The sequence below is a fragment of the Homoserinibacter sp. YIM 151385 genome, assembly GCF_027912415.1.
Lineage (GTDB): Bacteria > Actinomycetota > Actinomycetes > Actinomycetales > Microbacteriaceae > Schumannella.
Genome location: NZ_CP115175.1, coordinates 2,362,432 through 2,472,636, shown reverse-complemented (window position 1 = coordinate 2,472,636; position 110,205 = coordinate 2,362,432). Strand labels below are relative to the sequence as shown.

At 73.7% G+C, this 110,205-nt stretch carries 110 protein-coding genes and 4 tRNA genes (2 of these 114 cut by a window edge); 44 read left to right on the top strand and 70 right to left on the bottom strand.

From position 1 onward, the window contains the following. Together OF852_RS11995 and OF852_RS11990 are read left to right on the top strand one after the other, a co-directional pair. A protein-coding gene (locus OF852_RS11995) for an alpha/beta hydrolase (protein WP_333781462.1) crosses the window boundary here: on the top strand, positions 1 to 270 show its end. 375 nt of this gene lie to the left of the window's left edge; 270 of the gene's 645 nt are visible here — the last part of the coding sequence; the start codon falls outside the window, past its left edge; it ends in the stop codon at positions 268 to 270. Between the two features lie 9 nt (positions 271 to 279). Continuing rightward, positions 280 to 1,338, top strand: a complete 1,059-nt coding sequence (locus OF852_RS11990) for an ATP-dependent DNA ligase (RefSeq protein ID WP_271119391.1) — start codon at positions 280 to 282, stop codon at positions 1,336 to 1,338. 6 nt (positions 1,339 to 1,344) lie between these two features. Here the strand turns inward: OF852_RS11990 and ligD are convergent, their stop codons facing one another. Next, the gene (ligD, locus tag OF852_RS11985; RefSeq protein WP_271119390.1) at positions 1,345 to 2,364 is read right to left on the bottom strand and encodes a non-homologous end-joining DNA ligase; all 1,020 of its coding nucleotides are present in this window, start codon (positions 2,362 to 2,364) and stop codon (positions 1,345 to 1,347) included. 163 nt (positions 2,365 to 2,527) lie between these two features. On the opposite strand from ligD, the gene OF852_RS11980 reads away from it, so the two are divergent. From OF852_RS11980 to OF852_RS11970, 3 genes are read left to right on the top strand one after another with little or no spacing between them, the layout of a single operon-like run. Then, positions 2,528 to 7,291 (top strand): ATP-dependent helicase, encoded by a 4,764-nt coding sequence (locus tag OF852_RS11980; protein ID WP_271119389.1) that lies wholly within the window; start codon positions 2,528 to 2,530, stop codon positions 7,289 to 7,291. A gap of 2 nt (positions 7,292 to 7,293) precedes the next feature. Then, positions 7,294 to 8,073, top strand: a complete 780-nt coding sequence (locus OF852_RS11975) for a DNA-formamidopyrimidine glycosylase family protein (RefSeq protein ID WP_271119388.1) — start codon at positions 7,294 to 7,296, stop codon at positions 8,071 to 8,073. A 32-nt stretch (positions 8,074 to 8,105) separates the two neighbouring features. Beyond that, positions 8,106 to 8,729 carry a hypothetical protein gene (locus OF852_RS11970; protein WP_271119387.1) on the top strand — a complete coding sequence of 208 codons (624 nt, stop codon included), beginning with the start codon at positions 8,106 to 8,108 and terminating at the stop codon, positions 8,727 to 8,729. Positions 8,730 to 8,765: 36 nt separating this feature from the next. Here OF852_RS11970 and OF852_RS11965 read toward each other — a convergent pair whose 3' ends face one another. The 3 genes from OF852_RS11965 to OF852_RS11955 form a co-directional block, all read right to left on the bottom strand. Next, the gene (locus tag OF852_RS11965; protein ID WP_271119386.1) at positions 8,766 to 9,479 is read right to left on the bottom strand and encodes a M23 family metallopeptidase; all 714 of its coding nucleotides are present in this window, start codon (positions 9,477 to 9,479) and stop codon (positions 8,766 to 8,768) included. Positions 9,480 to 9,498: 19 nt separating this feature from the next. Next, complete coding sequence (locus OF852_RS11960; protein WP_271119385.1) at positions 9,499 to 9,711, bottom strand: hypothetical protein; 213 nt, start codon at positions 9,709 to 9,711, stop codon at positions 9,499 to 9,501. A 267-nt stretch (positions 9,712 to 9,978) separates the two neighbouring features. Beyond that, the gene (locus OF852_RS11955) at positions 9,979 to 11,064 is read right to left on the bottom strand and encodes a trans-sulfuration enzyme family protein (protein WP_271119384.1); all 1,086 of its coding nucleotides are present in this window, start codon (positions 11,062 to 11,064) and stop codon (positions 9,979 to 9,981) included. Positions 11,065 to 11,204: 140 nt separating this feature from the next. Between OF852_RS11955 and OF852_RS11950 the strand changes: the two genes are divergently transcribed. Together OF852_RS11950 and OF852_RS11945 are read left to right on the top strand one after the other, a co-directional pair. Continuing rightward, positions 11,205 to 11,465 carry a hypothetical protein gene (locus tag OF852_RS11950; protein WP_271119383.1) on the top strand — a complete coding sequence of 87 codons (261 nt, stop codon included), beginning with the start codon at positions 11,205 to 11,207 and terminating at the stop codon, positions 11,463 to 11,465. Next, positions 11,462 to 12,028, top strand: coding sequence for a GIY-YIG nuclease family protein (locus OF852_RS11945; RefSeq protein ID WP_271119382.1), 567 nt, complete (start codon positions 11,462 to 11,464; stop codon positions 12,026 to 12,028). The genes OF852_RS11950 and OF852_RS11945 overlap by 4 nt, the downstream gene beginning before the upstream one ends. Positions 12,029 to 12,074: 46 nt before the next feature. On the opposite strand, the gene OF852_RS11940 is transcribed toward OF852_RS11945, so the two are convergent. Both OF852_RS11940 and OF852_RS11935 read right to left on the bottom strand, forming a co-directional pair. Next, the gene (locus OF852_RS11940; RefSeq protein ID WP_271119381.1) at positions 12,075 to 12,809 is read right to left on the bottom strand and encodes an ABC transporter ATP-binding protein; all 735 of its coding nucleotides are present in this window, start codon (positions 12,807 to 12,809) and stop codon (positions 12,075 to 12,077) included. 47 nt (positions 12,810 to 12,856) lie between these two features. Then, a complete protein-coding gene (locus OF852_RS11935; protein ID WP_271119380.1) occupies positions 12,857 to 14,323 on the bottom strand; it encodes an ABC transporter permease in 1,467 nt (488 codons plus the stop codon). Positions 14,324 to 14,571: 248 nt separating this feature from the next. Here OF852_RS11935 and OF852_RS11930 point away from each other — a divergent pair, with 248 nt between their 5' ends. The 3 genes from OF852_RS11930 to OF852_RS11920 all read left to right on the top strand — a co-directional run bounded on the left by OF852_RS11930 (position 14,572) and on the right by OF852_RS11920 (position 16,293). After that, on the top strand, positions 14,572 to 15,486 hold the full coding sequence (locus OF852_RS11930) for a DUF559 domain-containing protein (RefSeq protein ID WP_271119379.1): 915 nt from the start codon (positions 14,572 to 14,574) through the stop codon (positions 15,484 to 15,486). A 158-nt stretch (positions 15,487 to 15,644) separates the two neighbouring features. Beyond that, a complete protein-coding gene (locus OF852_RS11925; protein WP_271119378.1) occupies positions 15,645 to 15,815 on the top strand; it encodes a hypothetical protein in 171 nt (56 codons plus the stop codon). A gap of 82 nt (positions 15,816 to 15,897) precedes the next feature. Further along, positions 15,898 to 16,293, top strand: coding sequence for a DoxX family protein (locus OF852_RS11920; protein ID WP_271119377.1), 396 nt, complete (start codon positions 15,898 to 15,900; stop codon positions 16,291 to 16,293). On the opposite strand, the gene OF852_RS11915 is transcribed toward OF852_RS11920, so the two are convergent. Together OF852_RS11915 and OF852_RS11910 are read right to left on the bottom strand one after the other, a co-directional pair. Continuing rightward, positions 16,290 to 16,445 carry a hypothetical protein gene (locus OF852_RS11915; RefSeq protein ID WP_271119376.1) on the bottom strand — a complete coding sequence of 52 codons (156 nt, stop codon included), beginning with the start codon at positions 16,443 to 16,445 and terminating at the stop codon, positions 16,290 to 16,292. The genes OF852_RS11920 and OF852_RS11915 overlap by 4 nt on opposite strands. Further along, a complete protein-coding gene (locus OF852_RS11910) occupies positions 16,442 to 16,693 on the bottom strand; it encodes a hypothetical protein (protein WP_271119375.1) in 252 nt (83 codons plus the stop codon). The genes OF852_RS11915 and OF852_RS11910 overlap by 4 nt, the downstream gene beginning before the upstream one ends. A gap of 217 nt (positions 16,694 to 16,910) precedes the next feature. Here OF852_RS11910 and OF852_RS11905 point away from each other — a divergent pair, with 217 nt between their 5' ends. Genes OF852_RS11905 through OF852_RS11885 form a run of 5 tightly spaced genes read left to right on the top strand, consistent with a single transcriptional unit; the run spans position 16,911 to position 22,190 of the window. Continuing rightward, positions 16,911 to 18,719 carry a glycoside hydrolase family 15 protein gene (locus OF852_RS11905; protein WP_271119374.1) on the top strand — a complete coding sequence of 603 codons (1,809 nt, stop codon included), beginning with the start codon at positions 16,911 to 16,913 and terminating at the stop codon, positions 18,717 to 18,719. Continuing rightward, positions 18,716 to 19,618: an SMP-30/gluconolactonase/LRE family protein gene (locus OF852_RS11900; RefSeq protein WP_271119373.1), complete on the top strand. Its 903-nt coding sequence runs from the start codon at positions 18,716 to 18,718 to the stop codon at positions 19,616 to 19,618. The genes OF852_RS11905 and OF852_RS11900 overlap by 4 nt, the downstream gene beginning before the upstream one ends. A gap of 11 nt (positions 19,619 to 19,629) precedes the next feature. After that, positions 19,630 to 20,430, top strand: a complete 801-nt coding sequence (locus OF852_RS11895; RefSeq protein ID WP_271119372.1) for an SDR family NAD(P)-dependent oxidoreductase — start codon at positions 19,630 to 19,632, stop codon at positions 20,428 to 20,430. Between the two features lie 31 nt (positions 20,431 to 20,461). Beyond that, positions 20,462 to 21,004 carry a Dps family protein gene (locus OF852_RS11890; protein WP_271119371.1) on the top strand — a complete coding sequence of 181 codons (543 nt, stop codon included), beginning with the start codon at positions 20,462 to 20,464 and terminating at the stop codon, positions 21,002 to 21,004. Between the two features lie 4 nt (positions 21,005 to 21,008). Next, positions 21,009 to 22,190 (top strand): NAD(P)/FAD-dependent oxidoreductase, encoded by a 1,182-nt coding sequence (locus OF852_RS11885; RefSeq protein ID WP_271119370.1) that lies wholly within the window; start codon positions 21,009 to 21,011, stop codon positions 22,188 to 22,190. Positions 22,191 to 22,285: 95 nt separating this feature from the next. On the opposite strand, the gene OF852_RS11880 is transcribed toward OF852_RS11885, so the two are convergent. From OF852_RS11880 to OF852_RS11870, 3 genes are all read right to left on the bottom strand, one after another. After that, positions 22,286 to 22,576 (bottom strand): DUF3072 domain-containing protein, encoded by a 291-nt coding sequence (locus tag OF852_RS11880; protein ID WP_442908628.1) that lies wholly within the window; start codon positions 22,574 to 22,576, stop codon positions 22,286 to 22,288. 32 nt (positions 22,577 to 22,608) lie between these two features. Continuing rightward, on the bottom strand, positions 22,609 to 23,502 hold the full coding sequence (locus tag OF852_RS11875; RefSeq protein WP_271119369.1) for an SDR family oxidoreductase: 894 nt from the start codon (positions 23,500 to 23,502) through the stop codon (positions 22,609 to 22,611). An 87-nt stretch (positions 23,503 to 23,589) separates the two neighbouring features. After that, entirely contained in the window at positions 23,590 to 24,891 is a 1,302-nt protein-coding gene (locus tag OF852_RS11870; protein WP_271119368.1) for an MFS transporter, read from the bottom strand. 70 nt (positions 24,892 to 24,961) lie between these two features. On the opposite strand from OF852_RS11870, the gene OF852_RS11865 reads away from it, so the two are divergent. Next, positions 24,962 to 25,591 (top strand): TetR/AcrR family transcriptional regulator, encoded by a 630-nt coding sequence (locus tag OF852_RS11865; protein WP_271119367.1) that lies wholly within the window; start codon positions 24,962 to 24,964, stop codon positions 25,589 to 25,591. A gap of 382 nt (positions 25,592 to 25,973) precedes the next feature. On the opposite strand, the gene OF852_RS11860 is transcribed toward OF852_RS11865, so the two are convergent. Beyond that, the gene (locus OF852_RS11860) at positions 25,974 to 26,885 is read right to left on the bottom strand and encodes an NAD(P)H-binding protein (protein ID WP_271119366.1); all 912 of its coding nucleotides are present in this window, start codon (positions 26,883 to 26,885) and stop codon (positions 25,974 to 25,976) included. Positions 26,886 to 26,951: 66 nt separating this feature from the next. On the opposite strand from OF852_RS11860, the gene OF852_RS11855 reads away from it, so the two are divergent. From OF852_RS11855 to OF852_RS11845, 3 genes are all read left to right on the top strand, one after another. Continuing rightward, positions 26,952 to 27,296 carry a metalloregulator ArsR/SmtB family transcription factor gene (locus OF852_RS11855; protein WP_271119365.1) on the top strand — a complete coding sequence of 115 codons (345 nt, stop codon included), beginning with the start codon at positions 26,952 to 26,954 and terminating at the stop codon, positions 27,294 to 27,296. A gap of 324 nt (positions 27,297 to 27,620) precedes the next feature. Then, positions 27,621 to 28,064 carry a hypothetical protein gene (locus OF852_RS11850; protein WP_271119364.1) on the top strand — a complete coding sequence of 148 codons (444 nt, stop codon included), beginning with the start codon at positions 27,621 to 27,623 and terminating at the stop codon, positions 28,062 to 28,064. Next, the gene (locus OF852_RS11845) at positions 28,061 to 28,894 is read left to right on the top strand and encodes a transglutaminase-like domain-containing protein (RefSeq protein ID WP_271119363.1); all 834 of its coding nucleotides are present in this window, start codon (positions 28,061 to 28,063) and stop codon (positions 28,892 to 28,894) included. The genes OF852_RS11850 and OF852_RS11845 overlap by 4 nt, the downstream gene beginning before the upstream one ends. On the opposite strand, the gene OF852_RS11840 is transcribed toward OF852_RS11845, so the two are convergent. From OF852_RS11840 to OF852_RS11795, 10 genes are all read right to left on the bottom strand, one after another. Continuing rightward, positions 28,878 to 29,165: a 2'-5' RNA ligase family protein gene (locus OF852_RS11840; RefSeq protein WP_271119362.1), complete on the bottom strand. Its 288-nt coding sequence runs from the start codon at positions 29,163 to 29,165 to the stop codon at positions 28,878 to 28,880. The genes OF852_RS11845 and OF852_RS11840 overlap by 17 nt on opposite strands. A gap of 235 nt (positions 29,166 to 29,400) precedes the next feature. Further along, positions 29,401 to 30,318, bottom strand: a complete 918-nt coding sequence (locus OF852_RS11835) for an N-acetylglucosamine kinase (protein WP_271121171.1) — start codon at positions 30,316 to 30,318, stop codon at positions 29,401 to 29,403. A gap of 92 nt (positions 30,319 to 30,410) precedes the next feature. Next, a complete protein-coding gene (locus OF852_RS11830) occupies positions 30,411 to 35,423 on the bottom strand; it encodes a discoidin domain-containing protein (RefSeq protein WP_271119361.1) in 5,013 nt (1,670 codons plus the stop codon). Positions 35,424 to 35,576: 153 nt separating this feature from the next. Beyond that, on the bottom strand, positions 35,577 to 35,774 hold the full coding sequence (locus OF852_RS11825; RefSeq protein ID WP_271119360.1) for a DUF3107 family protein: 198 nt from the start codon (positions 35,772 to 35,774) through the stop codon (positions 35,577 to 35,579). Positions 35,775 to 35,852: 78 nt separating this feature from the next. After that, a complete protein-coding gene (locus OF852_RS11820; RefSeq protein WP_271119359.1) occupies positions 35,853 to 36,167 on the bottom strand; it encodes a biopolymer transporter Tol in 315 nt (104 codons plus the stop codon). A 51-nt stretch (positions 36,168 to 36,218) separates the two neighbouring features. Next, complete coding sequence (locus OF852_RS11815; protein ID WP_271119358.1) at positions 36,219 to 37,100, bottom strand: siderophore-interacting protein; 882 nt, start codon at positions 37,098 to 37,100, stop codon at positions 36,219 to 36,221. Next, positions 37,097 to 37,963, bottom strand: coding sequence for an ABC transporter ATP-binding protein (locus tag OF852_RS11810; protein ID WP_271119357.1), 867 nt, complete (start codon positions 37,961 to 37,963; stop codon positions 37,097 to 37,099). Before OF852_RS11810 ends, OF852_RS11815 begins: the two co-directional genes overlap by 4 nt. Next, positions 37,960 to 39,030 carry a FecCD family ABC transporter permease gene (locus OF852_RS11805; protein WP_271119356.1) on the bottom strand — a complete coding sequence of 357 codons (1,071 nt, stop codon included), beginning with the start codon at positions 39,028 to 39,030 and terminating at the stop codon, positions 37,960 to 37,962. The genes OF852_RS11810 and OF852_RS11805 overlap by 4 nt, the downstream gene beginning before the upstream one ends. Further along, entirely contained in the window at positions 39,027 to 40,076 is a 1,050-nt protein-coding gene (locus OF852_RS11800; RefSeq protein ID WP_271119355.1) for a FecCD family ABC transporter permease, read from the bottom strand. The genes OF852_RS11805 and OF852_RS11800 overlap by 4 nt, the downstream gene beginning before the upstream one ends. A 4-nt stretch (positions 40,077 to 40,080) precedes the next feature. Next, on the bottom strand, positions 40,081 to 41,154 hold the full coding sequence (locus tag OF852_RS11795) for an ABC transporter substrate-binding protein (protein WP_271119354.1): 1,074 nt from the start codon (positions 41,152 to 41,154) through the stop codon (positions 40,081 to 40,083). A gap of 149 nt (positions 41,155 to 41,303) precedes the next feature. Between OF852_RS11795 and OF852_RS11790 the strand changes: the two genes are divergently transcribed. Then, positions 41,304 to 42,062, top strand: coding sequence for an AraC family transcriptional regulator (locus OF852_RS11790; RefSeq protein WP_271119353.1), 759 nt, complete (start codon positions 41,304 to 41,306; stop codon positions 42,060 to 42,062). A 268-nt stretch (positions 42,063 to 42,330) separates the two neighbouring features. Next, complete coding sequence (locus tag OF852_RS11785; RefSeq protein WP_271119352.1) at positions 42,331 to 42,678, top strand: protein-L-isoaspartate carboxylmethyltransferase; 348 nt, start codon at positions 42,331 to 42,333, stop codon at positions 42,676 to 42,678. Positions 42,679 to 42,683: 5 nt separating this feature from the next. On the opposite strand, the gene OF852_RS11780 is transcribed toward OF852_RS11785, so the two are convergent. Further along, positions 42,684 to 43,391 (bottom strand): cation transporter, encoded by a 708-nt coding sequence (locus OF852_RS11780; protein ID WP_271119351.1) that lies wholly within the window; start codon positions 43,389 to 43,391, stop codon positions 42,684 to 42,686. Beyond that, complete coding sequence (locus OF852_RS11775) at positions 43,388 to 43,729, bottom strand: ArsR/SmtB family transcription factor (RefSeq protein ID WP_271119350.1); 342 nt, start codon at positions 43,727 to 43,729, stop codon at positions 43,388 to 43,390. Before OF852_RS11775 ends, OF852_RS11780 begins: the two co-directional genes overlap by 4 nt. Before the next feature lie 177 nt (positions 43,730 to 43,906). On the opposite strand from OF852_RS11775, the gene OF852_RS11770 reads away from it, so the two are divergent. Next, positions 43,907 to 44,947 (top strand): spore photoproduct lyase family protein, encoded by a 1,041-nt coding sequence (locus tag OF852_RS11770; RefSeq protein ID WP_333781475.1) that lies wholly within the window; start codon positions 43,907 to 43,909, stop codon positions 44,945 to 44,947. A gap of 36 nt (positions 44,948 to 44,983) precedes the next feature. Here the strand turns inward: OF852_RS11770 and OF852_RS11765 are convergent, their stop codons facing one another. The 3 genes from OF852_RS11765 to OF852_RS11755 form a co-directional block, all read right to left on the bottom strand. Then, positions 44,984 to 45,712 carry a ZIP family metal transporter gene (locus tag OF852_RS11765; protein WP_271119348.1) on the bottom strand — a complete coding sequence of 243 codons (729 nt, stop codon included), beginning with the start codon at positions 45,710 to 45,712 and terminating at the stop codon, positions 44,984 to 44,986. Continuing rightward, a complete protein-coding gene (locus OF852_RS11760; protein ID WP_271119347.1) occupies positions 45,709 to 46,104 on the bottom strand; it encodes a DUF2256 and DUF3253 domain-containing protein in 396 nt (131 codons plus the stop codon). The genes OF852_RS11765 and OF852_RS11760 overlap by 4 nt, the downstream gene beginning before the upstream one ends. 136 nt (positions 46,105 to 46,240) lie before the next feature. After that, on the bottom strand, positions 46,241 to 46,852 hold the full coding sequence (locus tag OF852_RS11755; RefSeq protein WP_271119346.1) for a TetR/AcrR family transcriptional regulator: 612 nt from the start codon (positions 46,850 to 46,852) through the stop codon (positions 46,241 to 46,243). 74 nt (positions 46,853 to 46,926) lie between these two features. Here OF852_RS11755 and OF852_RS11750 point away from each other — a divergent pair, with 74 nt between their 5' ends. Both OF852_RS11750 and OF852_RS11745 read left to right on the top strand, forming a co-directional pair. Continuing rightward, positions 46,927 to 47,838 carry an SDR family NAD(P)-dependent oxidoreductase gene (locus OF852_RS11750; RefSeq protein ID WP_271119345.1) on the top strand — a complete coding sequence of 304 codons (912 nt, stop codon included), beginning with the start codon at positions 46,927 to 46,929 and terminating at the stop codon, positions 47,836 to 47,838. Beyond that, a complete protein-coding gene (locus tag OF852_RS11745; RefSeq protein ID WP_271119344.1) occupies positions 47,835 to 48,620 on the top strand; it encodes an SDR family oxidoreductase in 786 nt (261 codons plus the stop codon). Before OF852_RS11750 ends, OF852_RS11745 begins: the two co-directional genes overlap by 4 nt. Positions 48,621 to 48,724: 104 nt before the next feature. Here OF852_RS11745 and OF852_RS11740 read toward each other — a convergent pair. Then, positions 48,725 to 48,815 (bottom strand) — tRNA-Ser (locus OF852_RS11740). Between the two features lie 126 nt (positions 48,816 to 48,941). Here OF852_RS11740 and OF852_RS11735 point away from each other — a divergent pair. Both OF852_RS11735 and radA read left to right on the top strand, forming a co-directional pair. Beyond that, a complete protein-coding gene (locus OF852_RS11735) occupies positions 48,942 to 49,343 on the top strand; it encodes a hypothetical protein (RefSeq protein ID WP_271119343.1) in 402 nt (133 codons plus the stop codon). 115 nt (positions 49,344 to 49,458) lie between these two features. Beyond that, entirely contained in the window at positions 49,459 to 50,808 is a 1,350-nt protein-coding gene (radA, locus tag OF852_RS11730) for a DNA repair protein RadA (RefSeq protein WP_271119342.1), read from the top strand. Positions 50,809 to 50,826: 18 nt separating this feature from the next. On the opposite strand, the gene OF852_RS11725 is transcribed toward radA, so the two are convergent. Further along, on the bottom strand, positions 50,827 to 51,375 hold the full coding sequence (locus OF852_RS11725) for a TetR/AcrR family transcriptional regulator (protein WP_271119341.1): 549 nt from the start codon (positions 51,373 to 51,375) through the stop codon (positions 50,827 to 50,829). Between the two features lie 78 nt (positions 51,376 to 51,453). Between OF852_RS11725 and OF852_RS11720 the strand changes: the two genes are divergently transcribed. Next, entirely contained in the window at positions 51,454 to 52,260 is an 807-nt protein-coding gene (locus tag OF852_RS11720; RefSeq protein WP_271119340.1) for an SGNH/GDSL hydrolase family protein, read from the top strand. Here OF852_RS11720 and OF852_RS11715 read toward each other — a convergent pair. The 3 genes from OF852_RS11715 to OF852_RS11705 form a co-directional block, all read right to left on the bottom strand. Then, positions 52,257 to 52,889 carry a hypothetical protein gene (locus tag OF852_RS11715; RefSeq protein ID WP_271119339.1) on the bottom strand — a complete coding sequence of 211 codons (633 nt, stop codon included), beginning with the start codon at positions 52,887 to 52,889 and terminating at the stop codon, positions 52,257 to 52,259. The genes OF852_RS11720 and OF852_RS11715 overlap by 4 nt on opposite strands. Positions 52,890 to 52,964: 75 nt before the next feature. Next, positions 52,965 to 53,747: an LLM class flavin-dependent oxidoreductase gene (locus OF852_RS11710; protein ID WP_271119338.1), complete on the bottom strand. Its 783-nt coding sequence runs from the start codon at positions 53,745 to 53,747 to the stop codon at positions 52,965 to 52,967. Continuing rightward, positions 53,747 to 54,250 (bottom strand): amino-acid N-acetyltransferase, encoded by a 504-nt coding sequence (locus OF852_RS11705; protein ID WP_271119337.1) that lies wholly within the window; start codon positions 54,248 to 54,250, stop codon positions 53,747 to 53,749. The genes OF852_RS11710 and OF852_RS11705 overlap by 1 nt, the downstream gene beginning before the upstream one ends. A gap of 117 nt (positions 54,251 to 54,367) precedes the next feature. Between OF852_RS11705 and OF852_RS11700 the strand changes: the two genes are divergently transcribed. Beyond that, a complete protein-coding gene (locus tag OF852_RS11700; RefSeq protein WP_271119336.1) occupies positions 54,368 to 55,285 on the top strand; it encodes a phosphotransferase in 918 nt (305 codons plus the stop codon). Positions 55,286 to 55,385: 100 nt separating this feature from the next. Then, a complete protein-coding gene (locus OF852_RS11695; RefSeq protein ID WP_271119335.1) occupies positions 55,386 to 56,531 on the top strand; it encodes a serine hydrolase domain-containing protein in 1,146 nt (381 codons plus the stop codon). Between the two features lie 156 nt (positions 56,532 to 56,687). On the opposite strand, the gene OF852_RS11690 is transcribed toward OF852_RS11695, so the two are convergent. Beyond that, complete coding sequence (locus OF852_RS11690; protein WP_271119334.1) at positions 56,688 to 59,168, bottom strand: ATP-dependent Clp protease ATP-binding subunit; 2,481 nt, start codon at positions 59,166 to 59,168, stop codon at positions 56,688 to 56,690. Between the two features lie 189 nt (positions 59,169 to 59,357). Here OF852_RS11690 and OF852_RS11685 point away from each other — a divergent pair, with 189 nt between their 5' ends. From OF852_RS11685 to OF852_RS11675, 3 genes are all read left to right on the top strand, one after another. Beyond that, positions 59,358 to 59,963 carry a hypothetical protein gene (locus OF852_RS11685; protein ID WP_271119333.1) on the top strand — a complete coding sequence of 202 codons (606 nt, stop codon included), beginning with the start codon at positions 59,358 to 59,360 and terminating at the stop codon, positions 59,961 to 59,963. After that, positions 59,963 to 60,193: a helix-turn-helix domain-containing protein gene (locus OF852_RS11680; RefSeq protein WP_271119332.1), complete on the top strand. Its 231-nt coding sequence runs from the start codon at positions 59,963 to 59,965 to the stop codon at positions 60,191 to 60,193. Before OF852_RS11685 ends, OF852_RS11680 begins: the two co-directional genes overlap by 1 nt. Before the next feature lie 102 nt (positions 60,194 to 60,295). Next, complete coding sequence (locus tag OF852_RS11675; protein WP_271119331.1) at positions 60,296 to 61,285, top strand: pirin family protein; 990 nt, start codon at positions 60,296 to 60,298, stop codon at positions 61,283 to 61,285. 17 nt (positions 61,286 to 61,302) lie between these two features. On the opposite strand, the gene OF852_RS11670 is transcribed toward OF852_RS11675, so the two are convergent. The 17 genes from OF852_RS11670 to tilS all read right to left on the bottom strand — a co-directional run bounded on the left by OF852_RS11670 (position 61,303) and on the right by tilS (position 75,382). Beyond that, complete coding sequence (locus OF852_RS11670; RefSeq protein WP_271119330.1) at positions 61,303 to 61,509, bottom strand: hypothetical protein; 207 nt, start codon at positions 61,507 to 61,509, stop codon at positions 61,303 to 61,305. A 125-nt stretch (positions 61,510 to 61,634) separates the two neighbouring features. After that, positions 61,635 to 61,790: a hypothetical protein gene (locus tag OF852_RS11665; protein WP_271119329.1), complete on the bottom strand. Its 156-nt coding sequence runs from the start codon at positions 61,788 to 61,790 to the stop codon at positions 61,635 to 61,637. A 9-nt stretch (positions 61,791 to 61,799) separates the two neighbouring features. Beyond that, entirely contained in the window at positions 61,800 to 63,326 is a 1,527-nt protein-coding gene (gene lysS, locus OF852_RS11660; RefSeq protein WP_271119328.1) for a lysine--tRNA ligase, read from the bottom strand. Between the two features lie 21 nt (positions 63,327 to 63,347). Beyond that, positions 63,348 to 64,205, bottom strand: a complete 858-nt coding sequence (panC, locus tag OF852_RS11655) for a pantoate--beta-alanine ligase (protein WP_271119327.1) — start codon at positions 64,203 to 64,205, stop codon at positions 63,348 to 63,350. Between the two features lie 137 nt (positions 64,206 to 64,342). Next, on the bottom strand, positions 64,343 to 65,017 hold the full coding sequence (locus tag OF852_RS11650) for an SRPBCC domain-containing protein (protein ID WP_271119326.1): 675 nt from the start codon (positions 65,015 to 65,017) through the stop codon (positions 64,343 to 64,345). Continuing rightward, on the bottom strand, positions 65,014 to 65,472 hold the full coding sequence (locus OF852_RS11645) for an ArsR/SmtB family transcription factor (protein WP_271119325.1): 459 nt from the start codon (positions 65,470 to 65,472) through the stop codon (positions 65,014 to 65,016). Before OF852_RS11645 ends, OF852_RS11650 begins: the two co-directional genes overlap by 4 nt. Positions 65,473 to 65,834: 362 nt before the next feature. After that, positions 65,835 to 66,551 carry a DUF2520 domain-containing protein gene (locus OF852_RS11640; RefSeq protein WP_271119324.1) on the bottom strand — a complete coding sequence of 239 codons (717 nt, stop codon included), beginning with the start codon at positions 66,549 to 66,551 and terminating at the stop codon, positions 65,835 to 65,837. After that, entirely contained in the window at positions 66,548 to 68,305 is a 1,758-nt protein-coding gene (locus tag OF852_RS11635) for a PH domain-containing protein (protein WP_271119323.1), read from the bottom strand. Before OF852_RS11635 ends, OF852_RS11640 begins: the two co-directional genes overlap by 4 nt. Next, positions 68,302 to 68,829 (bottom strand): PH domain-containing protein, encoded by a 528-nt coding sequence (locus OF852_RS11630; protein WP_271119322.1) that lies wholly within the window; start codon positions 68,827 to 68,829, stop codon positions 68,302 to 68,304. Before OF852_RS11630 ends, OF852_RS11635 begins: the two co-directional genes overlap by 4 nt. 45 nt (positions 68,830 to 68,874) lie before the next feature. After that, complete coding sequence (locus tag OF852_RS11625) at positions 68,875 to 69,360, bottom strand: DUF3180 domain-containing protein (protein ID WP_271119321.1); 486 nt, start codon at positions 69,358 to 69,360, stop codon at positions 68,875 to 68,877. Further along, positions 69,357 to 69,848 (bottom strand): 2-amino-4-hydroxy-6-hydroxymethyldihydropteridine diphosphokinase, encoded by a 492-nt coding sequence (gene folK / locus OF852_RS11620; protein WP_271119320.1) that lies wholly within the window; start codon positions 69,846 to 69,848, stop codon positions 69,357 to 69,359. Before folK ends, OF852_RS11625 begins: the two co-directional genes overlap by 4 nt. Further along, complete coding sequence (gene folB, locus OF852_RS11615; RefSeq protein WP_271119319.1) at positions 69,845 to 70,213, bottom strand: dihydroneopterin aldolase; 369 nt, start codon at positions 70,211 to 70,213, stop codon at positions 69,845 to 69,847. Before folB ends, folK begins: the two co-directional genes overlap by 4 nt. Beyond that, a complete protein-coding gene (gene folP, locus OF852_RS11610; RefSeq protein ID WP_271119318.1) occupies positions 70,210 to 71,061 on the bottom strand; it encodes a dihydropteroate synthase in 852 nt (283 codons plus the stop codon). The genes folB and folP overlap by 4 nt, the downstream gene beginning before the upstream one ends. Further along, positions 71,061 to 71,639 (bottom strand): GTP cyclohydrolase I FolE, encoded by a 579-nt coding sequence (folE, locus tag OF852_RS11605; RefSeq protein WP_271119317.1) that lies wholly within the window; start codon positions 71,637 to 71,639, stop codon positions 71,061 to 71,063. Before folE ends, folP begins: the two co-directional genes overlap by 1 nt. A gap of 3 nt (positions 71,640 to 71,642) precedes the next feature. Continuing rightward, positions 71,643 to 73,664, bottom strand: a complete 2,022-nt coding sequence (ftsH, locus tag OF852_RS11600; RefSeq protein ID WP_271119316.1) for an ATP-dependent zinc metalloprotease FtsH — start codon at positions 73,662 to 73,664, stop codon at positions 71,643 to 71,645. 117 nt (positions 73,665 to 73,781) lie between these two features. Continuing rightward, positions 73,782 to 74,333, bottom strand: coding sequence for a hypoxanthine phosphoribosyltransferase (hpt, locus tag OF852_RS11595; RefSeq protein WP_271119315.1), 552 nt, complete (start codon positions 74,331 to 74,333; stop codon positions 73,782 to 73,784). A gap of 41 nt (positions 74,334 to 74,374) precedes the next feature. Further along, positions 74,375 to 75,382 carry a tRNA lysidine(34) synthetase TilS gene (gene tilS, locus OF852_RS11590; RefSeq protein WP_271121170.1) on the bottom strand — a complete coding sequence of 336 codons (1,008 nt, stop codon included), beginning with the start codon at positions 75,380 to 75,382 and terminating at the stop codon, positions 74,375 to 74,377. A 176-nt stretch (positions 75,383 to 75,558) separates the two neighbouring features. On the opposite strand from tilS, the gene ppa reads away from it, so the two are divergent. After that, the gene (gene ppa, locus OF852_RS11585; RefSeq protein WP_271119314.1) at positions 75,559 to 76,050 is read left to right on the top strand and encodes an inorganic diphosphatase; all 492 of its coding nucleotides are present in this window, start codon (positions 75,559 to 75,561) and stop codon (positions 76,048 to 76,050) included. Positions 76,051 to 76,156: 106 nt separating this feature from the next. On the opposite strand, the gene OF852_RS11580 is transcribed toward ppa, so the two are convergent. Both OF852_RS11580 and OF852_RS11575 read right to left on the bottom strand, forming a co-directional pair. After that, positions 76,157 to 77,404, bottom strand: coding sequence for a C40 family peptidase (locus tag OF852_RS11580; protein WP_271119313.1), 1,248 nt, complete (start codon positions 77,402 to 77,404; stop codon positions 76,157 to 76,159). A gap of 24 nt (positions 77,405 to 77,428) precedes the next feature. Then, complete coding sequence (locus OF852_RS11575) at positions 77,429 to 78,727, bottom strand: M23 family metallopeptidase (RefSeq protein WP_271119312.1); 1,299 nt, start codon at positions 78,725 to 78,727, stop codon at positions 77,429 to 77,431. A gap of 344 nt (positions 78,728 to 79,071) precedes the next feature. Here OF852_RS11575 and OF852_RS11570 point away from each other — a divergent pair. From OF852_RS11570 to OF852_RS11555, 4 genes are all read left to right on the top strand, one after another. Next, positions 79,072 to 79,144 (top strand) — tRNA-Glu (locus OF852_RS11570). A gap of 66 nt (positions 79,145 to 79,210) precedes the next feature. Further along, positions 79,211 to 79,284, top strand: a tRNA-Asp gene (locus OF852_RS11565). Between the two features lie 64 nt (positions 79,285 to 79,348). Continuing rightward, positions 79,349 to 79,421, top strand: a tRNA-Phe gene (locus OF852_RS11560). 518 nt (positions 79,422 to 79,939) lie between these two features. Next, a complete protein-coding gene (locus OF852_RS11555; RefSeq protein WP_271119311.1) occupies positions 79,940 to 80,302 on the top strand; it encodes a DUF3024 domain-containing protein in 363 nt (120 codons plus the stop codon). A 100-nt stretch (positions 80,303 to 80,402) separates the two neighbouring features. On the opposite strand, the gene OF852_RS11550 is transcribed toward OF852_RS11555, so the two are convergent. The 3 genes from OF852_RS11550 to OF852_RS11540 form a co-directional block, all read right to left on the bottom strand. Continuing rightward, positions 80,403 to 80,954: a PIN domain-containing protein gene (locus OF852_RS11550; protein WP_271119310.1), complete on the bottom strand. Its 552-nt coding sequence runs from the start codon at positions 80,952 to 80,954 to the stop codon at positions 80,403 to 80,405. Continuing rightward, a complete protein-coding gene (locus OF852_RS11545; RefSeq protein WP_271119309.1) occupies positions 80,951 to 81,478 on the bottom strand; it encodes a helix-turn-helix domain-containing protein in 528 nt (175 codons plus the stop codon). The genes OF852_RS11550 and OF852_RS11545 overlap by 4 nt, the downstream gene beginning before the upstream one ends. A 626-nt stretch (positions 81,479 to 82,104) precedes the next feature. Beyond that, entirely contained in the window at positions 82,105 to 82,470 is a 366-nt protein-coding gene (locus OF852_RS11540) for a hypothetical protein (protein WP_271119308.1), read from the bottom strand. Between the two features lie 505 nt (positions 82,471 to 82,975). Here OF852_RS11540 and OF852_RS11535 point away from each other — a divergent pair. From OF852_RS11535 to OF852_RS11525, 3 genes are read left to right on the top strand one after another with little or no spacing between them, the layout of a single operon-like run. Next, entirely contained in the window at positions 82,976 to 84,007 is a 1,032-nt protein-coding gene (locus tag OF852_RS11535; protein ID WP_442908627.1) for a formylglycine-generating enzyme family protein, read from the top strand. After that, on the top strand, positions 84,004 to 84,369 hold the full coding sequence (locus OF852_RS11530) for a YidH family protein (protein ID WP_271119307.1): 366 nt from the start codon (positions 84,004 to 84,006) through the stop codon (positions 84,367 to 84,369). Before OF852_RS11535 ends, OF852_RS11530 begins: the two co-directional genes overlap by 4 nt. Further along, positions 84,366 to 84,713, top strand: a complete 348-nt coding sequence (locus tag OF852_RS11525) for a DUF202 domain-containing protein (RefSeq protein WP_271119306.1) — start codon at positions 84,366 to 84,368, stop codon at positions 84,711 to 84,713. The genes OF852_RS11530 and OF852_RS11525 overlap by 4 nt, the downstream gene beginning before the upstream one ends. 105 nt (positions 84,714 to 84,818) lie before the next feature. On the opposite strand, the gene OF852_RS11520 is transcribed toward OF852_RS11525, so the two are convergent. From OF852_RS11520 to OF852_RS11460, 13 genes are all read right to left on the bottom strand, one after another. Next, positions 84,819 to 85,547, bottom strand: coding sequence for an SDR family oxidoreductase (locus tag OF852_RS11520; protein ID WP_271119305.1), 729 nt, complete (start codon positions 85,545 to 85,547; stop codon positions 84,819 to 84,821). Then, on the bottom strand, positions 85,544 to 86,338 hold the full coding sequence (locus OF852_RS11515; RefSeq protein WP_271119304.1) for an SDR family NAD(P)-dependent oxidoreductase: 795 nt from the start codon (positions 86,336 to 86,338) through the stop codon (positions 85,544 to 85,546). The genes OF852_RS11520 and OF852_RS11515 overlap by 4 nt, the downstream gene beginning before the upstream one ends. Before the next feature lie 41 nt (positions 86,339 to 86,379). After that, positions 86,380 to 88,449 carry a beta-galactosidase gene (locus tag OF852_RS11510; RefSeq protein ID WP_271119303.1) on the bottom strand — a complete coding sequence of 690 codons (2,070 nt, stop codon included), beginning with the start codon at positions 88,447 to 88,449 and terminating at the stop codon, positions 86,380 to 86,382. Positions 88,450 to 88,462: 13 nt separating this feature from the next. Next, a complete protein-coding gene (locus OF852_RS11505; protein WP_271119302.1) occupies positions 88,463 to 91,510 on the bottom strand; it encodes an alpha-mannosidase in 3,048 nt (1,015 codons plus the stop codon). A gap of 46 nt (positions 91,511 to 91,556) precedes the next feature. Continuing rightward, positions 91,557 to 92,987: a sulfatase family protein gene (locus OF852_RS11500; protein WP_271119301.1), complete on the bottom strand. Its 1,431-nt coding sequence runs from the start codon at positions 92,985 to 92,987 to the stop codon at positions 91,557 to 91,559. Positions 92,988 to 93,021: 34 nt separating this feature from the next. Beyond that, complete coding sequence (locus OF852_RS11495; RefSeq protein WP_271119300.1) at positions 93,022 to 93,855, bottom strand: carbohydrate ABC transporter permease; 834 nt, start codon at positions 93,853 to 93,855, stop codon at positions 93,022 to 93,024. Beyond that, entirely contained in the window at positions 93,852 to 94,778 is a 927-nt protein-coding gene (locus OF852_RS11490; RefSeq protein WP_271119299.1) for a carbohydrate ABC transporter permease, read from the bottom strand. The genes OF852_RS11495 and OF852_RS11490 overlap by 4 nt, the downstream gene beginning before the upstream one ends. A gap of 4 nt (positions 94,779 to 94,782) precedes the next feature. After that, on the bottom strand, positions 94,783 to 96,129 hold the full coding sequence (locus OF852_RS11485; protein WP_271119298.1) for an extracellular solute-binding protein: 1,347 nt from the start codon (positions 96,127 to 96,129) through the stop codon (positions 94,783 to 94,785). 101 nt (positions 96,130 to 96,230) lie between these two features. Then, the gene (locus OF852_RS11480; RefSeq protein ID WP_271119297.1) at positions 96,231 to 97,439 is read right to left on the bottom strand and encodes an ROK family protein; all 1,209 of its coding nucleotides are present in this window, start codon (positions 97,437 to 97,439) and stop codon (positions 96,231 to 96,233) included. A gap of 169 nt (positions 97,440 to 97,608) precedes the next feature. Next, on the bottom strand, positions 97,609 to 97,797 hold the full coding sequence (locus tag OF852_RS11475; protein ID WP_271119296.1) for a hypothetical protein: 189 nt from the start codon (positions 97,795 to 97,797) through the stop codon (positions 97,609 to 97,611). Between the two features lie 48 nt (positions 97,798 to 97,845). After that, the gene (locus OF852_RS11470) at positions 97,846 to 98,316 is read right to left on the bottom strand and encodes a BLUF domain-containing protein (protein WP_271119295.1); all 471 of its coding nucleotides are present in this window, start codon (positions 98,314 to 98,316) and stop codon (positions 97,846 to 97,848) included. A gap of 323 nt (positions 98,317 to 98,639) precedes the next feature. Continuing rightward, positions 98,640 to 99,176 (bottom strand): ECF transporter S component, encoded by a 537-nt coding sequence (locus tag OF852_RS11465; protein WP_271119294.1) that lies wholly within the window; start codon positions 99,174 to 99,176, stop codon positions 98,640 to 98,642. Continuing rightward, a complete protein-coding gene (locus tag OF852_RS11460) occupies positions 99,169 to 101,751 on the bottom strand; it encodes a LuxR C-terminal-related transcriptional regulator (protein ID WP_271119293.1) in 2,583 nt (860 codons plus the stop codon). The genes OF852_RS11465 and OF852_RS11460 overlap by 8 nt, the downstream gene beginning before the upstream one ends. A 245-nt stretch (positions 101,752 to 101,996) precedes the next feature. Between OF852_RS11460 and OF852_RS11455 the strand changes: the two genes are divergently transcribed. The 4 genes from OF852_RS11455 to OF852_RS11440 all read left to right on the top strand — a co-directional run bounded on the left by OF852_RS11455 (position 101,997) and on the right by OF852_RS11440 (position 108,216). Then, the gene (locus tag OF852_RS11455) at positions 101,997 to 104,819 is read left to right on the top strand and encodes an Ig-like domain-containing protein (protein WP_271119292.1); all 2,823 of its coding nucleotides are present in this window, start codon (positions 101,997 to 101,999) and stop codon (positions 104,817 to 104,819) included. Between the two features lie 144 nt (positions 104,820 to 104,963). Further along, a complete protein-coding gene (locus OF852_RS11450) occupies positions 104,964 to 106,097 on the top strand; it encodes a glycerate kinase (protein WP_271119291.1) in 1,134 nt (377 codons plus the stop codon). A 9-nt stretch (positions 106,098 to 106,106) separates the two neighbouring features. Continuing rightward, a complete protein-coding gene (locus tag OF852_RS11445; RefSeq protein WP_271119290.1) occupies positions 106,107 to 107,423 on the top strand; it encodes a hypothetical protein in 1,317 nt (438 codons plus the stop codon). Positions 107,424 to 107,469: 46 nt separating this feature from the next. Continuing rightward, complete coding sequence (locus OF852_RS11440; protein WP_271119289.1) at positions 107,470 to 108,216, top strand: FadR/GntR family transcriptional regulator; 747 nt, start codon at positions 107,470 to 107,472, stop codon at positions 108,214 to 108,216. 15 nt (positions 108,217 to 108,231) lie between these two features. Here the strand turns inward: OF852_RS11440 and OF852_RS11435 are convergent, their stop codons facing one another. Then, a complete protein-coding gene (locus OF852_RS11435; RefSeq protein WP_271119288.1) occupies positions 108,232 to 109,251 on the bottom strand; it encodes a mannonate dehydratase in 1,020 nt (339 codons plus the stop codon). Continuing rightward, a protein-coding gene (locus OF852_RS11430) for a glycoside hydrolase family 5 protein (RefSeq protein WP_271119287.1) crosses the window boundary here: on the bottom strand, positions 109,251 to 110,205 show its 3' portion. 128 nt of this gene lie beyond the right edge of the window; only the last 955 of its 1,083 coding nucleotides appear in the window; its start codon lies beyond the right edge, outside the window; it ends in the stop codon at positions 109,251 to 109,253. The genes OF852_RS11435 and OF852_RS11430 overlap by 1 nt, the downstream gene beginning before the upstream one ends.

Here is a 110,205-nt window from a genome sequence, read left to right as displayed (position 1 = left end):
GTCGTGAACCTCGCCGGCTTCGCCGCGACCGCCGAGCAGCCGGGGGATGCCGTGCTGGCCGAGCGGCGACCGCCGGTCTTCTACGGGCGCGGTCTCGCCGACCCCGTCATCCCGGCCGCGGCCATCGACCGCACGCTCGACTTCCTGCCCGGCCACAGCGCGCTCGTGCTCGGCGCCTACGAGCAGCTCGGCCACGGCGTCTCGCCGCAGGAGCTCGCGGATGTCGTGAGCTTCCTGCGGGACCGGCTCGCGGACGCTCGGCGCGACTAGCCTGCGGGCATGACGGAGCCGGTCGACGCATCCCTCGAGCCGATGCTCGCGAAGGCGGTCGCCGCGGTGCCCGCGGCCGACGCCGTCGCGGGCGGGTTGCGCTTCGAGCCGAAATGGGACGGCTTCCGCGCGATCGTCGCCGTCGACGCCGAGGGCCGCGTCGAGCTGGGCAGCCGCGGCGGCAAGCTGCTCACGCGCTACTTCCCGGAGCTGGTGTCGGCGCTCGAGGCGCAGCTGGCATCCGGCACGGTGCTCGACGGCGAGATCGTGGTGCGCCGCGGCGAGCTCGGCGCCGAGCGGCTCGACTGGGAGGCGCTGTCGCAGCGCATCCACCCCGCGGCCTCGCGCATCGAGCGGCTCGCGGCCGAGACGCCGGCCTCGCTCGTCGCCTTCGACCTGCTCCAGGAGGACGGCGAGCCGCGGCTCGACCTGCCGTTCCGGGAGCGCCGCGAGCGACTCGAGGCGCTGCTCGCCGACGCGCAGCCGCCGCTGCATCTGACGCGCACGACCGCCGACGCGGAGCTCGCCGGCCGCTGGCTCGAGGACTTCGAGGGCGCCGGCCTCGACGGCGTGGTCGCGAAGCCGCTCGAGCAGCCGTATCAGCCCGGCAAGCGCACCATGCTCAAGATCAAGCACGAGCGCACGGCGGATGCGGTCGTGATCGGCTACCGCATCCACAGATCCGGCACGGGGATCGGCTCGCTGCTGCTCGGCCTCTACGACGACGGCGAGCTGCGCAGCGTCGGGGGCGTCTCGGCGTTCACCACGGCGCGGCGCGCGGAGCTCGTCGAGGAGCTCGAGCCGCTCGTGGAGCGCGACGCGGACGGGGAGGCGGTGCGCGGCGAGGGCGAGCGGAACCGCTTCAGCTCGGGTCGCGACACGAGCTTCGTGCGGCTGCGGCCCGAGCGCGTCGTCGAGGTGCGCTACGACCAGATGGAGGGCGCGAGATTCCGGCACTCGGCGCAGTTCCGACGCTGGCGGCCGGACCGGGACGCCGCCTCGTGCACCTTCGCGCAGCTCGAGGTGCCGGCGTCGTACGACCTCGCCGAAGTCCTCGGCCGAGCCTGAGCGGGCTCAGTCCTTCTTGGCCCGGCTCGGCGCGACGCGCGGCGGCTCGCCCGGCATCTTGGGGTAGTCGGGCGGGTAGACGAGCTCGCCGAGGCCGGCCGCCGCGTCCCGCTCCCACCACTCCAGGAGCGGGCGGATGCTGCCGGGCGCCGCATCCCATCCCTCCCACGGGTCGCCGAGCGAGGCGAGTCGCGCGGGCACGGTCGCGATCGTGTGCTCGGCGGGGTCGGAGCCGGGCAGCTCGTCCCACGCGAGCGGCGTCGAGACGGTCGCGCCGGGTGTCGCGCGAGGGCTGTAGGCGCCGGCGGTCGTGCGGTCGCGGGCGGCCTGGTTGTAGTCGATGAAGATGCGCTCGCCGCGCTCCTCCTTCCACCAGGAGGTCGTGACGTCGTCGGGCAGGCGGCGCTCGAGCTCGCGCGCGACCGCGATGACGGCGTGCCGCACCTCGATGTAGTCGTGCTCGGGCCGGATCGCGGCGACGACGTGGAGGCCGCGGTTGCCGCTCGTCTTGACGACCGGCTCGAGCCCGACCTCCTGCAGCAGCCCGCGGAGCACGAGCGCGACCTCGACGGCGTCGGCGTAGCCGCGCCCGGGCTGCGGGTCGAGGTCGAGGCGGAGCTGGTCGGGGTGGTCGCTGTCCTCCGCGGTCGCCGGCCAGGGGTGGAAGACGAGCGTGTTCATCTGCGCCATCCAGACGGCGGCGGCGATCTCGTCGACGACGAGCTGGGGATGCCGGCGCCCGCTCGGGTAGGCGACGGTCGCGGTGCGGATCCAGTCGGGTGCGCCCTTGGGCGGGTTCTTCGAGAAGAACCAGTCGCTCGAGATGTCGCCCGGGTAGCGCTGCAGGGAGATGGGCCGGCCGCCGTCGTGCCGGAGGAAGGGCTCGGCGACCGCGACGAGGTACTCGGCGAGCTGCAGCTTCGTGGTGCCGGACTCGGGCCAGATGACGCGACCGGGACTCGACACGCGCATCTCGCGCACGCCGTGCGGTCCCGGGACCTCGAGCTTCGCCGCCTCGCTGGCCATGCCGCAACGCTACGCCCTCCCTCCCCGGAGAGGTGGGTTTCTCCGCACTCGCCGCGCGGATCCTCGCGGCGAGTGCGGAGAAACCCACCTGGCAGGTGGGGGGCAGGTGTGCGTCGGCAGAGCGGGGAGCGGGATGTCGGCGGGCCCGGGCAGGATGAAGGCGATGGACGAGGTGCTCGACCGCTTCTCCCCCGCGACACGAGAGTGGTTCCGCGGGGCCTTCCCCGCGCCCACGGCGGCGCAGGCGGGTGCGTGGTCGGCGATCTCGGGCGGCGGGCACGCGCTCGTCGTCGCACCCACCGGCTCCGGCAAGACTCTCTCGGCCTTCTTATGGTCGCTCGACCGGCTCGCGAGCGAGGCGCCGCCGGAGTCCCCGAGGCAGCGGACCCGGGTGCTCTACATCTCGCCGCTCAAGGCGCTCGGCGTCGACGTCGAGCGCAACCTCCGGGCGCCGCTGGTCGGCATCACCCAGACGGCGAAGCGGCTCGGCGAGCAGCCGCCCGAGATCCGCGTCGGCGTCCGCTCGGGCGACACCCCGCCGGCCGAGCGGCGGGCGCTGCAGAAGGACCCGCCCGACATCCTCATCACGACGCCCGAGTCGCTCTTCCTCATGCTCACGAGCGCGGCGCGCGAGACCCTCGCGGGGGTCGAGACGGTCGTGATCGACGAGATCCACGCCATCGCGGCGACGAAGCGCGGGGCGCATCTCGCCGTCTCCCTCGAGCGGCTCGACGCCCTGCTCGCCCGCCCCGCCCAGCGCATCGGGCTGTCGGCGACCGTGCGGCCGGTCGAGGAGGTGGCCCGCTTCCTGGGCGGCCGGGCGCCGGTCGCGATCGTGTCGCCGCCCTCCGAGAAGCGCTTCGACCTCCGCGTGGTCGTGCCCGTGGAGGACATGACCGAGCTCGGCACACGGCAGCGCTCGGAGGATGCGGGGTCAGACGGCGAGGGCGGCCTGCAGTCGGCGGGCTCGATCTGGCCGCACGTCGACGAGAGCGTCGTCGACGCCATCCTGGCCCACCGCTCCACGATCGTCTTCGCGAACTCGCGCCGCCTCGCCGAGCGGCTGACGGCGCGGCTCAACGAGGTGCACGAGGAGCGGCTGACGGGCGTCGCGCCGGCGCGCTTCCCGGCGGAGGCGGTGGGCGGCTCGGGGGTGACGCGGCAGCCGGGCGCGGCGGCGGCCGGGGCGCCGTCGCCCGCGCCGGGCGGCACCGCGACCGCCGAGGCCGAGCACGACATCCCGCTGCTCGCCCGCGCGCACCACGGCTCGGTGAGCAAGGAGCAGCGCGCCCAGATCGAGGACGACCTGAAGTCGGGCCGGCTGCGCTGCGTCGTCGCGACGAGCTCGCTCGAGCTCGGCATCGACATGGGCGCCGTCGACCTCGTGATCCAGGTCGAGTCGCCGCCGAGCGTCGCGAGCGGGCTCCAGCGCGTGGGTCGCGCGGGGCATCAGGTCGGCGAGGTGTCGAAGGGGCTGCTCTACCCGAAGCACCGCTCCGACCTCCTCTCGACGACGGTCGTGAGCGAGCGGATGCGCACGGGCGGGATCGAGGCGCTCCACGTGCCGCGGCATCCCCTCGACATCCTCGCCCAGCAGACCGTCGCCGCGGTCGCGCTCGACGAGCTCGACGTCGAGGAGTGGTTCGAGCGGGTGCGGGCGAGCGCGCCCTTCGCCTCGCTGCCGCGGAGCGCCTACGAGTCGGTGCTCGACCTGCTCAGCGGGCGGTACCCGAGCGACGAGTTCGCGGAGCTCCGGCCCCGGATCGTCTGGGATCGCGTGGCCGGCACGATCGCGGGGCGTCCCGGCGCGCAGCGCCTCGCCGTGACGAGCGGCGGCACGATCCCCGACCGGGGCATGTTCGGCGTCTTCATCGTCGGCTCGGACGCCGACTCGCCGGGTGGGCGGCGAGTGGGCGAGCTGGATGAGGAGATGGTCTACGAGTCGCGCGTCGGCGACGTCTTCGCGCTCGGCGCGACGAGCTGGCGCATCGAGGAGATCACGAGCGACCGCGTCCTCGTCTCGCCCGCCTTCGGCCAGCCGGGCCGCGTGCCGTTCTGGAAGGGCGACGGCCTCGGCCGCCCCGCCGAGCTCGGCCGCGCGATCGGCGGCTTCGCGCACGAGCTCGCGAGCGAGGGCGAGGGGATGCGCGCGCGGCTCCGCGAGAGCGGGCTCGACGAGTGGGCGGTCGACAACCTGCTCGCCTTCGTCGCCGAGCAGCGGGAGTCGACGGGCACCGTCCCGACCGACCGCGTGCTCCTCGTCGAGCGCTTCCGCGACGAGCTCGGCGACTGGCGCATCGTCATGCATTCCCCGTACGGCATGCCCGTGCACGCGCCCTGGGCGCTCGCGGTCTCGGCGCGCATCCGGGAGCGCTACGGCGTCGACGGCTCCGCGATGGCGGGCGACGACGGCATCGTCGTGCGGCTGCCGGAGACGGATGCCGAGCCGCCCGGCGCCGAGCTGTTCCGCTTCGAGCGGGCCGAGCTCGACGAGCTCGTGACGACCGAGGTCGGCGGCTCCGCGCTCTTCGCGAGCCGCTTCCGCGAGTGCGCGGCCAGGGCCCTGCTCCTGCCGCGCCGCGATCCCGGCCGCCGCTCGCCGCTCTGGCAGCAGCGGCAGCGCTCGGCGCAGCTGCTCGAGGTGGCGCGCAAGCACCCCAGCTTCCCGATCATCCTCGAGACGGTGCGCGAGGTCCTCCAGGACGTCTACGACCTCCCCTCGCTCGGCGAGCTCGCCGACGACCTCGCGCAGCGGCGCGTGCGGATGGTCGAGGTCGAGTCCGCGGTGCCCTCGCCGTTCGCGCGCACCCTCCTCTTCGGATATGTCGCGGCGTTCATGTACGAGGGGGACTCCCCGCTCGCCGAGCGGCGGGCCGCGGCGCTGAGCCTCGACCCGACGCTCCTCGCGGAGCTCCTCGGCCGCGCCGAGCTGCGCGAGCTGCTCGACCCGGCCGTCATCGACCAGACCGAGCTGGAGCTGCAGCGGCTCGTCGAGGAGCGGCACGCGAAGGACGCCGAGGGGCTCGTCGACCTGCTCCGCATCCTCGGGCCGCTCACGCGCGAGGAGCTGCGCGCCCGCTCGCGCGAGGGCGTGCTCGAGGCCGAGGACACCGAGGGCGGCGTGCTCGAGGAGCTGGCGCGCGCCAACCGCATCCTCCGCGCCGGCGTCGGCGGCGAGCCGCGCTGGGCCGTCATCGAGGACGCGAGCCGCCTGCGCGACGCCCTCGGCGTCCCGCTCCCGATCGGCGTGCCGAGCGCGTTCCTCGACCCGATGCCCGACCCGGTCGGCGACCTCGTGAGCCGCTACAGCCGCACGCACGGGCCCTTCACGGTCGAGGACGCGGCCCGCCGGCTCGGCCTCGGCGTCGCGATCGTCGCCGACGCGCTCCGGCGGCTCGCGGGCGACCGCCGCGTCGTCGAGGGCGAGTTCCGTCCCGGCGCCTCGGGCGGCGAGTGGGTCGAGGCGGAGGTGCTCCGCCGGCTCCGCGCCCGCTCGCTCGCGGCGCTCCGCTCCGAGGTCGAGCCCGTGCCGCAGCCGGCGCTCGCCCGGTTCCTCGCCGACTGGCAGCACGTCGGCACGCCCGGCTCGGGTGCGGCGGCCGCGGAGGGCGGCGGGCGCGCGGCAGGGCTGCGGCCAGGCGGCCTGCGCGGCATCGACGGCCTCGTGACCGCGATCGACCAGCTCGGCGGCCTCGCCCTCCCGGCCTCCTCGTGGGAGTCGCTCGTGCTCCCCTCGCGGGTCCGCGACTACACTCCCGCCTGGCTCGACGAGCTCACCTCCTCGGGCGAGGTGCTGTGGGCGGGCGCGGGCGAGCTCGCGGGCGGCGACGGCTGGCTCGGCCTCCACCTCGCCGACACGGCGCACCTGACGCTGCCGGAGCCCGCGCTCGAGTCGCGCGAGGAGCTGCACGGCCGCATCATCGACGCGCTGGCCTCCGGGGGCGCCTTCTTCTTCCGCCAGCTCGGCATGAGCCTCGCCGCGACGGGAGATGCCGTGACGGACGAGGAGCTGAGCCGCGCCCTCTGGGAGCTCGCCTGGTCGGGGCTCGTCACGAACGACACGCTCGCGCCGCTCCGCGCACGCCTCGGGGCCGCCCCGCCCCGCCCGCGCACCGCCGCCGCGAGTCCGCGCACGACGGGCCGCCGGGGTCGCGCCGCGATGGCCGCCGCCCGCCGCACCGCGCGCGCCGCCGCCTCCCCCACCGGCTCGGATGCGCGGGTCGCCGGCCGCTGGAGCCTCCTCCCGCCGCCCGAGGAGAGCACGACGATCCGGGCGACCGCGCTCGCGGAGTCGCTGCTCGAGCGGCACGGCGTCGTCACGCGGGGGGCCGTGCAGGCGGAGGGCGTGCGCGGCGGCTTCTCGACCGTGTACAAGGTGCTCTCGGGGCTCGAGGAGACGGGCCGCACGCGCCGCGGCTACTTCGTCGAGGCGCTCGGCGCCGCGCAGTTCGCGACCCCCGCCACGGTCGACCGCCTCCGCGCCTTCACCGACCAGTCGCGCGGGGCCGTCGAGCCCGTCGCCGTCACCCTCGCCGCGACCGACCCCGCGAGCGCCTACGGCGCCGCCCTGCCGTGGCCGGGCGTCGAGGGGCATCGCCCGGGCCGCAAGGCGGGCGCGCTCGTGACCCTCGTCGACGGGCACCTCGCGCTCTACATCGAGCGCGGGGGCAAGACGGTGCTCACCTTCCCGCCGCCGCCGCCCCCCGAGACCTGGACGGAGGGGGCCGAGGCGCACGAGGCGAGACTCCGCGAGCTCGCCGCCGCCTCACTCGCCGCGACCATCCGCGGGAGCGGCGGCCGCATCCGCATCGAGCGCATCGACGGCGAGTACGCGGTCGGCACGGAGCTCGGCGACGCCCTCCAGCGCGCCGGCTTCGCCGCGACCCCGCAGGGCCTGCGCATCCGCCCCGCCGCCGGGCGGAGCTGAGCGTGCCCGAGGGCGACACCGTCTGGCGAGCCGCGCGCGCACAGCACGCCGCGCTCGCGGGGCAGGTGCTCGAGCGCAGCGACCTGCGGGTCCCGCGCTTCGCGACCGCGGACCTCTCGGGCGAGACGGTGCACGAGGTCGTCGCGCGCGGCAAGCACCTCCTCCACCGGATCGGCGATCTCACCCTCCACACCCACCTGAAGATGGAGGGACGCTGGACGGCGATGCCGCGCGGCGATCGCTGGCCGCGGCCCGCCCACGAGGCGCGCGTCGTGCTCGAGACGACGACGACGCAGGCCGTCGGCTTCTCGCTCGGGATCGTCGAGCTCGTGCCGACCGCCGAGGAGGATCGGGTGGTCGGCCATCTCGGCCCCGACATCCTCGGGCCGGACTGGGATGCGGCACGCGCGGTCGCGAACCTCGAGGCCGACGCCGAGCGGCCGGCTTTCGTCGCGGTGCTCGACCAGCGCAACCTCGCCGGACTCGGCAACGTCTACGCGAACGAGCTGCTCTTCCTGCGCGGCATCGACCCGCACCGGCCCGTGCGGGAGGTCGCCGACGTGCCCGCGCTCGTCGACCTCGCGAGCCGCCTCATCCTCGCGAACCGCGACCGCTCGATGCGGATCACGACCGGCGACAGCCGGCCGGGGGCTCGCACCTGGGTCTACGGCCGCGGCGGGAGGCCGTGCCGACGCTGCGGCACGCGGATCCGCCGGGGCGAGCTCGGGGCCGACGAGCTGAGCGAGCGGATCATCACCTGGTGTCCCTCGTGTCAGGGCTGATGATCGCTCGGATCTCCCGCTACGCTGACGCCGTGACCGATGCGACGCGCCCCGAGGGCCCCCAGGACAGCACCCCGACCGAGACGCCCTCCGCGGTGCCGCCGGCCCCGGCGATCTCGGAGCCGGGCGCCGTCGCACCGTATGCCGGCCCCGCGATCTCGGAGCCGCCGACCTCCGCCTTCGCCGGCCCCGAGCTCCCCGCCGAGAACGTGCCGCGCGGCACCCTGCTCGCGCTGCTCGCGATCCCCGCCGGCATCATCGTCTGGACGATCATCTGGAGCTTCGGCTTCATCGCGTCGATCGTCGCGTTCGGCGTCGCGGCGGTCGCGGTGTGGCTCTACCGCCGCGGGTCCGGCGGCCGCGTGTCGGTCGGCGGCGCCGTGCGCGTGACCGTCATCACCGTCGTCACGCTGCTGCTCGCCTTCATCGCCGGGCTGGCCTCCGACCTGCTGCCGCTCTACACCTCGCAGAACGGGATCACCGCGGTCCAGGCGCTCACGGACTCGACCTTCTGGACGATCCTCGTCCGCGCCGTCACGAGCCCCAGCACCATCGGCTCGGTGGGTGTGCAGCTCGGCATGGCGCTGCTGTTCGGCCTGCTCGGCTGCTTCGGGATCCTGCGCGGCACCTTCCGGCAGGCGCGCGAGTCCGCCTGATCCGGCGACCGGGTCGGCCGGGTCAGGCGGTCGTCGCTATTTGCGCCGCCACTCCGTCTCGAGGTCCATCGGCGTGACCGTGCGCGGGATGTCGTAGGCGTCGAGGAGCGCCCAGAACTGGGCCTGGCTGACCTTGAGCACCTTGCGGTCCGGATTGAACTGCTTCGCGACGAACTCGAACTCGACCTTGCGGGAGGTCGAGAGGTACGACGAGTTGTTCCAGCGCCGGAGCCGGCCCAGCGAGATCGTGTAGCTCCCCTTGTGCGCTCCGCTCGCGAGCGTGACGGCGATGGGCATCTCTTCTCCTTCGTACATGTTCGACGCGGGGCTGAAGTAGTCCCACGGGTTGCGGCGGACGCCCTTCGGGTCGAGCAGATGCCAGTGCAGGTGCGGGGCGACCCCGCCGGTGTTGCCGGTGTAGCCGACGATCTCGCCGGCCGCGAACTTCCGCCCGCTCTTGCCGACGTAGGCGCTGAGGTGCGAGAACACGTCGCGCCACCCGGGGTTCGCGGTGTGCTCGAACTCGCAGCTGTTGCCCGCGGAGCCGTTCTTGGGCTTGTGGCGCATGGTGCCGTCGGTGCGCGCGTAGACGGGCGTGCCGATCGGCGCGACGATGTCGATGCCGCCCCGCGGGCCGCCCGGATCGCGCCGCGTGCGGTCGAGATGGTGCTGCCACGACACCCGGGGATCGCGGTCGTCGAGCGCGATCACGGTCGAGGGCTCGGCGAGGAAGTAGTTGATGAGGCTCATCGGCTGTGCTCCGGGACGCTCAGGCGCCGCAGGCCCAGTCCTGCCAGTCCGAGGATGCCTTCACCATCGGCTCGACGACGGGATCCGTCGCGAGGGGGTCGTCGAGCACCAGGTCGAGATCGTCGGCCCGCGCCGACGAGGACGCGGCCAGGAAGCCCGCGCTCGACGCGATCGCGGCCAGGCCGCCGATCACCATCCGCCGTGACAGCACGGTTCCCGTCGTTTCCCCCATCCCGACAGTAGAACCTGATCGGAACCTGCACGACGTCCCCCAGTTCGAGGGTCATCGGCGTGTCGCGCCGACATCCCGGCGATTCGCGTGCTTTCTGCGACTCCCCCTGCTGCATGCCGCGAGGCTATCCCGCACCCGCCGTTCCGCCCCGGAGGCGCGCGTGCCCCGCACGCCCCCGTCGGGAGGGGATTCCGGCGACACGCCGCGTCGGAGGGGCGACGCGCCGGGCGGCGGCCCGTCTCCCCTCCCGGAGAAGCGGGCGGCAGCTCAGCCGAGGGTGTCGAGGGACCGCACGAGATCGGCGTGCAGGTCCTCGATGTGCTCGACGCCCGTCGAGAGGCGCACGAGCCCCTCGGGGATCGTCGGGGCCTCGCCCGCCCAGCGTCGACGGCGCTCCAGCGTCGACTCGACGGCGCCGAGGCTCGTCGCCTGGCGCCACAGGCGCACGCCGGCGACGAGCGCGTCCGCGGCCGCCGCATCCGCGAGCACGACCGAGACGATCGCCCCGAAGCCCGGGTAGCGGACCTCCGCGATTGCCGGGTGGAGGTCGAGGCGGGCGGCGAGCTCGGCCGCGTTTTGCTCGGCGCGCTCGAGGCGGAGCGGGAGGGTGCGCAGGCCGCGCAGCGCGAGGAAGGTCTCCATGGGGCCGGGTGCGGCGCCGTGCATCGACCGGCGGCCGAGGACCTCGGCGTGCAGCGCCTCGTCGCGGACCGCGACCGCGCCCATGAGCACGTCGCTGTGGCCCGCGATGAACTTCGTCGCCGAGTGGAGCACGAGGTCGGCGCCGAGCTCGAGCGGACGCTGGCGGAGCGGCGTCGCGAAGGTGTTGTCGACGACGACGAGCGCACCCGCCGCCTTCGCCGCCGCGATGACGGACGCGAGATCGACGACCTCGAGCGCGGGGTTCGACGGCGACTCCATCCAGACGAGGGCCGCGCCCGCGGCGGCCTCGATGACCGCCGCGGTGTCGACGGCATCCACCTGGCGCACGACGACGCGGCCGCGCTCCTCGAGGTGCCGCAGCTGCGAGAGCGTGCCGAGGTAGGAGTGGCGAGGCACCACCACGACGCCGCCCTGCGGCACGAGGTCGAGGAGCGCCGAGGAGGCGGCCATCCCGGAGGCGAAGGCGAGCACGCGGCCGCCCTCGAGCGCGCCGAGCGCCTCCTCGAAGGCCGACCAGCCGGGGTTCGCGTAGCGGCCGTACTCGCGCTCGCCGCCCGCGATGTACGTCGAGGCGAAGGTCACCGGCACATTGAGCGGCTCGTCCGGCAGGGCCGCCGGCCGGCCCGCGACGACCGCGAGCGTCTCGGGACGGAGGCCGTCGAGGTGGTGGGCGTCGTTCGCATCGGGCACGCGGCAACGCTATCGGCTCGGCGGACGGGGGGACGACGCGCCCGACACGCCGCCCGGACTTGCGGATCGAGCCGCGGTGCGCGCACGATGTTCGAACATCCGTTCGACCGGGCCGGCGGCGATGTCCCGAGAGGAGCGACATGATCCGCCTGCTCAGCGAGCCCGTCATCGTGCACACCCACCGCGGGCGGCCGACCGCGATCGACTGGAGCGGCCGGCTCTGGCGGGTCACCGACGACCCCACCCCGATCCGCGAGCGATTCGACCTCGGCGTGACGCATCCCCTCGAGCCGCTCGTCGGCTGGCGCTTCCAGGGCACGGCGACCGACGGCGAGGCCCGGGTCTTCGATGCGCGTCTCCGCCCCGAGGGCGGCTGGGAGCTCGTCGGGGTCTACGCGTGACCCCCGCGCGCTGCGGCGCGGGCGGCCGCCGCGGCGCGCCCTGCCGGGGCGCCGTGCCGCCGGGCTCGCCCGTGCCGCTCTGCCCGGCCCATCTGGTGCTCGCGGCCGACTGGGTCGCGGGCGAGCTGGGGGTGCCGGATGCGCTCGAGCGCCCCTGCGCGGCCTGCGGCTCGCGCGTCGGCACGCGCTTCCCCTCCGGCACGCTCTGCGGGGTGTGCGAGTGGCGCGTCGGCGACGTGCCGGATCTCGAGCTCGGGCCGGCGCGCGTCGAGGTCGTGTACTACCTGCGGGTCGCCGACCGCGTGAAGATCGGCACGACCGGCGCCCTCGAGCAGCGGATGCGGCAGCTGCGGCACGATGAGCTGCTCGCGATCGAGCCGGGCGGCGTCGCGCGCGAGCGGCGGCGGCACGAGCGCTTCGCGGAGCTCCGCTACGACCGCACCGAGTGGTTCCGGCTCGGGCCGGCACTGCGCGCGCACCTCGCCGAGCTGACGACGCTCGAGCCGGACCCCTGGGCGCACCACGCACGGCTGCGCGCCTCGGCGCTCGCGCTGCGGGCGTAGCGCCCGGACGCTCCTCGACCGCGGGGCGCGGGGCGCGGGTCCCGGGCTACACCTCCCGCACCGCGCCGCCGGCGATCCGCAGTCGCCGCTCCGCACGCCGCGCGACCGCCGAGTCGTGCGTCACGATCACGAGCGTCAACCCGCGCTCGCGCTGCGCGGCCTCCAGGAGGTCCATGATCTCGTCGCGCGTCGCCTCGTCGAGTGCGCCCGTCGGCTCGTCGGCGAGGAGCACGCTCGGCCGCTTCACGATCGCGCGCGCGATCGCGACACGCTGCTGCTGCCCGCCGGACAGCTCGGCGGGCAGGTGCTCGAGCCGGTCACCGAGCCCGAGCGACTCGAGCGCCTCCGCCGCGCGGGTCCGCCGCTCGTCGGCCGGCGTCCCCCCGCTCGCGAACGCGGCCTCCACGTTCTCCCGCGCGGTGAGCGTCGGGATGAGGTTGAAGCCCTGGAACACGAAGCCGATCTCGCGGCCCCGGACGGCCGCGAGCTCTCGGTCGGAGGCGCGCGAGAGGTCCCGATCCCCGAGCATGACGGTGCCGCTCGTGGGACGGTCCAGCGCGCCGAGCATCTGCAGCAGCGTCGACTTGCCGCCGCCCGTCGGCCCCTGGATCGCGACCATCTGGCCGGCCGGGATCTCGAGATCGAGGCCCGCGAGCGCGCGCACCTCCCGCTTCTTCTGCCGGTAGACCCTCGTGACGGAGTCGAGGCGGTAGTCGGCACCGGGGCGGCTCGCCTCCGCGGCGCCGGGGCGCTCCTCGCGGCGGGCGGTGCTGGTGGTCATGTCGTGCTCCTCTCGGACGGGGATGGATGCGGTGCCGGGTCGGGCGCTCATGCGACGCTCCGCAGCGCCTCGGCGGGGCGGAGCCGAGCGGCACGCCACCCGCCGATCGCGCCCGCGAGGAGGCCGCCGAGGATCGCGAGGCCGACCGCGAGGAGGACGACGCCGGCGGTCACGGGTGCCGTGAGGACGACCTCCGCGGTCGATGCCGCCTGCTGGGCGGGACCGCCGCCCCCGCCGCCGGGCCCGCCCATCCCGCCCGGGCCGCCGGAGCTCGCGGCCGCGCTCGTGAGCGTCGGCGAGATCATGCCGATGACGGCGGCACCCCCCACGCCGAGCGCGACGCCGACGAGCCCGCCGATGAGGCCCTGCACGAGCGACTCGCCCGCGACCTGCCGCACGATGCGGCCGTTGCGCCAGCCGATCGCCTTGAGCGTGCCGAACTCGCGGGTGCGGCGGCCCACGCCGGAGATCGTGAAGAGGGTCGCGATGAGGAAGGCCGCGGCGAGCACGATGATCGACAGCCAGGTGCCGAGGCCGCTGACGAGCGAGGACGCCGTCGCGAGGGACCCCGAGACGCTGGAGGCGAGTTCGGCCTGCGTGCTCACGGTCGCGTCGGGCAGCGCCTCCTCGATCTCGGCCTGGACGGCATCCACCTGATCGGAGGAGGCGGCCGCGACCGAGATCCCGGTCACCTGCCCGTCGAGCTCGGCGAGCGTCTGCGCGGTGTCGAGCGGGAGGTAGACGTCGGAGGCCGTCTCGGCGTCGGAGGAGGTGGAGGCGACGAGGCCGACGATCTCGAGCTCGGCATCCCCGACCTCGATCGTGTCGCCGACGGCGAGCTCGGCCGAGTCCGCGTACGTCTGATCGAGCACGGCGACCTCGGCGCCCGCGTCGTCGGCGGCGAGGAGCCGGCCGTCGGCGAGCTCGGCGGAGGTCATCGGCCCGACCTCGGTCGCGGCCGGGTCGATGCCGAGCACGTCGAAGGAGTCGATGCCGAAGGAGCTGCCGCCCGCGCCGTCGGCACCGCCCGCGGGCGCCGAGCCACCGGAGCCGGGCCCGCCCTGACCACCGCCCTGCTGGAGCTGCTCGGCGTCGGGCAGCTCGCCCGAGAACGAGGTGCTCTGGAGGGCGAGGGTCGCGGTCGCGGCGCCGACGCCGTCGAGGCCGCGCACCGTCTCGAGCGCCGAGGCCTCGAAGGCGGCGGCGCCCATCCGCGTGCGGAGCGTGTTCTGCTCGATGCGGCGGGCGCCCTCGTCGTCGGCCTCCCCGTCGCCGGATCCGAAGTCGAACTGCTGCGGGCCGCCGCCCTCCCCGGGCTCCTGGGCCTCGGAGACGGTGACGTCGGTGCCGACGCCGTAGACGGCGGCGAGCGAGGCGGCCTGCGCCTCCTTCACGCCGGCCGAGACGGCGGAGACGATGATGACGAGCGCGATCGCGAGCGCCATGCCCGAGGCGACGACGATCGTCTGCCTGATGCGGCCGCGGAGCTCGCGGCGAAGGTAGGTGAAGTACACGGTTCCCCGTTCCGGTCGGGATGCTGGACGGTGCGACGCTACGAAGGCACCCTCGGTCGGGCTTCGGCGCCGGCTATGACCGGGCTATGAGCGGTGGTGCGGGCGCCTCGACGCCATGTCGGAATCCCGGGCCGCGTCGCCCGATCCCGGTGCGCCACGACCGCTTTCTCCGACGCGGCGCACGTCATCTCTCCACAGATCGGACTCCGGCGGCGCGGGCGACGGCCCGACCACGCCACCATCGGCGGATGCCCCGCGTCTGGACCACCGCCGAGCTCCGCGACGAGGGGCTCGGCCATCACGCGCTCCGGCGCGAGCTGGAGCTCGGCAGCGTCCAGCGGGTGCGCGTCGGCGTGTATGCGCGAGCCGATCTGCCGGCCGACTCGGTGGCCGCCGTCGCGGCCGGAGGGAGGCTGGGCTGCGGCTCCGCCCTGGCGCACCACGGCGTCTGGACGCTCGCCCCGGATGCCGCCGTCCACGTCCAGCTCGAACCGCACGCCCGGACCTTCCCGTCGCGCGTCGACCTCCGGCGGCACTGGGCCGCGCTCAGCGATGCCGACTCGGCGGATCGCGAGTCGGTCGGCGTGCTGGATGCGCTGATCCAGGCGGCGCGCTGCTTCGAGCCGAGGGCGTTCGTCGCGGCGGTCGACAGCGCCCGGCATCTCGGGCTCCTCCGCGAGCACCGGCTCGGCGATCTGCGGCACGCGCTGACCGCCGATGGACGCGCGCTGCTCGACCTCTCGGATCCGTCCGCGGAGTCGGGGATCGAGTCGATCATGCGGGTCCGGCTCCTCGAGCTCGGCCTCCGAGTCCGGAGCCAGGTCTGGATCGGGGCGGCGGGCCGCGCCGACCTCGTGGTGGAGGACGCCGTGGTGGTGGAGACCGACGGCGACCGCTGGCATGACGCGAAGGTGACGAGCCGAGATCGCCAGCGGGATGCCGAGTTCACGCGACACGGGCGGACGGTGCTCCACTTCCGGTACTCGCAGGTCGTCTTCCAGCTCGACGACTGCGCTGCCACGGTGCTCGCCGCGCTCGAGGTGCACCGGCGGGTGCCGTCGGCCGGCGGACGGCACCCGCGGCTGCGAAGGCGCCTGCAGGCGCTCGCCGCGACGTCGGAGCGATCGGCTGCTGCAGGTGGAACCGGTGCCGGAACGGCGTGATCTCCGACATCGCATCGCCGCGCGCGACACCTTCGGGCGGGCGGCGCACCGCCTGGACGCCGGCTGAGTGCGCGCCGGAATCGGGGATCGGCGCGGCCAGGGTGGAAGCACCCCTGCAACCGATGCGCCACTGGGAGGCGCGGAAGGGAGTTCCGGCCATGAGCCGCAACCTCCTCATCATCATCATCGCGGTCATCGTGCTCGCCCTGCTCATCACGGGAGGCCTCGTCGAGGCGCTCCGCGTGCTGCTCTACATCGGCCTGGTGCTCGCGGTCATCGCGCTGATCGTCTGGCTGGTCCGGTACCTCACCGGCCGGAAGACGCGCTAGCGTCCTGCTCGCCGACACGCGAGCTGCCCGCCTCGGCGGGCAGCTCGCGTCCTGGTCTCCAGAGAGAAGGAAGAGGGATGCCATGACCTCGCGATCTCGCGGCGCCGCCCGTGTGCTGCTCGGCGGGATGCTGGCCTTCGCCGGCATCGCGCATCTCACGGTGGCGCGGAAGGACTTCCAGGCGCAGGTGCCGCCATGGGTGCCCGCGGACGAGGATGACGTCGTGCTGCTCTCGGGCGCGGCGGAGATCGCGCTCGGCGGCGCGCTCGTCGCGCTCCCGCGGGAGCGCCGACGCCTCGGCTGGATCGCGGCCCTGTTCTTCGCCGCGGTCTTCCCCGGCAACATCGCGCAGTGGGCCGAACGGCGGGATGCCTTCGGCCTCGACACCGACCGGAAGCGGGCTGTCCGGCTGCTCGGGCAGCCGCTGCTCATCGCTTGGGCGCTGTGGTCGACGGGCGCCCTGCGACGCGAGCGCTAGTCGCGCTCGGGAGTCTCGACGCCGCGAGCCGGGCTCGCGGCGTCCTCCTCGTCGTCGTCGTCGGCGTCCTCGCCGCCCTCCGGCGGCTGCAGGTCGGCGTCCGCCGGCACACTGCCGTCGTCGAGTGACGGGTCCTGTCCGCGGCCGGTCATCGCTCCTCCTCCAGCTCGTGCCCGTCGCCCGTGCGCTGGCCCTCGACGAGCGCGTCGGGGTTCGCCGGCGAGCGCCGCACGGCGGGCCGCTCGACCCGCGGCTCGCCCTCCGTCACGCTCGTCCCCGACGAGACCTCCACACCGGGCTCGACGAGCTCCTCGCGCTCCGCCTCCTCGGCGGTGCGGTCGGCGGCGTCCTCCTCGGAGTCCCAGCCGGCGGCGGCGTTGCGATCCATGTCGACATCCATGCCGCGAGGCTAGACGCGATCGGCGCGGGCGGTGCCGGACGGTCAGGGGATGCCGAGGTCGCGGCACCCGGACCGGCGCACCGCGGACACCTCGCATGCGCGGTGCCCGCGGGGCAAGCCCCTCCGGCTCCACGCCGCCCGACTGGTTCCTGGGCGCCGCTTGGCAGTCCCGCCCGCACCCGGCGACTCGGGCCGCCGCCGCTCTACCGTCGAGGGCATGGCAGAGCGCTCGGGCACGCCCGCCGGCCCCGCGATCGAGGATCACGCCGCGATCGGGGACGGCCGCACGGTCGCGCTCGTCGACCTCGACGGGCGCATCGGCTGGCTGCCCCTGCCGACGCTCGACCGCATCCCGGTCTTCGCGGCGCTGCTCGACGAGGAGCGGGGCGGCTCGATCGAGCTGCGGCCGGTCGCGCAGGGGGCGACCGCCACGCGGCGCTACCTGCCCGGCACGAACGTGCTCGAGACGACCTGGACGACCGAGGGCGGCGTGGCGCGCGTCACCGACGCGATGGTCACCGGGATCGCGGGGCGGCTCCCGTGGGCCGAGCTGGCCCGGCAGGTCGAGGGGGTCGAGGGCGCCGTCGCGATGGCGTGGCGGGTGACGCCCGGCACGGCGCTCCGCACCCGATCGCCGTGGATCGAGCCGGAGTCGGACGGCTCCGCCGTCCTCCGCATCGGCGACCTCTCCATCGGCATCACGACGGAGTCCCTCGGCCGGCAGGACCACGAGGACGGCGCCGAGGGCACCTCGATCGGCGGGCGCTTCCGCACCTCGGCGGGCTCCGTCCACACGCTCGCGCTGGCGGCGACCGACGGCGAGCCGCTCCACCTCCCCCACCCCGGCAACGTGCGCCGGGGCATCGAGCGGACGGCGGAGGCCTGGCGCACCTGGTCGCGCGAGTTCGCCTACGAGGGGCCGTGGCGCGAGCAGGTGCAGCGCAGCGCCCTCGCGCTGAAGCTGCTGATCCACTCGCCGACGGGGGCGATCGCGGCGGCCGCGACGACCTCCCTCCCGGAGAGCCCGACGGGCGGCAAGAACTGGGACTACCGCTTCGCCTGGGTGCGCGACCTCGCCTACGCGACCGAGTCGCTCGTCGCCTTCGGCCTCCGCGAGGAGACCCACGCGGCGATCTCGTGGATGCTGCGGACCATCAAGGCCCACGGCCCGGAGGTCGAGATCTTCTACGAGCTCGACGGCGCGACGCCGGGCGAGGTCGTGAGCTACGAGGTCCCGGGCTGGCGCGGGCTCGGCCCCGTCGTCGCCGGCAACCCGGCGCGCGATCAGCTGCAGCTGGGCGTCTACGGCGACCTGCTCGGGCTGGTCCTCTCCTACGTCGAGGAGGGCAACGTGCTCGACGTCTCCACCGGCCGCTTCCTCGCCGACCTCGCCGACCGCGTCTGCGACGACTGGCGCAAGCCGGACGCGGGGATGTGGGAGCTCGAGCAGGCGCAGCACCACACCTCCTCGAAGATGGGCTGCTGGCAGGCGCTGACCGCTGCGATCCGCCTCGCCGAGCAGGGGCAGATCGTCGACCGCGCCGAACGCTGGCGGGCCGAGTGCGAGCGGATCGCCGCCTGGGTGGGCGAGCACTGCTGGTCGGAGGAGCTCGGGGCGTACACGATGCACCCCGACACGGACGAGCTCGACGCCTCCGTGCTGCTCCACGCGCCGAGCGGCTTCGACCGCGGCGAGCGCATGTCGCGCACGATCGACGCGATCCGCCGCGAGCTCGGCTCGGGCGAGCAGCTGTTCCGCGTCTCCGGCATGGAGGCGGAGGAGCATCCCTTCACCGCCTGCGCCTTCTGGGAGGCCGCCGCGCTCGCCTGCGTCGGCCGCGTCGACGAGGCGGAGACCCGCATGGACGCGCTCGTGCGCATGACGAACGACGTGGGGCTGATGGCCGAGATGACGACCGCCGAGGGCGCGTTCTGGGGCAACATCCCCCAGGCGCTGAGCCACCTGGCGCTCATCGACGCGGCGATCGTGATCCGCGAGATGCGCGGCGAGGGGGCCGGCCGATGAGTGCGCTCGAGGCGGTGCTCTGGCGGGACGCTCGCGCGATCCTCGTCGAGAGCCTGTGGTGGGATGCCGACCGCGCCGCCATGCGGTGGTGCGACATCACGGCGGGCACCCTCCACAGCTCGCCCGCGGACGGCGGCCGCGACGGCGCCGACGAGGAGGTGCTCCGCCTGCCGCCGCCGCTCGCCTCCTTCCAGCCGCTCCCGGCGGGCGGCGCGGGCGGGGTCGTGGCGGCGCTCGGCGACCGGGTCGTCCTCGTCGACGAGGCGGGCGGCATCCCGAGGGAGATCGCGCGGATCGAGCACGCCCACGAGCTGCTGCGCTTCAACGAGGGCAAGTGCGACCCCTTCGGCGCGTTCGTCGTCGGGTCCATGGATCTCGCGGGCGGCGAGGCGGGCGCGATCTACCGCGTCTCGGGCGACGGCCGCGTCGAGGTGCTCGCCCGCGGCATCGGCATCGCGAACGGCTTCGAGTGGGACGACGAGGGGCGGATGCTCTACACCGACACCTCCCGCGCCGCCGTCGTCCGCGTGCCCTACGAGGAGGGCCGCGGCCCGCTCGGCGAGCCGGAGACGGTCTTCGAGGGGCTCGCGTCCGACGGCCTCGCGCGCGACCGCGACGGCGGGTACTGGAACGGCGTCTACGGCGAGGGCCGCGTCGTGCGCTGGACGCCCGGCGGCGGCGTCGACGCCGAGATCCGCGTGCCCGCCCCCAACGTGACCTCGGTCGCGTTCGGCGGGCCGGAGCGCTCGACCCTGTTCATCGGCACGGCGCGCGAGAACCTCCGCGAGGAGGAGCTCGAGGCGGCGCCCCTCAGCGGCGGCGTCTTCGCGATCGAGCTCGACACGGCGGGCTTCCCGCCGCACGCATTCGACGAGCGCCCGGCATCCGGCCGGGCCTGAGAGGAGACACCATGGATCTCGGACTCGCAGGGCGCACCGCCCTCGTGACGGGCGGCGACTCGGGCATCGGCTGGGAGACGGCGCGGCTGCTCCTCGAGGAGGGCGCGACCGTCGTCCTCTCCGATCAGGACCAGGAGTCGCTGGATGCGGCGGCGGCGAAGCTGGACGCCCCGGCCGGCCGGCTCCACGCCTTCGCGGCGGATGTGACGAGCACGGCCGAGCTGGCCGAGCTCCACGAGCGCACCCGCGCCGCGGTCGGCGAGATCGACATCCTCGTGCAGTCGGCGGGCGTCACGGGCGCCCAGGGGCTGTTCCACGAGATCGACGAGGAGGGCTGGGCCTCGACGATCGACATCGACCTCATGGGCCCGGTGCGGCTGACGCGCGAGTTCCTGCCCGACCTCCGCTCGGGCGGCTGGGGCCGCATCGTCTACCTCGTGAGCGAGGACGCCGTCCAGCCCTACGACGACGAGCTCCCCTACTGCGCCGCGAAGGCCGGCGTGCTCTCCCTCGCGAAGGGCCTCTCGCGCTCCTACGCGACCGAGGGGCTGCTCGTGAACAGCGTCTCGCCGGCCTTCATCCACACGCCCATGACCGACGCGATGATGGAGAAGCGCTCCGAGGAGCTCGGCGTCTCGTTCGACGAGGCGATCGAGTCGTTCCTCGACGAGGAGCGGCCCTACATGGAGCTGAAGCGCCGCGGCGAGCCCGAGGAGGTCGCGAAGGTGATCGCCTTCCTCTGCTCGGACGCCGCGTCCTTCGTCAACGGCAGCAACTACCGGGTCGACTCCGGCTCGGTCGCGACCATCTGACGCCGACCGGCGTCGGAGGAGGGAAGAGATCATGACCACGACACTCGACCGCAACACCGAGGCGCCCGCCGACGCGGGCGTCAAGACCAGTCGCCGGCAGAACGCCGAGCACGGGTTCCGCGCCTCGAAGGCGCTCGCCGAGGCGCTGCAGCGCGTCCACGTCGACCTCATCGAGCTGCACATGCAGGGCAAGCAGGCGCACTGGAACGTCGTCGGGCCGAACTTCCGCGACCTGCACCTCCAGCTCGACGAGATCGTCGCCGAGGCGCGCGAGTTCAGCGACACCGTCGCGGAGCGCCTCCGTGCGCTCCACGCCGTCCCCGACGGCCGCAGCGACACCGTCGCCGCGACCACCTCGCTGCCGGCCTTCCCGCACGGGGAGGTCTCGACGACGCAGACCGTCGACCTCGTGACCGAGCGGCTCGAGGCCGTCGTCGGCACGATGCGCGAGGTCCACGACACGGTCGACGAGGAGGATCCGACCAGCGCCGACATCCTGCACGGCATCATCGAGCGGCTCGAGCAGCTCGCCTGGATGGTGAGTGCCGAGAACCGCAGCGTCGCGAAGCGGTGACCCGGTGACGACGCGATACGACTACCTCGTGGTGGGCGGCGGGATGGTCGCGGATGCCGCCGCCCGCGGCATCCGCGAGCGCGATGCGCGCGGCACGATCGGCATCCTCAGCGCCGACGTCGAGCCGCCGTACACGCGGCCCGCGCTCTCGAAGAAGCTCTGGACCGATCCGGAGTTCGACTGGGACCAGGTGCCGCTCGGCACGACCGAGGCGACGGGGGCCGAGCTCCGGCTCGAGACCCTCGTCACCCGGATCGACCGGGACGCGCGGGAGGTCACGACGGCCGCCGGCGAGACCATCGGCTACGGCGCGCTGCTGCTCGCGACCGGCTCGACGCCGGCGCGGCTGGCGGCGCCCGACGACGACCGCATCATCCACTTCCGGAGCGCGGAGGACTATCGCGCGCTGCGACGCCTCGCCGGCCCCGGCGTCCACGTCGCGGTGGTCGGCGGCGGGTACATCGGCGCCGAGCTCGCGGCCGCCCTCTCGCAGGAGGGCAGCCGCGTGACGCTCGTGCACCCGGACGCGGTGCTCGGGGGCTCGCAGCTCCCCGCATCGCTCGCGGAGGGCTTGGAGTCCCGGTTCCGGGATGCGGGGGTCGAGGTGCTCGGCGGCGTGCGCGCCGAGCGCGCCGAGCCGGCCGTGGATGCGGTCGTCGTCCACCTCGGCGACGGCCGCTCCGTCGGCGCGGACGTCGTGGTGGTGGGCCTCGGCGCGACGCCCGTGACGGAGCTCGCGGAGCAGGCCGGCCTCCCCGTCGACGACGGCGTCGTGGTCGATGCGCACCTCCGCACCGAGGACCCGGCCATCTGGGCGGCGGGCGACATCGCGCGCTACCCGGATGCGATCCTGGGCCCCGTGCGGATCGAGCACGTCGACCACGCGGAGGCCTCCGGCCGCGCCGCGGGCCGCTCGATGGCGGGCGACACCGCACCCTACGAGCACACGCCGTACTTCTACACGCAGGTCTTCGACGTGCGGTGGGAGGCGGTCGGCACGCTCGACGCCTCGCTGCCGACGCTGGAGGAGCGGCTCGACGACGATCGCGTCGTCGTCTACTACCTCGACGGCGAGCGCGCGATCGGCGTCCTGCTCTGGAAGGTCGAGGAGCGACGGGATGCGGCGCGCGCCGTGCTGCGCGATCCGCCCGCGACCCGCGAGGAGCTCGTCGGCGCGATCCGCTGAGCACGCGCCGCGGCGCACGACGAGGCCCCCGCCGCTCGGCGGGGGCCTCGTCGCGTCGTGGGCCGCGCGCCGTGCGACGGCACGGCGCACCGGGGTCAGCTCGCGCCGCGACCCGTCGCCTGCTGGAGGCGCTCGATGTGCTCGCTCGCCTCCGCCTTCGTGAGCTCCGCCGGCAGCTCCTCGCCCGCCTCGCGCGCGAGGGTGTCGAGGTAGCTGCGCTGCGCCGCCGTCATGGGCTCGTCGCCCGTCACCCAGTCGGCGGGGTCCTTGCTCGCGGCCTCCTCGGGGTCCGCCCGGCCGCCGAGCGTCTCGTGCTCGACGACGCCCGCGTCGCCCGCATCGATCTCCTCGGGCACCGGGGGCGCCTCGTCTCTCGGATCGGTCATGTCATCCACTTTCCTTCCGCGGGTCCGGCGCCTTACGGCGTCGGCATCCCGCCGTTGACGTTGAGCGTCTCGCCGACCACGTAGGTCGACTCCGCCGAGGCGAGGTAGACGAACGCGGGGGCGAGCTCGGCGGGCTGGCCCCAGCGGCCGACGCCCGTCTGCGAGCCGGCGTCGGGCAGCGCCTCCGGCGGCTGGCCGCCCGCGGGCTGCAGCGGCGTCCAGATCGGCCCGGGGGCGACCGCGTTGACGCGGATGCCCTTCGGCGCGAGCTGCTCCGCGAGGCCCTTCGAGAAGTTGTTGATGGCGCCCTTCGTCATCGCGTAGTGCACGAGGTGACCGGAGGGCGCGTACGCCTGGATGCTGGTCGTGTTGATGATGGAGGAGCCGGCCGGCAGGTGCGGCAGCGCCGCCTTCGTGATCCAGAACGTCGCGTAGATGTTCGTCTTCATCGTCGCGTCGAACTCCTCGTCGTCGAGGTCGACGAGATCCTCGACGTGCTGCTGCTTCCCCGCGTTGTTGACGAGGATGTCGAGCCCGCCGAGGCCCTCGACGGCACGCTCGACGAGCTCGCGGCAGAAGGCCGCATCCGAGATGTCGCCGGGGATCGCGACGGCCTTCCGGCCGGCCTCCTCGATGAGCCGCACGATGCGGTCGGCGTCCGACTGCTCCTCCGGCAGGTAGCTGATCGCGACATCCGCGCCCTCGCGGGCGTAGGCGATCGCGGTCGCGCCGCCGATGCCGGAGTCGCCGCCCGTGATGAGCGCGCGCCGGCCGGTCAGCTTGCCGGAGCCGACATAGCTCTCGGCGCCGAGGTCGGCCGGGTCCTCCATCTCGGAGTCGAGTCCGGCACCCTCGAGGTACTGCTCGGGGGTGTCGATGTCGGCGTAGATCTTCGTGGGATCGATGAGCGAGGGTGCCTTGGTCATATCCCGACGCTACGGAGCGGTCGGGGTGGGATGCGGCGGCTCCCAGCCGGCGCGGCGGGGACGCTCAGCGGGCGCGGACCTGGGCGATCAGGAGCTCGCCGCCGCCGGCTCCGGGGCGGTCTCGCCCCGCGCGCCCGGCCCCTCCCCGGCCGCCGCGCTCGCGATCCGCGCGCGCACGAACACCACGACCGCCGCGAGCATGAGCACGGCGCCGATCCAGTACGGGGCCGAGTGCGCGACGACCGTGTAGAGCAGGCCCGCGACGACCGGGGCGAGCATCCCGATCGCCGAGTTGAGCGACTGGGCCGCCCCCGCGATCCAGCCCTGCTCGTCGTCGCCGACCGAGTTCGAGAGGACCCCGTCGATCGTCGCCGTCGTCGCGCCCTGACCCGCCGCGAGGACGAGCGTGCCGACCACGAACAGCCAGGGCTGGGCGAGCAGGGATCCGATGACGCCGAGCGCCACGAGGCCGACCGCCTGGGTGACGATGCCGCTGATGATGATGCCGCGCTCGCCGATCCGGGGCAGCAGGATCGCGAGGAGCCCGCCCTGGATCGCGATGTCGAGGATGCCGACGACGGCGGTGAGCAGTCCGACCTGCGTCGCCGTCCAGCTGAGCTCGTCGAGCGCGAGCACGCTGAAGTTGTTGACGAAGAACACGAACGGCACCGTCACGAGCACGAACCCGAAGAGGAGTCCGCGGAGCTCGCGGCGGGCGAAGGCGTCGCGGAACACCCGCAGCGGGTGGAGGGCGCGGAGGTCGAGGCGCGGGGTCCGGCGCTCGGGAGCGAGGCTCTCGGGCAGGGCGAAGATGCTGAGGATCGCGATGACGAGCGCGATCGCCGCGGTCACGAAGACGGGCAGGTCGGTGCTGATCGCGGCGAGGAGGCCGCCGAGCGCGGGGCCGGCCATCATGCCGATGCCGGAGAGCGCGCCGAGGAGGCCGAAGCGCCGAGCGCGCTGCGCGGGCGGCGTGATGTCGGCGAGGTAGGCGAAGAGCGCCGGCATGTCGCCCGCGGTGATGCCCTGGACGATCCGGCCGATCAGCAGCATCCAGATGGAGCCGCCGAGCCCGAAGAGGAGGTAGCCGAGGGCCGCGCCGAAGGCCGAGGCGATGATGACGGGACGGCGGCCGATGCGGTCGGAGAGCCCGCCGAGGATGGGCGCGACGAGGAAGGCGCAGAGGGCGTTGACGCCCTCGAGGATGCCGACCCAGATCGCGAGGTGGCCCTGGTCGGGCACATAGCGGAGGACGACGAACGGGAGCACGGGCAGCACGACGGTCATCCCGATGACGGTGAGGAGCGTCAGGGCGACGAGCATGGCCCACGCGCGGCGCGCGCCGATCGGGCGGTGCGGTGCGGTGGGCGAGGCGGTTTCGGTGGTCACGATCCGTAACTGTACTCGTACCAGTTTTGTTGTCAATACGATTTCGGGATCGATCCGCTAGAGTGCCGACATGACCGAGGACCCCGCGCGCGCCGGGACCGGCGCTCCGGCCGCCGGCCGCCGCGAGCGCAAGAAGGCCGCGACCCGGAAGGCGATCTCGGATGCGGCCACGCGGCTATTCCTCGAGCGCGGCTTCGACGAGGTCAGCATCCGCGAGATCGCCGACGTCGCCGACGTCTCCCCGACGACCGTCTTCGCGCACTTCCCGCAGAAGGAGGCGCTCGTCTTCGACGAGGACGAGGAGCAGCGCGACGAGCTCGTCGCGATCGTGCGCGACCGCCCGGCCGGCACCGGCATCCTCGAGGCCTTCCAGGCCGCCTTCCACCGCGGCGTCGCCGAGCAGGCGGCCTACGGCCGGCAGCGCCGCGCCTTCCTCGAGCTCGTCGACTCGACCCCGGCGCTCAACGACTACGCGGCGCGCATGTGGCTGCGGCACGAGCAGGCCGTGGCGGCGGCCGTCGCCCAGGACCTCGGCCGCGAGAGGCCCGACGACGCGATCCGCGTGCTCGCCCGCTTCGTGCTCCAGATCCAGCTGCTCGCCTTGGAGTCCGAGGATCCCGCCGCCGCCCTCGACACCGCCTTCGCGCTCCTCGCACCGGGCTGGGCCGAGCTCGAGGGGCGCGCGGGGCGCGCGGGCTAGACCGCCGCGAGTCGCGCGTCCGCCTCCGCGAGGATGGCCTCGAGGGCCGCCGGGTCGTGCGCGACGCGGCCGAGGAACAGCCCGTCGACCGCGTCGCGAGCTCCGCGAGGAGCCCCCGCCCCGGCCCTCCGGCCCCTTCCGAAATGCAGGACCAGCGCGCCCTGCGCGCATCCCGGACCCCGGGATCTCGGGGGGCGAGCGCATCCGGTCCTGCATTTCGGAAGGGGGTCTGGGGGCGGGGGCGGGGGGGGCCGGCACGAGGCTGAGAGGGAGGCGCGAATCGGCGCGCGCCGTCCGGGTCGCCGCCGTGTGATCCGCGGGATGCGGAGCCGCGGCCTCCCGGTCCGGTACTCGCCGATCGCATCCTCTCGAGCCACCTCGATCAACCCGCCCGGCGCGCCCTCCACCACCGCACGACACGGAGGTCGTCCGCCCCGAAGGCGCCTCGATCAGGGAGCGCCGCGCGGATGCGCTCCTCGGTGAAGCGGCCGCGCGGGCGCAGCGCGGCGGGCACCTCGGGCGCGGCCGGCGCGGCCTCGCTGACGCCCTCGGCGAGCATGAGCGCCTGCGCCCGCGCGACGAGCGGCACCGTCATGACCGACTCGGCCAGCACGGCGATGACCCGGATCGCCCAGATCGGCACCGGGATGTAGACCGGTCGCCGCCCGGCGACGTGCGCGATCCGGCGGACCGCCTGCCCGAGCGGCAGCTGCTCGGCGCCCATCACGGCCACCGTCGGATCGGGGATGCGCCCCTCGAGCGCGCCGACGATGACGTCGACCGCGTCCTCGACGGGGACGGGACGCACATCCCGCTCCCGGAATCCCACCGTCGCGAAGAACGGCCAGGTCCGCACAGCGCGCGCGACGTGATCGACCATGTGGTCGCCAGGGCCGTAGATCATGCCCGACTTGAGGATGGTGTGCTCGAGGCCCGAGGCGCGGACGAGCTCCTCGGCCTCCCACTTCGACTCGTGGTAGCCGGAGCCCGTGCCTGGCCGGGCGCGGAGGAAGCTGAGCATGACGATGCGGCGGACGCCGGCGCGGCGCGCCGCCTCGATGACGGCGGCGGTGCCGTCGACATGGACGCGCTGATAGGTCTGCTCCCCGATCTCGCGGTTGATGCCGGCGCAGTGGGCGACGGCCTCGCAGCCCGCGAAGGCGGCGGCGAGCGCGTCGACGTCCTGCACGTCGACGCCGGTGCGGCGCGAGACGACGACGGCGCGCTCGGAGCCGAGACGCGCGGCCAGGCTCCGCCCGACGAAGCCGGTGCCGCCGGTGATCGCGACCTTCATGATGCTCTCCTTTGCTCCTGAGCTAATCGGCTAAATACTATTTAGCTGGAGTGCTATATTGCAAGCATGGCCGACAGCGCGAGCGACATCTTCGCGGCGCTCGCGCACCCCACTCGCCGACAGATCCTGCAGGACCTCAAGGACGGCGAGCTCTCCGCGGGTGACATCGCGGGCCGCTTCGACGCCTCCGGTCCCACCATCAGCCGCCACCTCGGCGTGTTGCGCCAGGCTGGGCTCGTGACCGAGCGCCGGGACGCGAACCGCATCCTCTACTCGCTTGTGAGCGACCGGCTCGCGCTCTCGGTCGGCGACTTCCTCTCGACCGTCTGCCCCGAGCAGATCGTGCTGCGCGAGGTGCGGAAGACGCGACGCGGCGACGCGAGCGGCGCCGCCCGGCCCCGCTCCGCCTGAGGCCGGCCGCGCGGGCTCGGCACCACCTGCCGCCGAGCCGATGCGGATCGACTCGGCCGCCGCATCCTCCGCCCCCCGCCCCCGCCCCCGGCCGGCCCCTTCCGAAATGCAGGACCAGCGCGCCCTGCGCCAACCCCGGACCCCGGGATCTCGGGGGGCGAGCTCATCCGGTCCTGCATTTCGGAAGGGGGTCTGGGGGGCGGGGCGCGGGGGGGGGGCACGAGGCTGAGAGGGAGGCGCGAATCGGCGTGGGCCGCCGGGGATCCGGCCCAGACTGGAGCGGTGGCGCGCCGACCGGGCGCGCGAACCGAACGGAGACGGCCCATGCGAATCCGCATCACCCCCCTGCTCGTCATCGGCGGCGCCGCCTGGTTCCTGACGCAGACCGAGAGCGGCCGTCGCGTCGTCGACGCGGTGCGCCGCGGGGTCGGCGAGGTCGCGAGGGATCCGCGCACCGCACGCGCCAAGGCGACCCTGCGCGACGCCGGCGAGGACGGCGCCGAGCTCGCGAAGGACCTCGCCGGGGATGCGCGGGTCGCCGTGCGCGACGGCGTGCGGGATGGGCGCGAGAAGGTCGGGCAGCTCGCACAGGATGCCGCCGCCGCGACCTCTGAGGCCGTCGAGCGCGGTGCGGATGCGGTCCGCTCCGGCGCGGACGCCGTCCGGTCCGGTGCCGAGTCGGCGCGCGAGGCGGCGGGCGACGCCGCCGCGCAGGTCCGCTCCCGCCTCCCGAAGCGCGACGGCGACGACGCCGCCTCCGGCGCGTGACCGCGGACGGCACCACCCCCGCACGCACCACCCCGGACCGCACCACCCCGGACCGCACCGTCTCGGCCCGCCTCCTCGTCGAGGTGGACGAGCCGGCGACCCTCGAGCTCGCGATCGCGGCCGCGCAGTCCGAGGCCTCACCCACGATGCCGGACCGGGCCCGCCGCACCCGCGTCGACCTGCAGCACGGCACCGTCACCGAGCTCGTCGAGCTGCCGCGCGGCACGCACGAGCTCGCCTACGAGGCCCGCATCGAGGGCCGCGACGAGTCGATCGCCGCCGTCGTCGAGTCCGCCGACCTCATCCGCTACGGCCGCGCGAGCCGGTACTGCGAGTCGGACGCGCTCATCCCGACGGCGCAGGCCGAGTTCGCCGGGCTCGAGGGTCGCGCCGCGGTCGAGGCCGTCCGCGACTGGGTCGCCGACCGGCTCGACTACGTCGCGGGCTCGACGACCTCCCTCGACACCGCCGTCTCGGTGCTGCTCTCGCGCCGCGGCGTCTGCCGCGACTACGCGCACCTGACGATCGCCCTCATCCGCGCCCTCGACATCCCGGCGCGACTCGTCGCCGTCTATGCGCCGCAGCTCGAGCCGATGGACTTCCACGCCGTCGTCGAGGCGTACATCGAGGGCGCCTGGCATGTGGTCGACGCGACCGGCCTCGCGCCCCGCGCGGGCATGGCCCGGATCGCGACGGGTCTGGATGCGGCGGAGACGGCGTTCATGACGGTCACCTCCGGCGTCGCGCAGCTGCGCGAGCTCGAGGTCCGAGCCGCCGCCGACGAGCCCCTGCCCTCCGACGACGGCACCGCCCTCATCCGGCTGGGCTGAGCGTCGTCGCGCGCTTCGCGACTGCATCCCAGTGGCGCAGCCGGGTCGCCGTCGCGGGCCGCTCCCCGGGCTCGGCGAACAGCCGGCGCGCCGCCTCGAGCTGCGCGGGCCGCAGGCGCCCCGCGAGGGTGACGTGCGGAGTCCAGCTCGCACCGCCGGCGGGCACCCCGGGCGGGGCATGCTCCGCGACCGCCTCGGCGGCCAGCCGCTCGCGCAGCGCGGTCAGCTCCGGCGACGGCAGCACGAGGCGCACGAGCGGGCGCCGCTCCACCGTCGCCGAGCAGCCCGGGCGGGCCCAGCCGCAGCGAGATGGGGAGCCGTTCCGCCGCGAGCACGGCCGGCTCGAGCCGGAGCCGCGCGCCCACCAGGAGCGTCACGTGCGGCCGGTTGCTGGAGCCGGGATGTGCGCCCCGGCTCGAGAGCCCCGCCTCGGCGAGCGCGGCCCACTCCTCGCGGACCGCCCGCTCGCTCGCGTCGTCGAGCAGAAGCTCGAGGCTCTGCACGGCTCAGGCGCTCCGAGCCATCGACCGCCGCGCCTCGCGCACCTCGCCGCGGAGCGCGTGGCCCTCGGGGAGGCCGATGAGCAGCCCGGCGCCGTCGAGACCGTCGCCGAGAGCGTCGACGAGCTCGACGTCCCGGCGCGCGTGGCTGAGCGTCGCCGCGAAGTGGGCGGCGATGACGTCGGAGCGGAAGATGCTGCCGATCGCGGCGACCGCGATCCCGCCGTCGCCGTGGTCGATCTGCCGCGCCGCCGCGAGCGCGGAGGAGGAGAGCTCCCGCGCCGCCTCGATGCACACCCGCTCGGCGGCGGCATCCGAGCCGGCGAGCCCCGCGACCTCCTCGGCGAGCGCCGCGATCCGCCGGACGCGGTCGGGATCGGACTGGAGGTCGATGTAGGCGGCCTCCGGGTCGGGCCAGCGCGCGCGGAGGAGCCCGAGCAGCGCGGTCGGCTCGGCGCGCCCGTCGTGCGCCCGCATGGCCGCGTCGAGCGCGCGGCGGCCGATCCAGTAGCCGCTCCCGGCATCCCCGATGAGGTGCCCCCAGCCGTCGACCCGCACCGAGCGCGTGCGGCCGACGCCGAGCGTCACCGCTCCCGTGCCGGCCGCGACGACGACCCCGACCCGGTCGCCGAGGGCACCGAGGTAGGAGGTCGTGGCGTCGTGCGCGAGCAGGATGCGGCGCACGCCGAGCTCGGCGACGAGCTCGAGCAGGCGCTCGGCGTCGGCCTCCTCCTCGGTGAGCCCGCTGACGCCGAGCGCGAGCACGTCGATGCGCCCGCCGGTGCGGCGGGACGCCTCGCGCGCGGCCTCCGCGAGCTGCCCCAGGAGCGGGCGGTTCGTGCGGACGGGCGGCAGGAGCAGGTCGGCGCGGGTGCCGTCGCCGCTCGCGACGCGCGCCTTCACCGCGGTCTGCCCCGCATCCATGGCCACACGGATCTCGTCGATCTCGATTCCTCTTCCTCTCGCGCGGTCGGGGCGGACGCCTGCGCGCCCGCCCCGACCGACTCCCGCTCGGGCTACTTCACCCGCACCTTGATGACGTTGGACTTCGCGGCGGCCGTCGTGGCCGTGCCGGAGTAGCGGACGACGAACTTGTGGCTGCCCGCCTTGAGCTTCGGCATCGTGAACGTCGCACGCCCGTCGACCAGCCGCACATCCGCCTTGTAGGTCCGGCTCCCCGCGGTGACCGACACCGTGCCGGTGATCGGCGCCCTCGAGGTGGCCACGACCTTGACCTTCGGGCTCTGCGACCGGGTGATGGTCGTCTTCGAGAAGGACGCCTTGAGCGTCACGGCGGCCTTCGCGACCGCGATCCGCGCCTCGTCGGCCGAGGCCGCGAAGCGGGCGTCCCCCGAGTACCGGACCTCGAGCACCTGGTCGCCCGGCAGGAGGAGCGCGCGGTCGAGCGCGACCTTCGCCCGCCCGCCGACGAGGGCGGCCGAGCCGAGCTCGACGTCGCCCGCGACGACCGTGACGGTCCCCGTCGGCGTGCCGCCGGCTCCGGAGACCCGCACGGTGACGGACGCGCCGTCGTGGTAGCGGATCGCCTCGGCCGAGGGGATCGCCGCGGTCAGCGTGTCGATGAGCGCGACGCCCGCCTTCGGCACCACGACCTCGCCCGCCGTCTCGACGTTGCCCGCGCGGTCGATGCCGCGGAACCGCACGACCGTCTTCGCCTCGCCCACGGTCACGGGGCCCTCGTAGCGCTCCCAGTCCCCGTCGCCGATGCGGATCTCGACCCGCTCGACGCCGCTCGTCGCGTCGGCGCTGCGGAGCGTCACGCGCCGCGCGTCCTCGTCGACGGAACCCGCGGTGACGGGGGTCGCCGAGTCGATCCGACCGGACCAGCTCGCCTCGGCGAGCGTCCCGCCCGACTCGTCGAGAGCGCGGAACCGCACCTCGTGCTCGCCGTCGCCGGCGACCGTCACCGTGCCGTCCACCGCGGCCCAGCCGGCGCCGTCGACATCCGCCTCGACGAGGTCGTCGAGCTCGACGCCCTCCGCCTGCGGCTCGAGCGCGACGTCGCGGGTGTACCAGCCGGCCTCGCCGTCGGGCTCGGCCGGGTCCGCGACGACCTGGAGGTCGAGCGGCGCGACCTCGACCTGGAAGTCCCGCGTCGACGACTCGCCGACGCCGTTGTCGGCGGCGACGGTGAAGGCGGCGGGGCCCGCCTCGGTGGGGGTGCCGCTGATGGCGCCGCTCGCGTCGAGCACGACCCCGGCCGGCAGCGCGCCGTCCGTCACGGTGAACTCGGGCGCGGGCGTGCCGGACGCGGAGAGCGAGCCGGTCGCGGGGCGGCCGACCTGCCAGGCCGGGAGCTCGCCCTCGATCTCGCCCGTGGGGACGTCCTGGACGACGCCGGGCTGGAGGACGCGGAGCGAGGTGAGCGCGGCATCCCCGGCCGACCAGGAGGTCGAGACGGCGACATAGCGCGCGGTCCCGCCCGGCTCGACGACGCCCGTGCCGCGTCGCGGCGCGTCGCCGACCTCGCGGAACGCGAGCCCGTCATCGCTGACCGAGACGGCGGCGGCCGGCACCTCGCCGTCCGCCCAGAGGAGGGCGATGGAGCCGATGGGGCGCGCCGTGCCGAGGTCGACGACCATGCGGCCGTCCGGTCCGGGCGTCCACGCGGTCCGCGCGTCACCGTCGACCGCGGCGGCCGGCGAGGTCATGCCCTCGGGGAGCACGGAGGCCGGGAAGGTGTTCGCGAGGAGCGCGCGGTCGCGCAGCGGGAAGGCGCCCGCCTCCGCGATGCGCACCGCCGCGGGCTCGCCCGCCGTCAGCTCGACGGTGCGGCGCTCGCCGGTCTCGACGTTCCGCACCTCGAGGGAGCCGGCGTCGGGCGAGGTCAGCTCGACCGAGCGCCCGTCGGCGACGACCGCGCCGGCCGTCGTCGTCGCGAGGGCCGCGACCGGCACCTCGAAGCGCGGCGCGAGGACCCGCGCGGTGTCGGCCGGGATGTCGACCGTCACGACCGAGCGCGCGGCGTCGAGCCGCTGCGTGCCCTCGTAGAGCGGGGCGGTCTCGCCGTCGTGCGGCACCCGCACCTCGACCCGGGCGTCCTCGCCCGTGAGGTTGAAGACCGAGAGGTAGCCGTCGAGCGTCGACGCGACGACGCCGTCGGTGTCGGTGCGCGGCTGCGGGGTCGCGGCCTGCGCCGCGGTCGCCTCGGCATCCCCCGGCACCATCTCGACGATGAGCGGCTCGACCGAGCCGGTCGGCGCGTCGGCGAGGCGCACGGCGTGGGCGTCGAGCGACTCGCGCGAGACGGTGATCGGCGCCTCGGTGCCGCGGACCACGAAGCCCGCCGCGCCCTCCACGTTGAGCCAGCCGCCCTCGGTGCTGAGGATCTGGTCGCCCGTGAAGCGGTAGCTCGCCGCGTCCGTCCAGGTCTCGCCGTCGAGCGAGGTCTGGATGCGGTAGTCGCGCCCGGCGGCCGACTCCCAGCCCAGCTGGACCTTCGCGATCGCCGTCGGCGCGCCCAGGTCGACCTGGATCCACGAGTCGGGCCGGGTGCGCTCGGCGTTCGCGACCGACCAGCGGGTGGTCGCGCTGCCGTCGGTGACGGCGCCCGCGGCGCGGGCCGCGGACTCGACGCTCGACGCCGTCGCCGGCTTGCCGCGGGCGGCGTCCTCGCCCCCGGGGGTGAAGGCCCGCAGGTGGTAGAGCGAGTAGCCGTAGCTCGGGTTGCCCTGCACGCCCTGCATGCGCACGTAGCGCGTCGTGACCGGCGCGGGCTCCGTCTGCCCGGCCGGGGTCAGCTCGACCGTGTCGAGGCGCGCGACGTTCGCGTCGGCCGCGTTCTCGGCGCCGTAGGCGGTCTGCGTCGTCCAGTCCGTGCCGTTCTCGGAGGTCTGGATGAGGTAGCGGGAGCCGGCGCTCGACTCCCACGCGAGGCGGACGGCGCCGACGGTCTGCGATGAGCCGAGATCCACCTGGATCCAGGAGTCGGCGCGGGTGCGCTCGCCGGTCGCGACCGCCCAGCGCGCCGTCGGGCTCGCCTCGGTGACGCGCGCGGCGGTGCGGCCGCCGGCGGTGTCCTGGCTGGACGCGGTCGCGGTGCGGCCGGCCGCGAGGTCGGCGGTCGAGGCGGCGTCGGCGCCGTAGACGTGGAACTTGTACATCGAGTACCCGAAGCTCGCGTTGCCGCGGACGCCCTGCATGCGCACGTAGCGCGCGGAGCTCGGCGCGAAGGCGAGGTCGTCGATCCGTGCGGCATTCGCGTCGCGGGCGTCGGCCGGGCGGGTCGCGGGCCGCGTCTCGGTCGTCTCGCCGTCGGCGCTCGTGTAGGTGCGCGATCCGTCGAGTCCGGCGTAGCCGCCCATCTGGAGGTTGCGGACGGTGAGGGCGGCGTCGTCGCGCCCGGCGCCGCTCGAGGCGTAGATCGCCGAGCCGGTCGGCAGCGTGACGTGCCCGACGCGGCCGCCGCCGATCCGGAAGAGGGATGCCGTGCCGTCGAAGCCGTCACCCGGCGCCGTGTAGCGCTCGGTGCTGCGGGCGTCGACCGTCGCGCCCGTCCGCGGGTAGAGGTAGGGCGTGTTGCCGGAGACGTCGAACATCCACGAGTTGTGCGCGGGCACCCACGGGAACTTCACGAAGCCGGTGCGGCTCGAGGCCGCCGCCCAGGCGCGCTCGCTCTGCTGGACCGTGAGGCCGGCATCCGCGCCGAAGTCCCGCGTGCCGCTGAGACGCGCGAAGAAGTCGTCCTGCGGGGTCGCCTCGACGACGCCCGCCTCGGACTCGGCCGCCTCGACGTGGAGGAGGTAGGAGATCGCGATCTCGGCGCGCGCCTCGGGCTCGTACTTCGGCTCGCCGGAGAACTTCGTCAGCCGGTCGGCCGGCGCGTACGCCTGGTAGTCCTCGAGCGCGGCGGCGAGGTTCGCCTCGGCGCGGACGGCGTCGGGATCCCGCAGCACCTGGCCGAGGAACGCGATCGGCAGCACGTCGCGGCCGTAGAGGTACTCGCGGTCGGCGACCATCGGCATGAACGGCTCGCCCTGGTCGGACATGACGAGCTTGATCGACTCCCACAGCTCGGCCGCGTTGGGCTGGCGGGTGAGGATCTCGGGCAGCGGCTGGTCGTTCACGATGAACTGGATCGCGTTGCGCCCGCCGGAGCGCCAGATGTCGGACTGGTAGTGGGGCCCGAAGGAGCCGTGGTTCTCCACGAGGTAGGTGTCGCGGATGTTCTGCATCGTGTTGCTCGAGATCGGCTTGCCCGCGACGAGGGCCGGGTTGTTGCGGTCGGCGGTCGGCTGGCCGGCCGCGTTGCGACCCCAGTCGGCGAGCTGCTCGGCCCAGCGGCCGGCATCCGCGTCCTGGGGCGCCCAGGCGAGACCGGGGGCGAGCGCCTGCGTGTAGACGCCGACCTCCTCCTGCGCGGTGTCGCCCTCGTACTTGCCGTCGGGCCAGTCGGCGGTCCAGGAGCCGGAGAGCGGGTCCTTCCCGTACTCCAGGTCGGCGGTGTACCGCGACTGCTCCGCGGCGATGGTCGTGAGGTTCGCGCGCGTCGTGGCGTCGAGGTCGTCCCAGAGGAGCCTGCCCGCGACGAGGAAGTAGGACTGGAAGGTCGAGTCCCAGAACAGCCGCTTGCCCCAGGTGCCGTTCGGGTTCACGAAGCGGTTGAGCGCCGCGTAGTGCGTGATGGTGGCGACGGTCTTCTGCTTCAGCACCTCCTTCGACACCCCGGCGAGCTGCTCGTCGTACTCGCCGTGGGTCACGAGGACGGCGTTCCCGAGCACGACGGCGAAGTTGAAGTCGGTGAAGCGGTAGACGCCGGCGCTCGCGTCCCACACGGTCTCCGCCCAGCGCGTGTGCCGCAGGAGCGCGCCGTAGTAGTCGGCGGCGATGGCGTCGGGCGCGCCGTACTCGGCCTGCGCGGCGGGCGCGGCGGCCGCGCTCGGCGCCGGGAGCACGACGGCCGCGGCGGGCGCCGCGAGGGCGAGGGCGAGCAGGGCGATGGATGCCCGTCGGGCGGCGCGGACGGCGGGCTTCAGGGTGCGGGGCAGGGTCACGGGTTCCTCGATCACGTCACTGGAATCGGGCGGGCTGTGGCGACGCGGCGGGGCCGCGCCCGGCCGGTCGCGAGACCGGCCGTCGGGTGATTGGAGTCGAGCATGGCGCAGATTGACAGCGCTGTCAATCCTTCGTGCCGGACCGCCCCTCGCGGGGATCTGCGACCCTCAGACCTCGCGCGACTCGATCCAGAGCGGCACCCCGCTGCACATGCGCACCGAGGCCCGCTGCCCGTGCGCATCCGTGAGATCCAGCCAGGGGTCGTCGCCGTCGAGCGCGGCGTCCACCTTCCGCTTCAGCTCCTCGACCGAGGGGGCATCGGACGTGAAGACATCGTTCGCGATGCGCAGATAGATGTCGGCCATGCGGCCATGGTGCGCCTCATCGCCCGGCTGCGGCCGAGCTCCCAGCTCGTGTTGACCTGCGGGCGCACGTCGCGCGGGTCAGGGCGCGAGCTCGTCCAGCCTCGTCAGCGCCGCGCTCGCGTCCGCCAGGCGCTCGGCCTCGGGTCGCTCCCACCAGCGCGGCCCGCGCTCGCCGAGGCCGTGCTTCGCGATCCCGACGCGCTCCCGCGCCGCCGCGACGGCATCCTCGTCACCCGACCGCCGCCCCGCCTTGACGGCGTTCCGAGCGCGGCCGAGATGCGAGCGCAGCGAGGTCGCGAGCTCGGCCGGGAGGCTGGGGTCGGTGCGCCGCCACCGGCGGCCGTCCACGACGATCCAGCGCTCGTCCTCGTCGCGATCCGCCGTCTCGGCCATGGTCCGACGCTACGCGAGCCGCGCACCGCGTCGGGGCGGGCGCCCCGCAGCTCAGTCGTCCCCGGACTCGTCCTCGTGGTGGTCGAAGTCGGCGATGCCGCGCTTCCAGTAGCCGTCGACGGAGATCTGCCGCTTCGGGATCCCGAGCTCCCGCCGGAGGTGACGGCGGATCGGCGCCATGGCCCCCGCCTCCCCCGCGGCGAAGACGAACAGCTGCGCTCGGTCCGGCAGCTCGAGCGCGCGCAGCGCCGTCTCGAGCCGGCTCTGGTCGCCCGCCGCGACTCGGCCGCCCGCGCGATGCACCCAGTGCACGACGTCCCCGGGGCGCGCACCGAGATCCTGCTCCTCCGCCGCGTCCTCGACCTCGATGAGCGCCGTGACGCGCGAGCCCTCCGGCGCCTCCTCGAGGATGCGGGAGATCGCCGGCAGCGCGGTCTCGTCGCCGAGCGCGAGATACGAGGCGTAGTCCTCGGGCAGCAGCCAGTTCGCACGCGGCCCGATCACGACGAGCGGGTCGCCCGGCCGCGCATCGCGCGCCCAGCGGCCCGCGATGCCGTGGTCGTGGAGCACGAAGTCGAGGGTGAGCTCGCGGGCCTCCGGGTCCCAGGCGCGCGGCGTGTAGTCGCGACGGATCGGCTCGCCCTCGCCGTCGATCTCCCAGTCGTCCTCCTCCCCGGTCCGGCGGTAGGCGGTGATCCGCCCGGTCGCCGGATCCGGGAAGTAGGCCTTCACATGGTCCCCCGGCGCGAAGGCGGGGAGCGGGTAGCCGCGCTCGAGGTCCTCGCCGCCGAGCACGACGCGGCGATAGCGCGGCGTCACGTCCTCGACGCGGATCACGCGAAGATCGCGGCGCTCGAGCGGCTCGACGAAATGCAGCTGCAGCTCGCCCGTCCGGTTCGGACCGGTGAAGGTCGGGAGCTCTCTCGTGGTCATCGGCGTTCCTCCAGTGCGGGCTCGACCGGATGCGGCGCCGCGGCGCGCGGGTCGAGCGGGACGACGACGGGGGTCCCCGTCACCGGATCGGGTACGACGAGGGCGCGGAGTCCGAAGACCTCCTCGACGAGCTCGGGCGTGATGACCTCGGCCGGGACGCCCGTGCGGACGATGTCGCCGTCGCGCATCACGACGAGGTGGTCGGCGTAGCGCGCGGCCTGCGCGAGGTCGTGGAGCACGGCGACGATCGTGGTGCCGGCGTCGTGGAAGGTGCGGAAGAGCTCCATGAGCTCGTACTGGTGGGCGATGTCGAGGAAGGTCGTCGGCTCGTCGAGCAGCATGATCGGCGTCTCCTGCGCGAGCAGCATCGCCACCCAGGCGCGCTGCCGCTGGCCTCCCGAGAGCTCGTCGACGAGGCGGTCCGAGAGCTCCGTCATCCGGGTCGCGGCGAGCGCCGCCCGCACCGCGCGCTCATCCGACTCGCGCCACTGCTGCAGGAGCCCCTGATGCGGCGCCCGGCCCCGCGCGACGAGGTCGGCGACGCGGATGCCGTCGGGCGCGAGCGAGGACTGCGGGAGGAGCCCGAGCTCCCGCGCCACCTCCTTCGGACGGTACGAGCCGATCGCCCGGCCGTCGAGGAGGACCCGCCCGTGCGAGGGCGAGAGCACGCGGGCGACCGCGCGCAGCAGCGTCGACTTGCCGCAGCCGTTCGGCCCGATGATCGCCGTGAACGAGCCGTCCGGGATGTCGAGCGAGAGGCGCTCGGAGATGATGCGGCGGTCGTAGCCGATCGTCGCGTCCTCGACGACGACGCGAGCGGCCGGGTCGGAGGGGGCCGGGGCGGACGGCGGGGTGCGGGTCATCGTGCTGCTCCGTGCTGTCGGCGCGCCTCGAGCACGAGGAGCCGGATGAGGTAGAGGCCGCCGAGGCAGACCGTGATGAGGCCCACGGGGACGGGGCGGAACACCTGGGCGATGCCGAGGGTGAGGAGGTGCGCGCTCGAGAGCAGGAGCGCCCCCATGCACGCGGCGCCGAGCAGGCTGACGCCGGCGGAGCCCGTGAGGCGACGCGCGAGCTGCGGTGCGACGAGTGCGACGAACCCGATCGGCCCCGCCGCCGCGGTCACGAGCGCGACCGTCGCGACGCCGATCACGATGAGCGCGAGGCGCGCCGGCCCCGGGCGGCGCCCCTGCGTGACGGCCGCGTCGTCGCCGAGCTCCAGCGCGCGGAGATCCCGCGCGAGCAGCAGCGCGACCACGACGATCGCGACGGCGATGCCGAGCGAGGGTCCGAGGCTCGCCCAGGTCACCCGCCCGACCGAGCCCGCGCCCCAGAATCCGACCGCCATCGCATCCTCGATGTCGGCGCGCGTGATGAGGTACGAGTTGAGCGATCCGAGCAGCGCCGAGACGCCGATGCCCACGACGATGAGCCGGAAGCCCTGGATGCCGCGGCGGTACGCGAGGACGTAGACGGCGGAGGCGGTGAGGAGCCCGCCCGCGATCGCGGCCGCCGCGATGCCCCACGAGCTCTGGCTGCCGAGCACGAGCATCACGACCACGACGGCGGTGTACGAGCCGGCGTCGAAGCCGATGACGTCGGGCGAGCCGAGCGGGTTGCGGGTGAGGGACTGGAAGATCGCGCCGCCGAGGCCCAGCATCGCGCCGAAGATGAGCGCCGCGAGCGCGACCGGCAGCCGCCACTCGAGCACGACCATCTGCTGGAGCTCCGTGCCCCCGCCGAGCAGCGCCGCGACGACCTCGTCGAGCCGCAGCGGCACGTCGCCGATCATGAGCGCCGCGATGCCGGCCGCGGCCGCGACCACGAGCAGCGCGGCCGAGACGGCGAGCACGCGCAGCGGCACGAGCGCCGAGGCGATCGGGGTGCGGATCGTCGCCGCACGGTATCCGAAGTCGATCGCCCCGGTCACAGCCCGCTCGCCGTCCGCCGGCGCACGAGCGCGATGAGGACGGGGGCGCCGATCACGGCCGTGACGATGCCGACCTGGATCTCGCCGGGGCTCCCCGCGATGCGGCCCACGACATCCGCCGTGAGCACGAGCACGGGGGCGGCGAGCGCCGAGAGCACCATGATCCAGCGCTGATCGGGGCCGGTGAGCCACCGCACGATGTGGGGGATCATGAGCCCGACGAAGGCGATGCCGCCCGTGAGGGCCGTCGCGCCGCCGGCGAGCAGCGTCACCGCGATCAGCCCGAGCACGCGGGTGCGGACGGTCCGGGCGCCGAGGGATGCCGCGAGGTCGTCGCCGAGCGCGATCGAGTTGAGCGAGCCGGAGATGAGCAGGGCGATCGCGAGCCCCGCGAGCAGGAACGGTGCGACGGAGGCCGTCTCGCCGAGCTTCGCGGCGGCGATCGAGCCGACGCCCCAGACGCGGAGCGCGCGGAAGGTCTCCTCGTCGAGGAGGGTGAGCAGCGTCGAGAAGCCGCCGAGCACGGCGCTCAGCGCGACACCCGCGAGGACGAGGGTCACGGGCGAGGCCGCGCCGCGTCCAGCCGAGCCGATGACGAAGACGAGGACGGTCGCGGCGGCCGCGCCGAGGAACGCGAACCAGATGTAGCCGGTGATCCCGCCGAGCCCGAAGAGCCCGACGCCCGCCGTCACGGCGAAGCCGGCGCCCGCGTTGACGCCGAGGATGCCCGGGTCGGCGAGCGGGTTGCGGGTGAGCGCCTGGATGAGCGCGCCCGCGACCCCGAATGCCGCCCCCGCGAGGATGCCGAGGACGGTCCGCGGGACGCGGAGGCTCCAGATGACGAGCGAGGCCTCGCTGTCGTCGGGAGCGAGGAGGCCGCGCAGGACCGCGTCGGCCGGGAGCGGGTTGGCGCCGAAGGCGAGGCTCGCGAGCGAGGCCAGCGCGAGGCCGATGAGGGTCGCGAGCACGCCCGCGCCCCGCCGGCGCGCGAGCGACGGCGGGGCGGGCGGGCGGTGCAGCGCGGACCGCGCATCGAGTCCGGTCACCTCGCTACTCGAGCTCGACGCCCGCGAGCCACTGATCGGCGATCACCTCGACGGCCCACGGCAGGCTCGCGGCGCTCGCACCGCGGCGGAGCACCCAGGTGGCGTTCTCGAACTCCTGGCCCTCCGGGTCGAGGAGCAGCTCGTTGTCGGGCGAGGCCGCGAGCGAGGCGTAGCGCCCCTCGGCCACCGCGGGGATCGCCTGGAAGAGCGGCTGCGACTCCCGCGCCTGCCGGGTCTCCTCGTCGCTGTAGATGACGATGAGGGCGTCGCCGTCGAGGAGGGCGAGGTTCTCGTCCGAGATGACGGGGTCGGCGACGAAGCGCTCAGCGAGCGGGTTCGGCGCGAAGCCGAGGTCGAGCATGACGCTCTCCGCGGTGCCGCCGGTCGGCGTGTAGTACTCGAAGTCGTACTGGGCGCCGTAGTCGGTCGCGATCGTCGTCGTCTTCCCCGCGAACCCGGGGTGCGCGGCGGCGACCTCCTCGATCGCGGCATCCGCCTCCTCGATCGCGGTGGTCGCGGCGGCGCCGAGGTCGAGCACGTCGCCGACGAGCTGCTGGCCGGCCCGCCAGTCGGCCTGGTCGCCGGCCTGCTCCTCGTACTCGAGCACGGGCGCGATGGCGCTGAGCTTGTCGAAGTCCGCCTGCTCCCAGACGTAGTTGAGCGCGATGATGAGGTCGGGGCGGGTGGCCGCGATCCCCTCGAAGTTGGTGGGGTCGCGGCGGGTGGCGGTGTCGATCGTCTCGATCGAGGCGAACCACTCGGGGTCGCGCCAGGCCCACTCCGACTCCTCCGTCATCGTGTAGACGGGTGTCACGTCGAGGACCTCGACGACGTCGAGATTGGTCGAGAAGCCGATGACCGCGATGCGCTCGGGCCGCTCCTCGAGCGTCGTGGAGCCGGCCCAGGTGTCGATCTCGAGCGGGTAGCTCGTCGTGCCCTCGGCCGCGGGGAGGAGGCTCGTCGCGGCAGTCTCGCCCTCCGCGTCGGCGGGCGCGGCGCAGCCGGCCAGGACGAGCGCGGCGAGCGCGGCGAGAGCGGGCAGGGCGATCCGTCTGCGGCGGGGCGGGGCGCTGGGCATGGAGATTCCTCTCGGTCAGGGGGATACCCTCGAGGTTAGGCAAAGCTAACCTTGCTCGGGTGCACCGTTTGCGACGAGAGCCCCGCAGTTCCCGACACCCTGCACCGCAGGCCGGGCGCGCCGAAGCGGCATCCGCTGGGGCGGGCCGTGTGGGCGATGCGACGGAGGAGCACGATCCGGGCACGCCGTGGCGGCTCTGGATCCCGCCCGTCGCCGTGCCCGAGCAGCGCGAGCACGACGTCCACGTCCTGCTCTGGCAGGTGCGCGGCACCGCCTCCCTCCTCGTCGACGGCGAGGAGCGCGAGCTCGCGACCGGCCACGCCGTCTGGATCCCCGTCGACACGACCCACGAGTTCACCGTCCACGCCGACTCCGTCACGATGCCCCTCTTCTTCGACGCCGCCGCCACCGCGACGACGCTCGGCGGCCCGACCGTCGTCACGGTGGACCGCGACCTCCGCACCCTCCTCCTCGCCTACGCGGTCGCGCTCAACACGATCGTGAAGCCCGGCGTCAACCTCGCGCGCCAGATCCTCGCCCTCCTCGAGGAGCGGCCCGTGCTCGCGACCTCCCTGCCCATGCCCAGCACGGAGTCCGCGCTCGGCATCGCCGAGACCCTGCGCTTCAACCCGGGCGACATCCGCTCGATCGAGGAGCTCGCGTCGTCCGTGCACGCCTCGCCGCGCACCATCGAGCGCGCGTTCCGCGCGGAGACGGGGATGACGCTGCGACAGTGGCGGATCCGGAACCGCATGGAGGCGGCCGCGCTCCTCCTGCGCTCCGACACGCGGCTGGATGCGGTCGCCCACCGGGTCGGGTACACGAACGTGAACGCGTTCCGGCGGGTGTTCCTCGGGCACTTCGGCGCGACTCCGAGCGAGTACCGCGCGCGCTTCGCGCGCCAGTAGCCATACTCGCTCCGGGCGCCCGGCGTCAACCGCTGGGGTTCCGTTCCCCGGTGGCGTACAGTCGGGATCCCAGAAGCCGAAGCACCCCGGCCGCTGCGAAGACGACTCGACGCAACCGTCGACGCGAGCAGCGGTCCGGTTCCTGGACGATCAGCAGCCGAGGCGCCGCAGAGGCGTTCCGGCAGGAAGCCGAGGTCATCATGACCGCAGTCGTCCCCCTGCACGCGGGGCGCGCGGAGCGCGTCCGCCCGACCTCCCCCCTCGTCTGATGCCGTATCGCGATCACGCGGTCGTCTCCGCCTGGATCGACGACTACCGCGCCCTCGGCCACATCGGCGCCGCCGCCATCGACGTGCTCGAGCAGGATGCCAGCGCCGGCCCCGAGACGGGGCTCATCATCGTGGGCCTCCGCACCGTCACGACCGTGACCTACATCCACCCGGTCGTCCGCGACCGCCCCGAGTGGGTGGTCACCTTCGAGGCTCGCGAGCACGACATCGATCTCACGCCCGCGCAGACCGCGCAGCTCGCGGCGGACCTCGAGAGCGTGTCTCGCCTCTGCGCCTACCTGCAGGAGCGCACCGACGCGGCTGCGGGCGACAGCGCGGTCGCGTAGGGTCGTCAGCCCGTCGCGGCGTCGTCGCGCCCGGCCCCGCGCCCGTGATCGTGCCCGTCCCGCTGGCCCGTGAGCTCGGCGACCGGGGTCGTGCACGCCTCCCCGCGCCACGCCTCGACGCCCTCGCGCACCGCGAAGGCCGCGATGGCGAGCGCGGCGACCGCGTCCGCCCAGCCCCAGCCGAGCAGCGCGTTCGCGAGGAGCCCGACGAGCACGGCGGCCGAGAGGTACGTGCAGATCAGGGTCTGCTTCGAGTCGGCGATGGCGGAGGCGGAGCCGAGCTCTCGGCCCGTGCGCCGCTCGAACCAGCTGACGAGCGGCATGATGAGCAGGCTCAGCGCGGCGAGGCCGATGCCGACGGGGCTCGACGCCGGCTCGCGGAGGCCCAGCAGGCCGAGGACGGCATCCACGCTCACGTAGGCGGCGAGGCCGAAGAAGGAGATCGCGATGACGCGGAGCGCGGTCCGCTCGCGTCGCTCCGGGTCGGGGGCCGCGAACTGCCACGCGACGGCGGCCGCCGAGAGCACCTCGACGATCGAGTCGAGGCCGAAGCCGATGAGCGCGGCCGACGATGCGGCGGCCCCGGCCGACAGGGCGACGACCGCCTCGACGACGTTCCACGTGATCGTGAACGCGACGACGATCCGGATGCGGCGCTGGAGGACGAGACGGCGGGCGGGGTCGAGCGGCGCCCCGAGTCGGAGCGCGGTCATGCGCAGGTGCAGCCGGCGCCGTCGCAGCACGACGGGTCGACGACGAGGACGAGCTCGAGGAGGCCGTCGAGCGCGGGCGCGAGGGCCGGGCTCGCGAGGCGGTAGCGCGTGTACCGGCCCTGCTGCGCGCCGGCGACGAGGCCGCATCCCCGGAGACAGGCGAGCTGGTTCGAGACGACCTGGCGGCTGACGCCGAGCCGCTCGGCGAGCTCGGACGGCACGGCCGGCGCCTCGCGGAGGGCGAGGAGGATGCGGGTGCGGGTGTCGTCGGAGAGCGCGTGGCCGAGGCGGGCGAGGGCCTGGCGGTGCGAGACGGCGACGGGCTCTGCGAGCGTCATGACCGCGACTGTACATCGTTTGATGTATCGATGGTCGTCCGCGACGCGGTCGCGCGGTGGCCCCGAGCCGGATGTCGGCGGCTCGGGAGACCATCGAGCATCGTGACCGATCCCAGACCTGCCGCCGACCGCGTCCACGACGCGCCCGCCGCCCGTCCGGCCCGGCCGCTCCTCGACATCCGGCGCATCTACGCGGAGGAGGCGGCCGCGAACTCGCCCCGAGGGCGCGAGATCATCGACCGCTGGCCGGAGGCGGAGCTCGTCGGGGTCGACAGCCACTGGCGGATCCCGGAGCTGCACGGCGACGAGGCGAACGCCCGGCGGTGGGTCCGGATCAAGACGGAGGCGCTCGTCCTCGGCGAGAAGAAGTCGGTCGCGGTCCGGCCCAACGGCCGCTCGGCGAACTTCATCGCCCCCTCCCTCGCGAACGGCTGCGCCATGGCCTGCGCCTACTGCTACGTGCCGCGCCGCAAGGGCTACAGCAACCCGATCACGACCTTCACGAACATCGAGCGCATCCTCGCCGCCACGCGCCGGCACGTCGAGCGGCAGGGCCCCAAGTCCGAGCCCGACCAGTGCGACCCGGCGTCCTGGGTGTACGACATCGGCGAGAACAGCGACTGCTCGGTCGACGCCCTCGTCTCCGACAACGTGCGCGACATGGTGGAGCTGTTCCGCGAGCTCCCCGACGCGAAGGCGTCCTTCGCGACGAAGTACGTCAACCGCGAGCTGCTCGACTGGGATCCGCGCGGCCGCACCCGCATCCGCACCTCGGTGATGCCCGCCGACACGGCCCGCGTCACCGACATCCGCACGAGCCCGATGGCCGAGCGGATCGCCGCCATCGACGACCTCGCGGAGGCCGGCTACGAGGTGCACCTCAACTTCAGCCCCGTCATCGTGGAGGACGGCTGGCTGGAGCGCTGGGGCGAGCTCCTCGATCACCTCGGGGATGCCGTGTCGGCCCCGGTCCGCGAGCGGCTCGCCGCCGAGGTCATCTTCCTCACCCACAACGAAGGACTGCACGAGGTCAACCTGCGCTGGCATCCGCGCGCCGAGGAGCTGCTGTGGCGCCCGGAGCTGCAGGAGCCGAAGATCTCGCAGAACGGCCAGCGCAACGTCCGCTACCGCTGGCAGGAGAAGGAGCGCTACCTCGCGGAGTTCCGCGCGCTCATCCGCGAGCGCGCGCCGTGGTGCCGGGTGCGCTACGCGTTCTGAGGCGGCGGCTCGCGAGCGGGGCGGCGCGGGCCCCGCTCAGGCCGACGCCGCGTGGACGACGTAGCTGACCAGGAACCCGGCGACCGCGGCGACGCCCGTCCACGCCCGCATCTCGCGGAACGCCTCCGGGATCATCGTGTTGCAGAGCATCGTGAGGATCGCGCCCGCCGCGACGGAGGTGACGACCGAGCGCACCTCGCCGCCCGCATCCCCGAGGAGCACGGCCCCGAGCAGCGCCGCGATGGTGCACGCGCCCGCGATCCCCGCCCACAAGCCGAACACGTATCGGGCCGAGCGGCCGGAGGCTCGCATGTCGGCGGTGCTCGACAGGCCCTCCGGGACGTTCGAGATCACGACCGCGATCAGCACCGCCAGGGGCAGGGCGCCGCCCGCCGACTGGACGCCCTGCACGGCGGTCTCGGGGATGCCGTCGAGAAGGGCTCCCAGCGCGATGCCGAGCCCCGAGCCGGAGCTCGCCGCGCCGGACCGCGCGCGGTGACGTCGGGCGCTCGCGCGCTCCAGCGCCAGGTCGCCCGCGAAGTACAGGACCGCCCCCAGCACCAGCCCGGCGATGCTCGGCAGCAGCCCGCCGGTCTCCGTCGCCTCCTCCATGAGGTCGAAGGCGAGCGCCGAGATGAGCACCCCGGCGCCGAAGGCCATCACCGCCGCGATCACCACCCGCGGGACGCGCGCGAACCAGCCGATCGCGGCGCCCGCGACGAGCGCGAGCCCCGAGATGAGACCGGCGACGGCGGCGATGATCATGGGCGGACGCGGCGGATGCGGATCGGACCGCGCACGGTGCTCGGGTCGACCTCGGCGCCCCGCTGGGTGATGACGACCTCCCCCGCCGCGACGAGTCGGCGTGCGGCGCGGCGCGCGGGCTCCATGAGCTCGCGCCAGTCGTCGCCGCCGACCGCGCGGGCCGCCTCCGAGGGGCAGATCGTCGCCGTCGCCGCGCGCTGCCCGAGAAGGTCGAGGATCTCGTGCTCGAGCCGGCGGTCGACCTCGCGCACCTTCCGCGATCGGCAGGCCGCCGAGCAGTAGCGCACCTCGTCCCAGTCGTCGGCCCAGGCGCGGCGCCACTCGATCCGGCGCCCGCAGGAGGCGCAGGTCTTCTCGGCGGGCGGCTCGGGCAGGTCGCGCCGGCGTCCCATCGGCGGTGCCTCCCTCCCGTGCTCGATGGGGCGATGCTACGTCGCCGGGGCCCTGGGCGTCGGGGATGCGGCGGCGTTCGGAGCGGGCTCCCGGGCAGGGGACCAGATGATGGCGGGATGCCCGGGCGCCGGCCGCTCAGCCCCCGGTGAGGTACTCGGGGAGGAGCCCGAACACGACATCGAGCAGCTCGCCGCGATCCTCGCCGCCGCGTTCCACCGAGCGGAGCAGGAGCCGGAGCGTGCCGGCGGCGATGTACTGGCTGGCCGCCTCGATCTCGGCCTCAGCGGCATCCGGTCGCTCGATGCGGATGGTCTCGCCGAGGCTCGCCGCCATCTGATCGACGAAGCGCTCGCGGACGCCGGCCGCGCTCGGCCCCTCGGCGGCGAGCGCGAGCAGGTGGCGGTTGGCGAGCAGCGCGTCGAGCAGCTCGCCGAGACCTCGCCGGGTGATCTCCGCGCGGCTGAGCCGATGCTCCGCCCGGCGGTCGACGTCGATGGGCGCGAGATCGGCGAAGAGATCGGCGGTCGCGGCGAGGGCGAGCTCGTCGACGTTCGCGAAGTGCGTGTAGAAGGTGCTGCGGCTCACGCCGGAGCGGGACACGAGGTCGGCGACCGAGACGCCTTTCGCGCCGCGATCCAGCACCGCGTCATGGAGCGCGTCCGAGAGCTTGCGGCGCGTCGCACGCACCTTGGCGTCGTCCGCGCCGGAGAGCGAGGCGCGCCGATCGTGCTGGGGGCTCGCGGCCACGGCATCCTCCAAATGGACAGCTGTCTATTTCGGCGTATCCTGGTCGCATCGTATCCCGAAAGGAAGGGCCGCAGATGTCCCAGCACTTCGCAGGTCAGGTCGCCATCGTCACCGGAGCCGGAGCCGGCATGGGCCGGGAGCACGCGCTGCTCCTGGCCTCCCAGGGCGCCGCCGTCGTCGTGAACGACCTGGCCGAGAGCGCGCAGGCCGTCGTCGACGAGATCAGCGCCGCCGGCGGGCGGGCCGTGCTCAGCCGTCACGACGTGAGCGACTGGGAGCAGGCCGGCGAGCTCGTCGAGCTCGCCGTGCGGGAGCTCGGCGGCCTCCACCTCGTCGTGAGCAACGCCGCGATCATCCGCAACGTCCCCTTCGGCGAGATGGGCCCCGAGGACTTCGAGAAGGTCATGCGGGTGAACGCCTTCGGCGCCTTCAATGTCGCCCGCCGCGCCTGGCCGGTGCTCGTCGAGCAGGGCTTCGGGCGGCTCGTGCTCGTGAGCTCCTCGAGCGCCTGGGTGTCGCAGCCGCTCATCGCGCACTACGCCGCGAGCAAGGGCGCCGTGCTCGGCATGGCGAAGTCGCTCGCCGCCGAAGGCGCCGAGCACGGCATCACGGTCAACGTCCTCGCCCCCGGCGCCTTCACGCAGATGTCGGGGGAGATGACCGACGAGACGGCCCGCAAGCAGTCCGAGACGATGATGCCCGCAAGGCTCGTCGCCCCCGTCGTCGCATGGCTCCTCCGCCGCGAGAACACGCACAACGGCGAGATCTTCGAAGCCGCCGCGGGTCGGGCGGCGCACAACTTCGTCGGCTCGACGAAGGGCTACTGGTCGAAGGACCTGTCGATCGAGGACCTCGTCGACCACGCTGACGAGGTGACGGCGACCGACGGGTACACCGTGCTCGAGACGACCGTCCAGCTCGCGAACTGGATGACCATGGAGAACACCGGCTGGGCTGCCGAGCTCGAGAAGGAGGCCGGCCGATGAGCCGCACCGTCGTCGTCACCGGGGCCGCCTCCGGAATCGGCCGAGCGCTCGCGGAGCTCTTGCGCGAGCGCGGCGACACCGTCATCGGCGTCGACCTCCAGGGCACCGACGTCGCGGCCGACCTCTCGACCGCCGAAGGTCGCAGCGCCCTCGTCGAGCGTGTCCGCGAGCGCAGCGGCGGCACGGTGGATGCGGTCGTGGCCGTTGCGGGGCTCGTCTCCCCCAAGCCCGTCACCGTGGGCGTGAACTACTTCGGCGCGGCCGCGACGCTCGAGGGCCTGCGGCCCCTGCTCGCAGGCTCGGCGGCGCCGCGCGCCGTCGTCGTCGCGTCGCTGGCCGCCCTCGAGCCTGTCGACGATGCGCTCCTCGAGCGCCTGCTCGCGGACGACGAGCCGGGCGCGCTGCGCGAGGCCGAGCGCATCGGCGAGGCCGCGAACGCCGCCGGGAGCAGCCCCATCTACACGACCACGAAGCTCGCGATCGCCCGGTGGGTGCGCACCCACGCGCCCGGCGACGACTGGGCCGGCGCAGGCATCGCGCTCAACGCGGTCGCGCCCGGCGTCATCGAGACGCCCATGACGAAGGCCGCGCTCGAGACACCGGAAGGGCGAGCCGCGCTCGATGCCGGGGCGCCATCCCCGCTCAACGGCCCGGCGGCGCCGCCGAGTGCGCCGGCCAAGCTGCTCGCCTGGCTCGCGAGCGAGGAGAACACGCACGTCACCGGGCAGGTGATCTTCATCGACGGCGGCGCCGAGAGCATCCGCCGACCCGACGCCGTCTGAGCGCGAGGTCGACGCCGTCCCGGTCCGGACCGGACCGGCCGCAGCACGACGGCCTCGCCGAAAGAGAAGAGCCCCGGGATCCTCAGGATCTCGGGGCTCTTCGCTGGCGGTGACGGTGGGATTTGAACCCACGGTGGAGGGTTACTCCACACAACTTTTCGAGAGTTGCACCTTCGGCCGCTCGGACACGTCACCGCCGAGGAGTCTAGCCCAGGTCCCGGGGTCCCGCGAACCGGGCCGCAGAGGCGACGCATGGGCGGTGTCGGCGGACTCCCGGCCTGGCCTGGGCGCCCGCATGGCCGGCGTCCGCATCCTGCTCTCATGACCACCACGACATCCCCGGCGGCCGAGGCCCCGGACGACACCACCACCGAGGCGCGAGCCGCGGCTCCGGCTCCCGCACCCGCCCCGCGCGCGAAGCGCACCTGGATCCTTCCCGTCACGGCCGGCGCGATCGCGCTCGTCGTCGGCCTCGCCGGCGGCGGGGTCGCGGGCTTCGCGATCGGGCAGGCGAGCTCCGGCCCGCCGTCGATGCAGCAGGGTCCGGGCGGTGGATCCGGGCCCGGCCAGGGCGAGGACGGCGGGCCCGGCTTCGGACCGGGCCAGGGCGGACGCCAGGGCGGGCCCGGCTCGCAGGGTGAGACGGACACGGATTCAGGATCGGGCGGCGGCTCCGGCGAATCCAGCAGCGAGAGCGGGACGGATTCCGGCAGCGGATCCTGATCTCGCGCCACCGCGACGCGGCGCGCCGCTCCTGCACAGCCCCGGGCACGGTCTCCCCCTCCACATCGGGCCGTGCCCGGCATCCCGTGTCGGCGCCCCCGCCTAGGCTGGCCGCATGGCCCGAACCACCACCGCGTACACCTGCACCGAGTGCGGGTGGAACGGCGCCAAGTGGTACGGCCAGTGCCCCGAGTGCCAGGCCTGGGGCACGATCGCCGAGCGCGGGGCGCCGACCGGGAAGGTCGCGGCGGCGCGCGTCCCGGAGTCCCGGGCGGCGCGGCCGATCACGCAGCTCGGGGGCGAGTCGCGCACGGTGCACCGCCCGACCGGCATCGTCGAGTTCGACCGCGTGCTCGGCGGCGGCATCGTCCCGGGCGCCGCGATCCTGCTCAGCGGCGAGCCCGGCGTCGGCAAGTCGACGCTGCTCCTCGAGGTCGCCTCCCGCATCGCGCAGAAGGGCGCGCGCGTCCTCTACGTCTCCGCCGAGGAGTCGACGAGCCAGGTGCGACTCCGCGCCGAGCGCACGGGCGCGCTGCAGGAGACGCTCTACCTCGCCTCCGAGACCGACCTCGCGACGATCCTCGGCCACATCGACGAGGTCGCCCCGCAGCTGCTCATCGTCGACTCGGTGCAGACCGTCGCCTCGGCGCTCAGCGACGGCTCCCCCGGCCAGCCCGCGCAGGTGCGCGAGGTCTCGGGCGCCCTCATCCGCATCGCGAAGGAGCGCGACCTCCCGCTCCTCCTCGTCGGGCACGTCACGAAGGACGGCTCGATCGCCGGCCCCCGGCTCCTCGAGCACCTGGTGGATGTCGTGTGCAGCTTCGAGGGCGACCGCCAGACCGCGCTCCGCTTCGTACGCGCGCTCAAGAACCGCTACGGCCCCACCGACGAGGTCGGCTGCTTCGAGATGACCGGCGACGGCATCGCCGAGGTCGCCGACCCCTCCGGGCTCTTCCTGTCGCGGGGCGCGACGCCCGTCTCCGGCACCTGCGTCGCGATCGCCCTCGAGGGGCGGCGGGCGCTGCCGGTCGAGGTGCAGGCGCTCATCGTCCAGACCCAGGCGCCGCAGCCGCGCCGCGTCGTCAACGGCGTCGAGGCCTCGCGGGTCGCCATGCTGCTCGCCGTGCTCGAGCGGCGCTGCGGCATCCAGCTCTCCGGCTCCGACGTCTACGTCTCCACTGTCGGCGGCATCCGCCTCACCGAGCCCGGCGCCGACCTCGCCATCGCCCTCGCGATCGCGAGCGCCGCGCGCGACAAGTCGCTGCCGCACACCCTCGCCGCCGTCGGCGAGATCAGCCTCGCCGGCGAGATCAGACCCGTCGCCGCCGCCAAGCAGCGTCACGCCGAAGGCCGGCGACTGGGCTACTCGACGATCCTCGACGCCGAGGACGGCCCGCTGCGCGAGGCCATCCGCCGGGGATTCGCCGAAGCGGCCGACGAGCCGCGCGACATCCCCGACTTCTGAGCGAGCGCACGACCCCGCTCAGCGCACCTCGGCCTGATCCACCAGCGCCTCCAGGTTCGCCCGCAGCAGCGCCGAATCTTCGGCCGAGGGCGGCGCCAGCCCGAACACCGCCGCCCGCCACCACCCGTCCACCGCGAAGCGCACCAGCGCCACGACGGCGGGATCGACGTCATCCTCATCGAGCAGCCGCTGCCAGTTCGCATAGCGCTCCCGCATCCCGCGGAGGAGACCCGGATCGACGGACACCGCCGCCAGCACGCCCACCGCCGCCGAGTCGCCGGAGCCGTCGCGGGCCGCCACCATGTCGAACGCGCCCGAGATGAGGGCGCGGCACCGCCCGCCCGCGCTCCGGTCCGCCGCACGGAGCGAGGCGTCGAAGCCGTCGAGCAGCTCCTCGACGAGCACCTCCAGCAGCTCGCGCTTCGAGCTCACGTGATAGCGCAGCCCGCTCACGCTCATGCCCGCCTCGAGCGCCACCGTCGGCAGCGTCAGCTGCTCCACGCCGTCGCGGACCAGCACCCGCCGAGCCGTCTCCAGGATCCGCTGCCGGGTCGCGTCGCGTTTCATCCAGGGATGCTATCCACGACCTCGCAGCCCGGCCGCGGTTATCCACAGGCTGTCGCCGGTTGCGGCTAGCGTGGGCGCATGCACCTCCCCCGACCGCTCGTTGCTGGCGTCGCCGGGGCGCTCGCGATCGTCGCCGCGGTCCTCGGCGTCCGCGCCTGGTGGGGCTGGCTCATGCGGCGCCGCGCCCACTGGTTCGAGCGGCTCAACGACTCGATCCCGATCAACTCCGACTGGTGGAAGGCCGAGCGGGCGAAGCCCGGCGAGCTCCTCTATGTCGCGATCGGCGACTCCGCCGCACAGGGGATCGGCGCCTCCCGCCCCGGCCACAGCTACGTCGGCCAGCTCGCCGCGCGACTCCGCCGCGAGACCGGCCGCACCGTCCGGGTCGTCAACCTCGGCGTCTCCGGGGCGACCGTCGGCCTCGCGCTCCGCGACCAGCTGCCCCGGCTCCCGAAGCTGCGCCCCGACCTCCTCACCGTGTCGATCGGCGCGAACGACGTGGCCCTCTGGGATGCCGGGCGCTTCGAGCGCGAGTACGCGCAGCTCGTCGAGGCGCTGCCGTCGCACGCGATCCTCGCCGACATCCCCAGCTTCTACATGCTCCCCGGGCAGAAGGCCGTCCGCGAGGGCAACCGCATCATCCGCCGGCTCGCCGCCGGGCGCGGCCTGCGCGTCGTCGACCTCCACGCGCTCACCGACCGCCAGGGCATCTGGGGCATGATCACGCAGTTCGCGGGCGACCTCTTCCACCCCAACGACCGCGGCTACCGCGTCTGGGCCGACGCCTTCGCGGCCGAGGCGCTCACCCGCTGCCGGCAGGTGCTCGATGAGCGCGAGCGCGCCGCCGGACCGGGTGGCGGCACGCCCGAGGCGGGCGGCGCCTAGTCGAGCAGGAACTGCCGCGTCTCGGCCGACTCCAGGTCGCCGAGCTTCACCGTGAGGTGGTAGCTCGCGCCGCCGCCGGTCACGCCATCCCGCTCGCCCTCGCAGGTGTCCTCGCTCGAGCGGGTGCGGTCCCAGCCGAACGGCGTCGTGCTGAGGGTCTTGCCCGCCGCGATGTCGACCGAGTCCTCGGTCGCGTCCGTCTGGCAGTCCTTCGAGCTCCAGATGCGGTCCTGGCCGCTCGTCACGATGTACTCCTGCGCGGCGGTGCCGACCTCGAGGGTGCAGGTGTCGGAGCCGGTGTTCGTGATCGACATCGAGATCTTCGGGTCCGTGTCGGCCGCATAGCTGCCGGAGTCGGTGATCGCCTCCAGCTCGATGTCGCCCGGATCGCAGGCGCCCGCGGAGGCGGGCGTCTCGTCCTCGCCCTCCACCTCGCCCGAGGGGGCGGTGAAGGAGGCGGACGGGGTGGGTTCGGGCGTAGGCGCCGCGGCCGGCTCGCCGGAGCCGGGGCGGACGATGATGAGCACGATCACGACGACGACCGCGAGCACGCCGAGCCCGACGAGCAGGCGTCGGCGCCAGTACACGGAGGGCGGCTGGGCCCCGACCGGATTGCGCAGCGACGACATGCGGTCAGGGTAGGCCGGTGGCGTGCCGCCGGGGCCCCGGCACGCGGGGATGCCGCGGACTCGCAGGCTGGGCGCTCAGCCGCGCGAGTCGTCCCGGCCGGGCGCCGCCGCATCCACGAGCGCGCGCAGCTCGGCCGCGCGCGAGCCCGGCGTGATCGCCCGCAGCACGAGCTCGTCGACGGCGTCGGCGAAGGCGTCGAGCCGTGCTCGGCCGTCCGCCGCCGCGAGATCGACCGTCGTGTCGAGCGGCGCGATCCCCTCCCGCGCGAAGTGCGCGGCGTAGGCGGGGAAGCCGGCGTATCGCCCGGCCTCCGCCTCGAGCGCGCCGCGGGCCGCGGCATCCGCGACGGTGCGCGCGTAGAGCACGGTGCGCGCCGACGACGCCCGAGCGGCCGCGGCCGCGGCGTCCGGCGTGAACCAGTTGAGCAGCACGCCCTCGGCGCGCTCGGCGGCGAGCTCGCGCATCCGCGGGCCGAGCGCCCCGATGACGACGCGGAGTCCGGCATCCCGCAGCTCGTCGGCCGCCTCCCCGACGGCGCGCAGCGCACCCTGCCGGAGGCCGCCCGAGCCGATGCCGACGACGAGGCGCTCGCGCGGCAGGCCGAGCCGGGCGACCGCGCGCACGATCTCGGCAGCCGGCCGGCGGTCGATCGGGATGACACCGGTCGCGAGCTCGAGCGAGCCGGTCGCGGAGGCGGCCGCCGCGAGCGAGGCGAGCGCGTCCCCGTCGGGGGTGTCGTTGACCCAGATGGCGCGGAGCCCCGCCGACTCGGCGTGCGGCGCCAGCTCGCGGACGACCCCGTGGTCGAGCGCCCCCGCGACGCCGAGCGAGACGGCGCCCGTGCGATCCGCGCCCATCAGAGCCGCTTCAGCATCCGCGAGTTGCCGAGGGTGTTCGGCTTCACGCGGGCGAGGTCGAGGAACTCCGCGACGCCCTCGTCGGGCGAGCGCACCAGCTCGGCGTAGACATCCGGCGAGACGACGCCCTCGCCGATCACCTCGAAGCCGTTGCGCTCGAAGAAGGCGGTCTCGAAGGTCAGGCAGAACAGGCGGGTGAGTCCGAGCTCGCGGGCGTCGGCCTCGAGGGTGCCGAGGAGGGCGTGCCCGACGCCGCGGCCGAGCCACCCCTCGGAGACGGCGAGCGTGCGGACCTCGCCGAGGTCCTCCCACATGACGTGGAGCGCGCCGCAGCCGACGACCTCCCCCTCCGCGCTCTCGGCGATCCGGAACTCCTGCACGGCCTCGTAGAACACGACGCGATCCTTGCCGAGCAGCACGCGCGAGGCGACGAGCGGCTCGATGAGCTTCTCGATCAGCGGCACGTCGGCGGTGCGCGCCCGGCGCACGGTGAACCCGGTCATCGCTCCAGGCTAGCCCCGCGCCCTCGCGAGCCGCCGAGGCGCTCGCTAGCCTGACCGGGTGCGGGACGCGATCGGGAGGCCGGGGATGCGGCGGCGAGCGGGCGGGCGGGCCGGCTGATGCCGACGCCCACGGCCGAGGTCCCGGTGACCGTCGAGCTCATCGAGCGGCTCGTCGCCTCGCAGCACCCCGACCTCCTCGGCGAGGTCCGGATCGCGGCGAGCGGCTGGGACAACGTCGTCGCGCGCCTCGGCGAGGCCCACGCGGTGCGGCTGCCGCGTCGGGCGCTCGCGGCACCGCTCGTCGAGCACGAGGCGCGCTGGCTGCCGGAGATCGCCGAGCACCTGCCGGTGCGCGTCCCGGCGGCCGTCCGCCTCGGCTCGCCCGAGGGCGAGTACCCGTGGACCTGGCTCATCGTGCCGTGGATCGAGGGCACCGCGGTCGTGGATCTCCCGCTCGCCCGGCGAGGACGCGTCGCCGCGGAGCTCGGCGCTGCGCACGCGGCGCTGCACCGGCCGGCACCGGCCGACGCGCCCGCGAACCCGGTCCGGGGCGTGCCCCTCGCGTCGCGCGTCGAGGTCGCCGAGCAGCGGCTGACCTCCGGCATCCTGCCGCGCGCGACCGAGCTGCGTCGCGTGTGGGAGGCGGCGCTCGACGCACCTGAGCACGCCGGCTCCCCCCGCTGGCTTCACGGCGATGCGCACCCCGGCAACCTCCTCGCGGAGTCGGGTCCGCATCCCGATCCCGCCCTGGCGGCGCTCATCGACTTCGGCGACCTCACGGCCGGCGACCCGGCCTCCGACCTCGCGGTCGGGTGGCTCGCCTTCGACGCCGCGGGCCGTGCAGCGTACCGCGCGGCCTACGAGGCATCCGCGGAGGCCGACGAGGCCACGTGGATGCGGGCGCGCGGCTGGGCGGCGCTGCTCGCGGGCGCGTTCCTCGGCGCCGACGACGACCCGCGGATGTCGGGCATCGGGCGCCACGCCGTCCGCGAGCTGCTGGACGCGGACGACGCCGCGGGCACGCCCGGCACCTGAGCGCGGCCCCGCCCCCACCTGAGCATCTGCCACCTCTCCCGACACGCGTCGGGGTCGCTCGATAGCGTCGAAGCGCCCGGCCCCCGCCCGAGAGGACCCCATGCGCGCCCGCACCCTCACCGCCCTGCCCCTGCTCGCCGCGACCTCCCTGCTCGCCGGCTGCGGCATCCTGCCCGCGCCCGAGCGCGCCGACAGCGAGTCCGAGCTGCAGGATGCGGCGCAGTCGGCCGTGGAGGCGCTCGTCGGGGCCGGCGCACCCGCCGCCGTCGCGCACGTGCGCGGCGAGGTCGGCGAGGTCTCGGCGGCGGCCGGCACGCGCGGCACCTCGGAGGGGCCCGGCGGCGAGCCCGCACAGCCCGATGACGCCGTGCGGATCGCGAGCGTCACCAAGCCGATGGTCGCGACGGTCGTCCTGCAGCTCGCCGAGGAGGGCCGGCTCGGGCTCGACGACGAGGTCGAGGCGCACCTGCCCGGCGTGCTCGCGAACGCCCCCGGCCCGGTGACGGTGCGGCAGCTGCTGAACCACACGAGCGGGCTCCCCGACTACATCGAGCCGCTGCTCCCGGACGCCGAGGCGATCACCGCCTCCGTGGGCCGCGAGTACAGGGAGGAGGAGCTGCTCGCCGCGGCCGCGACGGTGCCGTGGGAGTCGGAGCCGGGCAGCGCCTTCGTCTACTCCAACACGGGCTACACGGTGCTCGGCATGCTCGTCGAGACGGTGACGGGCTCCCCGATCGAGGCGGAGGTCGAGACCCGCATCCTCGAGCCGCTCGGCATGGACGCGACCGTGTGGCCGGAGGACGAGACGATGCCCGAGGCCTCGCTGCGCGGGTACCTCGAGACGGACGACGGCCCCGTCGACGTCACCGCGATCTCCCCGACTCTTTGGTCGGCGGGCGCGGGGCTCGTCTCGACCGTCGGCGACGTCGACCGCTTCTTCTCCGGCCTCGCGGGCGGCGAGCTCGTGACGCAGGAGTCGATGGAGGCCATGAGCGACACCGGCGCGAACGGCTACGGCCTCGGGATCCTCCAGGGGCGAGATGCCTGCGGCTTCCCGCCGGGGACCGTGCTCGGGCAGCGCGGCAACGGCTTCGGCTACCGCACGGCGAGCTTCGGCAGCCCCGATGGCGAGCGCCACGTCACACTGAGCTGGACCTCGACCCGGGAGACCGTGGACGGGGATGCGGTGTTCGAGGCCTCGCTCGCAGAGCTGCAGCGCCTGCTCGGCGCGACCTGCCCGGCGTAGGGCGCGCGGCCGAGCCGGTATCCGCATCCCGCCGCGCCGGCTCCGCATCCCGCCCGGGGACACCCGGCCTGCGCCGCGGACGCCCCCATACACGTGTCCGGGGGCCGAGAGACATGTCTCTCGGCCCCCGGACGGCGGCGATGCTGCGCGGCGCGATCAGCCCTCGATCGCGGCCGTGACCTCCTCCAGCTCGCGCCCGGGCTGGCGGCCCGTCGTGAACTGGAACTCGGTGCCGTCGAAGTCGACGTGCACGTGGTCGCCCGCGACGAGGCGGCCGTGCAGGATCTCCTCCGAGAGCCGGTCCTCGACCTCGTGCTGCACCGCGCGGCGCAGCGGTCGGGCGCCGAGCGACGGCTCCCAGCCGATGTCGATGAGGCGCTCGCGGGCGGGTGCCGTGATCTCGATCGTCATGTCGCGGTCGAGCAGGCGCTCCGACAGCCGCTTGATGAAGAGATCCACGATCTGGAGGAGCTCCTCCTTCGACAGCTGCGGGAAGACGATCGTCTCGTCGACGCGGTTGAGGAACTCGGGCTTGAAGTGCTTCTTGAGCTCCTCGACGACCTTCGCCCGCATGGCGCGGTACGAGTTCTCGACGTTGCCCTCGAGCGTGAAGCCGACGGGGCCGCCCGTGATGTCCTTCGTGCCGAGGTTCGTCGTCATGATGATGACCGTGTTCTTGAAGTCCACGACGCGACCCTGGCCGTCGGTGAGACGACCCTCCTCGAGGATCTGCAGGAGCGAGTTGAAGATGTCCGGGTGGGCCTTCTCGATCTCGTCGAAGAGCACCACGCTGAACGGCTTCCGGCGCACCTTCTCGGTGAGCTGGCCGCCCTCCTCGAAGCCGACGAATCCGGGAGGGGCGCCGAAGAGGCGCGACACGGTGTGCTTCTCGCCGTACTCCGACATGTCGAGCGAGATGAGCGCGCCCTCGTCGTCGAAGAGGAACTCGGCGAGCGCCTTCGCGAGCTCCGTCTTGCCGACGCCGGTGGGGCCGGCGAAGATGAACGAGCCCGAGGGGCGCTTCGGGTCCTTGAGGCCCGCACGCGTGCGGCGGATCGTCTTCGCGAGGACCGAGATCGCCTCCTCCTGGCCGATGACGCGCTCGTGCAGCGCCTTCTCCATGAAGATGAGGCGGCTCGACTCCTCCTCGGTGAGCTTGAACACGGGGATGCCGGTCGCGTTCGCGAGGACCTCCGCGATCACGCCCTCGTCGACGGTGCCGGAGGCGGCGACGTCGCCCGCGCGCCACTGCTTCTCGAGGCGGAGGCGCTCGCCGAGGAGCTTCTTCTCCTCGTCGCGCAGGCTCGCCGCCTTCTCGAAGTCCTGGTCCTCGATCGCGGTCTCCTTCGCGGTGCGCGTCTGCGCGATCCGCTCGTCGAACTCGCGGAGCTCCGGCGGGGCGGAGAGGATCGAGAGGCGCAGGCGGGCGCCGGCCTCGTCGATCAGGTCGATCGCCTTGTCGGGCAGGAAGCGGTCCTGCACGTAGCGGTCGGCGAGGTTCGCCGCCGCGACGAGCGCGCCGTCCGTGATCGACACCTTGTGGAAGGCCTCGTACTTGTCGCGGAGGCCCTTGAGGATGTTGATCGCGTGCGGGAGCGAGGGCTCCTGCACCTGCACCGGCTGGAAGCGGCGCTCGAGCGCGGCGTCCTTCTCGAAGTGCTTGCGGTACTCGTCGAGCGTCGTGGCGCCGATCGTCTGGAGCTCGCCGCGCGCGAGCAGCGGCTTGAGGATGGAGGCCGCATCGATCGCGCCCTCGGCGGCGCCCGCGCCGACCAGCGTGTGGATCTCGTCGATGAAGGTGATGATGTCGCCGCGGGTGCGGATCTCCTTCGTCACCTTCTTGAGGCGCTCCTCGAAGTCGCCGCGGTAGCGGGATCCGGCGATGAGCGAGCCGAGGTCGAGCGTGTAGAGCTGCTTGTCCTTGAGCGTCTCGGGCACGTCCCCGCGCACGATCGCCTGGGCGAGGCCCTCGACGACGGCGGTCTTGCCGACGCCGGGCTCGCCGATGAGGACGGGGTTGTTCTTCGACCGACGGGAGAGGATCTGCATGACCCGCTCCATCTCCTTCTCGCGCCCGATGACGGGGTCGAGCTTGCCGTCGCGCGCCGCCTGGGTGAGGTTGCGCCCGAACTGGTCGAGGATCTGGGAGCCCTTGTCGGGGGCCTGGTCGTTGCCGCCGACCGCGACCTGCTCCTTGCCCTGGTAGCCGGAGAGCAGCTGGATGACCTGCTGGCGCACGCGGTTGAGGTCGGCGCCGAGCTTGACGAGCACCTGGGCGGCGACGCCCTCGCCCTCGCGGATGAGGCCGAGGAGGATGTGCTCGGTGCCGATGTAGCTGTGGCCGAGCTGGAGCGCCTCGCGGAGGCTCAGCTCGAGCACCTTCTTGGCCCGCGGGGTGAAGGGGATGTGGCCGGTCGGCTGCTGCTGACCCTGGCCGATGATGTCCTGCACCTGCTCGCGCACGGCATCCAGCGAGATCCCGAGCGACTCGAGGGCCTTGGCGGCGACGCCCTCGCCCTCGTGGATGAGCCCCAGCAGGATGTGCTCCGTGCCGATGTAGTTGTGGTTGAGCATCTTCGCCTCTTCCTGGGCGAGGACGACGACCCGACGGGCTCGGTCGGTGAATCTCTCGAACATGTCCACTCCTCACGATGCGGGTGCATGGGTGCCGCTTCGATACGTCGAGGGTAACGAGGGGCGGGGCGCGGGGATGCCCCTGTTCGCCGTGGGCGTGAAGCGCCCGGTCGGCGGGCGGTGCGCGGCGGATCGGGCCTTGCTGTCTTTATCGATATTCGTTATGTTATCGACATTCGATAAGGAGGAACCATGCAGGACACCCTCGCTCTGGACCGCGCCGACCGGCTCGTGCTCCGCATCCTCGCCGTCCTCGCCGCCGTCACCGGCGCCTTCGCGGCGGGATTCGGCGTCGCCCACTCGGTCGCGCTCCTCGACGGCAGCGCCCGCGTCGAGCTGCTCGCGGAGGGCGACCTCCCCGGTGCGGACGACCGGGCGGATGCCGCCGTCGAGACCGCGAGCGTCTCCGCCGCCGCCCTCGCCGACGGAGACCGCGCGCTCCTCGTGACCGGCACCCTCATCGAGGTCGCGGCCGGCGCCGTCATCACCTTCGCGGTCCTCGTGCTGCTCGTGCGACTGGCCGGCGGCCAGCCGTTCCACCGCTCCCTCTTCCGCTCGGGCGTCGCGGCGGGCTTCGCGATGCTCGTCGGCGGGATGCTCGGCACCGGCATCCGCGGACTCGGCCAGATGAGCGCGGCGCAGGCGCTCAACGGCGGGGTCGCCGGCGGCGCCGGACCCTTCCAGGTCGCGTTCGCCTTCGAGCCGGGGCCCTGGTGGCTCGCCTTCGTCGTCCTGGCCCTCGCGATGGTGTTCCGCATCGGCGCGCGCCTCCAGCGCGAGACCGAGGGCCTCGTCTGATGGCGCCCGCGGAGGAGGCGGAGGAGGGTCGCATCCACTGCCGGCTCGACGAGCTGCTCGAGTCCCGGGGGATGACGCTGACCCGGCTGAGCGAGCTGGTGGGGGTGTCGATCGTGAACCTCTCGGTGCTCAAGAACGACCGGGCGCGCGCGATCCGCTTCTCCACGCTGACCGCGATCTGCGAGGCGCTGGCGTGCACGCCGGGCGAGCTGCTCGTGCTCGCCGACTAGGCCGGCCCGGTCGCGCTCTCAGGGCGCGGGTCCCATGACGCCGGGATCGGCGTCGTCCCTGACCGCTCAGCCCGAGCGCCGGAGCGCGAGTACGCTCGCGGCGTGAGCAACCTCGAGACCCAGCCCGAGGAGCGGGTCTGCGCGGGCGAGGGCGACGGCGCGACCGGCGCGCGCTCCCCGCTCGAGATCCTCGAGCCGCGCGACGTCCCGCTCGGGGGGCCGCGCGCCATGCAGGTCCGCCGCACCCTCCCGCAACGCCGCCGCAGCCTCATCGGCGCCTGGTGCTTCGTCGACCACTACGGGCCCGAGCCGATCGCCGGCACCCGCACCATGGACGTCCCGCCGCATCCGCACACCGGCCTCCAGACGGTGAGCTGGCTCTTCGAGGGCGAGATCGAGCACCGCGACGCGACCGGCGCGCACGCCCTCGTGCGGCCGGGCGAGCTCGACCTCATGACGGCGGGCCGCGGCATCCAGCACTCCGAGTACTCGACGACCGCGACGGGCACGCTGCACGGCGCGCAGCTCTGGATCGCGCTGCCGGAGGGCGCGCGCGGGATGCCGCCCGCCTTCGAGCAGGTCGTCTCGCGTCGCGCCGAGCTCGGGGATGCCGTGCTCCGCGTCTTCGTCGGCTCGCTCGCGGGGGCGGTCTCGCCCGCCGTCGTCCACACGCCGCTCGTCGCCGCTCAGCTCGATCTGCCGGCGGGCGGCTCGGTCACGCTGCCGGTCGACGAGACCTTCGAGCACGGACTCCTCGTGGATGCGGGTGCGCCCCGGCTGGAGGGCGTCGAGGTGGCGGCGGATCACCTCGCCTACGCCGCCCCGGGCCGCACCTCGCTGCGCATCGAGGCGGGCGCGGAGCCGGTGCGGGCGATCCTCATCGGCGGCGAGCCGCTCGGCGAGCGCATCGTCATGTGGTGGAACTTCGTGGGCCGCAGCCACGAGGAGATCGTCGCGTTCCGGCGGGAGTGGCAGGCCTCCATCGCAGGCGGGGACGCCGACGGCGCCGGCCGCTTCGGCGCGATCGAGGATCCGACGCCGCCGCTCCCGGCGCCCGAGCTGCCGAACGTGCGGCTCGCGCCGCGCGGCTGAGACGCGGCGCCTCGAGCTCAGGAGGCCTGGTCGACGGGGGATGCCGGGGCCGGCTTCGCGGGCATCCCCGCCGCCGCCCGCTCCTCCGCCTCGATCTCCGCGTACACGCGGCGCTCGGTGCGATCCGCACGCACGATCGACCGGATCACGAACCAGAAGATGAGCCCCACGATGATGGTGGGGGTCACGGAGAAGAGCGCGTTGCCCCAGAAGTCCTCTGGCATGCGACCAGGGTAACCCGCCGCGCCTCAGACCACGCCGAGCGCGTTGAGGCCCCAGACCACCGCGATCACGACGATGATGCCGACGAGCCCGACGAGCATCACCAGCCGGGAGCTGCGCCGATCCATCAGCCGCCCTTCGCGATGACGCCGACGAGCCCCGTGATGAAGAAGTAGAGGCCGGCGCCGCCCACCAGCACCCACACGATGATGCGGTTCATGGAGGGCTTGCGCGGGTCCTTCGGATCCTTGGGGTCGCCGCCGGGGAGTTCGGGGAAGCTCATCGCGATCGCCTACTTCACCAGCGGGAACAGGATCGTCTCGCGGATGCCGAGGCCCGTGATCGCCATGAGCAGGCGGTCGATGCCCATGCCCATGCCGCCCATCGGCGGCATCCCGTGCTCCATGGCGCGGAGGAACTCCTCATCGAGGCGCATCGCCTCGACATCCCCGCGGGCCCCGAGCTTCGCCTGCTCGACGAAGCGCTCGCGCTGGATGACGGGATCGACGAGCTCCGAGTAGCCGGTCGCGAGCTCGAAGCCGCGCACGTACAGATCCCACTTCTCGACGACGCCCGGGCGGCTGCGGTGGTCGCGCACGAGCGGGCTCGTGTCGACAGGGAAGTCCATGACGAAGGTGGGGCGCTCGAGGCCGCCCTTCACGAAGTGCTCCCACAGCTCCTCGACGTACTTGCCGTGCGTCGCGAGCTTCACCTCGACCCCGTTCGCCTCGGCGAGCGCCGCGAGCTCGCCGATCGGCGTCTCAGGTGTGATCTCACGCCCGGCGGCCTCCGAGAGCGAGCCGTACATGTCGATGCGGTCCCAGTCGCCGCCGAGATCGAACTCGGTGCCGTCGGCCCAGGTCACGACGTGCGAGCCCGAGACCGCGGCGGCCGCGTTCTGGATGAGCTCCTGCGTGAGGTCGGCGATCGAGGTGTAGTCGCCGTAGGCCTCGTAGGCCTCGAGCATCGCGAACTCGGGGCTGTGGGTCGAGTCGGCGCCCTCGTTGCGGAAGTTGCGGTTGATCTCGAAGATCCGGTCGATGCCGCCGACGACGGCGCGCTTGAGGAACAGCTCGGGCGCGATGCGGAGGTAGAGCTCCGTGTCGAAGGCGTTCGACTCGGTGACGAAGGGGCGGGCGGAGGCGCCGCCGTGCATCGTCTGGAGCATCGGGGTCTCGACCTCGAGGAAGCCGGCGCCGGCGAAGGTCGCGCGGAGGCTCGCGTTCGCGGCCGCCCGCGCCCGCACCACGTGGCGCGCCGTCTCGCGGGTGATGAGGTCGAGGTAGCGCTGGCGCACCCGGGTCTCGTCGCCGAGCTCCGAGTGCAGGTTCGGCAGCGGCATGAGCGCCTTCGAGGCGATCGCCCACTCGCGCACCATGACGCTGAGCTCGCCGCGGCGGCTCGAGATGACCTCGCCCGAGACGAAGACGTGGTCGCCGAGGTCGACGAGCTCCTTCCAGCGCTGGAGCGAGGCCTCGCCCACCTCCGCGAGGGAGACCATGACCTGGATGCGCGTCCCGTCACCGGACTGGAGCGCCGCGAAGCAGAGCTTGCCGGTGTTGCGCGAGTGCACCACCCGCCCGGCGATGCCGACCGTCTCGCCCGTCGCCGCATCCGGCTCCAGATCGGGGAAGCGCTCGCGCACCGCCGGGATCGTGTCGGTGACCGGGAGCGAGACCGGGTAGGCCTCGCCGCCCTCCGCGATGAGGCGCGCGCGCTTCTCGAGGCGGACCGCCTTCTGCTCGGCGATCTCCTCCGCGCTCGCCTCGGCGACGGGCTCGGGGGATGCGGAGGCGGCGGGCGCGGCGGGCTCGGTCATGGCTCTCGTGGGCTGCTCTCGTCAGTTCAGGTAGATGGCGTCGTTGTCGATGAGTCTCGCGGGGCCGACGCGCGCGGCGATGAGCACGCGCGCCGTCCCGCGGAAGTCGTCGCCCACGGGCAGGAAGGTCGCCGGGTCGACCACTTCAAAGTAGTCCACCTCGACATGCTCCTCCCCCATGAGCACCGACTGCGCGGCCGCGATGACGGCGTCGATGCCGCGGTCGGCGGCCGAGTCCGCCGCCTCGAGCGCGCGGCTGAGGGCGAGGGCGGCTCGGCGCTCGGACTCGTCGAGGTAGCGGTTGCGGCTCGAGAGCGCGAGGCCGTCCGCCGCGCGCACGGTCTCCACGACCTCCACGTGCGCCTCGAGGTCCAGGTCGCGGACCATGCGCTCGACGAGGAACACCTGCTGCGCATCCTTCTGGCCGAACAGGAGGTGCGCGGGACGCGCGATGTGGATGAGCTTCGCGACGACGGTGAGCATGCCGTCGAAGTGGCCGGGGCGGGTGCGGCCCTCAAGGCGGCCGCCGAGCTCGCCCGCGCGGAGCGTCGTCTGCGGCGGGCCGTCCGGGTACATCTCGTCGACGGCCGGCGCGAAGACCGCGGCCACGCCGAGGGGCGCGAGGAGGGCGAGGTCGGCCTCGAGGTCGCGCGGGTAGCGGTCGAGGTCCTCGCTCGGCCCGAACTGCAGCGGGTTCACGAAGATGGAGACGACGACCTCGTCCGCGAGCTCCGCGGCACGGCGGACGAGCGCGAGGTGGCCCTCGTGGAGCGCGCCCATCGTCGGGACGAGCGCGACCGCCCGTGCCGGGAAGCGCTCGCGCAGGGCCGCGATCGTCGTGATGACGGGCGGCGCGGACGCGGGGGTGCCGTCGCTCACGGTGGTGCCTCTCCGGCCGCCGCGGGGTGCCGCGCGGCCTCCCCGATGCTACCCGGCCTGTGCCATGCGGGTTTCTCCGCGTTCGCCGCGCGGATCCTCGCGGCGATTGCGGAGAATCTCGCTTCGCGGGGCCGCGCCTACTCGGCGGCGTCCGGGTCGGGGCGGCCCGTGTAGAAGGCCGTCGTCCGCCCGCCGGCCGCGACCGCATCCTCGGCCGGCGTCCCGGCCTCCATCGAGGCGCGTGCCCAGGCGGCGCTCGAGACCTCGATGATGCGGATGCCGTCCTCCGAGACCGCGAAGGCCTCGTCGTCCTCGACCGCGTGCTCGGCCTCCGGGTTCGACAGGTGGAGCGCGAGGCCGAGGAAGGAGAGATCCCAGCCGACGCCGACCGCGCCCGGTCCGAAGGAGGTCCAGAACTCGGCCGGCACCTCGGCGCTGTGCCGCAGCTCCAGCGTCGTCGCCGCGCCGCCCGCGGCGGGCTCGAGGCGCAGCTGCAGCTCGCTCGGCGGAACGTCCTGGCCGGGCGACTCCCAGGTCATGAGGATGCGGTTCGGGCGCTCGCAGGCGAGGATCTCGCCGCTCGCGTTGCCCTGCACCTGGTACCGCCCGCCGACGCGGAGATCGCCCTCGATCGGCGCGAACCAGCGGGGGATCCGCGCCGGGGTCGTGAGCGCATCCCAGACGTGCTCGGCGGTCTCCGCGTACTCGCGCCGCAGGACGACGATCGCGGGGCGCCCCTCGGCGGGCAGCTGCTCGAGGCGGCGCTCGAGGCCCTCGGGGTCGTAGTTCTCGGGGGTGACGGGGTCGGTCATGCGCTTCGCTCCTCGTGGTGGGGGTCGTGGGTGTGCTCGCGGTCGGGGGCGGCGGATGCGGGGGCCGCGCCGATTGGCACGCCGGTTGGCACGCCGGTTGGCACGCCGGTTGCCGCGCCGCGCCGCCGCTCGCGACGGCCGCGCGCGAGCTCGGTCTCGAGCGCGTCGGCGGCCTGCAGCCAGGTCGCGGTCGGGGCGAGCAGGGCGTCGACCCAGTCCCGCATCCCGCGCACGGCGACGGGCGAGAGCGCGTAGAGGCGGCGACGGCCCTCCGTGCGCACCTCGGCCAGCCCGGCCTCGCGGAGCGCCCGAAGGTGCTGGGATGCGGCGGGCTGCGAGATCCCGAAGCCCTCGGCCGCGAGCTCGCTCAGCTCGCCCGCCGAGGCCTCCCCGAGCGCGAGCCGCTCGAGCAGGCGCCTCCGCACGGGGTCGGCGATCGCGGCGAATGCATCCATGCCGAAACCATAAGCCCCTACTTATGCATCCGCAACCCCGTGCGCCCCGCCCCCCTGCCGCCCCTCCCCCTTCCGAAATGCAGGATCGGCGGGTGTTCGCCCCCGAGGATGCGGCCGGGCGCGGAGCCGGACGCGGTATCCATCCTGCATTTCGGAAGGGTGAGCCCCGCCGCCGGGGTGCGGCGGACTCGTCGGCGGACCGTAGCACCCGCCGCCCCTCCCCTTCCGAAATGCAGGATCAGCGCGCCCCGAGCCGCACGAGCACCGCGCGGCTCCGCGAGCGATCCGCCGCCCATCCTGCATTTCGGAAGGAGGGCGGGGAGGGGGGAGGGCGGGGAGAGAGAGGGCGCGGGGACGGGGCGTCAGTCGAGGGGCGCGGCGAGCTCGGGGCCGACGTCGCCCAGTGCGCGCTCGACCGCGGAGCGGACGACGCCGCCGAGCAGACGGCCGGGCGCCTCGACGCCGATCGCGCGGAGGCGGTCGGCAGCCTGCGTCACGATCGCGCTCGAGAACTCGGAGGCGGCGAGCACCGCGTCCGCGTAGTCGGCACGATCGCCCTCCGCGACGACGATCGGCTCGGCCCCCATCTCCATGACGAGCGCCTGCGCGATCGGGAGCACCGGCGCCGGCGCCGTGACCGCGCACCAACTCGAGCGCAGCCGCTGCAGGTCGATGCTCGAGCCCGTGAAGGCCATGGCGGGGTGCACGGCGAGCGGGATCGCGCCCGCGCGGAACGCGGGTTCGAGGACCGCGGTGCCGTGAGCGGGAGCGGTGTGGAGCACCAGCTGGCCCGGCTGCCAGGCGCCCGTCGCGGCGAGGCCCTCGACGAGACCGGGCAGCTCCGCATCCGGGACCGCGAGGATCACGAGCTCGCTGCGCTCGACGACCGCCGCGACCTCGAGCACGGGCACGCCCGGCAGCATCGCCTCGGCACGGTCGCGGCTCGCCTGCGAGACGGCGGAGATCCCGACGACCGTGTGGCCGGCGCCGCCGAGCGCCGCCCCGAGCACGGGGCCGACGCGGCCGGCCCCCACGACGCCGACGCCGAGCCGCCCCGAGCGCTGCGCGGCGGTCGTCACCGGGGTGCGTCCGGTCGTGCGCCGTCCGGCGCGCCCTCCACCGTGCCCTCCGGGAGGGGATCCGACGCCGCCCCCGGCGTGTCGGCCGCCGCCCCCGGCGCGTCGCCGGAGAACCCTCCCGACGAGGGGAAGGCGGAGGCGGCGGAGGGGGACGCGGCGGCGCCCCAACGGTGGGAGCGGTCCGCCGACGCGCCCGCGAGCGCGGTCGCCGAGGCCTCCGCGAAGAAGCGCTCCGCATCCCGCACGTCGAGGGCGCCGAGGCTGGCCGTGATCGGCCCGTTGACGGTGTGCGCGCGCACCGCGGCGAGACGCAGGCGGCGCAGCAGCGGCCCCTGGCGGACGGCGATGCTCTGGATGCGCGGCGTCGGCACGATGACGAGCTCGCGCCAGATCGCGCCGCGGCGCAGCAGCACGACGGCCGGGTGGATCGCGAAGCCGTTGCGGCGGCGCGAGAACCAGCGGAGGATTCGGGCGCGCGGCGGCGACACCGTGAACATCTCGTCGCCCCCCTTGCCGAAGGCGGGCTCGGCGATCGCGCGGAGCTCCTCGGCGCCGAGATCCGGCAGCAGCAGGCCGAGCACGCGGAGCACGTCCTCGCGCGTCCCGACGGGGAGCACGGTCGTGTTCGCGTACTGCGACTGCCCGTCGGAGGAGACGGTCGACTGGGAGGCGCGGTTGACCCGGATCGTCCACCAGTCGGCGGGCCGCCAGAGCAGCTCCTGCGAGACGGAGATCGAGTGGAGGCGGCCCGGCGGCAGCGTCTCGTTGCGCACCGAGATGAGGCCGTAGCCGATGCGCACCCCGTCGGGCGTGCCCGCGATCGAGTAGCGCAGCGACTTCGTGATCTGCGAGAAGGCGTAGGAGACGAGGCCGATCGCCATCGGCACGGCCGCGAAGATCGGCCAGGGGATGTCGGCGACGACCGTGCCGATGACGGCGCCCGTCAGCGCGAGGGCGAAGAACAGCGTCGGGACGCTGAGGAGGATCGAGCCGACGAGCCGGCCGGGATGCATCCGCACGACCGACTCGACGGGAGCGAGCGCGGGGTCGAGCTCGGGCGCGATGAACTCGTTGAGGCGCGTCTCGACGATGCCGGGGCCGGCCGCCGCATCCCCCGCCCGCGCCTCGCCGCGCGCGACCGCCGCCCGCTCGCGCGAGCCCGAGGCGAGCCGCAGGATGTCGGCGCGCAGCTGGTCGGCGACGCCGCCCTTGAGGTACTGGAGCGCGACGTTCGCGTCCTGCCCGGCCACCTCGATCTCCAGCTTCGCGGCGCCGAAGATGCGCGGCAGGAGGGTGCGGACGACGTTGATGCCCTGGATGCGGTCGAGCCGCCCGCGCCGGTGGGTGCGGAAGACGACCCCCGAGCGCACCTCGACGAGCTCCTCGGTGATCCGGTACGAGTGCATCCGCCAGGAGAGCCAGAAGCCGACCATGACGACGAGGAGGATCCCGACGACCACGAGGAGCGCGATCGGGAGCAGCCCCTCCTCGAGGATGTAGTCGATCGGGTCGCCCTCGTAGCCCTGCTCCGGCAGGAAGAGCTCGATGAGCCGCTCGCGGAGGTTCGCGATGAGGATGCCGAGGATCGCGAAGAAGGCGATGCCGCCGCGCAGCAGCGGGGTCGCGGGGTGCAGGCGGTGCCATTCGCCGTCGGCGAGGCCGGAGGCGGTCGCGCCGACGCGGACGGCCTCCCGCTCCACGGCCTCCGGCGCCACGGGGCCCGAGGACTCCGGCGCGCCCGCCGGGTCGGTCACAGTCCCGCCCGCCGCGTCTCGGCGAGGTCGACGAGGCGGTCGCGCAGCCCCTCGGCGTCGGCCTCGGGGAGGCCGGGGATGGTGATGTTCGTCGCGGCGGCGGCCGTCACGAGCTTGAGCTCGCTGAGCCCGACGGCGCGCGCGAGCGGCCCCCGGTTGATGTCGACGAGCTGCATGCGCCCGTAGGGCACGGCGACGAAGCGCTGGAAGAGGATGCCGGTGCGGAAGAGCAGGTCGTCCTCGCGGAGGCGGTAGCCGATGGCGCGCACCCGGCGCGGCGTGAAGACCGCGACGAGGAGGAAGATGAGGCCGAGCCCGGCGGGGATGGCGGCGAGCCCGACGACGCCGGAGAGGATCCACGGGATCGCGGAGGCGGCCGTCACGATGGCGCCCCACACGATCGTCGTGACGAGGTCGACGACCAGGTACTTCGGCGAGACGCGGATCCACGCGCCGGGGTCCGGCTCGAGGCGGGCGCCGGCCGCCGTCTCGGTCACGGACTGGGTCTGCGGCTCGTCGGTCACGGCTCCTCGTTCGCCTCGGCTTGTGGGGTCCTGCTGGGCGTCTCGCTAGGTGGCGGCCGCGCCGGGCCCGCCCGGCTCGTCGTCGTCCGGCGGGACCGTGCACAGGTGCTCGGCCACGAGGCCCGCGACGAGGAGGAGCAGGGCCCCCACCGCCGCCGCCGCGGCCATCACCGTCGACCCTACCCCGGCGAGCACGGAGCGCGTCAGGAGCCAGGCGAGGATGCCGACGGCGGCGCCGGTGAGCAGCGCGCCGCCCAGCGCGGAGGCCTTCGCGAGCACGACGACGCGGGTCGCGTAGAAGGGGTCGACGCGTCGGCGGCGCCGCTCGTCCGGCTCGCCGCGGGTCGAGCGCCAGACCGGCACGGCGGCGGCGACGACGAGCCCGCCGATGAGGACGAGCGCGATCGGCAGGGTGACGGGCGGCTCGAAGCGCAGGCGCCCGCCCGCGACGAGGAGCGTCTCGAGGAGGAAGCCGACGGCGACGCCGATCGCGCCGAGCGACACGAGGGCGAGGGGGCGGGTGCGCTTCACGGGCGGCTCCCGGCCGACAGCCCGGCGAGCAGCTCGGCGACCGGCCCGTGCCCGGCGAGCACGGCATCCGGCCGCACCGCGGCCCACGGGCCGAGCACGAAATCCCGCTCGGCGGCGCGCGGATGCGGGAGGGTGAGGCGCTCGGTGTCGAGCTCGACGCCCTCGAGCTGCACGAGGTCGAGGTCGAGCGTGCGGTCGCCCCACCGCTCGGCGCGCACCCGGCCGTGTGCGGTCTCGACGGCGGCGAGCACGTCGAGCAGCTCGAGCGGCGCGAGGGCGGTCGCCGCGATCGCGACGGCGTTGAGGTAGGCGGGCTTGCCGGGGTCGACGCCCCGGGGGGTCAGCGCGGCCGTCTCGGCGAGCGGCGAGACGTCGAGGATGCGGAGGCCGTCCGCCCGGTCGAGCTCGGCGAGCGCCGCCCGGATGGTCGCCTCCCGGTCGCCGAGGTTCGCGCCCAGCGCGATCACGGCCTCCCGCTCCCCCGTCACGCGCGGCTCCGCGTGATCGTCACCGCGACGTCCTCGAAGGGCACCGCGATGGGCGCCTGCGGCTTGTGGACCGTCACGACGACGCGCTGCACGGCCTCGTGCGCGAGCGCGACGCCGGCGACCCGCTCGGCGACGGTCTCGATGAGGTCGACCGGGTCGCGCTCGACCGCGGCGACGACCTCCTCGGCGAGCACGCCGTAGTGCACGGTCGCGGCGAGCTCGTCGCCCGCGGCGGCCGGCGCGAGCGGCAGGTGCACCGCCACGTCGATCACGAAGTCCTGCCCGTCGCGCCGCTCGTGCTCGAAGACCCCGTGGTGGGCCCTGGCGCGCAGCCCGGTGAGGCGGATCTCGTCGAGCTCCCTCACGCGCCGCCCTCCTCGGGCCGGATGCCGAGTCGGCCCCGCTCCCACGCCGTCCAGACGTCCAGCGCGGTGCGCGTCGCGCGGACGTCGTGCACCCGGACCGCCCACGCGCCCGCCTGCGCGGCGAGCGCGCTCACGACCGCGGTCGGCGCATCCCGCTCGCGCATCGCGGCGCCCTCCGGCAGCAGCGCGCCGAGGAAGCGCTTCCGCGAGGCGCCGACGAGGACGCCGTGGCCGAGCCCGACGAGCTCCGGCAGGCGGCCGAGGAGCGCCCAGTTGTGCTCGGCGTCCTTCGCGAAGCCGAGGCCCGGGTCGATGATGATCTGCTCGGGCCGGAGGCCGGCGACGACGAGCTCGGCGATCCGCTCCCGCAGCTCCTCGCGGACCTCGCGCACCACATCCCCGTAGCTCGCCTCGAGGCCGGCGGCGCCGCGCCAGTGCATCGCCACGAAGTGCACGCCCGAGTCGGCGACGACCTCCGCCATGCCGGGGTCGGCGAGGCCGCCCGAGACGTCGTTGACGATGAGCGCGCCCGCCGCGACCGCCTCCGCCGCCGTGCCCGCGTTGACGGTGTCGATCGAGACGGGGATGCGGCGGTCGGCCAGCTCCCGGACCACCGGCAGCACGCGCCGCCGCTCGTCCTCCGGGTCGATGCGCTCGGCACCCGGGCGGGTCGACTCGCCGCCGATGTCGATGATGTCGGCGCCCTGCTCCATGAGCTCGGTCGCGTGCGCGAGCGCGCGGCCGACGTCCTCGTAGCTGCCGCCGTCGCTGAAGGAGTCCGGCGTGACGTTGAGGATGCCCATGATCCGCGGCGCCCAGGCGTCCGAGCCCCCGCCCGCAGCCTCCATCACGTGCTCCTCCCGATGAGGGCCATCGTCTCAGCTCGCTCGACGGGATGCGAGAGGGTGCCGCGGGAGGCGAGGGTCACGGTCGAGGAGGCCGACTGGCGCACGCCGCGGGAGGTCACGCAGCCGTGGCGCGCGTCGAGCACGACGAGCACGCCGAGCGGGTCGAGGCCCTCCTGCAGCGCGTCCGCGATCTCCTCCGTGAGCCGCTCCTGGAGCTGCGGCCGCGAGCTCAGCGTCTCGACGACGCGGGGCAGCTTCCCGAGGCCGACGATCCGATGACGCGGCACGTAGGCGAGGTGCGCCGTCCCCGTGAACGGGAGGAGGTGGTGCTCGCACACGGAGCGGAACCCGATGTCGCGCAGCAGCACCAGCTCGCCCAGCTCGCCGACGCCCGCATCCAGCTCGGTCGCATCCCGCAGGTGGTCGAGCGGGTCCTCGTCGAGTCCCGCGAAGTACTCGCCGTAGGCCTGCGCGATGCGCCGCGGGGTCGACGCGAGCCCCGCGCGCGCCGGCTCCTCGCCGATCGCGAGCAGGAGCTCGGTCACGGCCGCCTCGATGCGCCCCGGGTCGATCGCCATCGCTCAGGCGGGCGAGAGGCCGGGGTTGCCGCGGGGGCGGGGGGTGCGCGCGGGAGCCGAGCCGCCGGACTCGCCGGAGTCGACGGCGCCGTCGACGGCCTCCGGGTCGACCGGGGCCTTCGTCGGGATCTCGACCGGGGGGAGGTCGCTCAGCGGTCGCTTGTCGCTCGAGAGCCACTGCGGGCGCTCGGGCAGCTTGCGCACGTCGGCGAAGATCTCGGCCAGCTGGTTGTGGTCGAGGGTCTCCTTCTCGAGCAGCTCGCGGGCCAGCCGGTCGAGGATGTCGCGGTTGTCGTTGAGCACCTGCCAGGCCTCGTCGTGCGCCTGCTCGACGAGCAGCCGCACCTCCTGGTCGACCTTCTCGGCCAGATCCTCCGAGTAGTCGCGCTGGTGGCCCATGTCGCGGCCGAGGAAGACCTCGCCCTGCGACTGGCCGAGCTTGATCGCGCCGATCGAGGACGACATCCCGTACTCGGTCACCATCTTGCGGGCCGTCGCGGTCGCCTTCTCGATGTCGTTCGAGGCGCCCGTCGTCGGGTCGTGGAACACGATCTCCTCCGCGACGCGGCCGCCCATGGCGTAGGAGAGCTGGTCGAGGAGCTCGTTGCGGGTGACCGAGTACTTGTCCTCAAGCGGGAGCACCATGGTGTAGCCGAGGGCGCGGCCGCGCGGCAGGATCGTCACCTTCGTGACCGGGTCGGTGTGCCGCATCGCCGCCGCCGCGAGCGCGTGGCCGCCCTCGTGGTACGCGGTGATGAGCCGCTCCTTGTCGTTCATGACGCGCGTGCGGCGCTGCGGGCCCGCCATGACGCGGTCCACCGCCTCGTCGAGGGCGCGGTTGTCGATGAGCTGCGCGTCGGCGCGGGCCGTGAGCAGCGCCGCCTCGTTGAGCACGTTCGCGAGATCCGCGCCCGTGAAGCCGGGGGTCTTGCGCGCGAGGACCTCGAGGTCGACGCCCTTCGCCATCGGCTTGCCCTTGGCATGCACCTCGAGGATCTGCTTGCGGCCGTTGAGGTCGGGGCCGTCGACGCCGATCTGGCGGTCGAAGCGGCCGGGGCGCAGCAGCGCCGGGTCGAGGATGTCGGGGCGGTTCGTCGCCGCGATGAGGATGACGTTCGTCTTCACGTCGAAGCCGTCCATCTCGACGAGGAGCTGGTTGAGCGTCTGCTCGCGCTCGTCGTGCCCGCCGCCGAGGCCGGCGCCGCGGTGGCGTCCGACCGCGTCGATCTCGTCGACGAAGATGATCGCCGGCGAGTTCTGCTTCGCCTGCTCGAAGAGGTCGCGGACGCGGCTCGCGCCGACGCCGACGAACATCTCCACGAAGTCGGAGCCCGAGATCGAGTAGAAGGGCACGCCCGCCTCGCCCGCGACGGCGCGCGCGAGCAGCGTCTTGCCGGTGCCGGGAGGGCCGTAGAGGAGCACGCCCTTGGGGATGCGCGCCCCGACCGCCTGGAACTTGGCCGGGTCCTTGAGGAAGTCCTTGATCTCGTGGAGCTCCTCGACCGCCTCCTGGCTGCCCGCGACATCCGCGAAGGTCACCTGCGGGCTCTCCTTCGAGACGAGCTTCGCCTTCGACTTGCCGAACTGCATGACGCGGTTGCCGCCGCCCTGCATGGAGGAGAGGAGGAACCAGAAGATGACGCCGATGATGAGGAACGGCAGGAGCAGGCCGAGGAAGCTCGTGAACCAGTTGGTCTGCGGGACCTCGTCGTCGAACTCCGCCTTGCTGCCGTCGATCGCCTCGATCACCGCGTCGCCGCGCGGGGCCACGTAGTAGAACTGCACCTGCGTGCCGAAGTCGGTGCCGGAGTCCTCGAAGCTCTCCTTGAGCTTCAGGTCGACGCGCTGCTCGCCGTCGACCGTCTTGATCTCGCTGACCGTCGAGCCCTTGAGGAGCTCGAGCCCCTGCTGGGTGGTGATCTCGCGGTAGCCGGAGCCGGTGAGCAGGCTGAAGCCCACCCAGAGCACGATGACCGCGAGCACGATGTAGATGATCGGCCCGCGAAGAATGCGCTTGAAGTCCATGATGTGCGGGCTGGGCCCGACGCCTCCCTGGGAAGAATGTGGAGTCAGGCTACCGCGCCGAGTCTCGACGGGATCCGGGTGTTCGCTGGGGGCGTGCTGTCGCCCGCGGCGACCCGCCTAGGCGTACACGTGCGGCGCGAGGATCGCGACGTCGCGCAGGTTGCGGAAGCGCTCCGCGTAGTCGAGGCCGTAGCCGACGACGAACTCGTTCGGGATGTCGAAGCCGAGGTAGCGGACGTCCACCTCGACCTTCGCGGCGTCCGGCTTGCGGAGCAGCGCGCAGATCTCCACCGACTCGGCGCCGCGGCTGCCGAGGTTCTGGCGCAGCCAGCTCAGCGTGAGGCCGGAGTCGATGATGTCCTCGACGATGAGCACGTGGCGGCCCTGGAGGTCGGTGTCGAGGTCCTTGAGGATGCGGACCACGCCGCTCGACTTCGTGCCGGAGCCGTAGGAGGAGACCGCCATCCAGTCCATCTCGATGTCGATCTTGAGCTCGCGCGCGAGATCGGCCATGACCATGACGGCGCCGCGCAGCACGCCGACGAGGAGCACGTTCCTCCCGGCGTAGTCGAGCTCGATCCTGCGGCTCAGCTCGGCGAGCTTCTCGCGGATCTCGGCCTCGGTCACGAGGACCTCGGTGAGCTCGTCGGCGATGTCGGCGGAGTCCATCAGCAGCCTTCCGGTGGGGTGTCGGGAGCGTCCTTCCGAGCCTAATGGTCGTGCGGCGGCCGCACGCCCGTCAGCTCCCCCGAGGTCGAGGAGATGAGGTGGATGCGGCCCCCCGAGCGCTCGGCCGTGAAGCCCGGCAGGTCGAGGCGGCCCTGCCCGTGCCATCCGGTCGCGAGACGCGCGATCTCGAGCGTCTGCGCCCGGCTCAGCGCGACATGGAACTCCGCCTCGACCGCGCGGCGGATGATGCGCTGCCGCAGCGCCGCCGGGTTGGCGGCGAGCGCGGCCGCGCCGATCGAGAGCCCGGCCTCCTCGAGCTCGACCAGATCCTCCATGACCTCCTCGGCCATCGCATCCAGCGCCTCGGCGTCCTCGCCCAGCAGCTCGGCCGCGCGCGCGAGGGAGGCCGGGATCTGCTCGCCGAGCTCGCGCACCAGCACCGGCATGACCTCGTGCCGGACGCGCGCCCGCATGAAGCGGCGCTCGAGGTTGTGTGGGTCGTCCCAGGGCTCGAGCCCCTGGTCGGCGCAGGCCTGCACGGTCGCGGCACGGGGGATGCCGAGCAGCGGCCGCCAGCGGAGCCCGGCCACGCGGTCCATGCCGAGCCCCGCGGGGCCGGTGCCGCGCAGCAGCCCGAGCAGCACGGTCTCCGCCTGGTCGTCGCGGGTGTGCCCGAGGAGCGCGCCGCGCGCACCCGTCTCGGCGACGACCGCCTCGATCTCGCGGTAGCGGCCGCGGCGGGCGAAGGCCTCGAGGCTGCCGGTCCGCGCGCCGTCGGAGGGCGGCATCCGCCGCACGCGCACGGGGTCGAGGCCCAGCTCGCGCGCCTGGCCGGCGGCGCGCTCGGCGACCTCGGCCGAGCCCTCCTGGAGGCCGTGGTCGACGACGACGGCGCCCGCGCGGAGGCCGGCCCGCGGCGCCTCGAAGGCGGTCGCGGCGGCGAGGGCGAGCGAGTCGGGCCCGCCGCTCAGCGCGACGAGCACGAGCGAGCCCTCCGGCAGCGCGCGCTCCTCGAGCAGCTCGCGCACGGCGCGGCGCACATCCGCCATGGGCGGGGTGAGGCGGGGACGGCGGTCGCCCGCGGGGGCGGCGTCGGGCGCGGTGTCGGTCACGGCTCGACACTATCGAGGCCGGCCCGCCCGCGACGCCCCGGAGGCATCGGATACCGTGTTCCCGGCGGCCGACTCGGCTGCCGCACCGCCGACATCATCGAAGGAGCCGCCGCGTGGCCGCATACGACGCCGTCATCGAGATCCCCAAGGGGAGCCGCAACAAGTACGAGGTCGACCACGAGACCGGCCGTGTGTTCCTCGACCGCGTGCTCTTCACCGGCTTCGTCTACCCGACCGACTACGGCTTCTTCGAGAACACGCTCGGCCTCGACGGCGACCCGGTCGACGTGCTCGTGCTCCTCGACTACCCGCTCTTCCCGGGCGTCGGCGTGAAGGTGCGCCCGGTCGGCGTCTTCAACATGACGGACGACGGCGGCTCCGACGCGAAGGTCATCGCGGTGCCCGCGAAGGACCCGCGCTGGGCGCACATCCAGGACGTCGCCGACATCCCGGAGTTCACCCGCAAGGAGATCGAGCACTTCTTCGAGCACTACAAGGACCTCGAGCCCGGCAAGTGGGTCAAGACCGAGGGCTGGGGGGATGCCGCCGAGGCCGAGCAGATCGTCCAGGCCGGCATCGCCGCCTACACCCCCGGCGGTCACTGACCCGCGCACCCGGCCCGCCGGCATCGCTGAGAGCTCCCGGATCGCGAGAACGCACTCGCGATCCGGGAGCTTCTCGCGATTCGGCGGCGGGGGATGCGGGGGCGGCTCAGCCGGTGGGGCGGCCCGCGTAGGGGACGAGGTCGCCGTAGCGGACGGCGCGGATGCGGACCGTCTCGCCGGGGTACGGGGCCTCGATCATCTGGCCGCCGCCGATGTAGAGCGTCACGTGGTACTTGCTGCCCGAGGCGGAGCCGCCGCTCGAGTAGAAGAGCAGGTCGCCGGCCTTGATCTGCGAGATCTTCACCAGCCTCCCCTGCGCCGCCATCGTCGAGTACTGGTTCGTCGCGGAGTGCGTGCCGATGTAGACGCCGACGTTCGCGTACGCCGTCTTCGTGAGACCGGAGCAGTCCCAGACGTTCGGGCCCGCACCGCCGAGGCGGTACGGCTCGCCGATCTGCGCCTTCGCGAAGGCGATCGCGCCGTCGACCTTGCCGGTGACGGGCGGGGCGGGCGGCGTCGGGTCGACGGGCGGGGCACCGGGGGTGCCGGAGTCGCCGTCGCCCGGGTCGGCGGGCGGCTCCTTCTGCTCCTCCTGCTCGCGCTCCCAGGCGAGCCCCTCGCGGTAGCCGCGCTCGGTGTCGGCCGTGGTGCCCTTGAGGCGGGCGAGCTGCGCGATGAGCGTCGCCTCCGCCTTGCGGCGCTCGGCGGCGCGGCCGCTCGCGTCCTTCGCCGCGGCCTCCGCCTCCCTGAGCAGCGCCTTCGCCGAGCGGGCGCGCTCGTCGCGCTCGTCCTCGGCGGCCGCGGCGCCGTCGGCGAGCTGCTCGGCGGCGTTGCGGTCGAAGATCGCGGTGCGCAGCAGCTCGGCGGAGGCGCGGCTGACCCGCGTCATGAGCCCGAGCCGCTCGAGGAGCCGGTCGGCGTCCTCGGCGGATGAGGTGAGCAGCGTCGCGGTGATGTCGCCCCCGCCGGCCCGCGCGAGCTGCGCGATGACGCCGGCCGCCCGCTGCCGGGACTCCTCGGCCGCCCGCTGCGCGGCCTCGGCGGCCGCGTACTGCTCGTCGGCCTCGGCGGTCGCCGTCTCGAGCGCATCCTGGGCGAGGTGGTACGCCTCGCCGCGTTCGAGCGCGACGCGGCCGAGGTCGGCGGCCTCGCGGTCGAGCCCGCGGATGAGCCGCTCGATCTTCTCGATCTGCGCGCGCTTGTCGGCCTCGTTCTTGCGAGCCTTCTCGACGTCATCCCAGCTCGGGTAGTCGTCGACGGCGACCGCCGCGGACGGCGTGGTCAGCGCGAGCACGAGGGCGCCGGCGCCGATCGCAGCCGCCGTCCCCCGAGGACGTCTGCGTGATTCGGTCATGGGGTGGGCGCTCCCGCTCCGCGCTCAGCCAAGGCGCACCCCGCGGGCGCGCATGAAGGGCACGGGATCGGTGAGCGCTCCGCCGATCCGGACCATGAAGTGGAGGTGGCAGCCGGTCGAGCCGCCCGTCGAGCCGACGCGGGCGATGTTCTGCCCCGGCCCGACCTGCTGGCCGACGCCGACCCGGATCCCGCCCGCGATGATGTGGCCGTATCCGGTCGAGGTGCCGTCCGGGTGCTGGATCTGGATGTAGTTGCCGAGGTCGCCGTTCGGGCCCGCGTAGGTGACGGTGCCGGAGTGCGCCGCGTAGATCGGGGCGCCGCAGCCCTGGCCGGCGAGGTCGGTGCCCGAGTGCAGCTTGTAGTAGCCGTAGATCGGGTGGAGTCGCATCCCGTAGCTGGAGGAGATGTAGCCGGAGGCGGGGCGCGCCCAGCCGGACGCGCTCACCGCGCCCGCGGCACCGGATCCCCACTGCTCGCGGAGACCCTTCCGGTAGTCCTTCTGCGTCGCCTTGCGGCGTGCGGCGAGCACGACCAGCTGCTGCTCCATGCGGTTCTGGTTCGCCTGCTGCTCGGTGACGGCGGCCGCGGCGGCCTCGCTCGCCGCCTGCGCCTTCTTCATCGCCTTCTCGGCGGCGGCCTGGCGGCGGTCGCGCTCGTCCTTCGCCTCGACGGCCTGGTCGCTGAGCGACTGGGCGGAGTTCTGGAGCTGCACGGCCTCGGTGTAGATCCCGTTGGAGCGCGAGGTGATCTTGTCCATCGCGCCGAGCTTGTAGAGGAGGTCGTCGGTGGCGGCGCTCGAGCCCTGCCCGAGGAGGTTCGCGGTGAGGTCGCTGCCGCCGACCTTCGCGCTCGCGGCGATGAGGCGGGCGGCGAGCTTCTGGGCGGCGCGCGCCTCCTTCTCGGCGGCGTCGGCCTGGGTCTGGAGCTGCTCGGCCTTGTAGGCGGCCTCGTCGGCGGCCTCCTGCGCCTGGTTGAACTCGAGGCCGCGCTTCTCGGCCTCGGCCTGGGCCTTCTCGGCCTTCTCGGTGAGGACGGCGAGCTGGGCGCGGATCTGCTTGATGAGCCCGCGCGCGTTCGACTCCTTCTTCACGGCCCGCTGCACGTCGGACCAGCTCGGGTAGTCGGCGGCGAAGGCCGGCGCGGGCGGCGCGGCGGCGACGCCGAGGCCCGGGAGGAGGATGAGGGCGGCGGCGAAGGCGATGAGGCGCGCGCGGCCGCGGGGCGCGACGGTGCGGAGCGCGGTGCTGCGGGGTCGATCGGTCGCGGTGCGGTCGCGGCTCGCCGTGCGGCCGCGAGCCCCCCAGCTCGTGTCGTCGTGCATCGTTCCCCGGTTCGTCGTCGCCGCGCGCGGGCGGTTCATCACATTGACAACAGCAACCACAGTAGCAACAGGGCCGGTTCACGCCCAGGCCCGTGCTCACGGGGATGCCGGCCGTCATGGCGTCCCGGACGCCGGCGCGATGCACGCGTCCGGGTTCCGCGAAGTCTCGACGACAGGTTGAACCTAACCCCGCGCCTGCGGGATGCCGCGCTCATTCGCCGGGAAACGCCGAATCCGCGGCACGCGGCCGTCCTCGTCGGGCCGCGGAATCCGCCTCCCGCTCGATTCGCTTTTCGGACTCGCCGCCCGTATGCTTGACCCTCGGTTGCTGTGCCGCACGACACGGCCCCATCGTTTAGTGGCCTAGGACACCGCCCTTTCACGGCGGCAGCACGGGTTCGAATCCCGTTGGGGTCACATTCGGTTGAGGTCGACGACAGCCATATAATTGAACAAGGATGCCGCGAGGCGTCCGAACAGCAAGGCCCTGTGGCGCAGTTGGTTAGCGTGCCGCCCTGTCACGGCGGAGGTCGCGGGTTCAAGTCCCGTCAGGGTCGCGGAAGCGGAACCCCTCTTCACGGAGGGGTTCTTCTCCATCCGGGCACTGTCTTGCAGTCCCGAGCCTCTGTAGCTCAGTTGGTAGAGCGTTCGACTGAAAATCGAAAGGTCACCGGATCGACGCCGGTCGGAGGCACCGTAATAACAGGCGAGTCGTCGCCACCCGCACTCTAGGTGTAGCCGATGGTGTAGCCGACGCGCGAGGAGGCGCTCCCTCAGCCCAGATCATGCGCCATAGCAACGCGGCGGGAAGCTGAACGAGCCGCCGTCGTCAGCAAATGCGACATGCGTGCTTGCCCATCTCGCATGCTGAAAGCGTTCGCGTACTTTGGGGAGACGTTCTCTCCCAGTACATCGCCCACACCGAGGACGGGGCGCTCCGATCGGGGAGTCGACGACGAAGCGACGGTCGCTCGGCCTCTCAAAGGCTGTGACCGGCGCCCTCGCAAGCGATCTGAGCATCGGCCGCGCATACGCGATAGCAACTATGTGCGATTCGCGTTATTCACGTAGGGCGTGGCGCTGAAGTTGCATTGGCGGTTCGCCTGGGCGCTCGCGCTGCACCCCCGCTCTGGCCGAACAGTTCCCGTCCGGGGGTCGACTCCGGCGACCCCAGGGCCCGGGTTGTGACGGCACGGTTGATAGGAATAGGGCATGGCCCTGCCGGAAGCTGACCTCGATCGCATCCAGTTGCGGTGTCGCAGGATCTGGCCGGAGCACCTCTGGGATCGGGCAAAGGTCGAGGCGGACGTGTCTACACTCCACGTCGACATCGTGGAGGTCCGCCCGCCGTGGAACGGGATCGGCGAGGACACCCGATTCCCGATCGCTCGGCTGCGCTACACCATCTCGACCGGACTGAGGTCGATCTATTGGCGGGACCGGAACCTCAAGTTCCATGAGTACCAGCGCAGACGCCCGACCAAGAACGTGCAAGCGCTGCTCGACCATATCGGCAGCCACGACGACCCGATCTTCTTCGGGCGACCAGGGCCTCCGTCAACAAGCCATCAATAAAGGCAGACGCCAGAAACCCTTGAGAACACGCGGGTTGGAGCCGATCGGCGGGTTCGTTGCAGGTCCGCGATCGACCAGCCGTCAACAATCAGCGGAATGCTCAGTAGAGCTTCGACCGGGCCGCATCCACGAACTTCGGCACCCCGGCACGGGTGAGTGCGAGCAGGAAGTCGTCGACGGTCATCGCCGGGGAGTCGTACCCCTCAACAAGTTCGACCAAGGCGCGCAGCGTCGGCGCGTGGTAGAGATCCAGCTGATCCAGGAGGAAGCCCTCGGGGTGGACGACTTCGAGGTCGAACGGTTCGACGGCCTCCGCAGGGAAGTGCTTCGTGTTGAAGGTCACGAGTACCTCGGCGCCGCCGCGGACGGCGGCGGCGAGCACGTGCCGATCCTTTTCGTCATTCGTCATCGTGGGCACCAGGTCGTCGTAGCCGGTGACCATCGCGTCGGTGAAGTAGCGTTCCATTGTGCCGACGCGCTTGGCAACGAGCGCCGGGTCCTCGCCGTTCTTCACGAGGTTCTTCGCTAACTCGAACAGAACATCCTTCGACCACAGTGGCCGGAACAGTCCACGATCAGCGAGTTCGAGAATGAAGTCGTTGAGCAGCGCCCCGTAGAGAACGTTGGTGTCGAAGAACGCGGGAAAGCTCACTCAGCGTCCAGCTCCGAACGACGCTTGACATCGGCCGGGTGACCGACCTGCAACTTCGCCCCGAGGCTGGATCGCTGCAACTCGCGCAGCGCAGCGCGACGCTCAGCGCGGAAGCTCGCCTGGTACGCGACCAAGTCCTCCAGCCGGACGCGACGGTGGCGGCCCGGCTTGTCGTAGGCGATATCGCCCGCCTCCAGGAGGCGGACCAGCGTCGGGCGGCTGATGCCGAGGAAGTCCGCGGCCTGCTGCGTCGTCATGGTCATGCCCTGTGGCACGATCGTGATGCCCTCGCCTGCGGCGAGCGCGTTCGTCACCTGATCGAGGATGCGAAAGATCTCATCCGGGATAGGACGGGCGTTGCCTTGGGGATCGACGAGCGCCGCCTTGGACGAGTTCTGCGAGAGGAAGACTTCGAGCTCACGCATCAACTCGGCGAAGTCGAGAATCTCCTCGCGGGCGCCGGCCTCGGGGAGGTAGGTCTGTGCCTTGCGGGCGCCGCGTGGTGTGTCGGTCGAGGTGCTCATGGTTCCTATCCTACGGGGACAAACGAAAAAATCGAACACAACGGCGAGTGGCGGACCTGCCGACCCCGGGCCATATCCGGGCCAGTTTCGGCCACTAAACGAACTGAGAGCAACTGCGACCACCGGGAAAATCCCTGGTCAGAATGGAGCCGACACTATGGACACAGTGCGAAAATAAGCGACCCCGAAATCACTGAGCATCGAAAGGTCACCGGATCGACGCCGGTCGGAGGCACCGGGTGAACCCCCGCTCAGGCGGGGGTTCTCGCGTTCCGCCGATGAATACGGTCGAGTCGCATCGGTGCGGAGAGCATCTGGCGAGCTCGTCGGGTGGGTGATGCACCTCGTCCAGAACGAACAGTCCCCACATGTGCTCACATGGGAGCGCACGGGAGCGGGGAACGGTTGACCGTCAGCCGGACCGCCTATCCCACCGCCTGAGCGCTCGCCCGCGGCCGACGGCTGCTCGGTGATGTAGCTCCGCGGTCCCGATGCGACTCAGACTGGTGACCGCGGAGTCGCGTGCGGGAGCCCGTGAAGTGCCATCGAGCCCTTTGCGAACCATCCACCCGCCGCGTTCGAGAGAGGTGGCGACAACCGGTGACCGCCCTACCGAGCGCAAGCGATCAGAGTTGGCGATGATGTTGCACGCGGCCGAATGTGGCGCCAATCAGCGAACGGCCAGGTGTACTCAGCCAAATGCTCAGCACCGCCGCATCAGTACTGACCATGCCGTAGAGAACTTCGCTCTGCCGTGTCACCTCGAGCTTCCGGCAGAACTCCCGCAGTCCGAGGACTGAGGTGTCGCGCCGCGAGCGCCGCCGGTACGTGCTCTGCAGGCACTCAGTCGAAACCGCATGGAGCTGAATATCCTGCACGCTGAGCGAGCGTACGTACTGATCGACTTGCGCGCGGTCAGCAGCGTCGACGGTCCAATCGAGCAATAGTGAGCGTAGCTCTACCAGCGTCAGCGCTTCGGCTTCGCTCGACACAGGACATCATCCCCCTCTGGCCCGACCATTCTCGCCCACCAGTCGAGACTGCGTGAGGCTCGCTGAACTCGAGCATCAGATCTCGGTGTTTGCTCGCCGGCTCGAAGCGGAAAAGGGCCCGACTCGCTATCGGTCAGCCGCGATCCGGCGATCGAACTCGGTGCCAGGTTCGCGATCGGATCCGAGCGGACACAACGCAAACACAAGCCGGACACGCTCCAAGCGCCGACTGCGATCACAGCGGGCCGCGGTGATGAGGGAGTTGTGAGAATTCGAGGCCAAAGGTCCGACCTCCCGTCATCCCGATCTGACGAAGAATCGAAAGGTCACCGGATCGACACCGGTCGGAGGCACCACCGAGTCCCCTGGATCTCCAGGGGACTTCGTTGTTCTCCAGGCACGGTCGCCGCTCGCGTCCGCATTCGGACGAGCCGATCGGGATTGGCACCGCACGGCCTCATCACATCGGACGGACGTCGCCTGTGGCACTGCTTGAATGGTGGTGATGATCCCGCACGACCATGACGGCTCCCCTCACCTCGACGATGCCGGCACCTCCGCGTCGGCGGCGGACTGCTGTGCGCCGAAGGGCCGTGCCGCGTTCCTCGCGATGGCCGCGCCGGCGACGGGCACTGTGCCGACGGCGCCGTCGGCGAGGCCGCATCGGATCGAGCAGGTGACCGTGCCGGCGCAGACGTTCCTGATGGGCGACGCGCGCGGTGACCAGAACCGCGGCGACGGCGAGACGCCCCGCCACCCGGTCGAGCTCGACGCCTTCTCGATCGATGCGACGACGGTCACGAACGACGACTACGCCCGCTTCGTCGACGCGACGGGCTACCGCACCGAGGCCGAGACCTTCGGCTTCTCGGCCGTGTTCCACCTCGCGCTCACCGCCCCCGAGTCCGACGTGATGGGACAGGCGCCCGGAACGCCCTGGTGGCTGGGCGTGCGCGGAGCCGACTGGCGGCATCCCGGCGGTGCCGGGTCGGATCTCACGGACCGGGGCGACCACCCCGCGATCCACCTCTCCTGGAACGACGCGAAGGCCTACTGCGACTGGGCCGGACGTGCGCTGCCGACCGAGGCGCAGTGGGAGGCCGCCTCGCGCGGCGGGCGCGACGGCGACCGCTTCCCCTGGGGCGACGAGATCGGCGGCACCGACGGCGCACCGCACCGCATGAACGTCTGGCAGGGTCGATTCCCGCTGACCAACACCCTCGACGACGGCTACCTCACCACCGCGCCGGTGCGCAGTTTCGAGCCCAACGCCTACGGGCTCTGGCAGACCGTCGGCAACGTCTGGGAATGGTGCGCCGACTGGTGGGATGCGGGCTACTACGCCGTCTCGCCGCGTCACGAGCCCGCCGGCCCCGACCACGGGCAGGCGCGGGTGATGCGCGGCGGATCGTTCCTCTGCCACGACTCCTACTGCAACCGCTACCGCAACGCGGCCCGCTCGTCGAACACCCCGGACTCGTCGATGAGCAACACCGGCTTCCGCTCCGTCGCGCGGCGCGAGGAGGCGAGCGCATGAGCGACCGCGCGCGCTTCCCCGCCCGTGTCTATCGCGACGGCGAGGAGCCCGACGCGCGCTTCACCCTGGCGAACGAGCGCACCTTCCTCGCCTGGATCCGCACCGCGCTCGCCCTCATCGCGGGCGGCGTCGCCCTCGAGGCGCTCGGGCTCGGCCTGCAGCCCCAGCTCCGCCTCGCCGCGTCGGTGCTGCTGATCGTGCTCGGCTGCGCCACGCCCGTCCAGGCCTGGCTCGGGTGGATGTCGGCGGAGCGGGCTCTGCGCCGCTCGCGCCCGCTCCCCGCGCCCCACCTCGCCCTGCCGCTCGGCATCGGGGTCGCCGTCGTCGCCGTGCTCGTGCTGCTCGCGGTGCTGCTGGCATGACCCTCCCCGACCGCGTCTTCGACGCGGGGCTGCAGCCCGAGCGGACCGCTCTGGCGTGGCGGCGCACCGCGCTGGCCATGGGCGTCGGCGCGCTGCTGGGCGCGCGCATCCTGCCGGATCTGGCCGGCCTGTGGACGCTCGTCCCGTCGCTGCTCTGCCTCGCCGCGGCGGGAGGCATCGCCGCCGCCTCGCAGCTGCGCTACCGCCGGGTGCACCGCGCGCTGGTCGCGGGCGAGAGCCCGCGCGGCCTGCCCGACGGGGCCATGATCGGCGCCACCGCCGGCGCCGTGCTCGCCGCGGCCGCCGCCGCGCTCGTCATCGTCGTGGTGCTCGCACTGCGCTGACCGACTCGAGCCGCTGACGCGTGCCGCAGCGGGAATGCGGGCATCGACGACGCGGGCCCCGCCGTGACCCCGAGACGCGCGTCGCATCGCGGTCTCCGAGGTCGATCAGGTCTGCGAGATCGGGCTGATCACGAGCTCGTCGAGGCGGACGTGCGCGGGCGAGTCGAGCACGAAGCGGATGGCCCTGGCGACGTCCTCGGGGCTCAGCATCGCGGCCCGCGCCGCCTCCCCGGGCACCTCGGGCCGCAGGCGCAGGAACTCGGTGTCGACGTCGCCGGGGCAGAGGTGACACGCGCGCACGCCGGCGGCGGCCTCCTGCGCGTTGAGGGTCTGGCACAAGGACGCGAGCGCGCTCTTGCTCGCGCTGTAGGCGACGCCGGCGAGCGGCGAGAACCGCCACGCGGAGTAGGAGGAGACGACGACGGCGTGTCCGGAGCCGGCGGCCCGCAGATCGGGCAGGACGGCGTCGAGGACGCGCATCGTCCCGGTCAGGTTGGTCTCGATGATCGCCTCCACGTCCGCCATGGCGTGGTCGCGCCACGAGCGCTTCGGCGCATTGAGCCCGGCGGCGAGCACGACCTCGTCGACCCTCCCCCATCCTGCGCGGATCTCGTCTCGCGCCGCGGCGATGGACTCGGCGTCGCGGGTGTCGAGCGGGAGGACGAGCGCCTCCCCGCCCGCGCGCTCGACCAGCCGCGCGGTCTCGTCGAGCACGGCTCGGCGCCGACCGCTCAGCGCCACGCGGCGGTCCGGGGCGAGCGCGACGGCCGCCGCGCGCCCCATGCCGCTTCCCGCGCCGGTGACCCAGGCGACGCGGCGCCCATCGGCCCTCACGCGCGCCCCGCGATCTCGTAGGCGCGCTGCGGCAGCTGCGTGGCGAGCTTGCCGCCGCTCACATCGAGCAGCGTCCCCGTGATGTAGCGGGAGGCGTCGCTCGCGAGGAAGCAGAGGAGGTCGCACACCTCCTCGGGCTCCCCCCAGCGGCGGAGCGTGAGCGTGTCGAGCAGCCGCGACTGCTCCGCGTCGGGCCGCTCGGTGAAGCCGTTGATGTCGGTGGGGATCATGCCGGGGGCGTAGGCGTTCGCCGTGATCCCCCAGGGGCCGAGCTCCCCGGCCAGCGTCCGGGTGAACTGCACGACCGCCGCCTTGGAGGCCGCATAGGCGGCGCTGCCGACGCTCGGCACGATCGCCGCGAAGGACGCGGCGTTGATGATCCGGCCGCCGCCCTGCCGCTTCATGGCCGGCATGACGGCCTGGCAGGTGCGGAAGGTGCCCGTGACGTTGACGTCGAGCACGCGGTTCCACGTCTCGTCGTCCGTGTCCTCGATCAGCCCCTCGCCCAGGATCCCGGCGTTGTTGATGAGGACGTCGATCCGCCCGTGTCGCTGGAGGACGGCATCGACCGCGGCCCGGACGGACGCGGTCGAGCGGACGTCGCAGACGAGCGACGAGCCGGCGACGCCGGCGGCGGTGCGGGTGGGCTCGGCCCAGGCGATCGCCTCCTCGCTCACATCGGTCACGACGACGATCGACCCCTCGCGCATGAAGGTCTCGGCGATCGCGCGCCCGATGCCTCTGCCGGCGCCGGTGATCATGACCACCTTGCGGTCGAGCTCGAGCTGCATGTCATCTCCCTCGTCGGCGGCGCGGCCGGTCGGCCGCGCGGTCAGTCTGCCGCGTCCAGCTCCGCGGCGCGATCGCGCGGACGCCGCCGCACGGCGACGCCTCTCGCCGCGAGCACATCCGGGTCGTCCGAGCCGGAGGACAGGATCGGGATGCCGGCAAGGCCCTCGAGCGCGACGGGCTGGTCCGTGCGGTTGACGAAGAACTCCCAGACGGTGTCGGCGTCCGCTCGCTGTGCGTGCTCGACCCGGCCGCGGAGCGCCTCGGGGAGCTCCGAGGCCAGCCCCGCCGCATCGAGGAGCACCGGGAGCAGCCCGCGCAGGCCCTCCTCGCCCAGGCGCGTCGAGACGTAGCTCGCGCTCCCCGCGCCCACGGCCCGCCGCGTCACCGCGGGCCCCGAGTTCCGGCCCGCCTCGCGGTAGGAGAGGAGGACCTCGACGTCCTCGGCGGTCAGCGAGACCTGCTCGCTCCAGGTGTCGCCGGCGAGCCCGCCGTCGAGCAGCAGGCGCTCGCCGTCGAGCAGCGGCTCGAACTCCTCGACGCGGACCCCCAGGAGCTCGCGGAACGCCCCCGGGTAGCCGCCGAGCCGGATCTGGTCGCGCTCGTCCACGATGCCCGAGAAGTAGGTGAGGACGAGGTGGCCGCCCTCGCGCACGTAGTCCTCCAGCCGCGCGGCACCGCGGTCCGAGACGAGGTGCAGGATCGGCGCGACAATCACCCGATGGCGCGAGAGATCGCCCCCGAAGGGCACGACCTCGGCGCGGATGCCGAGATCCAGCAGCGCGCGCCACCACTCCAGCGCCTCGCGGCGATAGCGGAGCCGGTCCGTCGGGTGGGAGTCGAGCTCGCTGGCCCACCAGGACTCCCAGTCGAAGACGATCCCGACGGGGGCCGCGGTCGGCTCGCTCCCGGCCACCTCGTCGAGCTGTCGCAGCATGCGCCCGAGGTCGACGACGTCGCGGAACAGCCGGCTGTCGGCGCCGGCGTGCGGCACCATCCCCGAGTGGTACTTCTCGGCGCCGGCTCGCGACTGCCGCCATTGGAAGTAGCACACCGCGTCGGCGCCCCGGGCGACGTGCGCGAGCGCATCGCGGGCCATCTCGCCGGGTCGCTTCGCGACGTTGATCGGCTGCCAGTTGACGGCGCTCGTCGAGTGCTCCATCAGGAACCAGGGGCGGTGGCCGGCGACGCCGCTCGTCAGGGAGGCCGAGAACGCGAGCTCGTCGCGCGCACCCGACCCGGGCTGGACGTAGTGGTCGTTTGAGACGAAGTCGACGGCATCGGCCCAGTCCGCGTAGTTCATCCCCTTCATCTCGCCCATGATCATGAAGTTCGTGGTCACGGGGACGTCCGGGGTGATCCGCGTGAGGATCTCCCGCTCCGCGATGAGGTGATCCTTCAACGCGTTCGAGGAGAAGCGCGCGAAGTCGAGCTGCTGGGTCGGGTTGGGGAAGGATGCGGCAAGCCGCGGCGGGAGGATCTCGGCGAAGGCGCCGTAGCGCTGCGACCAGAAGCTGGTGCCCCACGCCTCGTTGAGCTGCTCGATCGTGCCGTATCGCTGCTCGAGCCAGGTGCGGAACGCGGCCGCGGCGTCGTCCGAGAAGTCGAGGATGTTGTGGCAGCCGAGCTCGTTGCTGACGTGCCACGCGACGAGCGCCGGATGCGAGCGGTACCGCTCGGCGAGCACCTCGACGAGCTCGAGCGCGAAGCGGCGGAACACCGGCGAGGTGGGGCGCCAGTGCTGCCGTCCCCCCTGCGAGAGCACGCTGCCGTCGCGCGTGACCGGCAGCACCTCGGGGTGCGCGGCCGTCAGCCAGGGCGGCGGCGACGCCGTCGCGGTCGCGAGGTCCACCCCGATGCCGTTCGCGGCCATCAGGTCCATGACCTCGTCCAGCCAGTCGAGATCCCAGCGGTCGCGGGCCGGCTGGATCCTGGCCCAGGAGAAGATCGCGACCGAGACGACGTCGACGTTCGCCTCGCGCATGAGCGCGACATCCTCGTCCCAGACCTCGCGCGGCCACTGATCGGGGTTGTAGTCGGCGCCGAAGGAGATGCGCGGCTGCGCACCGGGGGCGCGCCGCAGCCACGTCGGTCGCTCGTCACGGTTCGGCATCGTCGGGGTCCTCTCAGCTCGCACGACGTGCTCGCAGCGTCACGATCTGGAACGGGGCGAGCTCGATGACGACGCCCGCACCGGCCGCGTCCACGGCGGTGGAGGCGGGCGCCTCGTCCTCGGGGGAGACGCGCTCCTCGATGAGGTCGGTCTGCCAGATCTCGTCGACCGGGGTCTCGATGCGGAGCTCGGAGGACCCCCGCTCGCCGAGGGGCTCGTACAGTCGCAGCACGAGGTCGCCGCTGCCGTCCTCCGCGAGCTTCACCGTCTCGATCACGGCGTTCCCGCGCACGACGCCCGCGATCGGCGCGATGTCGGCCGGGACCGCACGCAGCGGATACGCCAGCCGGTAGCCCTCCTCGACCGCGTCGCGCACGCTCGCCCCCGGGCGCACGGAGAGCGCGAAGCGGTGCCGGCCCTCGTCGGCGCGCGGGTCGGGGAACCGCGGCGCGCGCAGCAGCGACTGGCGGATGACGGCGTACGAGCCGCCGCCGTCCCGCGGATTCCGGGTCACGTCGTGCCCGTAGCTGGCGTCGTTGGCGAGCGCGGCGCCGAAGCCGGTCTCGCCGACGTGGACCCACCGGTGGCCGCTCGTCTCGAAGCGGGCGGCATCCCAGCTCGTGTTCTCGAGGATGGAGCGTCGGACGTGCCCGAACTGGATCTCGGCGGCGGAGGACTCGGCGTGCACATCGATCGGGAACGCGGCCTTGAGGAGCTTCTGGTTCTCGTGCCAGTCGATGTCGTAGGCGATGTCGAGTGCGCGTGCCCTCGCCGACAGCGAGATCTCCGCGACGACGGTCGATCCGCCGAAGGCGCGCGTGACCCGGACGACCGGCCGCGAGGGGTCGGCGTCGTCCAGCTCCCAGGCCGACACGTCGTCGAGCACCCGACGGTGCCGGCGGTAGTGCGCATCGATGTCCCAGGCGTCCCACTGGTTCGGGGTGTCGCGGTACAGCTCCAGCACCGCGGCACGCTGTCCGGGGGGAACGCTCTCGCGCCCGCTCGCCCGGTCGACCAGCGAGACCACGTGGCCGTCGGCGTCGATGTGCGCGCGCAGGGCGGCGTTCTGCAGGACCACGCCGTCCGACCCGCGGTGCACCTCGACCCGGTCCTCGATGTGCGGCGTGCCCGCGCCGAGCGACAGGATGCCGTCCTGCGCGAAGGGGCCCGAGTTGGCGAGCGCGCGCTCCCCGTCCGCCGGCGACAGCGCGGCCAGCGCCTCGGCGATGATCTGCTCGAGCTCGGCGGCGATGAGCTCGTAGTCGCGTTCCGCCTCGCGGTGCACCCACGCGATCGACGATCCGGGGAGCACGTCGTGGAACTGGTGGAGCAGCACCCGGCGCCAGATGTCCGTCAGCCGCTCGGCGGGATACGCGTGGCCCGCACGGAGCGCGGCCGTCGTCGCCCACAGCTCGGCCTCGTGCAGCAGCGACTCGCTGCGCCGGTTGCCGCGCTTGGTGCGCGCCTGCGAGGTGTAGGTGCCGCGGTGCAGCTCGAGATACATCTCGCCGCTCCACACGGGCGGCGTCGCGTACTCCGCGCGCGCCTCGTCGAAGAAGGCCTCCGGGCCGGCGACGCGCACTCTCGGCGAGCCCTCCAGCGAGGCCGCACGGCGGGACGCGGCGAGCATCTCGCGGGTCGGGCCGCCGCCCCCGTCGCCGTGCCCGAAGGGGACGAGCGAGGAGGACGAGTCCGCCTTGTCGGCGAAGTTGCGCTCCGCGTGCGCGAGCTCGGCGGGGCTCAGCACGGAGTTGTAGAGATCGACCGGCGGGAAGTGCGTGAACACGCGCGAGCCGTCGATGCCCTCCCACTCGAAGGTGTGGTGCGGGAAGGTGTTGGTCTCGTTCCAGGAGATCTTCTGCGAGAGGAAGGAGGGCAGCCCCGAGCGCCGGAGGATCTGCGGGAGCGCCGCGGAGTAGCCGAAGGAGTCGGGCAGCCAGCCGACGCGCGAGCGGATCCCGAACGCGTCCTGGAAGTAGCGGGTGCCCATCACGAACTGCCGGGCGAGCGCCTCGCCTCCCGGCAGGTTCGTGTCCGATTCGACCCACATGCCGCCGACCGGGACCCAGCGGCCCTCCGCGACGCGCGCCGCGATCCGCTGGAACAGCTCGGGGTAGACGCGCTCCACCCAGGCGTACTGCTGCGCCGAGGAGGCGGCGAACACGAAGTCGGGGTCGGCGTCCATCAGGTCGAGCACGTTCGAGAACGTCCGCGCGCACTTGCGGACGGTCTCCCGCACGGGCCAGAGCCAGGCGGAGTCGATGTGCGCGTGGCCGACGGCGACGACGCGGTGGGCGCTCGCGCTGGCCGGCGATGCCAGCACGTCGGCGAGCTGCGCCCTCGCCGCCGGCACGCTCCCGACGACGTCGTCCGGATCGAAGGCGTCCATCGCGTTCTCGATCGCGCGGGAGATCCGCGCGTGGCGCGTCGAGTCGGCCGGGATCTGCTCGAGCAGCCCGGCGAGGGTCCAGAGGTCCTGCTCCAGCTCGGCGGCCTGCGTGTCGCGCACGAGCACGTCGACGCGCCCGAGCCGGTAGGCGGGATCCGTCCCCGCCGTCTCGGGATCGCCCAGCCGGGTCGGGCGGAACTGCCAGCCCTCCGTCACATCGGGGTTGGAGGCCGCCTCGACGTAGAAGTCGATCGCGCCGCCGCGCACGGTCCCGTGCCGCTCCGAGAGCGGGATGTAGGAGTTGAGCGGCTCCACACCCTTGACGGTGCGCCCGTCGGTCGTCCAGACCAGGCCCTCCGACTGGAAGCCGGGGCGGTCGTGGGTGAAGCCGAGGTCGATGCTGGCCTCCGCGACGAAGCGGCCGTCCGCCCCCGTCTCCGGGAGCTCGCCCGTGACGTGCAGCCAGCAGGTGGACCAGGGCGCGCCCAGCGCATCGCCGGGAGCGATCGGCTCGTAGCTCTGCGCGAGCGCGTGGTCGAACTCCACCGGCTCGCCGGGAACCCGCCAGGCGGTCACCGTGAGCGCGCGACGATCGCCCTCGACGGCGGCGCGGACCTGCTCGCGGCGGAAGCGTCGGATGCGGTTGGTGATGAGCGCAGCGGTGTCGTGCACGGGGGCCTTTCGAGAGTGCGGAGATCGGGACGGCGGCGGCCGTCGATCAGGTGCGGGGGTCCATGAGCGCCTGCGAGGGGTGCGGGGTGTCCCCCGCCTCGCGCTGCACGCGCGCCAGGAGGTCGATGAGCTCGTCCCGGACCTCGGCGTAGGCGGGATCGTGGACGACGTTGCGCAGCTCGTCCGGGTCCTCGACGAGGTCGTAGAGCTCCCAGTCGGGGGTGAAGACCAGGTTGGAGGTCCACGGCTGCCCCTCGCCGTCCGCCGTGAAGTAGATGAGCTTGTGCCGCTCGGTCCGGACGCCGTAATGCGAGAAGACGCCGTGGTTGGAGTCGCCGTGCTCGTAGTACCGGTAGTACATGGCGTCGCGCGTCGGCCGCTCGGGGTCGGAGGTCAGCTGCGGCCAGATGCTCACGCCCTGCATCCGCTCCGGGGCGGCCACTCCGGCCGCCTCGAGGATGGTCTGGGCGAAGTCGACGTTCGTGACGATCTGCCCGAGCCGGGTGCCGTCCGCCGGGATCTGCCGCGGGTAGCTGACGAGCAGCGGCATGCGCAGCGCCTCGTCGTACATGAGCCGCTTGTCGTACCAGCCGTGGTCGCCGAGGTAGAAGCCCTGGTCGGAGCTGTACATGACGAGGGTGTCGTCGAAGAGCTCGCGCCCCCGGAGCCAGTCGAGGACCCGGCCGACGTTGTCGTCGACCGAGGCGACGCAGGCCAGGTAGTCCTCCATGTAGCGCTGGTACTTCCAGAGCGCGGTCTCCTCGTAGGTGAGGCCGGGCGGCGGGTACTCCTTGAGGTCCTCGAGCGTGAGGTCGTCGGCCACCCGCATGGTCGCCCGGTGGGCGGCGGAGGTCCGCGTGGCGTAGTCGTCGCCGAAGGTCGCGGGGACCGGGATGGGATCGGAGTACATGCCCTTGTGGGCCTCGTCGGGCTCCCAGGGCCGGTGCGGCGCCTTGTGCCAGATCAGGAGGCACCAGGGCGCGTCGCCCTCCTGCTGCTCCGCCCACTCGAGCGCCAGGTCGGTGATGACATCCGTCGCGTAGCCGGGGACGGTGCGCCGGCCCTCCGCGGACAGGAACGTGGGGTCGAAGTACTCGCCCTGCTCGACGAGGACATCCCAGTAGTCGAAGCCCTGCGGGTCGTGGGGCGCGCCGTCGCCGAGGTGCCACTTCCCCACGATCGCCGTGCGGTATCCGCTCTCCCGCAGCGCCGAGACGAAGGTGGGCTGCGAGGCGTCGATGTGGGCGCCGAGCGTCGTCACGCCGTTCACGTGGCTGTACGCGCCCGTCAGGATGCTGGCGCGCGAGGGCGCGCACAGCGAGTTCGTGCAGAAGCAGTTCTCGAGCACGCGCCCCTCGGCCGCGATCTCGTCGATACGCGGCGTGCGGTTGACGACCGAGCCGTAGGCGCCGATGGCGTGCGCGGCGTGGTCGTCGGTGAGGATGAGGACGATGTTGGGTCGCCGGGCGGCAGTCACTCGGGCGGTTCCTTTCGTGAGCGGGAGCTTCGGCTCATCCCTTCATCGCTCCGGCCAGTGCGGAGCCGCCGCCGAGCGACTTCCACACGAAGGCGTAGAGCGCGAGCACGGGAGCCGAGTAGACGAGGGAGTAGGCGGCGAGCTGTCCGTAGGCGACCGCGCCGTACTCTCCGAAGAAGGTGAAGATGCTCACCGCCGCAGGCTGGTACTGCTGGCTGAGCAGCAGGACGTAGGGCACGAAGAAGTTGCCCCAGGCGTGGGAGAACACGTAGATCCCCACGACGGCGAGCCCCGGGCGGATGAGCGGGACGATGATCGTCCACAGCGCGCGCATGCTGGAGGCGCCGTCGACCCAGGCCGCCTCCTCGAGCTCGGTCGGCACGGAGTCGACGAAGTTCTTCATGAGCCAGATCGCCCAGGGCAGCTCCGACGCCGCGAGGAACAGCGTGGTCCCGGGAAGCGAGTCGATGAGGTTGAGCTGGGCGAACAGCGAGTACACCGGGACCATGAGGACGGTCATCGGCAGCGACGTCGCGAACAGCAGCGTGTAGAGGAAGCGCTTGTTGAACTTCGTGCGGTAGCGCGACAGGGGATACGCGGCCAGGGTCGCGAGCGCGACCGTGATCACGGCGCAGCCGGCCGAGAGCAGGAAGCTGTTCAGCAGCGGGAGGCCGGCGAGATCCGGCGTGAGCACCTTCGCGAAGTTGTCGAGCGTGAGCGAGGGCGCCTGCAGCGCGAGCGTGGCCGAGGCGTCGACGGAGGCGAGCACCATCCACAGCAGCGGCAGCGCGAAGAGCAGGCCGACGACGAGCAGCACCAGGTTCACGGCGAGGCGGAGCCCGCGTCCGCTGGGAGAGGTCATGCTCATTCGGGGCCTCCGTCCGTGCGCAGGGCGCGCAGGTACATCACCGAGAAGATCGCGCCGACGACGAGCATGACGGCGGCGATCGCCGTGCCGTAGCCGAGCTGCGAGTACTTGAACGCCTCCTGGTAGGCGAGGACCGGCAGCGTCGTGCTGCTGTTCCCCGGCCCGCCGACCGTCATCACCCAGATCAGGGTGAACACCGACAGGGTGTGCAGGACGATCAGCATCATGTTCGTCGCGATGCTGCTGCGGATCATCGGCAGCGTGACGAGGAAGAACCGCTTGATCCCGGACGCGCCGTCGATCTCGGCGGCCTCCGTGATCTCGGCGGGGATGCCCTGCAGGGCGGCGGAGTAGATCATCATCGACATCGCCGACCCTCGCCAGATGTTCGCGATGATGACCGACATCATGGGGAAGGCGTAGAGCCAGGGGACGGTCTCGAGCCCGAGCCCCGCGAGGACGGCGTTGAGGGTCCCGTCCTCGCTGAAGAACGCGTAGCCCGCGAAGGCGCCGACGATCTCGGGCAGCACCCACGCGGCGATCACGAAGGTGCTCACGAATCCGCCGACCCTGCGGCTGCCCGAGCGGAGCAGCAGTGCGAGGACCATGCCGACGACGTTCTGCCCGATCACGCCGGACACGAGCACGAACACGACCGTGAGCCAGACCGCGTTCGGGAAGTCGGGGCTCGTGAACAGGTCGATGTAGTTCTGCAGCCCGACCCAGGACGAGCTGGATGCCGCCGCCCCCGTGAGCGAGGAGTCGGTGAAGGAGCCCACGATGGCGGTGACGATGGGGCCCGCCATGAAGACGCCGAGCAGCACCACACCGGGCAGGAGCGGGATCGAGCGGGCGAGGGACCGTGAGGCCGACCGGCCGCGCCTGCGGCGCGCGCCGGTCGGCGCCGATGACAGCGACGTCACCCGATCAGCCCTTCACGGTGTTCTCGTCGCCCACGATCTTCGTCACGGTGTCGTCCCAGCGGCGCGCCGCATCCTCGACCGTCGCGCTGCCGGTGATGACCTCCTCGGTCGCCACCTGGATCTCGCTGGAGATGCGCGGGTAGTCCTCGGTCGCCGGCCGGAAGTGGGTGGTCGCGACCAGCTCGGAGAAGAAGTCGGCGGTGGGGTTCTTCGCGAGGTACTCCTCGCTGGGCGAGACGTCGGAGCGAGCGCCGGTGATGACGAGCGCCTCGGCGAGCTTCGCGGAGTTCTCCTGGTTGAGCGCCGTCGAGATGTACCGCCAGGCGAGGTCCTTCGCCGTGCTCTTGGCGCCCATCGAGAGCAGCCACCCGCCGGACATCGCCGTCGTGCCGGGCTCCTGTCCGTTCTGGGTCGGCATGGCGGCGACGCCCATGGTGTCCTCCCAGCCGGGCCACGGCGCCGCGCCGCCCTCGACCCAGGTGGTCGGCATCCACGAGCCGTCGATCGCTATGGCGAGCTTGCCCTCCGGCAGCAGCTGGTTGGAGATCTGGCCCTTGTAGTCGGCGCTGCTGGTCAGCTGCGGCGAGGGGCCGAGGTCGTTCTGGTAGACGTCCTCGACGAACTGCAGCGCGTCTCGGAAGCCCTGGGAGCCGAGCACCCACTTGCCCCCGTCGTCGACCAGCCAGTCGTCCGTTCCGGAGAGCAGCATCTGGAAGCCCTGGATCGAGCTCGCCTCTCCCGCCGCCTTGCCGGCGTAGAGGTTGAGCGGGATGACGTCGGGGCTCGTCGCGGCGACCGCCTCCGCGGCATCGAGGATGTCCTGCCACGTCTCGGGCTGCCACGGCGTCTCGAGGCCCGCCGCCGAGAGGATGTCCTTGTTGTACCAGATGGCGCGCAGGTCGGTGCCCGCCGAGATCCCGTAGATCTTGCCGTCCTCGCCGGCGCCGGCCTCCTGCACGCCCTCCGAGAAGAGCGACCAGTCGTCCCACTCGGCGACGTAGTCGTCGAGCGGCGCGAGGTACCCGGCCGCGGCATCCGACTTCACGAGGAACGAGTCCTCGTAGATCACGTCGGGCGCGGTCGACTCCGTGCGCGCCATGAGCTGCAGCTTCGACTTGTAGTCGTCGGCCGTGCCGGCCACGGGGACCAGCTCGACGGTGATGTCGGAGTCGGCCTCCTCGAGCTCGGCGGCGACGCCGCCGAGGAAGTCCTTGAGGGAGGGATCGGATCCCGACCAGAACGCGACCTTGATGTGCGTGGGGTCGGCGGCCGGTGCGCTGCACCCGGCCAGGGCCGACACCGCGACGGCGACGCCCGTCGCGATCGCGATCGACTTGGACCTCAATCTCATGGGAGCTCCCTTGCTCGTTGGCTGGCGAAGATTCGCGAGCACATTTATATCTCATTATGACGGACTAATCAATCGCGGCGCCGACTCCGACGCGGCGAGCATCAGCGGCGGATGAGCAGGCCGTCCGCCTGCGGCGCGAAATGGCGGTCGAGCACGAGCGCCGCGGCGCCCATCGCGATGACCTGATCGCCGGAGGATGCGCTGAAGAAGCTGATGGGATGCGTGGGGACGATGTTCTTCGACTCGCGGACGCGCTGCGCGACCGAATCGCCGACCAGATCGGCGATGAGCGTCCAATACGGCCCCCCGAAGACGATCGAGTCGAGATCGAGGAGGTTCACGATCTCCGTCACGGCCGCCGCGATGTCCCTGGCCAGCTCGTCCATCACCTCGCGCGCGGCGCCATCGCCTCCCGCCGCGGCCTCGACGATCCGGGCGAAGTCGTCCCGCACCGGGCTCACGGCGGCGCCGGGCGTCGAGGCGGGGAGGATCCCCCGCTCACGCGCGAGCTCGACGACGCGCGTGGGCAGGAGCGCCCCGCCCAGGTTCGCGACATCGTCGGAGCGGATCAGCAGATCCCCCACGTCGCCGGCGTTCCCGGTCGCTCCCCTGATGACCTGATTGCCGACGACGAGCCCGGCGCCCACCCCGGTCCCGTAGTACAGGAAGAGCATGTTGCTGAGGTCGGTCGAGGTGTTCGACCACCGCTCCCCCACGACGGCGGCGGTGACATCCTTCTCGAGCAGCACCGGGAGGTCGAAGAGCTCGGTCAACCGCGACAGGACGTCCGCGTGACCCCACTGGGGAAGGAAGGGCGGATCGAGCACGACGCCGCTCCGCACGTCGATGGGCCCGGGGACCGCGACCCCCACCCCGACGAGCGCGTCGCGCGGGATGCCGTGCCGCTCGGTCAGCTCGTCCACGGCGGCGACGATCTCGGAGAGCGCGTCGTCGAGGTCGGGGATCTCGACGAGGGGCAGGACGCGGTGGGCGACGGAGGCGCCCGTGAGATCCACCAGGACGGTCGCGATCTGGGTCGGGTCGATGTGCACGCCGACGCTGTAGGTGTGGCCGGCACGGAGCCGGAGCATCGTGCGCGGCTTGCCCACGCCGGCACCCTGCCGCCCGCTCTCCTCGAAGACGCCCTCCCGCACGAGCGCGGCGCACACCTTCGAGACCGTCTGCGCGGACAGCCTGGTCAGCGCGACCAGCTCGACGCGGCTGATGCCCTCGGAGGCCCGCCGGACCGCGTCGATGATGACGGTCCGGTTGTACCACCCGACCGCCGGAAGGTTCGTCCCCGTTGGCAATTCAGCAACCTTCCTCGCTGGCGGATACGCCACCACGCCGACCCAATGGTATTTGGTGGCGCCGGAGGTCGCGGAATGCGCCGTGAGACGACGCGACGTCGTCGGACCGGGGCGACGGGGACACGGATCGATGTCGCATCGGCGCCGCCTCGTCAGCTCGTGCCCGCGATCAGTCGTCCGGATCCTCGCGGTCGTGTCGCGACCGCTCGATGACGGCGACCACGGCGGCGACGACCCCGCCGAACGCCATCATCGCCAACCAGACCCAGGTCGCGGGCGACAGTCGGCCGAGACCGACAGGGGAGATCGACGAGGTCTCCATGACGATCTCGCCGGTCTTGACCGCCGTAGCCAACATGTGTCGACGATACGACATGCGCCGGCTGGGGGCGTCACGGCCGGGGCATCACCGCCCGGGGGCGTCACCGCCGCGGGGCGCGCCGCCCACGCCCACGCTCGCGGCATCCTGATACCAGCGCATGAGCTCGTGCAGCGCCGGAAGGAACGGGTCGTAGCGATCCACCGGTGCGGTGAAGAGGTCGCTGATCGAGGAGCGGTATCCGGGGAGGCTGCGGGCGGCGTCGTCGGAGACGGCATCGAATCCCATCGACCACGCCGGGAACTGGCGGCGCTCGACGTCGTAGCTCAGGTGCACGTGCAGCTGCTCGTGGCGGCTGTCGCGCTCGATCACCTCGAGACGCTCGTCGATGTCCGCGGCGGGACCCTCCATCAGCTGGAAGAACCGTCGGCGGCGGTACAGCATCAGACCCGTGATCCCGAGACGCTCGTTGTTGCGTCGGCTGGTCTCGAGGATCGAGCTGAGCGCTTCCGAGGTCATCTCCGCCGTCGCACGACTCGAGTACACGATGGACTTCACCGGCGTCCTCCGATCCGCGTCCGGGTCCGTCGAGCCTCGCACGACAGGCGACGGATGGCGACCCCTTGCGACCGCCTCGACGGGATCCGAGCCGCGGAGGTCCGAGCTGAGCGTCACTCGGCAGGAGCCTCCGAGCCACGTGTGCACCCCGATCGCGGCACCGAGGCGTGATCTAGCGTCGTCTCTTGTGCTCGAGCACTCGCCGTCCGCCCCCCAGGACGGCAATCGCTTACCCAAGCGAGAACCAGATGCCCCCGGCCCCGCCGGGGGCATCTGCGGCGGGTGACCGGCCCCGGCACCCTCGACGGCGTCCGGGCGGCGCATCAGGGCGCGGCGAGACGCCCCGGCATCTGTCGCGCCAGCGCCCCGGAGAGCCACGCCTGGAACGCGCCCCCGACGAGTCGCGCCGCGGCGGTCGCGAGCAGCCAGCCCGCGGTGAGGTGGTGCGGCCCGAAGACGGGCAGGGCGATCGCGAAGGCGACGGCCCCCGCGACGAGGCCCGCCCACAGCCAGCGCGACGGCCGGGACCGCAGCGCCGCGACCATCGCGTCGATGGCGATGCCCTGGGCGAGCAGCGGGATCGCGGCGAGGATGCCGATCGGCGTGAACACGCTGAGCAGCACCGACATGACCAGGGCGGCGCCGGAGGCGGCGAGCCGACGCGGCACCAGCCGTCGGGCGATCATGATCGCCGTCGCGGGGACGGCGACGACGAGCGCGTAGGCGGGCGGCGCGACGATCGCGAGCGGCGTCGTCACCGGCACGAGCAGGATGAGCAGCACGGCGCCGAACGCCCCGATCGCGGCGACCACGAGCAGGTCGCGCGTGCTCGACCGAGCTGCGCGCCGGCGCTCAGTCATCGTCGCCCAGCAGGCCGTGCCGGTGCGCGATCGCGAGCGCCTGATCCCGCGACGAGGCCCCCAGCTTCCGGTACGCGCTGCGCAGCTGCGATTTGACGGTGTTGCTCGACACGTAGAGCCGCTCGGCGAGGTCGTCGATGCGCGGGCTCGACCGCAGGGCCGCCAGCACCTCGAGCTCGCGGGGCGTGAGCTGCGGGGGCGCGTCCCGCCCGAAGACGTCGGGGATGCCGTCGAGCAGGCCCGTCGGATCGCGATCGGCGGCCGCGAAGGCGTCGAGCAGCGCGCGGCGCGGCACCATCATGATCGGCCGCCCCAGCTCGTGCTCGCGCGTGAGCGCGAGACCGTCGTCGAGCAGCTCGCCCACGGTCCGCGGCGGCGCCAGCCGGGCCGATGCGGCGGCGGAGAGCAGCAGGGCCTCGGCGTGGATGCGGGGGCTGAGCCGGTGGTCGTTCGCGAGGACGCCGGCGGCCTCCGCCGCGCGGGTCGGCGTGCCGGCGAGCAGCTCGACCCGCGCCAGCGCGAGTCGCGCGGCCGGCTGGTCGGCGGACGGGCCGAGGAGCCGACGCGCCCTCGCCGTGTCGCCTCGCGCGATCAGGAGATCCGCGAGGACGGACAGCAGCATGCCGCGCATCATCGGGCTGGTCCCGGCACGGGCGCCGCGCTCGCGCATCACCCGTCGGAGCGCGTGCTCGCCGTTCAGGAGGTCGCCGCGCATGAGGGAGGCGGTCGCGCGGATGCTCGCGATCATCGGCCAGTGCTCGATCGTCCGCTCGTGTGCCGCGAGGCGGCCGACGGCATCCAGCGCCGCGGCGGTGTCGAAGCGCTCGAGGGCGACGACCGCCTCGCTGATGGCGTGCAGGCTGCCCGAGTACGAGTGGCGCCAGCCCTCCGGACGGACCCGGGCGGCGAGGCGCTCGACGGCCTCGCGCGCCGCCCGCACCTCGCCCCGGGTCGCGAGGACGACCGTGCGCAGCCCCTCCGCGTGCACGGCGGACCACGGCCGGTCCATGATCTCGGCGAGCTCGACCGCCCGGGAGGCGAGGTCCGCGGCCGTGTCCCCCTGTCCGGCGTAGAGGAACGTCGAGCCGAGCTGCAGGAGGATCGTCGGCGCGAAGTCGCCCAGCGCCTCCACCTCCGCGGGACCCGAGCGGTCGACGAGCTCGAGGGCGCGGCGCGCGGAGCCGAGCGACTGCTCGTACCGCCCCAGGATGCGCTGGACGCCCATCGTCCCGACGAGGAGCCACAGCCGCTCGGCGTCGGTGCGGGAGGATCGCGTCGAGAGCCGGTCGCGGGCGGCGGCGATCGCCGCCCCGCCGAGCGCGTGGAGGCGGCGGCCGGTGCTCGTCGGGAGGGCGTTCACCAGGATCACGCGCAGCATCGCGAGCGTCGGGTTCCTCGCCGCCTCGCCCGCGGGGGCCCGCTCGACGAGGGCGAGCAGCTCGCGCCGGTGCGTGAGGAGGAGCGTCCCGAGCCGCGGGCGGGCGAGCCGCATGAAGAGCTCCCAGTCGCCGAGCTCCGCCGCGAGCGACACCGCCTCGAAGATCGCGCCGTCGCTCGCCAGCCACTCCGCGGCCTTCCGTCGCACTGCGGCGAGCTCGCGCGGCCGCCGGCGCGCGAGCTCCTCTCGGAGCGCCTCGCGCACGAGCGGGTGGAAGGCGAAGACTCGCGCCCCGCGCAGGCTCCGCCACCCGCCGATCCCGGCGCGCTCCAGCTCGCCGAGGTGCTCGGCGGCATCCGGTCCGCCCAGCTCGGCCGCGAGCCCCTCCGGGACGAGCGGCGTCACGGCGAGGCGCAGCGCGGCGTCCAGGAGCGGGGAGTCGGGGGCGCCCTCGAGGGAGTCGGCGCCGACGGCGGCGCTGCGGATGCGGGCGAGGACGCGGTCGAGGTCGCCGCCGCCCTCGGCGAGCTCGGCGATGGCCGCCCGGGTCGCGAGGGGCCAGCCGCCGACCCGCTCGTGCAGCTCCCGTAGCCGCGCGGGCTCGATCGCCACGCCGCGGCTGACGCGGGCGAGCTCGTCCGCATCGAAGGTCAGCTCGTCGAAGCCGATGACGAGGACATCGAGCCGCGCGCGGACCCCGGGGTCCTCGAGCCGGCTCAGCGTCCGCGTGGCGATCACGACGCGCAGGCCGGGGGCGTTCGCGAGCAACCACTCCAGGTCGTCGAGGACGACCGCGTCCTCGACGAGGTGGAAGTCGTCGAGCACCAGGGTGAGCTGCGTGCCGAGCCGGTTCAGCCCGCGCAGGATCTGCGCCCGCAGCCGGTCCGCGATCTCGGCCGATGGCGTGATCGACCCGAGGACGCTGCCCGGCTCCGCGATGCCGCCGTCGCGCAGCGTCTCGAGCACCCGCGTCCAGAAGGCGGTCTGGGTCGTCGCCGAGGCGTCGAGCGCGATCCACGCACCGACCCGGTCGGCGGGGAGCGATGCCGCCCATTCGACGAGGAGGCTCGTCTTCCCCGCGCCGCCCGGGGCTCGGACGATCGCGAGCGCGCCGTCGTGCGCCGTCAGCCGATCGACGAGACGGGGACGCTCGATGGCGCCGGCGATGCGTCGCGGCACGAAGACGAGACCGGTCATGGTTCCGGGGACCTCCCTCGACCACGCTAGAGGATGCCGGCCCGGCCCGGCCCGCACCCCTCCCGCCGGGGGGCACGAGGGTGAAGCGCGGGGTGAAGTTCATCGGCTCGCACCCCGCCGCGGCGCGTCGCCGTGTGGGCTGGGGGCATCACGCACCGACCCGATCGGCGCGCGCCCGAGCCGCATCGCCCCGCACCGCCCGACGGTCGCGGGATCGGGGTTCCGCCGCGCCCACGAGGAATCACATGACGCAGCACGCTCTCCCCGCATCCACTTCGCGACCGAGGCGCACCCGCGGCCTGGCCGTCGTCATCGCCACCGCCCTCGTCGGCCTGGCGACCGGCGCGGCGCTCCCGCCGGGCGCCGCGGCGGCGCCCGCTCCGGCGCCGGCCGCGAGCAGCTTCACCTCGCCCGGTACCGCCGACGGCGTGGTGCCGGACGGCGTCTGCGCCGTCACGGCGACCGTCCGCGGCGGCGCCGGCGGCAGCACGGTCGCGCTCGCGAACGCGAACGGCCCGGGCGCGATCGTCACGGCGACCTATGCGGTCGTCCCCGGTCAGGCCTTCGACGTCGTCGTCGGCGCCGGCGGCGGCTCGAACGGCGCGAACTCGGCGACCCCCGGCCCGGGCGGCGCGCCGGGCGGCGGTCGCGGCGGGATCTCCGCCGGCAACGGCAGCGGGACCTATCACACGGGCGCGGGCGGCGGCGGCTACAGCACCCTCGCCGTCGGCGGCGAGCTGCTCGTCCTCGCCGGCGCGGGCGGCGGCAGCGCCGGCGGCCACGCGAGCAACGGCGGCCAGGGCGGGGGCGGCGGCCTGCCGACGGCGTCCGGCGTGACGGCGGGCTCGGACGGCGCCCGCAGCTTCGACTCCCCCGCGGCGACCGTGGGCGGCGGCCAGGGCGGCCAGGTGGACGGCCCCGGCGCCGGCGGCGTCAACAGCGGCAGCGACGCCGTGAACGGCTTCCCGGGCAGCGGGCGCACCGGCGGCGACGGCGGCGACGACCCCACGCCGGACAGCGGCGGCGGCGGAGGCGGCGGCTACTTCGGCGGCGGCGGCGGCGCGTCCTCGGTCGGCAACGGCAGCGGCGGCCTCAGCGTCGGCGGGGTCGGCGGCGGTGGCGGCGGCGGCGGCGCGAGCTACGTCGCGGCGACCTCGCCGGTCACGACCGGCGTCCCGGTGTCGGCGATCGCCTCCGCGGCGGGGCCCCGCATCACGACCGCGACGACCGGCGCGGGCGCACCCGGCGCGGTCTCGCTCGACTGGGTGCCCTGCGGCTACGACCTCGCCGTCGAGAAGACCGCGTCGCAGGATGCGGTCCCGGTCGGCGGGACCGTCACCTGGACCGTCACGGTCGAGAACGTCGGCGCGGCGCCGATGACGCGCGGCGACACCCTCACCCTCGCCGACAGCCTGCCCGGCGACGGCGCGACCTCCATCGTGTCGATCACCTCCTCCGGCGGGTCGAGCGAGCTCTTCGAGCGCGGCGCCCTGGTGTGCGATGCCGAGGTCGGCGACCCGATGCCGGCGACGCTGGAGTGCTCGCGTCCCTACGCGACGCTCGGCGGCTCCGGCTCCGGGGTCCGCGGGCTCGACCCGGGCGAGCGGCTCACGATCGTCTACTCGCAGGTGGTCGCGGCCGCCGGACCGCTCGTGAACCGCGCCTCCGTGACCGATCGTGCGACCGGCGACGACGACGACGCGGACGAGGCGACCGTGACCGGCCTCGTCGCCCCGACCGCGGTCGACGACGAGGACCTCGGCAACACGATCGGGGACACGGTCGCGATCGACGTCCTCGACAACGACGAGGGCGATCTCGACCTCTCGACGCTGCAGCTCGTCGACGCCGACGGCGACCCCGTCGCCTCCCCCCTCATCGTGCCCGGCGAGGGCCGCTGGACCGTCTCGGGTCGGACCATCGCCTTCGAGCCCGAGCCCGGATTCCTCGGCGACCCGACCCCGGTCCGCTACTCCGTCGCCGATGCGAACGGCCTCCGCGACACCGCGACCGTCACCGTGACCTACGTGCCGGCCGCGGTCGACGACGAGGACCTCGACAACCCGGTCGGCGAGACGGTGACCGTCCCGGTGCTCGGCAACGACACCGGCGACTTCGACCCGGCGACCCTCCGGATCGTCGACCCGGCCGACGGCTCCGAGGTCCTCGAGCTCGCCGTCCCCGGCCAGGGCACCTGGCGGGTGCAGGGCTCGACGATCGTGTTCGAGCCGGCCCCCGGCTACGGCGGCGACCCGACGCCGATCGGCTACCGCGTCAGCGACACGACGGGCGACCGCGTCGGCGCGGAGGTCACCGTCACCTACGTCCCGGTGGCGGTCGACGACGCCGATCACGGCAACACGATCGGGGAGCCCGTGACCGTCGACGTGCTCGGCAACGATCGCGGGGATCTCGTGCCCGGCTCCGTGCGGATCCTCGGCCCCGGCGGCGAGCGCCTGACCGAGCTCGCGGTCGAGGGCGAGGGCACCTGGACGGTCGACCCGGCCGACGGCTCCCTCACGTTCCGGCCCGCGGCCGGCTACCGGGGCAACCCGACGCCCGTGTCCTACGAGGTGACCGACACCACCGGGGACGAGGTCCGCGCCGAGGTGGTCGTGACCTACCTGCCGGTCGCCCATGACGACCGCAGCACCGGCAACCGCCCGGGCGAGGCGGTCTCGGTCGACGTGATCGGCAACGACGACGGCGTGTTCGACCCGAGCTCGGTGCGCATCGTCCACCCGGGCACGGGCGAGCTCGTCACCGAGCTGCGGGTGCGCGGCGAGGGCGTCTGGACCGTCGACCCGACGACCGGCGTCATCACCTTCACCCCCGAGGACGGCTTCCGCGGCGACCCGACCCCGATCGAGTACGTCGTCGCGGACCTCGCCGGGAACCTGACCCGCGCGGAGGTCGTCATCACCTACCTGCCGTCGGCCGCGCCGGCAGCAGGCGGGCTCGCCACGACCGGCACCGCCTCGGCGGCGCTGCTCGGCACCGCCGGCGCCGCGGTGCTCCTGGGCGCCCTCGCCCTGATGATCGGCCGTCGCCGGGGGGCGATGCGCTGATCCCGCGGCCCTGGGGCGGCGCGTCCGGCGATCTCGCCGGATGCGCCGCCCGTCGTCGTCGGGTCGGCGCGACGGGCCGATCCGATCGCGCGCACCACGCGGCCGGCGACGACGCGGCGGGCGGGTGCTCGTAGGCTCGCGGATGTGACCTCCGGATCCCGTCGCATCGTCGTCGCCGTCGACAGCTTCAAGGGCACGATCGGCGCGCGGGCGGCGGCCGAGGCGATCCGGGAGGGCTGGCTCGCGACGCGGCCCGGCGACGAGGTCCGGCTCCGGCCGATGGCGGACGGGGGCGAGGGCACCCTCGAGACGGTCGCGGCATCCCTCCCCGAGGCGCGGCGGCGGCTCGTCGCCGTGCGCGGCCCGCTCGACGACACGGTCGAGGCGCCGCTGCTCGAGTTCGAGCAGGGGGGCCTGCGCACCGCCCTCGTGGAGCTCGCCGCGATCTGCGGCCTCGAGCGCTTCGCGCCGGGCGAGCCGGTGCCGGGCCTGCGCACGCACACGCTCGGGGTCGGCGAGATGCTCGCGGCCGCGCTCGATGGCGGGGTGGAGCGCCTCCTCGTCGCGCTCGGCGGCAGCAGCTCGACGGATGCCGGGACGGGCCTCCTGCGCGCGCTCGGCGCCCGGGTCCTCGACGAGGCGGGCCGGCCGGCGCCGCTCGGCGCCGCCGGCCTCCCCCGGATCGCGCGCATCGAGCTCGACGGCCTCCGCCCGCTCCCCTCGGGCGGCGTCGCGACGATCGCCGATGTCGACAGCCCGGCGACCGGCCCCAAGGGAGCCGCGCACGTCTTCGGGCCGCAGAAGGGGCTGACGCCGGGGGAGGTCCTGGCCGCCGACGCCGACATCGCGCGCATCGCCGGGCTGCTCGGGGTCGATCCGGCGGAGGCCGGCACGGGCGCCGCCGGGGCGGTCGGGCTGGGCCTGCGCGCCTGGGGCGCCGCGCGCGGACCCGGAGCGCGGACCGTCGCCGTCATCTCCGGGCTCGCGGAGGCGATGGCCGGCGCGGACCTCGTCATCACGGGCGAGGGCTCCTTCGACGCCCAGAGCGAGCGCGGCAAGGCGCCCGCGCTCGTCGCCGAGCTCGCGGACGCGGCGCGCGTCCCGGTCGCGCTCGTCGCGGGGCGGATCGCGAGCGAGGCGCAGACGGACCGCTTCCTCGCAGCCGTCTCGCTGACGGAGCTCGCCGGCGGCGGCGAAGCGGCGATGGCCGAGCCGGCCCGGCACCTCCGGGATGCCGGGGCCCTGCTGGCGGCAGGCTGGGTGGCCCCGGCGCTCTAGGCTCGAAGCATGCTCATGACCGGCTTCCGCGACCGCGCCGGGAGCCCGGCGGCGCGACTCGTCTCGGTGCTCTCCACCGCGGGCTTCGCGATCGCCGGCGGCAGCGGCGCCGCCTTCCTCCTCACGCTCGTCTCGCTCGTGATCGCGGAGGAGGCGCGGCCGGACGTCGCGGCCGCGCTCGACGCGGCGGGGCGCGCCGGCATCGGCATCACCTCCGTCGCGATCATCGCGGGGATCGCGATCGGCTGCGTGCTCCGCGGGCCGGCCGGCGTGCTCCGCACACGCCAGCTCGTCCGCGCCGCCGCGGAGGAGCCGGAGCGACCGGCCCCCGCGGCCGACCGGGCCCTGCTCGAGCGCGACGCGCATCCCTTCGGCATGTTCGTCGGCTTCAGCATCTTCTGGCTGTCGATCGGCGGGCTCGCGCTCCTGCTGATGCTGCTCGCCCTCGGGGAGGGCGCCGGCTCGGCCGTCGAGCCCAACGCGGAGGACGTGCCCTTCCTCATCGCGACCGCGGTGCTCGGCGGGCTGCTCGCCGCCGACGTGGTGGGGCTCATCGTGCTGCGGCGCGTCGTCGCCGCCTGGCGCGAGGAGGCCGCCCGCGCGCGCTGGGAGCCGGCCGCGCGCACCCGCGCCGCCGCCGCCGATGTCGCGCGCCGCCCGCCCGAGCGGGCCCGGACGCCGCGACCCGTCGAGCGCGCGCTCGGCCTCGTCGCCGACTGGTCGCGCCGGCTCTGCGGCGTCCTGCTGGGCCTCGGCGGCGCGGTCTTCATCCTCGGGGTGTTCATCCGACAGCCCGGCCGCTTCGCGGAACGACGGGAGTTCGACGAGACGGGGGATGCCGGCCTCGCGATCATCCAGACGGCCGCCGCCGTGCTCCTCGGCTCGGGTCTCGTGCTCCTCGTCATCTGGGTGCTGTCGGCGCTCGCGGCCGACTCGGCGAGGGTCCGCGCGCAGCTCGCGCACGCCGACGCGGGCACGGCATCACCCGAGTACGCGGAGATGCGGGCGGCGCTGCACGCAGACGCGCCGATGCTCCGCGTCGCCCACATCCTCCTCGGGCTCGGCGGCGGCGCGGCGCCGCTCCTGCTCCTGCTCCCCGTCTTCGCCGAGGTCGACTCGCTCGGGCTGCCGGGCTGGGCAGCGCCCGCCTCCCTCGCCGGTTTCGCGCTCGGGCTCGTCCTGCTGTGGATCACGCACGACCGGACGGCCGCGATCCGCACCCGGCTGCGGGCGGGCTGGGCGCCCGGCGACATCGATCCGCCGGCCCCCGCGAAGACGACTCGGCGGAGGAGGACGCGCATCCCCGCCTCCCTCTCGATCTTGTAGTCTGCGGGCACCCCGACGACCGCATCCCCGGAGGCGAGACCGACCCATGCCGCGTTCCATCAAGCGGGCCTCGCTCACCGAGCAGGCCTCCGAGGCGATCGTCGAGCTCATCGCGGAGCGCAACCTCAAGGCGGGCGACTCGCTCCCCGGCAGCGGCGAGCTGGCCGGGATGCTGGACGTCAGCGTGCCCGTCGTGCGCGAGGCCATGGCCGGGCTCGCCGCCATCGGACTGCTCGAGCGCCATCAGGGCCGTGAGAGCACGGTCGCCACCCCGGACTCCTCGCACCTGAGCCGGCTCTTCGCGCTGCGGGTCGCGGGCTCGGCGATCGACGACGAGCAGCTGCAGCGCTTCCGCGAGATCGTCGAGGTCGGCAACGCGCGCCTCGCGGCCCGCAACCGGACGCCCGAGTCGCTCGCCGCGATCGACGAGGCGATGACGGTGCTCGCGGGCGTCGAGAACGCCGACGACCTCCACCGCGCCGACGTCGCCTTCCACGCGGCGGTCGCGCAGGCCGCCGACAACGACCTCTGCCAGCTCGTGCTCGAGTCGCTCGAGCCGCTGCTGCAGCGCCTCCGCCGACGGGTCTGGGGCGGCTGGGTGGGTCAGGGCGGCGGCTTCGAGCCGATCGCCCAGGCGCACCGCCGGATCCTCGAGGCGATCCGCGAGGGCGACGAGGCGGGTGCGGGCGCCGCGATGACCGAGCACCTGGATCAGGCGCGCACGGGCCTCGAGGCCGCGATCCGCGACGGCGAGCAGCCGGTCGACCCGCGCGCGGGGTTCCCCGGCGCCTGAGCCGGGCGAGACCGCCTACGCCCCCACCGCGTCCATGAGCCCGCGGATGTAGCCGAGCGCGTGGAGCCGGCCGAGCGTCTCGTAGCCGGGGCGCGCGTTCGGCTCCCCTGCCATGGTCGGCACGTGATCGGGACGGAGCGGGCCGTCGAAGCCGATGTCGGCGAGCGCCCGCATGCACTCGGCCATGTCGAGGACGCCCTCGTCGTGGAAGGTCTCGACGAAGTCCTCCGCCGTCCCGCGGACGTTGCGGAAGTGCGAGAAGGCCACCCGCTCGCCGAACTCGCGGATGAGGCCCGGCACGTCGTCGGCCCCGGGCATGAGCGCGAAGTTGCCCTGGCAGAAGGTGACCCCGTTCGCCCGCGAGGGGTTGAGCGCGAGCAGCCGCCGGTACGCATCCGGCGTGCCCATGATGCGCGGCACGCCGCGCAGGCGCGGCAGCGGCGGGTCGTCGGGGTGCATGCCGAGCCGGACCCCGGCGCGCTCGGCGGTCGGGATGACGGCGTCGAGGAAGTAGGCGAGCGCCGCCCACAGGTCCTCGGCGGTCTCCGCGACCTCGACGTCGGGGTGGCCGCCGGCATCCGCGAGCCGGAAGGAGGTCACGCGGGCGCCCCCGCGGCCGACCGTCTCGATCGAGGTCCGCGACCAGGTCGCGATCGCCATCCAGTTGAAGCAGAGCACTCCGATGCCGAGGTTCCCCATCGCCTCGAGCTGCTGGATGACGGCGGCGATGTCCTCGTCCCGCCCCTCGCGGCCGAGGCGGATGCGGTCCATCGGCACGGTGTCCTCGATCGCGGCGACCCGGAACCCGGCGTCCGCGAAGATGCGCTGATCGCGCGCGATCGACGCCTCGCTCCAGGGGGCGGCATCCGTGCCGTCCGTCCCGCGGGTCCCCTCGCCGACGGCCGCGAACATCCGCTGCTCCTGCTCGGCGCCCTGCAGCAGGGCGACGACGTCGGTGACGCCCGCCTGCCGGATCAGGGACCAGAGCGGCTCCTCGGGTCGGGGCGAGAGGAACTCCGCGAGACGGATCGGCATCAGGCGCCGCGCAGGATGTCGGCGAGCGCGCGGTCGAGCTGGTGGCCGTGGAACTCCTCGGCCGCGGCGTCGGTGCGCCCCGTGTCGACGACGCCGAAGGGGCCGCGGAAGTTCCACATGGCGTAGCCGAGGCCGTACTCGTCGAGCAGCTCGACGACGTCCTTCGCGTACGCGAGGTAGACCTCGTGGGCGACCTTCGAGTACGCGCCCATCTCGCCGACGTGCACCTTGTACCCGGCCTCCGCGAGATCCAGGTACGGCTTCAGCAGCTCGCGGAGCGTCTCCTTGTCCCAGCGCTTCGCGTCGTCGCCCGTGAGCTCGCGCGTCGAGCCCGGCTTGAGGGTCGGCTGGTAGGGCCAGGTCGGCTCCTCGAGGTCCTGCGAGATCATGCCCTCCGTCCACGGGCACTCGTGGTGGGTGAGCGTCATCGGGTGGTAGAGGTGCACCGAGTTCACGACGTTGTCGCGGTGGGCGATGCTCGCGGGCGCGGGCTTGAGCGAGATCGAGGAGCCCTCCCAGACGAAGCTGCCCTCGACCTGGATGAGGCGGTGCGGGCTCGCGGCCTCGATCGCCTCGATCACGGGGGTGAAGACGCGCTCGAAGGTGGCGTCGTCGATGTTCATGGGCTCGTTGACGAGGTTGAAGCTCAGCGCCTCGCGCGGCACGTCGGCGTAGCGCTCGGCGAGGAAGCGCCACCACGTGATGAAGTCCTGCAGCTCCTCCTCGTCGGCGAAGAGGCTGCCCTTCTCCGGGGTGTCGAACTGCGAGGCGCTCGTGACGCAGTAGCCGGGGGCGCGGTGGAAGCCGGGCATGACGTGGATGCCGTACTGCTGGCCGAGCTCGATGGCGCGGTCGAGCAGGTGGAGGCGCTCGGGGTCGGGCGTGCGGGCGTACGGCCCGGTGCCGAGGTACATGTACGACATCGGGAGGCGCACGAAGTTGAAGCCGAGCTCC

What these genes read in the sequence shown, in the direction of transcription:
- OF852_RS11990 (WP_271119391.1), top strand. Translation starts at nt 280, where the DNA reads ATGACGGAGCCGGTCGACGCATCCCTCGAGCCGATGCTCGCGAAGGCG.
- ligD (WP_271119390.1), bottom strand. Translation starts at nt 2,364, where the DNA reads ATGGCCAGCGAGGCGGCGAAGCTCGAGGTCCCGGGACCGCACGGCGTG.
- OF852_RS11980 (WP_271119389.1), top strand. Translation starts at nt 2,528, where the DNA reads ATGGACGAGGTGCTCGACCGCTTCTCCCCCGCGACACGAGAGTGGTTC.
- OF852_RS11965 (WP_271119386.1), bottom strand. Translation starts at nt 9,479, where the DNA reads ATGAGCCTCATCAACTACTTCCTCGCCGAGCCCTCGACCGTGATCGCG.
- OF852_RS11960 (WP_271119385.1), bottom strand. Translation starts at nt 9,711, where the DNA reads ATGGGGGAAACGACGGGAACCGTGCTGTCACGGCGGATGGTGATCGGC.
- OF852_RS11950 (WP_271119383.1), top strand. Translation starts at nt 11,205, where the DNA reads ATGATCCGCCTGCTCAGCGAGCCCGTCATCGTGCACACCCACCGCGGG.
- OF852_RS11940 (WP_271119381.1), bottom strand. Translation starts at nt 12,809, where the DNA reads ATGACCACCAGCACCGCCCGCCGCGAGGAGCGCCCCGGCGCCGCGGAG.
- OF852_RS11930 (WP_271119379.1), top strand. Translation starts at nt 14,572, where the DNA reads ATGCCCCGCGTCTGGACCACCGCCGAGCTCCGCGACGAGGGGCTCGGC.
- OF852_RS11925 (WP_271119378.1), top strand. Translation starts at nt 15,645, where the DNA reads ATGAGCCGCAACCTCCTCATCATCATCATCGCGGTCATCGTGCTCGCC.
- OF852_RS11920 (WP_271119377.1), top strand. Translation starts at nt 15,898, where the DNA reads ATGACCTCGCGATCTCGCGGCGCCGCCCGTGTGCTGCTCGGCGGGATG.
- OF852_RS11915 (WP_271119376.1), bottom strand. Translation starts at nt 16,445, where the DNA reads ATGACCGGCCGCGGACAGGACCCGTCACTCGACGACGGCAGTGTGCCG.
- OF852_RS11910 (WP_271119375.1), bottom strand. Translation starts at nt 16,693, where the DNA reads ATGGATGTCGACATGGATCGCAACGCCGCCGCCGGCTGGGACTCCGAG.
- OF852_RS11905 (WP_271119374.1), top strand. Translation starts at nt 16,911, where the DNA reads ATGGCAGAGCGCTCGGGCACGCCCGCCGGCCCCGCGATCGAGGATCAC.
- OF852_RS11900 (WP_271119373.1), top strand. Translation starts at nt 18,716, where the DNA reads ATGAGTGCGCTCGAGGCGGTGCTCTGGCGGGACGCTCGCGCGATCCTC.
- OF852_RS11895 (WP_271119372.1), top strand. Translation starts at nt 19,630, where the DNA reads ATGGATCTCGGACTCGCAGGGCGCACCGCCCTCGTGACGGGCGGCGAC.
- OF852_RS11890 (WP_271119371.1), top strand. Translation starts at nt 20,462, where the DNA reads ATGACCACGACACTCGACCGCAACACCGAGGCGCCCGCCGACGCGGGC.
- OF852_RS11880 (WP_442908628.1), bottom strand. Translation starts at nt 22,576, where the DNA reads ATGACCGATCCGAGAGACGAGGCGCCCCCGGTGCCCGAGGAGATCGAT.
- OF852_RS11875 (WP_271119369.1), bottom strand. Translation starts at nt 23,502, where the DNA reads ATGACCAAGGCACCCTCGCTCATCGATCCCACGAAGATCTACGCCGAC.
- OF852_RS11865 (WP_271119367.1), top strand. Translation starts at nt 24,962, where the DNA reads ATGACCGAGGACCCCGCGCGCGCCGGGACCGGCGCTCCGGCCGCCGGC.
- OF852_RS11860 (WP_271119366.1), bottom strand. Translation starts at nt 26,885, where the DNA reads ATGAAGGTCGCGATCACCGGCGGCACCGGCTTCGTCGGGCGGAGCCTG.
- OF852_RS11855 (WP_271119365.1), top strand. Translation starts at nt 26,952, where the DNA reads ATGGCCGACAGCGCGAGCGACATCTTCGCGGCGCTCGCGCACCCCACT.
- OF852_RS11850 (WP_271119364.1), top strand. Translation starts at nt 27,621, where the DNA reads ATGCGAATCCGCATCACCCCCCTGCTCGTCATCGGCGGCGCCGCCTGG.
- OF852_RS11835 (WP_271121171.1), bottom strand. Translation starts at nt 30,318, where the DNA reads ATGGATGCGGGGCAGACCGCGGTGAAGGCGCGCGTCGCGAGCGGCGAC.
- OF852_RS11825 (WP_271119360.1), bottom strand. Translation starts at nt 35,774, where the DNA reads ATGGCCGACATCTATCTGCGCATCGCGAACGATGTCTTCACGTCCGAT.
- OF852_RS11820 (WP_271119359.1), bottom strand. Translation starts at nt 36,167, where the DNA reads ATGGCCGAGACGGCGGATCGCGACGAGGACGAGCGCTGGATCGTCGTG.
- OF852_RS11815 (WP_271119358.1), bottom strand. Translation starts at nt 37,100, where the DNA reads ATGACCACGAGAGAGCTCCCGACCTTCACCGGTCCGAACCGGACGGGC.
- OF852_RS11810 (WP_271119357.1), bottom strand. Translation starts at nt 37,963, where the DNA reads ATGACCCGCACCCCGCCGTCCGCCCCGGCCCCCTCCGACCCGGCCGCT.
- OF852_RS11795 (WP_271119354.1), bottom strand. Translation starts at nt 41,154, where the DNA reads ATGCCCAGCGCCCCGCCCCGCCGCAGACGGATCGCCCTGCCCGCTCTC.
- OF852_RS11785 (WP_271119352.1), top strand. Translation starts at nt 42,331, where the DNA reads ATGCCGTATCGCGATCACGCGGTCGTCTCCGCCTGGATCGACGACTAC.
- OF852_RS11780 (WP_271119351.1), bottom strand. Translation starts at nt 43,391, where the DNA reads ATGACCGCGCTCCGACTCGGGGCGCCGCTCGACCCCGCCCGCCGTCTC.
- OF852_RS11775 (WP_271119350.1), bottom strand. Translation starts at nt 43,729, where the DNA reads ATGACGCTCGCAGAGCCCGTCGCCGTCTCGCACCGCCAGGCCCTCGCC.
- OF852_RS11765 (WP_271119348.1), bottom strand. Translation starts at nt 45,712, where the DNA reads ATGATCATCGCCGCCGTCGCCGGTCTCATCTCGGGGCTCGCGCTCGTC.
- OF852_RS11760 (WP_271119347.1), bottom strand. Translation starts at nt 46,104, where the DNA reads ATGGGACGCCGGCGCGACCTGCCCGAGCCGCCCGCCGAGAAGACCTGC.
- OF852_RS11750 (WP_271119345.1), top strand. Translation starts at nt 46,927, where the DNA reads ATGTCCCAGCACTTCGCAGGTCAGGTCGCCATCGTCACCGGAGCCGGA.
- OF852_RS11745 (WP_271119344.1), top strand. Translation starts at nt 47,835, where the DNA reads ATGAGCCGCACCGTCGTCGTCACCGGGGCCGCCTCCGGAATCGGCCGA.
- OF852_RS11735 (WP_271119343.1), top strand. Translation starts at nt 48,942, where the DNA reads ATGACCACCACGACATCCCCGGCGGCCGAGGCCCCGGACGACACCACC.
- radA (WP_271119342.1), top strand. Translation starts at nt 49,459, where the DNA reads ATGGCCCGAACCACCACCGCGTACACCTGCACCGAGTGCGGGTGGAAC.
- OF852_RS11725 (WP_271119341.1), bottom strand. Translation starts at nt 51,375, where the DNA reads ATGAAACGCGACGCGACCCGGCAGCGGATCCTGGAGACGGCTCGGCGG.
- OF852_RS11720 (WP_271119340.1), top strand. Translation starts at nt 51,454, where the DNA reads ATGCACCTCCCCCGACCGCTCGTTGCTGGCGTCGCCGGGGCGCTCGCG.
- OF852_RS11715 (WP_271119339.1), bottom strand. Translation starts at nt 52,889, where the DNA reads ATGTCGTCGCTGCGCAATCCGGTCGGGGCCCAGCCGCCCTCCGTGTAC.
- OF852_RS11710 (WP_271119338.1), bottom strand. Translation starts at nt 53,747, where the DNA reads ATGGGCGCGGATCGCACGGGCGCCGTCTCGCTCGGCGTCGCGGGGGCG.
- OF852_RS11705 (WP_271119337.1), bottom strand. Translation starts at nt 54,250, where the DNA reads ATGACCGGGTTCACCGTGCGCCGGGCGCGCACCGCCGACGTGCCGCTG.
- OF852_RS11700 (WP_271119336.1), top strand. Translation starts at nt 54,368, where the DNA reads ATGCCGACGCCCACGGCCGAGGTCCCGGTGACCGTCGAGCTCATCGAG.
- OF852_RS11695 (WP_271119335.1), top strand. Translation starts at nt 55,386, where the DNA reads ATGCGCGCCCGCACCCTCACCGCCCTGCCCCTGCTCGCCGCGACCTCC.
- OF852_RS11690 (WP_271119334.1), bottom strand. Translation starts at nt 59,168, where the DNA reads ATGTTCGAGAGATTCACCGACCGAGCCCGTCGGGTCGTCGTCCTCGCC.
- OF852_RS11685 (WP_271119333.1), top strand. Translation starts at nt 59,358, where the DNA reads ATGCAGGACACCCTCGCTCTGGACCGCGCCGACCGGCTCGTGCTCCGC.
- OF852_RS11680 (WP_271119332.1), top strand. Translation starts at nt 59,963, where the DNA reads ATGGCGCCCGCGGAGGAGGCGGAGGAGGGTCGCATCCACTGCCGGCTC.
- OF852_RS11670 (WP_271119330.1), bottom strand. Translation starts at nt 61,509, where the DNA reads ATGCCAGAGGACTTCTGGGGCAACGCGCTCTTCTCCGTGACCCCCACC.
- OF852_RS11665 (WP_271119329.1), bottom strand. Translation starts at nt 61,790, where the DNA reads ATGAGCTTCCCCGAACTCCCCGGCGGCGACCCCAAGGATCCGAAGGAC.
- lysS (WP_271119328.1), bottom strand. Translation starts at nt 63,326, where the DNA reads ATGACCGAGCCCGCCGCGCCCGCCGCCTCCGCATCCCCCGAGCCCGTC.
- OF852_RS11650 (WP_271119326.1), bottom strand. Translation starts at nt 65,017, where the DNA reads ATGACCGACCCCGTCACCCCCGAGAACTACGACCCCGAGGGCCTCGAG.
- OF852_RS11645 (WP_271119325.1), bottom strand. Translation starts at nt 65,472, where the DNA reads ATGGATGCATTCGCCGCGATCGCCGACCCCGTGCGGAGGCGCCTGCTC.
- folP (WP_271119318.1), bottom strand. Translation starts at nt 71,061, where the DNA reads ATGGAGGCTGCGGGCGGGGGCTCGGACGCCTGGGCGCCGCGGATCATG.
- folE (WP_271119317.1), bottom strand. Translation starts at nt 71,639, where the DNA reads ATGGCGATCGACCCGGGGCGCATCGAGGCGGCCGTGACCGAGCTCCTG.
- ftsH (WP_271119316.1), bottom strand. Translation starts at nt 73,664, where the DNA reads ATGGACTTCAAGCGCATTCTTCGCGGGCCGATCATCTACATCGTGCTC.
- hpt (WP_271119315.1), bottom strand. Translation starts at nt 74,333, where the DNA reads ATGGACTCCGCCGACATCGCCGACGAGCTCACCGAGGTCCTCGTGACC.
- tilS (WP_271121170.1), bottom strand. Translation starts at nt 75,382, where the DNA reads ATGGCGGATGTGCGCCGCGCCGTGCGCGAGCTGCTCGAGGAGCGCGCG.
- OF852_RS11580 (WP_271119313.1), bottom strand. Translation starts at nt 77,404, where the DNA reads ATGACCGAATCACGCAGACGTCCTCGGGGGACGGCGGCTGCGATCGGC.
- OF852_RS11575 (WP_271119312.1), bottom strand. Translation starts at nt 78,727, where the DNA reads ATGCACGACGACACGAGCTGGGGGGCTCGCGGCCGCACGGCGAGCCGC.
- OF852_RS11555 (WP_271119311.1), top strand. Translation starts at nt 79,940, where the DNA reads ATGGCCCTGCCGGAAGCTGACCTCGATCGCATCCAGTTGCGGTGTCGC.
- OF852_RS11545 (WP_271119309.1), bottom strand. Translation starts at nt 81,478, where the DNA reads ATGAGCACCTCGACCGACACACCACGCGGCGCCCGCAAGGCACAGACC.
- OF852_RS11535 (WP_442908627.1), top strand. Translation starts at nt 82,976, where the DNA reads ATGATCCCGCACGACCATGACGGCTCCCCTCACCTCGACGATGCCGGC.
- OF852_RS11530 (WP_271119307.1), top strand. Translation starts at nt 84,004, where the DNA reads ATGAGCGACCGCGCGCGCTTCCCCGCCCGTGTCTATCGCGACGGCGAG.
- OF852_RS11525 (WP_271119306.1), top strand. Translation starts at nt 84,366, where the DNA reads ATGACCCTCCCCGACCGCGTCTTCGACGCGGGGCTGCAGCCCGAGCGG.
- OF852_RS11515 (WP_271119304.1), bottom strand. Translation starts at nt 86,338, where the DNA reads ATGCAGCTCGAGCTCGACCGCAAGGTGGTCATGATCACCGGCGCCGGC.
- OF852_RS11510 (WP_271119303.1), bottom strand. Translation starts at nt 88,449, where the DNA reads ATGCCGAACCGTGACGAGCGACCGACGTGGCTGCGGCGCGCCCCCGGT.
- OF852_RS11495 (WP_271119300.1), bottom strand. Translation starts at nt 93,855, where the DNA reads ATGAGCATGACCTCTCCCAGCGGACGCGGGCTCCGCCTCGCCGTGAAC.
- OF852_RS11485 (WP_271119298.1), bottom strand. Translation starts at nt 96,129, where the DNA reads ATGAGATTGAGGTCCAAGTCGATCGCGATCGCGACGGGCGTCGCCGTC.
- OF852_RS11475 (WP_271119296.1), bottom strand. Translation starts at nt 97,797, where the DNA reads ATGTTGGCTACGGCGGTCAAGACCGGCGAGATCGTCATGGAGACCTCG.
- OF852_RS11465 (WP_271119294.1), bottom strand. Translation starts at nt 99,176, where the DNA reads ATGACTGAGCGCCGGCGCGCAGCTCGGTCGAGCACGCGCGACCTGCTC.
- OF852_RS11460 (WP_271119293.1), bottom strand. Translation starts at nt 101,751, where the DNA reads ATGACCGGTCTCGTCTTCGTGCCGCGACGCATCGCCGGCGCCATCGAG.
- OF852_RS11455 (WP_271119292.1), top strand. Translation starts at nt 101,997, where the DNA reads ATGACGCAGCACGCTCTCCCCGCATCCACTTCGCGACCGAGGCGCACC.
- OF852_RS11445 (WP_271119290.1), top strand. Translation starts at nt 106,107, where the DNA reads ATGCTCATGACCGGCTTCCGCGACCGCGCCGGGAGCCCGGCGGCGCGA.
- OF852_RS11440 (WP_271119289.1), top strand. Translation starts at nt 107,470, where the DNA reads ATGCCGCGTTCCATCAAGCGGGCCTCGCTCACCGAGCAGGCCTCCGAG.
- OF852_RS11435 (WP_271119288.1), bottom strand. Translation starts at nt 109,251, where the DNA reads ATGCCGATCCGTCTCGCGGAGTTCCTCTCGCCCCGACCCGAGGAGCCG.